Origin of the sequence: Dyadobacter sp. CY326, from assembly GCF_021390515.1 — a bacterium.
In the GTDB taxonomy this organism is placed as follows: Bacteria; Bacteroidota; Bacteroidia; order Cytophagales; family Spirosomataceae; genus Dyadobacter.
The window spans coordinates 288357-403699 of the sequence record NZ_JAJUXI010000006.1; the positions used below are offsets into that span (position 1 = coordinate 288357).

The window sequence follows — 115343 nt, forward strand, 5'->3', positions numbered from 1 at the left end:
TTGGCCAAACGCTTTTGGACGGGACTTTCAAGGGGACGCTGGAAGACTTTGCGATCAATGCATCTGCTTCCTCGCAGATGGGCGAAGTGGCTGGTGATCTGGTCTTTCACATTGCTGATTCACAATCAACGACCTATTCTGGAGAGATCAAAACCTCTGCTTTCAAGCTTGGAACATTGCTGGATGACGAGGAAACTTTTCAGGAACTGGACTTCGACGGCAAGGTTTACGGACGCGGAACGGAGCTGAAATATGCATCCACGGACATGAACGCAACGATTGTGCGCATTGGTTTTCGCAATTACGATTACAAAAATATCGGGCTGAAAGGCAACATTCAAAATCAATATTTCAATGGCCTCGTAAGTGCGCGGGACAGCAATTTGCTGGCAACGATCGAAGGTGAATTTGATCTTTCCAAAGCGCAGAATGCATTTGATGTGCAGGGCGTTGTTGAGCGCGCGAATCTCAAACAACTGGGCTTTGCGAAAGAAGACATTACACTCCGTACACAGCTGAATATCAATCTGTCAGGCAACACTTTGGATGCATTGACAGGCGATGCCAAATTGCTGAACACCTATTTGCTGATGGCGAATAAAGAGCGCAATCTGGTTATGGATACACTCGTGTTTTCGTCCAGGCAAATTGACGAACGCCGCATTTTAAAGCTGGAAAGTGAATTTTTAACGGCGAGCATGGATGGCAATTTCCTTCCCACAGCTGCTTACAAGGACATTACACGCATTTTGGAGGAATACAAGCTCTATTTCTTCGAAAATGAAGCCAGTCGCGCTGAATATTATGCCAAAAAAGTCGCTCAGTCCGCCGACCGCAGATATGAAATCGATTACGCAGTTGAAACCAGAAATCTATCACGATTCCTGGCTTTTTTGAGCCCGGACGTTTACGTTTCAAGGGGAGCAAAGGCGGAAGGCGTCTTTAAAATGGACAACACTGCATTCTTGACGCTGAATGCAGTTTCCGACACGGTCCGATATGGCACAAATGAGTTTGTGAATGCCGAAGTGGATGTCACGACTTCCAAATTTGTCAACAGTGCCGAAGTTCTCGCATCTGTGCTGGTGACTTCGGACAGGCAGAAAATGAGCGTTCTGGTGCCAACGGAAAAGCTGGAAATTGAAGGAACCTGGGACAAAGACCACATTGATTTCAACGGAGCGCTGCGCCAGGTTAGCAGCACAAATAAGGCAAATCTGGCTGGTGAGCTACGTTTCTTGCCAGCCGGTCTGGACATTCACTTTAACAACTCTCAGTTAAACCTGCTCGAAGAAGAATGGGCAGTGCCTTCCGAGAGTTTTATTTCGATCGTTGGAAAAGACGTCACCATGTCCAATCTCGGACTGGTAAGCGGAAAACAGCGGATTTTTGTGAATGGAACCGCATCAACAGATCCGGACAAATCATTGATGCTGGACATTAAAAATTTCAGGCTCGCAAGCTTAAACTCGCTATTGAACACGCAGTTGGCGGGTATTATGGATGGCTCCGCGAAGGTGAAAGACGTTTACAACAGCGTGGTGCTCGATGCCAATTTCAACATTGAAAGTCTGGGTTATGGGCAATATGAATTCGGTAATTTATCAGGAACCGGTGACTGGGACCAGGGCAGCAGCGAGCTGGAAATTGATGCGCAACTGAATAAAAATGCAAGAAGGGTTTTCAATCTGACCGGCGCTTACCGGCCTAAGCTTACCAGTAACACCCTGAATCTGCGAGCGATATTCAACAATTTCGATTTCAAAGCCTTGGAGCCTTTTGCAGAAGGACTGGTTTCTGACATTAGTGGCACTGCGAAAGGCGTTGTTTTGATAAAAGGCGCGGTCAATGCGCCGGTTTTGGAAGGTTCATTAATGGTGGATAAAGGGCAAATGAAATTCGATTATCTGCAATCGATTTTTACTTTTAGCGATAAAATCAACTTTACGGAAAGTGAAATTACGTCCGATAACATGCTCATTACAGACGCCGATGGAAACACGGCTAATCTAAGGGGAGGGGTTTTTCATGACGGATTCAAATATTTCTCACTCGGCTTTAATGCGGATTTGCGCAATTTCAAAATCCTGAACACAACGGCCCGCGATAACAGCACATTTTACGGAACGGCCTATGTGACCGGCCCCGTTGCCGTGTTTGGCCCCATTGATAATCTGAACATTGAAGCCAATGTAACAAGCAACAAAGGCACCAAAATCCACATTCCACTGGACGGCGCGACAGAAGTGGCTACGCAGGATTACATTCAGTTTGTCAGCAAGATGCCCGCTGTCGACAGCACTGCAAAAACGACAGATTCGACGGCCAGAAATCAGGTTGCAGGCGGCATTAAGATGGATTTTAATTTCAATCTCACACCCGACGCGACTTGCGAGATTATTTTTGACAGACAAACGGGTGACATTATTCGCGGAAACGGAAGCGGCAGGCTTAATCTGAACATTGATACAAAGGGCGATTTTACAATGGCCGGCACTTACGAAATCGAGCGGGGAGAATATAATTTTACACTGCAAAATATCATCAATAAGAAATTCAACATCAAGCCCGGCAGTCGCATTGTGTGGTCGGGAGATCCTTATGGCGCTCAGTTGGACGTCAAAGCAGGTTATACGCAAATGGTTTCCCTCGCCGGCGTGTTGCCCAATACGAATGTGGGCAGTTCTAACGGCGATGCGCTTTCGAGGCGTTATCCGGTGGAAGTTACCATCGCATTGTCGGAACAATTGATGTCGCCTCAAATTAAATACGACCTGAAAGTGCTCGATAATCCCTCGCTAAGCAGTTATCGCGGACAGTTGGAGGCATTTCAAAACAAATTGAAGTCTGACGAACAGGAATTGAGCAGACAGGTGAGCAGTTTGCTGCTTGTCAATCAGTTGCTTCCGGAAACAAGTCTGGCAGCAGTGGGAAGTCAAAATTTTGTTGGAAGCAGCATTAGTGAGCTTGTTTCCAATCAAATCAGTCGCTGGGCTTCGGGAATCAATGAAAATCTTGAAGTAGGCGTTTCGGGGCTTTCGCTTGACCAAAATGCATTGAATAACCTGCAACTGCGGTTTTCTTATCGTTTTCTAAATGACAGATTTCGCGTCACACGGGACGGCCGATTCACCAACGGAACGCAGAGCACAACCGGCGCAAGCACGTATGATGCTGCCAGTTTATTGGGAGAATGGACGCTTGAATATTGGCTGAATAGCCGTGGATCGGTGCGGGTGAAGGCCTATAACCGCAATGTGCAGAATTCACTTTCTCTCAACTCATCATTCACAACCGGAGGCGTGAGCATGCAGTTTACACACAGTTTCAATCGCTTTTCAGCCATGCCAAAACCCGCCGTTAAGTTGCAAACTGCCCCACAAGATTCCACCAAGCAAGACTCGACCGGAAACAAAATGCTCACTCGCCGCGGTAACGCACAGCCAGACCGCTGAGCATGTAACCCTCGCTTTTCACGCTCGTGTAATATTTGTATTTCACATTAATAATGGCATCAGCGCCAATTTTCTGCGCTTTCATCACCAATCTTGCGGTCAATAATTCTTTCGTCTTCGCATCATTGCCCCGATACATCATGCGCTTATCCTGCGTCTGCCGAGCCGTAAGCGAATCCTCACTCGTTATTTCCACAATGCCGATTTCCGAATAAGGACGTTCGAGCGGCTGATTATCATACAAGAGCTCAATGGGATATTTTGTATTTGTCGAGATCGGAATGCCGGAAGAACAGCCAGCCAAAAGCAGGATGGCGGAGAACAAAAAGAGGCGGGTTACATTATTAACTGGTGTCATTTAATTGGTTTGAATCATATAGGCTAAAACTGCTATTCTTCTTGCAGAATTCCTACTGGCTACAAAAATATGTCGGGCAACTAAAAGCCCATACAGCAAAACGGGTGCCATTTGTTGCAAGATTTTATTTTGCCATTTATCCGTAAGTCATTGCTAAATGCGATATTCTCAGCTATTTTCATGCATTGTAAATCTCATCTTATCGATATCGCTATGGTCATGAAATTTAAAAGAAAAAATGCATTCAGGAGCAAAGCCATTTATGGAGTGTTGTTGTCCTCCTTTCTTGCGGCTCCCGCGTTTTCGCAAGATTTACCCAAAGGCATTAAAAAGGTTACATCGGTTGAAGGAATCACCGAGTATAATCTCGAAAATGGCTTGAAAGTGCTCATGTTTCCGGACCCTTCTAAGCCCACGGTGACGGTGAATGTGACTTATCTCGTAGGCTCACGTCACGAAGGTTATGGCGAGACAGGGATGGCGCATTTGCTGGAACATATGGTGTTCAAAGGCACGCCCAAGCACCCGAACATTCCGCAGGAACTAACAGAACACGGCGCCAGACCCAACGGAACAACCTGGTATGACCGCACCAATTATTTTGAAACATTCTCGGCGACAGAAGAAAATCTGAAATGGGCGCTGGACTTGGAATCGGATCGGATGATCAATTCTTTTATTGCGAAAAAAGATCTGGACAGCGAATTCAGCGTCGTTCGAAATGAATTTGAATCAGGTGAAAATAGCCCTTTTCGGGTTTTGATGGAGCGTGTAATTTCTGGTTCTTTCCTTTGGCATAATTATGGAAAATCGACCATTGGGAACCGGTCTGACATTGAAAAAGTGCCCATTGACAATTTACAGGCATTTTATAAAAAATATTATCAGCCGGACAATGCTGTTTTGACCGTTGCCGGAAAAATAGACGAAGCAAAAACGCTCGCGCTGATCAATGATTATTTTGGCAAAATAGCGAAGCCGGAACGTGTTTTACCCAAATCTTACACATCCGAGCCAACGCAGGACGGCGAGCGTTTTGTGGAATTGAAAAGAACGGGCGATGTGCAAATGATCATGGCGGCTTATCACATTATGCCAGGCTCACACGCAGATTATCCGGCAATGGAAGTGTTAACGGAGCTTTTGACGGCAGAGCCAAACAGCCGGCTTTATAAAAATCTGGTAAACACGAAAAAAGCTTCTTCCGAATTCGGTGCTAGTTTCCAATTGTATGATCCAGGTTTCGTGCTTTTCGGGGCCGAAGTTTTGAAAGAAAAATCATTGGACGAAGCAAAAAAAGCATTCACCGCAACGCTCGATTCTTCTGCATTATTGAAGCCATCTGTTGAAGACATTGAACGCGCTAAAACGACCATTCTGAAAAACTGGGATCTTGAATTCAGAAATTCCGAGCGCGTTGGGTTAAGCATAAGCGAAGCCATTGCGACAGGGGACTGGCGGCTGGCTTTCCTTTTCCGGGACAACATTCGCAAAGTATCGCCGGAAGATGTCTTTCGCGTTGCACAATATTATTTAAAGCCGTCCAACAGAACATTGGGAACATTCGTGCCGGAATCGAATCCGGTGAGAGCCGAAATTCCGGAAGCGCCTAATGTAGCCGAATTGGTAAAAAACTATAAAGGAGAAGCCGTTGTGGCAGAAGGTGAGGCATTTGATCCGTCACCATTGAATGTTGAATCGCGCACGACGAGAACTGAAAAGCCCAACACAATTGAGACTGCATTGCTCCCGAAAACGACAAGGGGAAATGTGGTCGCAGCCCGCATTACATTGCGTTATGGAGACGAAAAAAGCTTGATGAACAAGGCCACGATCTCGGACCTGACCGGTTCCATGTTGGATAAAGGAACGAAAACGCGCACGAGGCAGCAGTTGAAAGACGAGCTCGATAAGCTGAAAGCGCGGGTGAGCTTCTTTGGTGCTGCTAATCAGGCCGGTGCGAGCATTGAAACAACAAAAGAAAATCTTCCTGCGGTGATGAAACTCGTTGCGGAAACTTTGAAAACGCCTGCATTTGATGAAACGGAATTTGAAAAACTGAAACAAGAGGAACTGGCTGGCATTGAATCGCAACGTAGTGAACCGCAAGCCATTGCATTCAACCAATATCGCCGCATCGTAACGCCATATCCGAAGAGCGACATTCGCTACGTGGGCACTTTTGATGAAGATGTGGAAAACATTAAAGCGACCACCATTGATCAGATCAGGCAGTTTCACAAGGATTTTTATGGTGCCAATAATGCATCTGCAACGGTTGTGGGCGACTTTGATAAAGCAGTGATCCAGAAGATTATCAATGATGAATTCGGCGGCTGGAAGAGTGCGAAACCGTTTACGAGAATTGCCTCACCATATGTGGCTGTAAAGCCGGAAAGCAAAATGCTGGAAACGCCGGATAAGGCCAATGCAATGTTCGTGGCGGGATTAAACATGCCTTTGCAGGACACAGATCCAGATTATCCAGCCTTGGTGATCGGCAATTATCTGTTAGGCGGCGGCTTCCTAAACTCACGTTTGGCAACCAGAATTCGCCAAAAGGAAGGATTAAGCTATGGCGTCGGATCGCAATTCTCTGCAAGTCCGTTGGATAAAAACGGAACGTTCATGTCTTACGCCATTTATGCGCCTCAAAATGCGGAAAAGCTGGAAGCTGCATTCAAGGAGGAGATTGAAAAAACAATGAAAGAGGGATTTACGGCAGAAGAGTTGAAAGCCGCCAAATCGGGTTATTTGCAGTCGAGACAAGTGGGACGGTCGCAGGACGCATCGCTGACCAACACTTTGACAAGCAACCTTTACCTGAACCGGACAATGCAATGGGATGCAGATTTTGAGAAAAAAGTGGAATCCCTGACGCCGGAGCAGATTAAGGCTGCTTTTAACAAGCACATTGATTATAATAAGCTTGTTATCATCAAAGCAGGCGACTTTGCAAAAGCCAAAAAAGGTGCCCCGGCGGCGGCGGCGCCTGCGCCACTGGGCGGAAGCGAAAAGAAATAAATTTTCAATGTTAAGGAACAGTGAAACCGGTGGCAAATTGCGACCGGTTTTCTCTTTTAAAGCAGTACATTTTTATCTTTGCCTCAAATACAAGGAAAACATAATCCCTTCAATAGCCATCCAAATGAAATTGGTAACAAACGTGTTCCTCAAATTCCTGATTGCGGGACTCATAATCAGCCCAGCCGTTTTTAGTCAGTCAAAAACAAAAACAGCAGCCAGTCCGGGCAAACTAGCACGTCCTAAGCTTGTTGTGGGAATTGTGGTGGACCAAATGCGCTATGATTATTTGTATCGCTATTACGACAAATACAAAGAAGGTGGCCTGAAACGATTGATGAATGAAGGGTTCAACTGCCGAAATAACCATTATCATTATGCATTAACGGTGACGGCGGCAGGGCATTCGGCGATTTATACAGGTTCACTGCCTGCGATGAACGGGATTATTGGAAATGATTGGTATGACAGTCAGGTTGGTAAAACGGTTTATTACACAGACGACAGCACGGTTGCGACGGTTGGAAGTAACAATGGAGCGGTTGGTAAAATGTCGCCCAGGAATTTGCTGACGAGCACGGTTACCGACCAATTGCGCATTGCAACCAATTTCCGCTCAAAAACCATTGGCGTTGCCATCAAGGATCGTGCTTCAATTCTTCCAGCCGGCCACGCTGCAAACGGTGCTTATTGGTTTGATGCAAAAACAGGCAATTTCGTGACGAGCACTTATTACAGGAATGATCTGCCTGACTGGGTTACGGCCTACAATAACCGAAAAATGCCTTCTGAATATTCCAAAATGGGCTGGAAAACATTGTTGCCCGTTGCCGAATACACACAAAGCACGCCGGATGATGTGATTTGGGAGGGGAAAATTTCAGGTGAAGCCAAATCCGTTTTTCCGCATGAGCTCATTGGAACCGCTGGCGACGCTTATACGGTGATCACGACTTCGCCCTGGGGAAACACAATGACCAAGGATATGGCCATTGCGGCGATTAAAGGTGAAAATTTGGGCAAAGGCACTGACACGGACTTCCTGGCTGTAAGCTTTTCCACGCCCGATCGCATTGGCCATGCATTTGGCCCAAACTCCGTTGAGCAAGAAGATAATTATTTGAAACTGGACATGGAGTTTGCCGATTTGTTCAACTTCCTGGACACATGGACCGGCAAAGGAAATTACACCGTTTTTCTGACAGCAGATCATGGCGCAATGGATGTGCCCGCTTTTTGGAAAGACCATAAATTGCCTGCTGGCCTGATGAGCCCGACTGCACTTACGCGCACGGTCGTGAAAGCTTTGAATGATGCATATGGGGAAGGAGAATACATTTCGGCTTTTGAAAACTATCAGCTTTATCTGAACAAAAAGCTTTTGAAGGAAAAGAAAGTGACCGTTTCGCAAGTTTACGAAGTGTTGCGCACGGCTTTGCTGCCCGTAGAAGGCGTTGCGGATGTGCTTAATCTCACGGACATTGGTCGCGCGCCTTTGAATACATATCAATTGGAAATGTATAAAAACAACATCAACGCAAAGCGTAGCGGCGACATTCAGCTGGTTGTGCAACCTGGTTGGTTTGCAGCATCTTACGCCACCGGAACCGATCATGGCACGCCTTACAATTATGACACGCACGTTCCATTTTTGCTTTATGGGTGGGGTGTAAATAAGGGAGAGACATTGCGCCGCACCACCATTGCCGACATTGCGCCCACGATTGCTTCATTGCTTCACATTTTGCCTCCGAGCGGGAATGTGGGCAATGCAGTTGAAGAAGCGTTGAAAAAATAATCTAGCATTTTACGCCTTGCAGACGATTTATCTGCAAGGTTTTTTTATCAAACCATAAACCTGAACCGTGAGAAAAATTTGCTTAAAGGCGTTCTTTGTTTTGCTTTCCGTTTCGGCATTTGCCCAAACAAACAAAAAGCTTGCTTCCAAACCCAGCGCTCTGGCACGTCCCAAACTTGTGGTTGGGATCGTTGTTGACCAGATGCGTTACGACTATTTATATCGCTATTACGACCAGTATACAGAAGGCGGCTTCAAACGCATGATGAATGAGGGTTTCAATTGTAGAAACAACCATTATAACTACGCATTAACTGTCACCGCAGCTGGCCACGCTTCTGCTTACACGGGTTCCGTTCCCGCGATCAATGGAATTGTTGGCAATGAATGGTTTGATCCAATCACGAAACAGGGCGTTTATTGCGTGGAGGACAGCACGGTGGCAACGGTAGGAAGCAATAATCCGACGGTTGGGAAAATGTCTCCAAAAAACCTGCTCACCAGCACAGTTACGGATCAGCTTCGCATTGCAACCAACTTCCGTAACAAGACGATTGGCATTGCCATTAAGGACAGGGGATCAATTTTGCCGGCTGGTCACACGGCGAATGCTTCATATTGGTTTGATTCCAAAACGGGAAACTGGGTTACGAGCACTTATTATATGGAGGATCTGCCGCAGTGGGTGAACGATTACAATGCCAAGAAAATGCCTTCAGAATATTTGAAAAAAGGATGGCAATTACTGCTTTCTGCGGACGCTTACACGCAAAGTTCAGCGGATGATGTGAATTGGGAGGGCAAGCTTCCGGGCGCTAAGCGACCTGTTTTTCCTTATGAGCTGGCTGGTTTAGCTGGTGATGCATTTGGTGTTGTAACCGACACGCCCTGGGGAAACACGATTACAAAGGAAATGGCGATTGAAGCGATCAAAGGTGAAAACTTGGGCAAAGGTAAGGACACGGACTTTTTGGCCATCAGTTTTTCTTCACCAGACCGGATCGGCCACCGGGTAGGACCTAACGCGGTGGAACAGCAGGATGACTTTTTGAAACTAGACAGAGAATTTGCGGAGCTTTTTAATTTCCTGGACGGATGGGTGGGAAAAGGGGAATACACTGTTTTCCTGACTGCGGATCATGGCGTTGTAGATGTGCCGGGCTTTGCGGCTGCTAACAAGCTTCCGTCCGGTCTGTTGGATCGTCGGGTGGTAGACGCGGCGACTGATAAAGCATTGGAAGATGCTTTTGGAAAGGATAAATATGTGCTTAGCAGGGAAAATAACCAGCTTTATTTTGATCACGCCCTTTTGCAAAAAAAGAAAATCACTGTTGCTGCCGCAACAGAAGTCGTTCGTGAATCATTGTTAAAAGTGCCCGGCATCGCCGATGTGCTGAACCTGACCGATCTCGGGAAAGCGCCTTTGAACAGTTACCAACTGGAACAATTTAAAAACAATGTGAATGTCAAGCGTAGCGGCGATATCCAGATTATCACCGAGCCAGGCTGGTTATATGGTGCATCGACGGGAACCTCGCACGGCACGCCTTACAATTATGACACGCATGTTCCATTTGTAATGTTTGGGTGGGGGATTAACAAGGGAGAAACATTGCGCCGGACTTCGGTTTCGGACATTGCGTCTACGATTGCTTCACTGCTGCACATTTTGCCTGCCAGCGGAAACATTGGCAATCCGGTTGAGGAAGCATTGAAAAAATAAGGATCTGAATAACAAAAGACGCTGCAATATTGTAAGGTTTCCTTCAATGTTGCAGCGTCTTTTTATGTCAAAATTCAGGATTCTTCTACGATCAAAAGGATGCCGTCTGCTTTCTTGATAACAACCTTGCTTCCAGCCGCTATTAATGTGTGATTGACTGAATTTGCCTTCCATTCGGCGCCGCGGTAATAAATCTTGCCTTCGCCCTCGGCCGGAATGTCCTTGATCACCATGGCGGTCTCGCCGACAAACTCGTTGTATTCCGAAGCGCCTTTGCGGTCGAGCAGGCGTCGTGCGTGCTTCCGTAAAACGAGCATTGCCACGAGTGAAATCACGGAAAATGCAATGATCTGACTTTCGGTGCTCGTAAGCAGCCCGAGCGCCGCCAATAATGAAGTGAACAAAGCGCCAATTGCAAAGAATACGAAGACGAGTAAAACACTAACCAACTCCGCAATCAGCATGATCAGGCCGACGATAAGCCATATTTGAGGCAATGATAAATCCATGCTATTTTTTCGGTTCGGATTTAACAACAGTAAGTGCAGTGGCTATCAGCGAGCCCACGTCAGCTAGGTTAGCGGGAATGATTAATGTGTTTCCAGCTTTGGCTAACTTGCCAAATTGTTCCACATAATTCTCGGCGACTTTGAGCTGGACCGCCTCAACACCGCCCTCCATTTGAATGGCCTGAGCCACCAGTTTGATACTATCTGCCGTTGCTTCTGCCACAGAACGCAAGGCCGCCGCCTCTCCCTCGGCTTCATTGATTTGCCTTAATCTCAGACCTTCTGATTCTAAAACCACTTTCTGTTTCTGACCTTCTGCGACATTGATAGCTGCCTGCTTTTCACCGTCCGATTGCAGGATTACAGCCCTTCTTTCACGTTCCGCCTGCATTTGTTTTTCCATAGCGATCAAAACGCTTTGCGGCGGAGTAATATTTTTGATCTCGTAACGCAAAACTTTAACGCCCCAGCCCGTCGCAGCTTCGTCAATGGATTCCACCACTGCGCGGTTAATGGTCATGCGTTCTTCAAATGTTTTGTCAAGATCCAATTTTCCGATTTCGCTTCGCATGGTCGTCTGTGCAAGCTGAATGACAGCAAATGTGTAGTCGGCGATGCCATATGCAGCTTTTTTTGGATCAATAACCTGTATGAAAATAACGCCGTCCATCCGCACCTGCACGTTATCGCGCGTAATGCATATCTGTTCTGGAATGTCAATGGCCGTTTCTTTGAGTGTGTATTTGTAGGCAATGCGGTCAAAAAAGGGAATGATGAAGTTGATGCCGGGTTGAAGGACTGCGTAAAATTTGCCAAGCCGCTCCATGATATACGCGGTTTGCTGCGGGATCACCTTGACGGTCATCAGAATCGTAAAAACGACGAGAACTAATAATATTACCAGTGGAGTCATATTGAGTCAGGTTATGGTCTATTGCGAAAATAACCATAACAGGACTCCCTTCCTATTCGAATCAAGGTCGGTAAGGTGGAAACTTGCTCGTCGGTTTAAGACTGGGATGGATGGTCGAAAGAATATTATTCTTTCAAGATTTCTTTTGAAATAACCAATTTTTGAATTTCGCTGGTTCCTTCTCCAATGGTGCAAAGTTTGCTGTCTCGGTAAAATTTTTCGGCCGGATAGTCCTTTACAAAACCATATCCGCCAAAGATCTGAACTGCTTCGTTCGCAACTCTTACTGCGGTTTCGGAAGCGTGATATTTGGCAACGGAGCTCGCTAGGGACACTTTTTGTCCGGCGTCCTTCAATGCAGCGGCATGAAAAGTGAGTAAAGTTGAAGCCTGAACGTCCGTGTACATGTCTGCCAGCTTGAATGCAATCGCCTGAAAATCACAGATGCGCTTGCCAAATTGCCTGCGTTCTTTCGAGTAAGCAAGCGCAGCTTCATACGCACCGAGTGCAGTGCCAACACCCAATGCTGCAATGGAAATTCGGCCTCCGTCCAGCACTTTTAATGACTGCACAAAACCATCGCCAATTTCACCAAGGCGCTGACTGTCAGAGATGCGGCAATCCTGAAAAATCAATTCAACCGTCTCGGAAGCACGCATGCCCAGCTTATCTTCTTTCCGCCCTGATGCAAATCCTGCGGTTCCTTGTTCAATGATGAATGCGGTGGCCCCGTGCTTGTCGCCCGGCTCGCCGGTTCGGGTAATGATTACGGCAACGTCGCCGGTTTTTCCATTGGTGATAAAATTCTTAGTGCCATTGATTATCCAGTCGTCGCCGTCACGCACAGCAACTGTCTGCATATTGCCAGCATCTGAACCTGTATTTGGTTCGGTAAGGCCCCATGCGCCCACGTGCTGGCCCGAAGCAAGCTTGGGAAGATAAGTCCGTTTCTGACTTTCATTGCCGAACATCAGAATGTGATTCGTACATAACGAATTGTGCGCAGCGATGGACAAGCCAATAGAAGGGTCGGTTTTGGAAAGCGCTATGATGGCAGTGACATATTCTTTATATCCTAATCCTGAACCGCCATATTCCTCGGGCACAATCATGCCCATTAAGCCCAATTCTCCCATGCTGTGAAACAGGGTTTTAGGAAAATGTTGCGCCTCATCCCACGTCCTGATGTAGGGTCGGATATGGATTGCTGCAAAGTCGCTGACGGTTTCACGTATCATGTTACACGTTTGTTCCCGCTGACTTTCAATTATATCGTGATTTACGGAATTCATATTTGTTGATGATTATATTTATGTTGCTCAATGTTAGCAAGAATTGGAAACTTTTCCCCATCCGTAAACGAACAAATCCTATATCATGCGGTGAAGATTCACTTAAAAAAATTACTTTTGCATTGAGCCGACTTTTTTAGACTTGGTTTAATACAATATTTTGAGGTTAATTAATAAGTGTCGTAACAGCTATATAATAATTATCACATTTTTATGAAAATTGCAGTTGTAGGAACAGGTTACGTTGGTTTGGTTACCGGAACATGTTTTGCCGAAACGGGCAACCAGGTAATCTGCGTTGACATTGATGTTAAAAAAGTCGAACGTTTGCAAAAAGGGGAGATCCCAATTTATGAACCAGGGCTGGACGTTCTTTTTGATCGTAACGTTGCTGAGGGAAGGTTGTTATTTACAACGAATCTCGCAGAAGGCATCAAAGATGCTGAGGTAATATTCCTTGCACTTCCTACGCCTCCGGGAGAAGACGGATCTGCGGATTTGAAGTATATCCTGAAAGTGGCCGATGATTTGGGTCATATTCTTGATAAATACGCGGTGATCATCGATAAAAGCACAGTGCCTGTTGGAACCGCCGAAAAGGTGCATGCAGCCATTGCAGCCAATGCCAAAGTTGAATTCGACGTTGTTTCAAACCCTGAATTTTTAAGAGAAGGTGTTGCCGTTGAAGACTTCATGAAGCCTGACCGCGTTGTGGTTGGAACTTCGTCTGAAAAGGCAAAGAAAGCGATGGAGAAATTGTATGCTCCGTTGGTGAGACAAGGGAATCCGGTTATTTTCATGGACGAGCGTTCTGCTGAAATGACCAAATATGCTGCCAATTCATTCCTTGCCATGAAAATTACCTTCATGAACGAGATCGCCAACCTTTGTGAAAAAGTAGGCGCTAATGTGGATGACATTCGTCGCGGAATAGGAACGGACAGCCGCATAGGAAAACGCTTCCTATTCGCTGGAATTGGTTACGGTGGAAGCTGTTTTCCAAAAGACGTTCAGGCGCTTGCGAAAACTTCAAAAGATTACGACTACGATTTCCGCATCCTGCAATCTGTTATGGATGTGAATGATGATCAGAAGAAAAAGCTTTTGCCGATGGTTGATAACTATTTTGGCGGAAGTTTGAAAGATAAAACCATTGCAGTCTGGGGCTTGGCTTTCAAACCTTATACAGATGATATTCGCGAAGCACCGGCTTTGGAAAATATCAATGCATTGCTTGAAGCAGGTGCGCGCGTTACGGTTTATGATCCGGAAGCAATGAACAATGTGAAAGGAATTTTGGGAGATAAAGTTACTTTCTGCCACACGCCTTATGCAGCTTTGGACGACGCCGATGCTTTAATGATCTTCACGGAATGGCCTCAGTTCCGCACGCCTGAATTTGAAAAAATGGGTAAGCTGCTTAAAAACAAAGTAGTTTTTGACGGAAGAAACCTCTATGAACTGGAACAAATGCGTGAAATGGGTTACACCTATTACAGCATTGGAAGAGAAAAAGTGATTCCAGCCTGAGGAAGCCAAATACTAACATATAAACTATCTCATTTTTAAATGAAACGTGTATTAATAACCGGAGCAGCGGGCTTTTTGGGTTCCCACCTTTGCGAGCGTTTTCTGAAAGAAGGCATGTACGTGATCGGGATGGACAACCTGATTACTGGCGATATGCGGAACATCGAGCATTTGATGCCTGATCCCAACTTTGAATTCAATCACCACGATGTGACGAAATTCGTCCATGTGCCTGGTGACCTGGATTATATCATGCACTTTGCATCGCCTGCAAGCCCGATTGATTATTTGAAAATCCCTATTCAGACGCTGAAAGTGGGCGCAATGGGAACGCACAATTTGCTTGGCCTTGCCCGCGTGAAAAAAGCACGTTTTATAATTGCTTCTACATCTGAGGTTTATGGTGATCCATTGGTGCATCCGCAAACGGAAGATTACTGGGGCCACGTGAACCCGATCGGGCCGCGCGGTTGCTATGATGAAGCAAAACGTTACCAGGAAGCGATTACAATGGCTTACCACCGTTATCACGAACTGGAAACGCGCATTGTAAGGATCTTTAACACTTACGGTCCCAGAATGCGCCTCAATGATGGACGTGTGTTGCCAGCATTCATTGGACAAGCGCTTAGAGGTGAAGACATTACCGTATTCGGTGACGGTTCGCAGACACGTGCGTTTTGTTATGTTGATGACCTGGTTGAAGGAATTTACCGCTTATTAATGAGCGATTATGCTTTGCCGGTTAACATTGGTAACCCTTCTGAAATCACCATTGGTGAGTTTGCCGAAGAAATTATCAAATTGACAGGAACAGATCAGAAAGTAATTTATCAGCCACTTCCACAAGACGATCCAAAACAGCGTCAGCCGGACATTACATTGGCGAGAGAAATATTAGGCTGGGAGCCGAAAGTTTCGCGTGAAGAAGGCCTTCGGATCACTTACGATTACTTCCGCAACTTGCCAAAAGAAAGGTTGTACGAAGAGTCAAACCACAGAGGCTTCGAAAGTTTCAGTGAAACAAAATAGCATATCAATAAAAAATCCCGCTTTGCGGGATTTTTTATTGCATAACATTGAAGTTTTGGCAAATGCTAAACCTCCATAATTTCTTTTTCCTTCGCATTGAAAACCTGCTCCACTTTCGAGATAAAGCCGTCAGTCAGTTTCTGAACGCGATCTTCGCTTAGTTTGATTAAGTCCTCAGCAACGCCTTCTTTTGTTAATTTACGCAGAGAATTATTAGCATCCTGACGAATGTTGCGAATGTTGATCTTTGCGGTTTCAATTTCATTTTTAGCACGCTTAACGAGCTCCCGTCTGCGTTCCTCGTTCAATGGCGGAACCGAAATGCGGATCATTTCGCCATCATTGGAAGGCGCAAAACCCAGATTACCATTGCGGATCGCCTTTTCAATCTCGTTAATGATCTTTTTTTCAAATGGTCTGATTGCGATAGTCCTTGCGTCGGGCGTGTTAATTGTTGCCACGTTCTGCAAAGGCGTCATCGAGCCGTAATAATCAATCTGAAGGCCTTCGAGCATTTGCGGTGATGCTTTTCCAGCACGTATTTTACCTAACTCAATGATAAGGTGTTTGATGGCGCCCTCCATGGTGTCTTTGGCATCATCCAGATATAATTCTATTTCTTCCATTAGTTTGTAGTAAGATATTGTATTACTGCTAGTTAGATATCAAAGTGCCAACTTTTTCACCCATAACAAGGTCAAACAGGTTGCCCGGCTTGTTCATATCGAAAACAATGATCGGCACATTATTCTCTTTGCAAAGTGTGAAAGCCGTCAAATCCATGATTTTCAGGTTTTTAGACAAAGCTTCGTCAAATGTCAATTGCGTGTATTTTATTGCCAGCGGATCTTTTTCCGGATCGGCTGTGTAAACGCCGTCAACGCGGGTTCCTTTCAAAACCACCTCCGATTCGGACTCAATGGCACGAAGTCCGGCTGTTGTATCTGTTGTAAAATATGGGTTTCCTGTTCCGGCACCGAAGATCACAACGCGTCCTTTTTCCAGGTGACGAATTGCCCTGCGGCGGATCAAAGGCTCACAAACCTGTTCCATTTTGATCGCAGACATCAGGCGTGTGTTCATGCCATGTTTTTCAAGAGAGCTTTGAATCGCCATGCCGTTGATAACCGTTGCCAACATGCCCATATGATCGCCCTGCACACGGTCAATCCCCGACTTTTCCACCGATGCACCCCGAAATATATTTCCACCACCAATGACGATTGCAATTTGAACGCCTACTTCGGCAATTCTTTTGATTTCTCTTGCGTAATTGTCAAGAATATTGAAATCGATAACCTGGCCTTTGTCGCCGCCGTTAAGTGCTTCTCCGCTGAGTTTCAGTAGTAAACGTTTATATTTTGGTTCGGGCATGATTGTGATGTAGGTGTTTTCGGCCGTAAAAATAAGCGTAGGAAGTTAAGATTAACAAGTAATTTATTGAAACTCCAACAATACCTGATTTTTTTCAACGATTTGTCCTGCGGAGACTTTCAATGTTTTAACTATTCCGTTTCCGGATGATTTGATCGTATTTTCCATTTTCATGGCAACCAGCACGAGCAGATTGTCGCCCTTGCTGATCGTATCGCCTTCCGATACAGCAACGGACTGGATCAGTCCGGGCATAGGTGCTTTTACGTTATTGATTTTGGTGCTGCTGCTATTTTGGAGGCCCATTCCTTCCAGAAGCAAGTCGAGCTCGTCTTTTGCTTTGGTATAAAAGTGCTGGCCGTTAATCAGCAAATGGAATGTCTTTTCAGCTGCGTTATAATCCAGCAATTCAATGTTGTAAGATTTATTTTGCCAAATGGCGTGAAAGTGATTCTTCGCGACAGGCACAATATCGCCCTCAAAAAGCTGTCCGCCAATGGACCAATGACCTTTCTCTTTTGTAATCAAAAACTGATCGCTGGCGGCATCGTCAGCATTCTCGATCGCGGGATTGGCGGAGACAGTTACTTTTAGCATATGGCTTCGCTGTATTCGTGAATTACCTCCTGCAAAATTCCGTCCAGCTCCTCGAAAGTCATTCCTTCAACAAGCCGCATTCTGAATGGTTTGAAGTGGTCTAACCCTTTGAAATAATTGGTGTAATGTCTGCGCATTTCAAAAACCCCAGCCACCGGGCCTTTCCAGCGAATTGAAAACTCCAAATGTTTTCGGCAAACGGCCACGCGCTGTTCCATGGTCGGTGGCGCCAGTTTTTCACCCGTTTTTACAAAATGTTTGATCTCATTAAATATCCAGGGATTGCCAATTGTCGCACGGCCGATCATGATGCCGTCAACGCCAAACCTGTTTTTATATTCCACTGCTTTTTCGGGAGAATCTACATCGCCGTTTCCGAAGATTGGAATGGTTATGCGCGGGTTGTCCTTGATTTTAGAGATCAATGTCCAGTCGGCCGAGCCTTTGTACATCTGCACGCGCGTGCGGCCATGTACAGAAAGCGCTTGAATGCCAATATCCTGCAAACGCTCTGCAACCTCCTGCACATTCTTTGTGCTTTCATCCCAGCCCAACCGCGTTTTAACCGTAACCGGCAAATGTGTCGACTTGATTACTGCCTCAGTCATACGCACCATTTTCGGGACATCTTGCAACAATGCAGCTCCTGCACCACGGCAAGCTACATTTTTTACCGGGCAACCATAATTTATATCAATCAAATCGGGATTTACGCGGGAAGCAATTTCGGCGCAAGATCCCATCGTTTCCACATCGCTGCCAAAAAGCTGAATGCCCACAGGACGCTCGTATTCAAATATATCAAGCTTCTGCACGCTTTTCGCCGCATCACGGATAAGGCCTTCCGACGACACAAATTCGGTGTACATCAAATCTGCCCCATTCTCCTTGCAAACCGCTCTAAACGGAGGATCGCTCACGTCTTCCATGGGTGCCAAAAGGAGCGGGAAATCGCCCAGCGTTATGTTTCCTATTTTTACCATTTCATTAAGGGAGGCCCCGTAATCTTATTTTTAAATTCATAATTAACTGTAAATTTACACCAATTATGCAAAATAGTAACCCGATTCAGGTTGTTTCCCGAGTGCCAGGCTTATGGGGCAGTTTATTGGTTTTGATCGGCTTTGTGCTAATCGGCATGGCGGTGGGCAATATTCTGGCGGTGATGTTGATTGCACTCTACATGAAAATCGATCCCGATAACATTACAACAATCCTGAATCAGCTCATTACCAATCCTGTCGGTGTGAAAAACGGCTGGTATGCGTTAATGTTGCTTCAAGGGACCGTCCATTTCTTTTCCTATTTATTGCCTTCGCTGATTTTCTGGATTTACGTTGAACGCAAATCGATCAGCGAATTTGATTTTCGCGAAAAACCAGCGTTTAGGATCTGGCTTCTAGCTGTTTTGCTTGTTTTGGTTTCCATTCCCGTCAATAGCAAATTCATCGAATGGAACGCTGCCATGAAGCTTCCCGAAGCATTTTCTGCATTGGAATTGTGGATGCGCGACAAAGAGGATCAGCTTTCTGTCATGACGGCTTTCATGACCAACTATAAACAATTCAGCCAGCTCCTCATTGCATTGCTAATCGTCGTTTTGCTGCCAGCATTGGGTGAAGAAGTGCTTTTTAGAGGAATTATACAGCGAAAACTTGTTAGCGCATGGCAAAATTACCATCTTGGGATTTGGGTCGCCGCAGCCATTTTTAGCGCGATCCATTTTCAATTTTATGGTTTCCTTCCCCGCATGCTGCTTGGCGCATTATTCGGTTATTTGTATTACTGGACCGGAAATTTATGGGTTGCCATTCTCGCACACTTTGTAAACAATGGTTTTGTGCTTGTTATGATGTATTTGAACAACATTGGCGTTGTCAATATCGATATTGAAGAAACGAAATCGATGCCGGTAATGCTGGTGCTTTCTTCTTTGCTGGTTACATCGGGCATGTTATTTTCTATTTGGAAAGCAGGAGAAACGAAGCGTCACGCTGTGTTGACGGACAACGAGTTTTAATTTTATAATTCAAAAAAAGAGTATGGCTGAGAATTGGGCTAAGGCATTTCAGAGCGGACAAATTATCCGTGCAGAAATTGCCCGTGAAATATTAGAGCAAAACGGGATTGCAGCCGTCATTATTGATAAGAAAGACAGCAATTATCCGGTTTTCGGGGCGTACGAGGTGCATGTCCTGGCAAGTGACCTTTCCAAGGCCCAAACAATAATAACGAATGAATCAGCGCTTAAAGAATCTGAGTAATTTACAGCAAAGAACTGTCACCGCATTGGCGGGGGTTTTTGTGATCATTAGTTGCATTCTTTACAGTGAAGTGACTTTCCTCATACTTTTCTGCACCATAAGTTCACTCACCCAGCTTGAATTTTACAAGCTCCTGGGTCTGGATGGAAATCAGCCGCTGACATATTATGGAACATTCTGTGGCACAGTCATGATGTTACTTGCGTATCTGATAGAACAGAACTTTGTTCCGTTCGAAAATTATTTCATTATCAGTCCGCTGCTGTCCATGATATTTTTCATCAAGCTTTATAAAAAGAATGACCTGAAACCATTTACCAACATTGGATTTACGTTTTTGGGGATCATTTACGTGGCGCTTCCTTTCGCATTGATCATTGTGATGGCCACGCGCGGGGGAAACTACAATTATGAAATCGTGCTGGGGAGTTTGTTGCTGCTCTGGGCTTCGGACATTGGCGGCTATTTTGCCGGGACAAAATTTGGCAAACGAAAGCTTTTTGAACGCATTTCACCCAAAAAATCGTGGGAAGGCGCCATAGGGAGCGCAGTCTTTGCAGCATTCATCGCGTTTGTGCTCGGTTATTATTTCCGTACCTTCGAACCCTGGAAATGGTATTGCATTGGAGCGATTATCGTGGTTGTAGGCACTTATGGGGATCTCGTGGAGTCGCTTTTCAAACGGAGCATTGCCATCAAAGACTCTGGAAGCAGTATTCCGGGTCACGGTGGATTTTTAGACCGGTTTGACGGTTTGCTTCTTTCCGCTCCGTTTATCGTTACTTTTTTAAAGCTCTTTTCCTGAGCTGTCGGCATTAGTCGGCAAAAAGGGCAATGCCCTGGAAAATAGGTCGTTTGTAAATCAGGAGTAAATATTTTTGGTTTGATTTTACAAATGCATTTGGTTTAACATTGATTTGGAATAACAATTCGGAACGAATGATACGGAGTCTTTTTATATTTTTATTGATGCTTGCAGCTGTTACTGGCGCCCGCGACACATTTGCCCAAGGTGAACAAAGTGCGATTGTTTTTTCAGGAATGGTTGTTGGCGGAAAGACTACGGAAATTCTGCCCGGCGCTACGATTTTCATTGTCAATGCTGGACGCGGAACATTATCCAGAAGCGATGGTTCTTTTACAATCAAGGTTTTTCCAGGTGATAGCATTGTTTTCGGTTATGTTGGTTTCAAAAAACAATATCACGTCATTCCAAGAGGCTACAATTCAGACATTTACTCCGCGATCGTTGCGTTAAGAGAAGATGTTGTAACGCTTTCAGGCGTAACTATTTATCCTTATTCGACCGAAGAGGAGTTTAAAAAAGCATTCTTAGAATTGAAGTTGCCTGATCAGGCAGATCGCGATGCTTTGGCAAGAAGCACAGACCCGGATTACATTAACAGAATGGCTGCACAGGTGCCCAATAACGCACAGACCAATTATCGTTATTCGATGGATCAGCTGCTTTTTGGACGCGAGTCAGCAGCTAATAAGGGTTTTGCAACCACATTTCCTTTTCTTAACCCATTTGCCTGGGCCAATTTTATCAAGTCCGTTAAGAAAGGGGATTTGAAACAAAAAGATTGGAGAAAAGACCTCAATGCGGCGCCGCGTGAAAATATCACGAAACAGGATTTCATTCCGCCGATGCCGGATAATGAGATCAAGAAAAACGGCAATTAACGTCCGCCTCTCGTAAACTTTTGTAGTGTAATATTTTGTCCGTCAAATGCGGCATAATGCTGCTGCGTGACCCATTCACCCAGATTAATGTAACGCGCTCCTGCATTGACGGGTAGATCCAGCACAAGGTGACGGTGGCCGAAAACATAATAATCATGATGCTGCGCGTGCTCCACTTCGCGGCAATATTGCAGCAACCATTCGTGATCTTCACCCATAAACCGCTCTTCGCCTTTGTTTACATTAGCAATGCGGCTTCTTTTAGACCATTCCTGCGCAATCCACATGCCTACATCGGGGTGGACAATCCGGAAAACAGATTGAAAAAAAGGGTTCTCAAAAACTTTTTTCAGAAACTTGTAAGTGCTGTCTCCTGGCCCTAATCCGTCGCCATGGCCGATCAGCATTGTTTTTGATCCCTGACTGGAATTGAATGTGAAGCTCACCGGATTGCGGAAAATAGGCGCTCCGATCTCGTCCGTCAAATAGCCGGACATCCACATATCGTGGTTTCCTGTAAAAATTATTATCTCAATTCCCTTGTCCGAAAGCTCAGCTAGCTTTCCCAGCAGCCGCACAAAGCCTTTCGGAATCGCCCGATTGTATTCAAACCAAAAATCGAAAATATCACCGACCAGAAAAATAACCTGCGCGTCGTGTTCAATTGCATTGAGCCAGCTTACGATAAGCTTTTCACGCTCACGGCTTTGTGGTGCGGAAGGAACGCCAAGATGATAGTCTGATGAAAAATAGGCGCGACGTCCGTCTTGCAAAAGGATCGTCTTTTTCTCAAAGATAAAATTCATGCGAAAGTATAAATGCGCCGCAATTTACAATGTTCCTTTTAATTGGCACGGCGTGGTTTTTTAAAACGCTATTTCTAGATTGCACCCGATTTAACCAATTCGATATGAAAAAACACTTCATTCAATTTCTGATAACGCTTTCCATTCTGTCGGTAAATGCACCATTATTCGCACAAGCCACCAAGAAAATTCAGGCGGATAAACAGCGTGCTGCCCAATGGAGGCCGGCGCAAGGCCAATATTATTTCAGCCATTCAATGGTTTTTGATTACGAAAATAAGGCTGAGCAGACGAAAGGCACCATCACCATTTATCTCGACCCGGTTAGCGGTGGAATGTGCTTTAAAAAGGAAAGCAGTTTCGGCAAAGGCGGCAAAGATTTTGATTTTGTAATCGGCTTTCCGGACGGAAAGTACATTTTCTGCGGATCAGATGACAATGGCAAAAAAATCAAAATTGTAGAAGCTGTGGGCGCATTGAAGCCCGGGCCGGATACAAAAGCGCAGGCGAAAGAAGATTTTGCCACATACTGGGCGCCGACTGGCAATAAGCGCGATGAGTTCGGTTTTGAAAGTTCAGAATATGACGTGAGTTATGCCACTTCTGAAAGTAAAGACAAGGTTTGGCTGACTAAGACACCATTCAGCGTTTATCCGCTTTATGGTTTGGAGTTTGTAGAAAGTGCGGTTGCCATGCCCGTTTCTTTTGACTTCATGCATGTCCTGGAACCGAATCAGCTGATCAGTGAAATTAATTCAAAGGACACCATTTTGAAACTGAAAAGCTTTGGGAAAGATCCCCAAACAGTGCAGACGAAGACATATCCTGAGTTTAAAACAGAATAAAAATATAGCCGGCCCTGGAAAAGGCCGGCAATGTTTTTATTCAGTAACGGCCTCAGCTTCTGCACGTTCAGCCTTAACCTCCGAAAGTGGCCGCATATTAGCCGGAATTTCCTGCTCATCTTCCTCCGCGGTGTATGGAAACACATCGAGAATTGGCGTCAATGTAATGTCCGTTGTTTCGTATGGAATCAGGAAGTTGCGCATGCTTTCGTTGATCCTGTCCAATGCCTGCTGAATGCCGTCAGCATTTACAAGCATGTAATTCACGATTTTCTTTTCCTTGCCACTTTTTTCGTCCACCGAAAAATAGATGACTTTTGCCTTAAACCACTGTTCACCTTCTTCGAATGCAAAAAGATCCGCAAGGCGCATGCGCGTAATGCTGGTCACACTAAAATCACTGGCTCCCGTTACAATTTGTTTGTAAAGTCTTGCCTCAGACTCAGTATAAGAAACGGCGTCAACCAAATAAACCTCATTAATTGTCTTCAGACTTCCTGCCTCGTCCTCTTTTTGATACCGAATTTTCCCTAAATACCAGCTCGCCATAATTGTCGTTTGTTTTTCCTTTAATGTTTGCAAATGTAGACGCTTGGCCCAATGCGTGCAAAAAAATATAGCTGTAAAGGAATAATCGGGGAGCGGTGCATGCGTTGTGATACCTACTGTTTAACTTGCGAAAAATAATTTTAGAATGAAAAAGAACATTTGGATCGTTGTGATCATGATTATAGCCGGAGCGCTGTCGAGCTGCGGTGTTGGGCGCCAAGTTGCCGATGCGAAAACCTTCGGGGATTGTAAATATGACATTGCGTCCGTTGACAGTGTTTATCTTGCCGGAATTGACATTCGTGAATTTAAAAATCTACGCAGTTTCAGCGATTTTGATCTGGCCAAATATCCTGGACTTGCAATGGGACTTTTGAGAAAAAACGTGCCGTTGGATCTTCGGGTTAACATTGACATTACGAATCCGACCAAGAAGAGAGCCGCTATTAACCAATTGGAATACAAGGTTTTGCTGACTAATAATGAGATTTTCAGCGGTTTTCTGAGTCAATTGATCGAAGTGTTGCCAGGAACTTCGCCCACGCGTGTGCCTGTGCGTTTGAATACCAATGCATATCAGTTGCTTTCCAATGATAAAACGCGTGATGAATTTGTCAATATGGTTTTGGCACTTACAGGCCGGTCTGATGCAAAGCCTGCAAAATTCATGGTGAAAATCAAACCAACGCTTGACCTGGCAGGAAAGCAAGTTAATTATCCAGGCTACATCACTTTCGAAAAGGAAATCACAAGTAAAATGGTGACGGGGTCACGTTGACCGGGTCACGTTGACCGGGTCACGCTAATTCAAACTAAAAAGCATTGTTTTGAAGATACTTGTAGACAACCCTTATCTTTTTAAATATTTCAGTCTCATTCTCATTGTGTTATGCATCTTTGGCATAACATGGTTTTCGGGAAAACTGATTGTTCTGAGAAAATTGTCGGGGATTGCATTGATCCTGATCCCGGTTGTCTATTTTTATCTCATTCTGGAATCGTACACGCTGAACATCCCATTCACGGACGATTTCAATCTGCTCGAAACGATCCACAATTTCCACATTGCCGACGGTTTTACGGCCAAGATCGAAGTCCTGTTTGAACAGGTTAATCAGCATCGCTTTGGCTTTGAGCGGACTGTGATGCTGATCATGTATTTCTTTACGGGGACTGTAAATATCAAAACCCAGATCTTGCTCGGCAATTTATTTATGCTGGGCATTTGTTATTTGCTGTTCCTGTCATTCAAAAAGGAGCAGATTTCCTGGTATTATTTCATTCCGGTCCCATATGTGCTTTTCAATCTCGTTTATTTTGAAAACGCGATTTGGGGCATTGCCGCAATTCAGAACACACCGCTTATTTTCTTCGCCTTCCTCACCGCCTATGGAATGGGGCGGAATGATCAGAAAGGCAATGTTTTAGGAATAGTTGCAGCTTTACTGACCACATTCACAAGTGGCAGCGGCATTTTGGTCTGGATCATTGGTGTGCTGATATTGGCATTGCAAAAGCGTTTCAAATTGTTGTTTTTGTGGCTCGCAATAGCAGCAGTCGTCCTTATTTTTTACTTCCTGTACGATTATCAGGTCATTCCATCACACACTGGCTCAGTTTGGCCACATCCGATATTCAATCTCATTTTCGTCTTTGCTTTTTGGGGGAATGTGTTGTATATGGACACATTACACCCGCTTTATCCCGCGTTTTACCCTGACCTGGTTGCTTGTGTTTTGCTAGGCGCAGCCATTAGCGTTGTTTTCTGCGTTTGGGTTTTGAAGCTTTTTGTAAAGCGGAAGCCAGTATGGAGTGATTGGTTTTTGTGGGGTGCAATGATGTTTGCATTGGGCACCGGCGCTATGTTTGTAATCAGCAGGCCGATAAGCACTTACATTATGTATGGCGGGAATATTTTTTCTAGGCGTTACATGATTTTTGGCGTGGCGTTGCTGGCAACGGTTTACGTTTGTGTAATTATTTTGGCCAAAAACTTCAAACACGTCAGACGCATTTTGGCGATTTTGGCATTATTCAGCTTTCTGGCGCTTCATTTTGTAAGCTATTATTTGTCCCTTGCCAGCATCCGTAAGTTCCATGAAGACCTTGTTATTGACAGTTTTTATTGGGAAAATCACAAAACATTTCTTACCACAGGAGATAACTTCGGCGACATTCCTTTTTGGAACCACCCGACCCGAATGCGTAATCTGATCGACACGTTAAGGAGAAACAATCTTGTTGATTTTGACCAATACAAAGCATTGCCGCCTTACCAAAGTTTGCTTACGCAGACAGGCAGCAAGTCGGACCGTTTTTCTGGAAAAATGAATGTTAAAGTCACTTATATAAATGATGTGAATAACATTCCATCCAAGTTTTTGCGGTTTGAGGCTCAGGATGTTAAAAGGGAAAATCCAATTTATTTTGTGCTCGCATCTGATAAGCATACGCTTCTGCTGCCCGCATTGCCTGTTCCCAATGCTCCGTCAGATTTCTTGAAAACGCATGCTTATTATGGCTCCAATTATCAATATTCGCTTTATCGCTCGAAGCTTCCGGCTGGTTTATTTGAGGTTTGGATGCTGAAAAAGGATGTTTTGGGAAATTGGAAATCTTCCTTCACCGGGCGAAGCGTCTTTCTATCAAATAACAAAAATCCAGCTCTTTAAGCAATGCGAATCCTAACATACAATCTGAATGGCATCCGGGCTGCCATACGCAATGGGCTGGTCGAATGGTTACAGACGATTCCGGTTGATGTTTTGTGTTTTCAGGAAGTGAAAGCAACGCCTGATGTTGTGGATTTTTCCGGTTTGGAAGCTTTGGGTTTCGAATTAATAGGCTGGCATGCTGCGGAAAAGAAAGGTTACAGCGGCGTGGCCATGTTTTCCAAAATCAAACCCGACAAGGTTTCCGCAGGTTGCGAGATTCCAGCTTACGATGCAGAAGGGCGAATCTTGCGGGCGGATTTCGGCGACATAACTGTGCTGAATTGCTATTTCCCGTCAGGCACGAGCGGAGAAATCCGCCAGGGAGTCAAAATCCAGTTTTTAAGTGATTTTTTTGATTGGGTTAATGAATTGAGAAAAGAGCGTCCCAACTTGATTATTTGTGGAGACTATAACATTGCGCACACTGAAATTGACATTCACGATCCGGTCCGGAACAAAAAGATGTCGGGTTTTTTGCCTGAGGAGAGAGAATGGATGACCAAGTGGTTTGGCAATGGTTACACGGATGCATTTCGTTTTAAAAATCCTGAGTTAAGAGAATATTCCTGGTGGACTTATCGCGCCGGCGCACGCGGAAACAATAAAGGCTGGCGCATCGACTACATTTCCGTAGCCGACACCATCAAAGATCGCATCGTTTCTAGCCGGCAAATAAATGACGCCGTCCATTCGGATCATTGTCCGGTGTGGTTAGAAATTGAATCGCCATATTCACGGACCGATTCATAAATTTCGTATTTTTGATTAAAGCGAGATTCAAACAAAAGCGTTATGGATATGCCAATGCCGGTAACAATGAAGATGGGGGACCTGATGAGTGAAGAGGAGTTCTTCCAGTTTTGCCAAATGAATGACACACTAGAGTTCGAAAGGGACTCGCAAGGAAATATTATACTTATGTCTCCAACGGGATTATTTACAGGAGGATTCAATTCTAAAGTTACAGCAGAGTTGGTAATCTGGAACAAAGAAAATCAATTAGGCGAGGTTTTCGATTCGTCAGCAGGTTTCACACTTCCTAATGGCGCAGTTAGATCACCGGATGTTTCATTCGTGATAAGCGAGAAATGGGATGCACTTTCCGAAGATCAGCAAGAAACTTTTGGCCATGTTTGCCCTGATTTCGTAATCGAAATCCGTTCCAAGTCCGACGGGCTGGGTTATCTGCAGGATAAAATGAGAGAATTCATAGACAATGGCACACAGCTTGGCTGGCTGATCGACCGGTTTGACAATAAAATCCACATTTACCGCGCAGATAAGTCCGTTTTTGTTCATGACACATTGAATGTGACACTCTCCGGCGAGGACGTTCTGCCAGGCTTTTCTCTGAATCCTGCTGCGCTTCTAAAATAAGCCAGTGCTGCTAGTTTAAAATCAATCAACTTGTTTCGTTACTTCTTCATTTACAAGCCTTTCGGAATGCTTTCACAATTTACGCGTGAAGGGGACCACCCGACGCTTGCGGATCTTAATTTTGAATTTTCCAAAGACATTTATCCCGTAGGAAGGCTTGATGCTGATAGTGAAGGACTTTTGCTTCTTACCAATGATAATTTTCTCAAAACCAAAGTCTTAGATCCAAAAAACAAGCATTCAAAAATCTATTATGCCCAGGTTGAGGGAATCATTAACGAAGAAGCATGCCAAAAACTTAGTGAAGGTGTGCAAATTTCGATCAGTGGAAAAAAGCATTTAACACATCCGGCAAAGGTTTCACCCATTGATGAGCCTGCACTTCCTGAGCGTAATCCGCCAATTCGCTTTCGGCAAAATATTCCTGTTTCCTGGGTGTCTATCACCATTGGAGAGGGGAAAAATCGCCAGGTCAGGCGCATGACGGCCGCAGTTGGCTTCCCCACATTGCGTCTGGTCCGCTGGTCAATTGGACAAATTTCATTGCGCGATAAAGATGGAGATTTTCCTAAACCGGGGGACGTGTGGGAAGTTACGGCCAAAGCGGTTCGCCGCGTTTATGATTGATCGGGTTTGCTTCTGATAAAACCTTGGTGCGATGTTGGCAAACCGGAGAGAAGGGTTAATTTTGTATATATCCTATTCTCAAAATACGGCTGATAGTTGGCAAAGGCACAAAAAGAAACTCCGCTTAATAAGCAATACAATCAGATCAAGGCTAAGTATCCGGGCGCACTCTTGCTTTTTCGCGTAGGGGATTTTTACGAAACTTTTGGAGAAGATGCGATTCGCGCCTCGAAGATTTTGGGGATTGTGCTCACACGCAGAAATAATGGCGGGTCGCATGAAGAATTGGCCGGTTTTCCACACCATTCACTTGATAATTATCTTCCCAAACTCGTCCGTGCCGGAGAGCGTGTTGCCATTTGCGACCAGCTTGAAGATCCTGCTTTTGCAAAAGGAATTGTAAAAAGAGGTGTTACGGAGCTGGTTACGCCAGGCGTTTCTTTGAATGATAATGTGCTGGATATTCGCAGGAACAATTATCTGGCGGCCGTGCACGTGGGTTCTGACAATTTATATGGCATCGCGTTCCTGGATATTTCCACAGGAGAGTTCATGACCGCGCAGGGCAATGCATCTTACATTGACAAGATGTTGCAGGGCTTCACGCCCGCTGAGGTTTTGTTTTGCAAAAGGCATAAGCAAGAATTCAACCAGCTTTTCGGTGGAAAATATCATACATTTCAGTTGGAAGACTGGTGCTTTGGCTATGAATATGGTTACGAGCAGCTGATCACGCATTTCCAAACTGCAACATTAAAAGGTTTTGGCATCGAAGCTTTGCCCATGGGCATCATTGCCGCTGGTGTGATCCTGCATTATTTGCGGGAAACGGAGCATAAGGAAGTGGGCCACATTGGACGCATTACGCGTTTGGAAGAAGAAAAATACGTCTGGCTCGACCGGTTTACGGTTCGCAACTTAGAATTAATTTATCCGCAACAAGAAGGCGGCGTGCCGTTAATCCAGATTTTGGATCAGACTGTTACGCCTATGGGTGCGCGATTGCTCCGGAAATGGATCGTTTTGCCGCTTAAAGAGAAGCTGCTCATTGAGGATCGTCTGAACACGGTCGAGCATTTTTTAGATAATGAAGATCTGCACGATGCGGTGATTCAGCATTTGAAACAAATCGGTGACCTGGAAAGGCTGATTTCGAAAGTTGCGGTGAAAAGGATCAACCCGCGTGAGCTCGTTCAACTGAAAAAATCATTGAAGCAGATCGCTCCCGTTCAGGAACTGATTTCTGGCATCATTCATCAGGAAGAAAGCAAATCGGCCAGTGGCAAAGACAATAAAAAAGCCATTAACCCAGCCATTGAAATATTAAAAAAATATGCGGATCAGCTGAATCCGTGTACTTTTTTGGTTGATAGAATTGAGAAAGAAATCCGGGATGACGCGCCAATTCTGACCAATCAGGGAAGAATTGTGAAAAGCGGCGTAGACCCTGAGCTGGACGAGCTGCATGCTATTTCTTACGAGGGAAAAGATTATTTGCTAAAACTCCAAAACCGCGAAATTGAAAGAACTGGAATCGGCTCGCTAAAAATCGCTTATAACAAGGTTTTTGGGTACTATCTGGAAGTCACGCACGCGCATCAAAACAAAGTGCCGACGGACTGGATCAGGAAGCAAACTTTGGTCAATGCCGAGCGTTATATCACGCCGGAATTGAAGGAATACGAAGAAAAAATCCTGAATGCAGAGGATAAAATCTCTTCAATTGAATATCGGATTTTTAACGAACTAATGCTTACAGCTGCCGAATATGTAAGCACGGTGCAGCAAAATGCATTTGTAATATCCACATTGGACGCACTGAGCTCATTTGCGACAGTTGCGCGAAAAAACAATTATGCAAAACCAGTCATCAGCGAAGGGAACGAACTTGATATTAAGGACGGACGCCATCCGGTGATTGAGCAGCAACTGCCGCTTGGCGAAAGTTATGTGCCGAATGATCTGTTTCTGGATGACATTGCGCAGCAGATCATTATCATCACCGGGCCTAACATGGCGGGAAAATCTGCATTGCTGAGACAAACGGCGCTGATCGTGCTGATGGCCCAAATGGGTTGTTATGTGCCTGCAAAATCTGCGGCCATTGGATTGGTGGACAAGATTTTCACGCGGGTAGGAGCGAGCGATAATTTGAGCCGGGGCGAAAGCACATTCATGGTTGAAATGACAGAAACGGCGAGTATCCTGAATAATTTGAGCAGCCGCAGTCTGGTTTTAATGGATGAAATAGGCCGCGGAACCAGCACCTATGACGGCGTCTCCATTGCATGGGCTATTGCTGAATATCTTCATAGTCAGGCAGATTGTCGTCCGAAAACATTGTTTGCAACGCATTATCACGAGCTTAACCAGCTTACGGACGACTTCCCCCGCATCAAAAATTTCAATGTTGCCGTCAAGGAAGTGGATAATAAGGTCATTTTCCTGCGAAAACTTAAACCAGGCGGAAGCGCACACAGCTTTGGGATTCACGTGGCCCAAATTGCGGGCATGCCGCAGCCTATCGTGCTGAGGGCGAGCGAGATCATGCACCATTTGGAAAAGGATCACGTAACGCAGGAGCACAAAAAGCGCGTAAAAGAAATCCCGAAAAACAACTTTCAGCTCAGCATATTCGAGCCAGCCGATCCGCGCCTGGAAGAGTTGAAGGAGAAGCTTTCGTTGGTCGATGTGAACACACTTTCGCCGATTGAGGCGCTTTTGAAGCTTAATGAATTCAAAAAGATCGTTCAGAACTAACCCAAAACACTTTATAATTTACCAATCAATCTCCTATCCCTTTTTATGAAAAACTCGACGCGTTTTCAATTGATGGCCATGATGTTCCTGCTCTATTTTATATGGGGCTCGTGGTATGGGCAAATGAGTAAATATCTGTTTACTGCACTTGGAGCGACGGGAGGGCAGGTTGGAAATGCTTATGCAGCCTTTTCAATTGCGCAGATCATCGCTCCCTTTTTCGTCGGAATGATTGCCGACCGTTACTTTGCCGCACAAAAAGTTTTAGGCGTTTTGAGCCTTGCGGGTGCCGCAATTCTTTTTGTTTTAATCGGCGTTGACGATCCGGACAACTTTTTCTGGATTATCCTAGCTTACTGCATTTCTTTCGCGCCCATGATGTCGCTTACGACTTCTATTGCCATGCAGCAGGTTACCAACTCGGAAAAGGATTTCCCAGCGATACGCGTAATGGGCACCGTTTCCTGGATTGTCGTTTCCAATATTATTGGTTATTATGGCTTTGGTGATGATGTGATGATCTTTAAAATTTCAATGGTCGCCTCAGCATTTCTGGGAGTTTACGCATTCTTTTTACCTGATACGCCTCCAAAACCGAGCACAAAATCGACTTTTACTGACATTCTTGGTCTTGATGCATTCACGCTTTTCAAAGACCGGTCATTTGCGATATTCTTCATTTCCTCGCTATTAATCTGCATTCCTTTGTCATTCTATTATGCCATGGCTAATCCGTCGTTGACTGATTCGGGCATGACCAATGTAGAGAATAAAATGTCGTTGGGCCAGGCTTCGGAAGTTGTTTTTATGCTCCTGATCCCGCTCGCATTCAGCCGTTTGGGTGTAAAATGGATGTTGGTTGTAGGGCTTATCGCCTGGATTATTCGCTTTATCGGTTTTGGTTATGGCGATGTGAACAGTGAATGGCTGCTTTATATGGCAATTATTCTGCACGGCGTTTGTTATGACTTCTTCTTCGTCACCGGCCAGATTTACACAGACAGCAAAGCAGGGGAAAAATATCGTTCTTCTGCGCAGGGACTTATTTCAATTGCAACCTACGGCATTGGAATGGGCATTGGCTCGTGGCTCGCGGGTTTGGTTGCGGACATGTACACTGTAAATGGTGTGAAGGATTGGACAAGCATCTGGATGGTTCCTGCGGGAATCGCGGCAGTCGTCTTAGTGCTGTTTGTCTTGTTCTTTAAGGACAATAAAATCAAAGCGAATAACGCAGTCCCTGCATAAGCGTTGATGTAAGTGCATAAAAAAACCTGTAAGTTGAATCTTACAGGTTTTTTTATGCCATTTATTTCTCAATAATCGTCATCATCGTCATCACCAATGTTTCGGGTGTAGTTTTTGGATCCACCTCCGCCTTTCTTGTGCTCACCGCCTCCCTTACCGAAACGGTCGTCAGGCTTCGATGATTTTCCTTTATCGCTATATCCACCGCCGTTGTAACTGCTGCGGTCGCTGCTTCTGTATCGGTCGTTATTTCCTCCACCTGAACTTTTATCGCCTCCTGAATAGCCGCCTCCTCCGCCAAACCCGCCTCCGCCTGGTGCGATTCCGCTGCCTGGGGTGCTTGGTCTGTCAGTGCTGCTGCCCGTTTCAGGACGAGCCGGTCTGTTAAATCCTCCTTCTCTTCTTGGCGCACCCGTATCAGTTCTTGCTTCTTTTTTCTGCGATTCATTGACAACCAGCGGCCGTCCGTACATATCTGCTCCGTTCAAGTTGTTGATTGCCAACCTTGCCTCTTCTTCATCCGGCATCTCGATAAAGCCGAAACCCTTGCTCTGACGTGTAATCTTGTCAATGATAATTTTCGCGGAGCTCACTGTTCCAAATTTTTCGAAAGCTTCACGCAGTTCGCTCTCCTTCAATTTAAAAGAAAGACTCCCAACAAAAATGTCCATGGAAACAACTGGTTTTAATTTAATTTTTAGGTTATAAATATATTTATTTTAACTGATAAGCTACTACACTGTTTTTTCCAAAAGTCGGCACGTAGACGATTTTTTTAACGGTATCGTACCCAATGTCCGCTGAATTGGTCTTGTCAGCGCTTGTATCCAGCAACTTTTGCGTGGTTCCGTCTGACTTTACGTAATAAACTACGCCAGCCCAGCACGAAACAATATATTCACCCGAAACCACCTGTTCAATTCCGTCTGTGCTTTTATCCATGCCCTCAGCAACAACACTCACTTCTTTTGTCGCGCTTACTTTTTTTAATGTTCCCGCATCCGCGATTAACACATCTGAGCCAACTGCCAAAACGCCATTGGGCCCGGTCAAATCCTCAATAAACGTTGTGATTTTACCATCCTTAATCAGATGCACTTTCTTTGTGCTCGAATCAGAAACGTAAATGTTGCCTTTTGCATCGATGGTAAGGTCATTCAAGAATTTTGAACCCTCCACAGCGTGTTTTTTAATGATTTTCCCTGATTTGATATCAATTTCAACCACGTCGGTTACATCTGTCACATACAATGTATTGCCTTTAATGCCCATGCCTTTTGGTGCGTTAAGACCGGTTATCCAATCTTTTGCAACAATTTTTCCATCCAATCCAACCTTGGCAATCCCGCCCTTCCCATCTTTTTCACCTGCTTGCCCGTCGATCAGTGCGACGTATAAAACTTGGTCCTTTGGACTAAAAAATACAGATTCCGGAACTGGAAGGGATGCGTCCGTTGCCCATATTTGGGTTAAAGAATGTTGTGCTTTCGCTGAAACTGCTCCTAATAAAAGTGCAGCTGATAAAAAAAGGTGACTGGTTTTCATATGGCTTGATTGTTACTAACTCAAAGCTAAATAAAAATGCCCAAATCAGTTGATTATGGGCATTTTTAAATTTTCTTATAATTTAATCCTTAAATCATAAACGAAGTCCTTGACATCAACAATGCGGAAGGCATCTTGCGCGACGAACATTGGATTGAGCAGATAATTAAATTCGTCAGTAATGATTGCCGAAGGAATTTGTAAAAATGCGTGAGAAGCTTTTTTAAGCACCATTGTTCCGTAATCTTTGGTCGAGGCGGGAGCAGGTGCATCGCGCCAATTGCCCGGTAAATCCGCAATGGAGGTTTGATAAATGTCCAGTGAAGCCAGCTCAAATGTCGTAATGCTCAGTGCGCGGGGAATGTCGTCAATGCTAATGTTGGCTGTATATTCGAGCAGCGCAAGGGCCCGACTGGCGGATGTGTAAATGCATGGAGTGAGTTTGTGATTCCAGCGCCCGCCGAAAAGCCTCGCGCCTTCGCCGGTAAGATCGTGTGCGTATTTTGTGCGCCCTATGCGGTAAACGATCATGAGGGATTAGGAATAAACGCCATAATCAATACGCCCGATCAGGTTTTTTACTTCCTCACGCCCATATTGATTATCCAAAAGATTATAAGGGCTTTCGCCTCCCAATGCACGGTTTGGGCTAAAAATCCATCGATTGAAGCGGTCCACATCCTCAAAAACTTCATAACCATAAGAATAAATATCCGCAAGCCCAACCAGCTTTTCACTGACCGTCGGGTTGAATTTATCTGCACCTTTTTTGTTAATCAGCGTTGCGCGCGCCACGGACAATGTTGCGGCCAGCTGGTCATAATCCATCCCGATCTTGTCCTTGAAGCCTTCGAGATCAGTTTTACTGATTCCTTGCTTTACAACACGCATTTTCTCGATTGCTGTCATTTTACTTTCGGGTTTGCGAACGGGTGAACTGAAAATAATGCTTGCTGGCATTACGCTATGACCATAAGCTGCCTGAGCCTCTTCCAAAATCTTTGGCTCACTTTCATCAACCGCCTCATACATCTTTTTACCCTGCTCCATCATAAAACAAATTTACACTTTCTCCGGTATAAATTTATACTAAAACAAAAAATCCTCCGCAATTTGCAGAGGATTTTTCTTGATAAATCTTTTATTCTTCTCGCTATTTCCGTTTCTTATTTTTAGTTGAAACCACAGGTTGTTCAGCGACTTTTGTCAAATCAGCGATCCTGATATTCCTGAATTTCAATTCAGATCCATGTCCCAGAAAGCCCAAATGCCCGCTGGTCCGTTTTAATCCGGGATGTTCTTTGTGATCCACGGTTCCGTTTTTACTTGCCTCGGCCAGATCACCGTCGAGAATGACCGTGCCGTTTAGCGTTACTTTAATTTTTGAACCCTGCACACGCACTTCTTCATAATTCCATTCACCCATTGGTTTCAAAAAGCCTCTTTTGGCAGGAATAATGCCATATGCCGATCCGTGATATTGATATTCGTGCAAATCCTTATAAATGTCCGCATCGTTATCCAAGATCTGGATTTCGGTTCCTACATAAGCCGCGTCTCCCTCCATCGGCGTCCTGATGCCCAATCCATTATTTGCTCCGGGAGTCAATTGAAATTCAAAACGGAAGTCGAAATCACTGAATTCGTCTTTTGTGTACAGATTTCCTTTGCCGCCTTTCTTTGGATCAACGACCAATGCGCCGTTATCAATGAAATAATCCGTTCGGTTGCCAACCCATTCAAACATATTTGTTCCGTCGAAAAGAACTTTGAAACCTTCTTTCTGTTCTGCATCGCTCAGTTTAAACGGCTCGGGACGCTCAATTTCGCGCACATAAATGTCTCGGTAATTGATCTGGTTTCCATGCGCTTGCAATTCGATCTGCTCTTTGGCGAAAATGGGCAGGTTACGGTCCCAGTAATTTTCCAATATCACATTATCAACAACATTTTCGCCATTCAAATCAACGGAAACGCGATCGCCAATCATGGTGATATGGAATGTGTTCCACTCGCCAATGGCGTTGTCGGCCAGTTTTGACGGCTTACTCGGATTGACTTTATTGTTATAAAGTCCGCCCGAACCAACCTGCGCACCCACGCTCACGCGTGACGTGTCCCAGATCTGCACCTGAGGCGTTCCGCGCAAATAAATGCCCGCATCGCCATCTTTCTGAATTTTCCAATCCACAAACATTTCAAAATCACCATATTGCTTCATCGTGGCAAGGTTGTCGCCATGACCTGAAAAAACGAGTTCCCCGTCTTTCGCAAACCAGTCTTTGTTAGCAGCTTCGTTGGCCTTTTTTTGCTTGTATGCCAAACTGTCCGCGCTCATTTTACCGCGAGCGATCGGGTTTTCAACCAAGCCTTTCCAGCCGGAAAGATCCTTTCCATTGAATAAAGCCACAAAACCTTCACCCTTTGGGATTTCTGATAAATGTCTTTTGATCGATTCCTTTTGATATTCAGCGTCTTTTCCTGTCAAAACTGAACTTGCTTTGGTAAGTAAATCGCGAATTTCGGCGCTGTAAAAGTTTTTGTTAGCCAATGCAATGGTCATCACAGCTTGTGCCGCAACTTGTTGTGTAGCCGGGTTATCCAGATATTTTCCAGCAAAAAGCAATGCATTAAATGTTCGCAAGCGTGGCAGCTCTTTTAGGATCATTTCTTTTTGTGCGTCTGTTTTGGCCAAAGCCATTGCTTCGCGAAGCATGATTACTTTCACCGTCGGTGTTTTAGCAGACTTAGTCGCAGCCGAAACATATCCACCCAATGCAGCCTCAAAATCCGCATTATCCGTTGTCTTTTTTGCAATTGCTAAAAGCTCGTTGGCGGAGGTTGCGTCAGCCCATGCAGACAATGCTGTGATGGCCGCTTTTTTGGCCTGGACGTCGCCGCTATTGTAAGCTGTTACCACGGAATTCAATGCTTGTTTTCCGCCAATGCTTGCTAAAACGCCCAGATAGTTGGACTGCTTATCCGCAGGTGACGCCTGAATTTGCGTTAAGATAAGATCCGTTTGGGCTTTCGTATCACCTGAACCTTTTACTCCGGCCGCAACTGCTTTTTGAATAGCAGACATCTGCTCAGCATCGCTAACCGTGTTAAGCAAAGTGAACATTTGCGGCAGATCATTGGTTGTTGCCAGCGATTTCAATGCATTGTAAGCCGATTTCGAAACTTCCGCATTGGGGCTTTTCAGCAAAGCAAACACATTGCTAAGCTTTGAACTGGCTTCACGCGCAGCCAAAACGTCAATCGCCGCAGGTTGCGCGGATGCAGGAAGCGAAGGCAAAGCGGTTGCAATTTGATTTACAACGGCATCACCCTTAATGGTTAACAAACTGCTTTTAACAGCCGCAACTTCATCCGCGTTAGCCGTTTTCAACACATTAATCAAACCCGGAACACTCGCTGCCTGACCGATTTTTCCCACTGCCCAAATTGCCGCGAGCTTCACTTTGCTATCCTTGGACGTCAATGATTTTTGAATGACAGGCAAAGCATCGTTTGAATTGGCATGTCCTAGCATTGTGATGATCTCAGCCTGAACCTCGGGTTTGGCCTTTTTCATTGCGTTCAACCAAGGCGTTGTGCCATCAGCCATTAAATATTTTTGCCCCAATTTCAATGCAGCAGCGCGATATTGCGGATCAGCGCTTTGCAAAGCATTCACCAGCACGGGAACAGATTCGCGTTTTTTAATGTCTGAGTAAATTTTCAAAGCAGATGACCGCGTTGGTCCTTGCTTGGCATCCGGCGTGTTTTTTAGCAATGCCAATGCGGCTTTTTCAGATGCGGCAGCGTTGCCGTTTTCCGCCAGTCTTGCCAGATATTTGAGGTAAACAGCAGTCGCATCCGATTCGTCATAACCGAAATTCGCTTTTTGTGCCGCAGCCAATAATATCGACTCAGAGGAAGGAGCGCCAATCTCGGAAAGCGCAAACAAGCTTACTTTGCGCAAAAGCAGATCCTCATTCACAGCCGATTTTTCAATAACCGAGGCCGCCTCCTTGTAACGAACGCCGCCTAATGCTTCAATGATCGCAATCTTCGTGCTTTCCGGAGCGCCTTCCAAACCTTGCAATAGCGCAGCGCCAGCAGCAGGAGAGGCGATTCTGGCCAATGTTCTTGAAGCCGGACCAGAAAGTCTTTCGTCTTTCAAATAGGATTTCAAAACCTCTATCGACTCGTCTTTCCCAACCGTCTGCAATTGGTAAATCAGAAAGTTTTTGCTATCCGGATCGCTTACTTTCGATAATGCTTCTCCGTAAGCTTCCGCAGCTATTTTTCGAAAATCCTCTTTGCCAGCCTGAGAAGCATAGTAAGTGAAACCGCCGATTGCATATTGGATTTTTGTATTATCTCCTTTGCCCAGCGGCGTCAGCATGGAAGCGATTTGAACCAGTCCCGGCTTGCCGAGCTGGCCCAGTTCTTCCATGTTTTTCTTTAATGCAGCTTCGTTTTGGGAAGGAAATTTGGATAACAATGTTTTGACTTTCGTCGCCAGCGCATCGTCCGTTTGAGCCCATGCCTGCGAAATCAACATGCAGAGGGCCAAAATGTTATATAAGTTTCTTTTCATTGAATATCAAGGATGGAAATGAATGAATGCAAAGTTGAACAAACCCAGATTACATGGTCCAGGGGCCACGCATCGGTTGGTTAATGAGTCGGTTTGCACCTTCATCGTCTATAAATTCCTGTTTTTCGGGGTCAAATTTCAATGAGCGTCCCAACCTTAATGCAGCAAGTCCCATGTTTACAATGGTGCACGAACGGTGTCCGTTTTCTTCATTAAGCGCAAACTTCTTACGGTTTTTGACAGCATCTACAAAGTCTGTAACCTGCGGTTCGGGGTCCGGGAATGCGGCCAATTTCTTTTCAAGATCAGGAATGTCGGACTGGAAATTTGGGAAAAGCTTGCCTTTCGGACCTTCTATGTAAGCCACTTTTTCGTCCTTTGCTTTACCATCCAGCACAATCTGGCAGCCATCAGCATAAGTGTAAGTGATGCGGCGCCACGTTCCTACGGCTTCCGTATGTTGCTGAGGGGCATCCACTTCCACGCTTACCGGGCTTGTATCATCTTTGCCCAAAAAATATTGAATAGGGTCAATGTAATGCTGGCCCATATCGCCTAATCCGCCGCCATCGTAATCCCAGTAACCCCGGAAAGTCTGGTGCACGCGGTGTTCGCTATATGGCTTGTAAGGCGCAGGTCCGAGCCACATTTCGTAATCCAGCTCGGCAGGAACGGGCATGGGCGCGTTGTTTGTGTTGCCAACCCAATAAAATTTCCAGTCGAAACCCGTATGCTTGCTAACGGTCACTTTCAAAGGCCATCCCAGCAAACCGCTTTGAACCAGCTTTTTAATGGGTTTAACCGGCGTTCTCATGCCGTAGAAATTGTCCTGAAAACGAAACCAGGTGTTGAGCCTGAAAATCCGGCCGTGCTGCTGCACAGCCTCCACCAGGCGTTTTCCTTCCCCGATCGTGCGCGTCATCGGTTTTTCACACCAAACGTCTTTTCCGGCGCGCGCAGCGTCTGCGGCAATGATCCCGTGCCAATGCGGTGGCGTGGCCACGTGGACAATGTCAACTTCGGGAAGCTGGATCACTTCGCGATAATCGGAAAAGGTTTTTACGCCTTTGTCCACCATTCCGACGGCAATGTCAAGATGTTTTTTATCCACATCGCAAAGCGCAACGACCTTGGTGCCGGCATATGGAATGTGGCCGCGGCCCATGGAGCCGGTGCCTACGATGGCTTTGGTCAGCTGATCGCTGGGGGCAATAAATCCTTTGCCCAAAACATGGCGCGGGACAATTGAAAAAGTGGCCAGCGTGGCAAGTGAACCTTTAATAAAGGTCCGTCTGGACGCAGATGTGCCGTTTTTTTCTTTCATTAATTAAGGATGTTTAGGAATTAAATGTAAAGTCTTAGGTGAATTTAGGATAATAATCAGAATGTAACAAAGCGGCATTTCCGATGCGGAACATTAAGCACAATTTACTTTGGAATGAAATAGTGTTTCTCCTAACATTCCTATAATGCCCTCAAAGCGGGATGTTTCCGTGCTTTTTTCTCGGACGGATATCGACTTTATTTTCGAGCATTTCGAATGCGCGGATGAGTTTCTCGCGCGTCTGCTCCGGATAAATAACTTCGTCAATGTAACCCCGGTGTGCGGCGCGATAGGGATTGGTAAATTTCTCAGTGTAGTCGTCAATTTTCTCTTTCAACTTTTCAGCGGGATCTTCGGCTTGCGCAATTTCGCGTTTGAAAATAATTTCAGCAGCGCCGCTTGCGCCCATTACGGCAATTTCGGCAGTTGGCCACGCAAAATTCATATCCGCGCCAATGTGCTTGGAATTCATCACATCATATGCGCCTCCGTATGCCTTGCGTGTGATGACCGTAATGCGGGGAACCGTGGCTTCGCAAAAGGCGTAAAGCAATTTGGCGCCATTGGTAATGATGGCATTCCACTCCTGATCTGTTCCCGGCAAAAAGCCCGGCACATCTTCCAGCACAAGCAATGGCACATTGAAACTGTCACAAAATCTGACAAATCGTGCGGCTTTCTGGCTGGAATGAATGTCGAGCACGCCTGCTAAAACGGCCGGTTGATTGGCCACAATGCCAATGCTCCTGCCCGCTATTCTTGCAAAACCGACGACGATATTTTCAGCAAAATTTTGATGGACTTCGAAAAATGTATCCGCATCCGCGATTTCTGCAATGACTTCCCGCATGTCGTAAGGCTGGTTGGCATTGTCGGGAATGATCGTGTTTAGCCCAGGCCGGGACTCGTTTTTGTTCTCGTAAGGCAGTTTTGGCGCATTTTCTTCGCAATTCTGCGGAATGTAACTGAGCAGTTTTTTGATCGCCAGCAAGCATTCGACTTCATTAGGAGACACAAAATGTGTGATTCCCGACTTTGTTGCATGCGTCATCGCGCCGCCCAGTTCCTCGGCCGTAACCGTTTCGTGCGTAACGGTTTTTACCACATTAGGGCCGGTCACAAACATGTAACTTGTGTTTTCGACCATTAAAATAAAGTCTGTAATGGCGGGAGAATATACGGCCCCGCCCGCGCACGGACCCATCACGGCCGAAATTTGCGGGATGACGCCGGATGCCAATGTGTTTTTATAAAAAATATCTGCATAACCCGCCAGTGAAAGCACGCCTTCCTGAATTCTTGCGCCACCCGAATCATTCAATCCAATCAGCGGAGCGCCATTTTTCATGGCCAGATCCATGATTTTACAGATCTTCTCAGCATGCGTTTCGGACAACGAGCCGCCAAAAACGGTAAAATCCTGCGCGAAAATGTAAACAAGCCGACCATTGACCTTCCCGTAACCCGTCACCACGCCGTCGCCCAGATAATGCTCCTTATCCAGACCAAAATCCTTGCTCCGATGCAGCACAAACTTCCCGATTTCTTCAAATGTGCCCTTATCGAGCAGCACCATGATCCGCTCGCGGGCAGTTAACTTGCCTTTGGCGTGCTGCGCCGCAATCCGTTGCTCACCTCCACCCAAATCTGCCTCAGCATTTTTCTGGTCTAAAAGTTCTTTTTTTGAAGTCGAGGAAGATACTGATCCCATGTAATACGGACGATATGGTTACATTTGTTCTTGTAGAGGTCATAAATATAGTGTCATTTTACTGATTCGGGAAATTATTGCAGCTTATGAGGCAGAACGGATTGTGCGCGTTATTTTTTGCAGGATTCCTTTGCGTCCTGGCAGGAATGGTGAAAGCGCAATCAATTGGCGGAAGAAGTAAACTTGATTTTTTGCAACTGCCTGCCCAGGCTAAAAGCACAGCATTAGGCGCCAATCATCTGACGATCTCCGGCAATGATCCCGCGCTTTTTATCCAAAATCCTGCCCTGCTCGACTCTTCAAAAGCCAACAATGTCTCCATCAATTTAATGCCTTATCTGGCAGATACGCGATTTGTCAATACTGCTTATGCAAGGCGGATTGGGAAATCTGCGGGCGTTTGGGCCGTTGGATTGCAATATCTGAATTACGGAACAATGGTCGAAACCGATGACATTGGCAACGTGATAGGGGAGTTTCGGGCTGCGGATTATGGCATTTCTGCGGGTTATGGGCACACATTAGGCGCATTTACAGTTGGTGGAACCTTGAAATTTGCCGGAGCGTCCATTCAATCTTATAATTTATACGGCATAGCATTCGACTGGGGAGGTGCTTTTAAACATCCGACGCAGGATTTGACGGTCGGTTTTGTTGTCAAAAACTTGGGTTTTTTGAAGCAAAATTATTCCAGTCTTGGTGATCCAACATTGCCTTTCGACGTGCGGGTAGGAATGACTTTCAAGCCGAAATATATGCCGGTTCGCGTTTCAGTCACGGTGCATCATTTGAACAAGTTTGATATGGTTTACAATGACCCAAATCTGTTTTTCACCTATGATAACAATGGCAATAAAGTGCCAAGAAAGGTCCGGGTTGCGGAAAAGCTTGGCCGGCATTTGGCTCTGGGAGCGGAAGCTTTAATCCATCCAAATTTCCGGATTATGCTGGGTTATGACCATTTGCGGAGGCAGGAATTAAGGCTGGCGAATAAAGGCGCATTGGCTGGCTTTTCGTTTGGTGCGTGGATGCGGATCAAGCGATTTGAGGTCGGTTATGGGCGAGCGCAATATGTTTCAGGCTTTGGCAGCAGCTCATTGTCTATTGTGATGAATTTGAAAAATGGATTTTTGAAAGAGGCTGCGAACCCGGTTCGCTAGACATTGAATCTCACATTCAATTGACGACTCTTCCCTCATTCAGTCGCAAAGTTTTCGTTACGCAGCTCGGGATTTCATTCGGATAATGTGAAACGTAAATCAATGTTCGCTCTGGTGTGTCGCAAATGGCGTCGACAACCGCTTTGAAATATTCGATCGCGTCTGCATCCAATCCCTGACAGGGCTCGTCCAGGATCAGCAATGGCGGATTTTTAACCAATGCGCGGGCTAGCAAAACCATGCGCTGCTGCCCTTTGGACAACTCAGAGAATTTCTTTTCAATCAATTCATGCACATGCAATAACCGCGCAACTTCGTGAACGCGCTCAATTTGCGTTTCTGAAAGTTTTTTGAAAAACACGCCTGTCGCGTCAAAAAAGCCGGATGCAATGGTCTTGAACACAGTTGTTTCCCGTGGGAAATAGAGGTGCAACTCCGGAGAAACATGGCCGATCTTTTGTTTAATGTCCCAAATGGAAGCGCCTATGCCGCCTCGTTTTTTATCGAACAAATCAAAATCATTGGCAAAGCGCTGCGGATTATCGGCTGTGATAATGCTCAGCAATGTTGATTTTCCGGAACCATTAGGACCTGAAAGCGCCCATTTTTCACCTTTTGCAATCTTCCAATTGACGTCGCTCAAAATTTGCTGTTCGAGATAGCGCACATTGATGTTTCTCAGATCAATTGCATTCTCAAAATCAATGTGAACCGGTTGTCCAAACCGGGCAAGTTCTGCCGGATCAGGTTTGGGATCGTGTGAATTGTGCGCCGAGTGTTTGGTATAATCTTGTATATCAAGTGTTTGATAAATATTTCCCGCCTCCAATTCGATCACATTTGTAATGCATGATGGGATTTCAGCAGCAGTGGTCGCCATGATAATTGTCACGCCTGATGCTGCCAACCCATTCAGGGCATTGCGTAAAACTTCCCTGGAATGTACATCCAGACCGCTGAATGCATTATCCAGAACCAAAATTTTAGGTTTTTTTAATAAGGATTTGGCAAGAAGCATGCGCCTTGTTTCACCATTCGATAAGGTCACAAATGGATGATCGAGCAAATGTGTGATGGACAACAGAGCTGCAACTTTTTGCAAATCCTCCTCGCTCACCAGCGTCGGAGCGAGGCTTACTGAATTTTCATTTACCGTTCCAACAGGTTTCAATTGATCTGTCAATATCGCGCGCACCAGCGGCGCACGCTCAGATTCGTAAGCATGAAAACGCTGCTGATAATATTCAGCGCCAGCGCTTACAATGCGATTGAATGAATAATCATGAGAAACAAGCTCAATGGCCTGGCGCAATGGTGCCGGTAAATTATAGATAATCTTTCCCTGGGATACAGGCCATTTCCCGGCAATCACGTCCAGCAAAATCGTTTTTCCCGATCCATTGGGCCCGAGCACAGCCCAATGCTGACCGTTTTCAATGTCAAAATTGACGTCCGATAAAACTGTGGTGTTGTATTTGCGGGCCGAAACGCCTTGAAGAGAAATGAGTGTCATGAAAGCACAAAATCAATGAATCGCCAAAGATAGCAGCCTCGCTGATTTTATGAAGTTTTTGCAAATCCTCCGTGGAAGGTTTACTCGACTTTTGCCGAAAGCCTTACTGATGCAATTCCATGTTGAATTCCTTGATCATTGTGCTGGTAAATGCGGATAAGTCGTCTGTCGTTCTGCTTGTAATCAATCCGTTGTCTGTTACAACTTCCTGGTCGACCCAGCGAGCGCCGGCATTTTGCAGGTCATGGCGGATTGCTGCGTAGGAAGTTAAAACCCGACCGAGCACGACATCGGCGTCAATCAAGATTTGTGGGCCGTGGCACATTGCTGCAACCGGTTTTCCCAGTGAGAAAAATGACTTGACGAACTCCACGGCACGCCTGTTCATTCTCAACAAGTTCTGACCCAGAACGCCGCCGGGCAACAACAATGCGTCGTAATAATCGGCACGGGCAAGCGCGAGCGGGACATCTACATTGTGCCTTTCGCCCCAGTCCAGATGGCTCCACCCTCTAACGGCGCCCTTGTTGGGCGAGATCAGATGTGTTGTTGCACCGTTCTGATTTAGGACTTTTCTGGGGCAAGTCATTTCCACTTGCTCAAATCCGTCGGCAACCAGAATCGCAACTTTGAATGAATTTAGTGATTGTTCCACGGGATTGCTCTTAAATAAAGGGTTAGATTATTTGCATAATTAATTGTACAAAAATTATGCCAAAAAATTGTCACCCAATCGATGCGCTTTTCAAAATACGATCGTAGCATTGCAGCCCCAATTGTAGACAAAGGCTTGTCGATCTTATCCCAATTAAAACAAAACGAGCGGCAATGTTGCCGCTCGTTCAAATATGAAATTTTCCAGATTGTTAGATTTCTACTCCGCCGACATTCTCAAAAATGAGATCGCCGTGCGCATTCAGCTCCATCATAATCACCGAATCTTTGGCAACCTGACCGCTTAATATGCCTTTTGAAAGCTCATTCAGAATACGTCGTTGCAAAACCCGTTTCAATGGTCTGGCTCCATATGCCTGGTCAAACCCGTCTTCTCCCAGCTTGGTCAGGGCCTCGTCGGTTGCATCCAATGTGATGCCTTGTTCCAGAAGCATCTTTTGAATTCCTTTAAATTGTATGTCAACAATTTTCCGGATATTTTTCATGGTAAGCGGCTCAAACAGCACGATCTCGTCAATGCGGTTTAAAAACTCAGGTCTTACCGATGATTTTAGCAAATCCAACACGGCTTGCTTGGCTTCCTCCACGATGAGCGGGTGGTTCCAGCCTTCATCCTCGGCAAATTTTTCCTGGATAATGTGGCTGCCAATGTTGGACGTCATGATAATGATCGTGTTTTTGAAATTTGCAACCCGACCTTTGTTATCGGTCAAGCGGCCTTCATCAAGCACTTGCAAGAGAATGTTCCAAACGTCCGGATGTCCTTTTTCAATTTCATCCAACAAAATCACACTGTAAGGTTTGCGTCGCACGGCCTCTGTTAACTGGCCACCTTCGTCATAACCCACATATCCCGGAGGCGCTCCCACCAGCCTACTTACTGAATGGCGTTCCTGATATTCGCTCATGTCGATCCGCACAATGGCGTTTTCATCATTAAACAAATATTCGGCAAGCGTTTTGGCAAGCTCCGTTTTTCCGACACCGGTTGGTCCCAGGAACAAGAAACTGCCGATGGGGCGTTTCGCGTCCTGCAATCCTGCGCGGCTGCGTCGCACGGCATCCGCAACGACTTCAATGGCTTCATCTTGCCCGGCGACGCGCTGATGCAGGTGACTTTCAAGCTGCAACAATTTCTCACGATCGCTTTGCAGCATTTTGCTCACCGGAATTCCGGTCCATTTGGCCACAACCTCAGCAATGTCCTCAGGCGTGATTTCCTCCTGCATTAGGCTCTCCGAATCCTGAGACTTTTGCAACTCGGTAAGCCTGTTTTGCACTTCCGGTATGCGGCCGTAACGAATTTCAGCCACTTTGCCGAAATCACCGGCACGCTCAGCCTGCTCAGCTTCCAACCTTAATTGTTCACTCTGCTCTTTCAGCGTCCGCACCTCATTAACGGCGCCTTTTTCATTTTCCCATTGCGCTTTAAGCGTGTTGCGCTCTTCGCTCAGGTCTGCAATTTCTTTGTTAAGGACCGTTTCTTTGTCTTTATTGTTCTCACGACGAATCGCTTCGCGCTCGATTTCAAGCTGCATAATGCGTCGGTTCAGCTCGTCCAGCTCTTCGGGAACGCTGTCCATTTCAAGTCGCAGCTTGGATGCGGCTTCGTCCATCAAGTCAATGGCTTTGTCCGGAAGAAAACGCTCGCTGATGTAACGATTGGAAAGTTCAACGGCTGCTATAACCGCGTCATCCTGAATCCGGACGCCATGGTGCAGCTCATATTTTTCCTTGATCCCGCGCAGAATGCTGATTGCATCCGGAATGTCTGGTTCATCAACCATAACAGCCTGAAAGCGGCGTTCGAGCGCCTTGTCTTTCTCCATGTATTTTTGATATTCCTTTAAAGTCGTTGCACCGATGGCGTGAAGTTCGCCTCTGGCAAGTGCTGGTTTCAGCAAGTTTGCTGCGTCCATTGCGCTTTCGCCGCCGCCACCCGCACCGATCAATGTGTGGATCTCGTCAATAAACAACACGATCTCACCTTCTGAATCTGTAACTTCTTTGATAACAGCTTTGAGCCTTTCTTCAAACTCACCTTTGTATTTCGCACCGGCAATCAAAAGTCCCATATCGAGGGAGACAATGATCTTCGATTTAAGGTTTTCTGGAACGTCGCCCTGCACAATTCTTTGCGCAAGCCCTTCCACAATGGCAGTTTTACCGACGCCCGGTTCACCCAAAAGAATCGGGTTATTCTTGGTTCTGCGGCTCAAAATTTGCAAAACCCGCCTGATTTCTTCGTCACGACCAATAACAGGATCTATTTTTCCGGCTTTGGCCAATTCATTTAAATTCTTGCTGTAACGTTCCAGCGAACGATATTTAGCCTCTGCGTTTTGATCTTTCACGGGGTTATTTTTTCCTCTGAGTTCTTTGATTGCATTAATCAATTCTTTTTCCTTAAAACCCACTTCCTTCATTGCGCTTGCAGTAGAATCTTTTCCACCCAAAATGCCTAGAATGAGCAGTTCAATGCTGATGAACTCGTCACCAAATTCTTTCAGATAATGCTGCGCTTTCGCACTTGCCGCAGCCATATCATTGCCGAGATAAGGCTGTCCACCGCTTACGCGCGGGTAACTTTCTAATATTTTTTCCAAACGCGAGTTCAACACGTCGGGACTGATATTCAATTTGTTAAGTAAAAATAGGGAGGTGTTAGGATCTTCCTCTAAAATGGATTTGAGCACATGACCTGTTTCAATGGCCTGTTGCTGGTTTCCCTGAACCATTTGCGCAGCATGCTGAATGATCTCCTGCGCCTTGATTGTATATTGGTTAAAGTTCATGGCGATGAATGTTTGATAACGCTATTGGGCTTGTGAAAAATTATATGCCTGATGCGAGAACCTGCTATTTTGGCATTATAGCGGGAAAAATGAAAGTTTTTAGGACAAAATGTCTTAATTATATCTCTCGTTTGCTTTATGAAAGGCACAAAAAAAGGGAAGCATTTGCGTGCTTCCCTATATAATTTCGAGGTGACTATATCTCAATTTGCGTTAGCAGCAAGTCGTCAATTGTTTCCCGCCGTCTGATCAGCTTGGCGGCACCATTGTCGATTAAAACTTCGGCTGGGCGCATTCTTGCATTATAATTGGAGCTCATTGTGAGACCGTAAGCGCCTGCATTGAGGAATGCGAGTGCATCGCCCGGGCTTACTTCGGGCAAAGTTCGGTCTGTGGCAAATGTGTCCGTTTCGCAGATGTAGCCTACGACATTATAAACTTTTGGCTCACCGCCAGGATTGGTCAGATTCAGGATATGGTGATAAGAACCATACATCATGGGCCGAATCAAATGGTTAAGCCCGGAATTAACGTGCACGAAGTTCCGTGCTGGATCTTCTTTTACAACGGTTGCATTGACGATCAAAAATCCCGATTCGCTCACCAGAAATTTGCCAGGCTCAAACCAGAGTTGCAATTCGCGGCCATATTCACTGCAAAACTTCTTGAAACGCTCTGTGATTTTTCTTCCCAATAAATCCATATCCGTGATCGCGTCGCCGGGCAGATAGGAAACTTTAAAACCACCGCCTAAGTCAATGATTTCCAGATCAGGGAAGTGTTTTGCGGCTTCAAAAAGAATGTCTGCAACTTGTAAAAATGGCTCAGCATCCTTGATATCAGATCCCGTGTGCTGATGCAAACCGACGATTTTGATGTCGTATTTTTTTACAACATCCAGAATTTGATCCAGCAATAAAACCGAGATCCCGAATTTGGAGTCGGCATGTGCGGTCATGATTTTAATGTTCCCGCCTGCTGCAACATTGGGTTTAATGCGGATCAGACAAGGTTTCGTATTTCCATAAGTTTGTCCAAACCATTTGAGCAAGGGAATGCTGTCAATGTTAACAATTGCGCCGGCATCAACTGCCGTCTTCACTTCTTCAAACGGAACGCCACTTGGCGTGAATGTGATCTGATTTGCGGCATAACCTGCAAGCATTCCGATTTCCAGTTCTCCTGGCGATACAACGTCCAATTCCACCCCAATTTCCCGCATTAACCGCAAAATGGACAAGTTTGTGTTAGCTTTGCAGGCATATTTGATCTTCATATTGATCCCAGCAAAAGCGTGCTGCAACTCCGAAACTTTCCGCTTGATCGTCGAGCCGTCATAGACGTAAAGCGGACTGCCAAAGTCTTCAATTAATTGATGCGGATCGATGCCTTGAATGTTATATGTATTTTGCTCGGAAAGTTGCATGGGGCAATAAATGGATTGTCAATGAATCAATGTAGGGTGTCACTTGCAATATTTGTCAAGATATGTTTCCATTTCCTGTTGGAGAAGCTGTGCCTCTTTCTTTGCTTTTTGTGCAAAATCAGCGCCGTTTCCAGCATAAATAATGCTGCGGGATGCATTAACCAGCAACCCGCAATGTGCATTCATTCCATATCTGGAAACTTCTTCCAGGTTGCCGCCTTGGGCTCCGACGCCGGGGACAAGCAGGAAATGGTCGGGAACAATTGTCCTGATTCGCTCGAATTCCAAGGCCTGCGTCGCGCCTATGACATACATCATGCGATCGGCTCCCGCCCAGGATTGCGAAATGTGAAGCACATGTTCGAAAAGTTCTGTTCCTAGTGAGTCAATCCTTTGGAAATCAGTGCTTCCCGGATTTGAAGTCAATGCAAGCAGAATAACCCATTTGTCTTCAAATTCCAGAAAAGGAATCACGGAGTCGCTTCCCATGTAAGGCGCTACGGTCACCGCATCGAAGTCCAGTCCCGAAGCGGACGGATCGAAAAACGTTCTTGCGTAAAGGCCCGAAGTGTTTCCAATGTCGCCTCTTTTGGCGTCCGCAATGGAAAAATGCGTTTTAGGAATGTATTCCAGCGTTTTCTGCAAACTTTCCCAACCCTTCGAACCAGAGGCTTCATAAAAGGCTGTATTGGGTTTGTAAGAAACGCAGAAGTCGGCTGTGGCATCAATAATCTGCTTATTGAATTCGAAAACCGGGTCGGGATTATTCAGCAAGTGTGCGGGAATCTTCCTGATATCTGTGTCCAATCCAACGCACAAGTAGGATTTTTTCTGGGAAATTTGCTCAAACAGCGCTTCGTAAGTCATGAATTTGGAAATAATGCGCCGAAATTACAACCTCTATCAATAGATTCATAAATTTGTCGGAATATTAAGACATCCCATTACGAACCAACAGAAATAATATTTCCATGCAAATTCGAGAAACGTCCATTGCCGGTTTAGTTGAACTTACCCCACGTGTTTTTAACGATGAGCGTGGAATGTTTTTTGAATCTTATAATGAGCAGATATTTAAGCAATTAGGCTTGCCAACTAATTTTGTTCAGGATAATCAGTCTTTCTCGAAAAAAGGCGTGGTAAGAGGTTTGCACTTCCAAAAAGCGCCATTTGCGCAAGGGAAATTGGTTCGGGTTATTTCGGGGAAGGTTTTAGACGTTGCCGTAGATATTCGCCCTGAATCGCCGACATTCGGCAAGCACGAAATTTTTGAATTAAGCAGTGAAAAGAACAACATTGCTTACGTTCCGGAAGGTTTTGCACATGGTTTTGTTGCGCTTGAAGATTCCATTTTTTCTTATAAATGCACAAACATTTACAATAAGGAATCTGAGTCAGGCATTTTGTGGAATGACGAGGACCTGGCCATCAACTGGGGCGTTGAAAATCCGATCGTTTCAGATAAAGATATTATTCTGCCGACATTCAAATCCCTTTTCGGCGATTTGAAAAATAGCTAAGTTTTTATTTTTCAAAAAGCTCTTCCAAAGCCTTCGATGCGACTTTTTTTGCGGAATTGGGATTTTGGCCAGTGATAAGCCGTTCATCCATTTCAATGAATTCCATAAACGGGATCATTGATTTGGTGTAATGCGCGCCCCGCTCTTTCAGTTTGTCTTCCAAATGATAAGGCACTTCGCTGACGAAGCTCATCAGTGTTTCTTCAACATTGGAAAATCCGGTAACATATTTATCCTGAATAAGCCACGAACCGTCGGAAAGCTTGACATTCAATAAGCCGCATACGCCATGGCAAACGGCCGAAACCATTCCGTTTCGTTCGTAAATTTCCCGTGTAATTTTCTGTAAAGCGGTATTTTCTGAAAAATCCCACATCGCACCGTGCCCGCCGGTAAAATAGATCAGGCGATAATCGGTTGAATCTACATCATTGGGACTGAGTGAATTGTCAAGCTTGGAGCGGAATGTGGCATCTTCCCAATATTTGGCGTTGCATTCGTCTTTGAGATCCAGGCTGCGTTCATCCAGTGGAATTTTTCCGCCCAACGGACTGACAATGTCCATTAAAACTTTGCGCTTGCTCATGACATCGTAGAAATAGGTCAGTTCGCTAAGCCATAAACCAGTCTTGCCGGTTTTGTTCGGGAATGTTTCGTGGTTGGTGCAAACGATGAGGACTTTCATACAATCTTCCAAAGTTATTGGCTGAAAGATAATATAAAATCGCAGCAGTTTCCAGCGATCGGGCATGTTACTGGTTAATTGAGCAATTGGTTTTTATAAGCAAATGCGACGGCTGCGGCTGTGCTTTTGGTGCCGGTTTTTTCCAAAACCCTTAACCGGTGGCCTTCAACGGTGCGAATGCTGATGAATAGTTTGTCGCTGATTTCGGCTGTTGAAAAACCATCGCATATCAATTGCAGGACTTCTTTTTCCCTGGAAGACAGGGCAACATTGCAGGCATTGGGGAAAAACGGATGCTTGTTAACCTGGCGGGTGACCATTTTGCGGTGCATGGCCTTGGAAACAAAGTCGTTGTAGTAAAATCCTTCTTCATCCACGCGGCGGATTGCTTTTTCCACTTCATCAGGGCTGGTGTCTTTGAGTAAATAACCCTGAACGCCTTTTTCAAGCATGTGGATCACAAATCGGTCCTCATTATACATGGAAACCACAATGACTTTGATATTCGGAAACCTTTCAAATGCTGCTTCCGTGGCCTGAATGCCGTCCATAACGGGCATTTGAAGATCCATAAAAACAATGTCAGGCGTATTTGCGGGCAGGCGGTCCAATAATTCCTGGCCGTTGGCTGCTTCTAATATAAATTCGAAATCCGGAATGCCGCTCAGCATGGAGATAAACCCTTTTCTGAACAATTCGTGATCGTCGGCGATTCCAAGTTTTAAAGTTTTCATAATGATTTAAATGTTCACACGCTCGCGCCGGAATGGATGCAAAGGTTCTGGTTTACTGTCTGAAACGGGCACCATAGGAATCTGCGCATATGCACACGAGCCGCCCATTTTGGGTTTTTCATATTGGACAGTTCCATCGACAATCGCCAGCCGACTTTCAATTCCGAGCAGGCCCAATCCTGCAAGATTATTTTCTTTGATTTTCTCAGGATCAAACCCGACCCCGTTATCGATGACCTTCAAGCCAATCACATCATCATTGATTTCAAGACGAATGTCGATTTGAGAACAGCTGGCGTGCTTTATCGCATTGTTCACCAGCTCCTGCATGATGCGATAAAGGGTGAGTTCGAGCTTCTGGCCCTGACGCGGAAAGTCCTCCGTGTTTGCCTGAAAAGTGATGGCAAGGTTGTTGTCTTCTTCCAGCTTATGAATAAATTCTTCGATGGCTTCGATCAGTCCAAACCGTTCCAATGTCGTGGGGACGAGGTCGCGCGTGATTCTTCTGACGTGAATGATGGTTTCCTCAACAAGGGATTGGGACTTTTTCATAATCTGATCCTCTTTTTCATTCCCTGTGCTTCCCACGATTTTGCCAAGCTGATTGAGGCTTAACTTGGTTAGAGAGAGCATTGTTCCAATGTCATCATGCAAATCCTGGGCAATGCGACGTCTTTCGGTTTCTTCGGAATTTAAAGCCGTGTCGAGCAGGAGGCGGTTGTAGGTTTTTTCAATGTCGCTGATCCGCTTTTCTTCCTCAAACCGACGTTTTTGATAATACATTACGAACGAGATCAAGCAAAAAGCCATTGTCAGCATCGCCAGTGAGGCCACGAGTAAAGCCCATTTCAACTCTTCACTATTTTGCATAATCTCTCGCTGAAAAATGATAAATACCAACGCTAATGAACATGGCACACACTATTTCAAAAATGGTGGGAATCGTTTCGGTTATGCCTAGGTCAACCAAATTATTCCAAGTGGCCGTATAATGTAAGACAGGGGCAATAAATATAAAGCTTGAATAATATAAAAGTAAACCTGAACAAACCCAGAAAAACGGGAAGGTCAACAGGTTAGGGATTTTCAACGACTTGATAATCTCATAGAAGAACAATAAAATAAGCGTAATAATTAAGACGCCTTCAACTGTTTTTGCAAATAAAACGGCCCTATGATTGTGCAAGTCGCTGATTTCCGCGTTCGAGTTCAGGATGTCCCACAATGTGAATATCAAAAACCCTATCATTGAAGCGATCAGGCCTCTTTTGAATACACGCGAGCTGAACTTAAAGTAAAACATTCCGCTCAGCATCGCGTAATTGATTGGTATGCCCAGATTAAAAAGTATGATATTGTTTCTATGTCTGGCGGCTGATTGAAACATTAAAATATCGATTATCAGCTTGACAATGAGATAAAACAGCAACAGTTTAAACGAGGGATCAATGTAAGCCTTCTTTATAAGAATCAAAGTTATTGGTAATAGTGTGATAAAGACTGCAATACTAGAGATTGGATTTTTTAAACAATATGAAATGTAGATTTCAAGCATATAGTGTGTGTGTTTTAACCGCTTAACATTGGCTCGGGCAAAGAGGGCCACCTTTCATGACCTTTTTTTGTGTTGGCATATCCTTTAGTCCGCCCATTTGCGCACTTCTGATCAAGTCATTGCCGTCTGCATCAACCGGCACAAGCACCAGACGAGAGGTCGGTCTTACGGCACGGCGCCCCAGTTCTGCTTTCGTATCCAGCGTGTCTTCTTCTTCATCCGACAAACCATAATACATTCGAAAGCCTACGCAATCGTCTCCATGAGAGCGGATTAGCTCATTAAAGGTGTGTATGCCGAAGAACTCTGCTTTTACATAATTTTCACCGCGTGACATAATTTCCCGTTCTCTTTTCTGAAAAGGAGCGGTGATTAAAAGTGCCTCATCAGCTGAAATGAGCTGGCCTTCCTTACCTGTAAATCTGCGTGAATCCATAAAGCGTTTTAGTGAATTTTAAGAATAAGTTGTTATATGTAAATGTAGCCAGGGCGGGCCTTAACACCAAGGGAGTTTCATTGAATTGAGTAAACGGTTTTTGTTTAAATATCTGTTAATCAGGATCTTTTGAAACGCACTCACTTCTTAAATCACGTAAAATTACCTGCTGTTTTGGGGAGGATTACCAAGCGCCTTGTCGAGGCTTACGTGGCCGAAAAATCGGGGATAATCACGCTAAAATTCGGACAGAACTGCACATACATTTGTAAAGCGTTAAGGGAAATCTGTCAAAGGGTTTTTCTGAAAAGATTAAAGGGTTAGGTTAACATTCGAAAGCCGTGGGGGACTTCCTTCACGGCTTTTTTAATATCTTGGTTTTACAATCGAAACCAAACATGATGAAACCAACAATAACCATTGAATATTGTCCCAAATGTGGCTGGCTTCTACGGGCCGCATGGATGGCGCAGGAACTGCTCACCACTTTTACGGATGACTTGCTAGCATTAAAGCTTGTTCCGTCGGAAGTTGCGGGGCGCTATATCATCAGTTTCAACGAAGAATTGTTGTGGGATCGAAAGCGCGAAGGTCGTTTTCCGGAGCCGAAAGAGATTAAGCAGCGCGTCAGAGACATTATTGACCCCGCTCGCAGCCTGGGACACTCTGATCGCTAATCGGCGATAAAGGGGGCGAACAGGACAAAATGTCGCTTGATGGGGAGTTGAAACTGCAACTTTGGCATCTTTATGCCGATGGCAAATTGAATAGAAATTCACCTAAATGCTTGGAATGTGGCCTCATTAACGCTAATGGCAATAACTCTGAGAAAGCGGCTCGACTGCACATCTCTTTTTTAACGGTAAATTAATCTTTGGCACGTAGTTTTTCGTTAGTCTATTAAACTTGTGAATCTTAAACGCGATAGCAATGGAAAGCAAACTAAAAATACCCCAGGAGATGTTGATGAATATTGATTTTATCAACACAATCAATGGTGGAATGAGTGAGCCCGCTATAAAGCTTGACAGAGGATCGGACGGTTTTGAAGTTGTTGTGAAAGTTCCAGGCATCGAGGTTGAAGATCTGCAATTGGAAGTAGTCAAAGGAAAAAAGAATACTAATAATCTTAAACTATTTCACTTGTTGCCTATATTTTCTCAGGAAAGTTTGTCCGATGAAGAGCAGTGGAGAACAGTACGTTTCATCAATACATTCGTCATTCCGGAAGGAGTTGACGTTGAACATATAACCGCGAAATACGACGATACTTTTCGTCATTTGGTGTTATTTTTGCCCTATGGAAATGAGCAAGGTGACTATCATAGAAAGGTAAATATCGAGCGTTGGTAATATTCAATTTGTATTAAATAAAGTCACCCGACAGTTACAACTGTTGGGCTTTTTTTTGTGTCATCGGTTATATGAGGGTTATAAAAAGGCCTTTGCATTGTCTTGGAGCTTATTAATGAAGCACATGCAAATCAAAAGGGGCAAATTGTATCCATCCAATAGATAATATTAACAAACAGTAAACATTACAGAATTTAGTAAAAAAAGGAGTTACATATCTGTATCTTAGCCACCGTATTTTATATATTACTCCTCCAATCTCAACGTTATGAAAAAATCCAATATCTTCGCTTATATCGAGCTAACCAAACTTGTGGAAGAGCTCAAAGCTTCCAGCTCCTCATCTCATCTTAAACAGAAACTGAAATCCCAGTCTGCCTACTTCAACATTATCGAACCCCGATATTTTTCTGACAGCCTGATCAACGATTGGGAAGGAATTCTAAGCCTGATCAAACAAAAAGGCGTGAAAGTTAATGAGGAAGGGAAAGTGGTTTCCAATGCGGTAAGCAACACGATCGATCATCTGTCTGACAGAGAGTGCGAGGTGCTTGTAGATAGAGTTTATACACTCTACGATCAGGTTAAACGCGAATTTCAATGAGGTCTTTAACGAAAAAGCGACTCTGAGTTGTTCCAAAGCCGCTTTTTCGTTGCACAATTGGTGCCTTAATTTACAGTTCCTCCGTTCCAAACATCTTTTCCGGGCTGCACAAAAGCAAGGCTCCCGTCCCGGTCTTCGGCCATCAGAATCATTCCGTGACTTTCCAGTCCCATCATTTTGCGAGGCGCAAGATTTGCCAGATACAACACTTTTTTGCCAATAACCTCCTCTGCTGTAAAATGCTCTGAAATACCGCTCAGCACGGTGCGCTGTTCAATCCCGATATCGACCAATAATTTCAAAAGCTTTTTACTTTTCGGAACATTCTCCGCCGCCACAATTGTCGCAACACGAATGTCCATTTTGCCAAAATCCTCAAACTGAATCTCTTGCTTTATCGGTGTGACGGTTTTTCCTTCCAGCTCATTCATTCGTTTTGCGTCGTGCAGTTTTTGAATTTGCTTTTCGATCACATGATCCTCAATTTTCTCGAAAAGCAATTTTGCTTCTGAAACAGGCTGTCCAACCACAAGTAAATCAGCTTTTCCGGCATTTGACCATGTAATATTTTTCATTCCCAATTGGCTTTGAATCTTCGCAGCCGTGAACGGAAGGACAGGCTCAGAAACGATGGAAAGCGTTGCGGAAATCTGTAATGCAATGTTCAAGATTGTATTAACACGCTCAGGGTCAGTCTTGATTGCATGCCAGGGCTGTGTCTCTGCCAGATATTTGTTTCCTAACCGGGCCAGATCCATAATAAATGTCAATGCTTCACGGAAACGATAGGTTTCCATGGATTCCGCAACGCGTGCCGGAAAGTCAGCAAGGTCTTTTAATGCTATTTCATCGATTTCCTGTAATGCACTTCGCGCAGGCACTTTGCTATCACAGAATTTCTGCGTCAACACAATGGCGCGGTTGATGAAGTTGCCATAAATCCCAACCAATTCACTGTTATTTCTGGTTTGGAAATCCTTCCAGGTGAACTCGCTGTCTTTCGTTTCAGGCGCATTGGCTGTCAGCACGTAACGCAGCACATCCTGCTTGTCGGGAAGCTCTTCCAGATATTCATGCAGCCAAACCGCCCAATTTCGGGAAGTCGAAATTTTGTCTCCTTCCAGATTCATGAACTCATTTGCAGGCACATTTTCCGGCAGAATATAATTTCCCTGGGCCATAAGCATGGCAGGGAAAATAATGCAGTGGAAAACAATGTTATCCTTTCCAATGAAATGCACCAACTTGGTTTCTCCGTCAGCATCAGGCTGCCACCACTTTTTCCAGCCTTCGTCCGTCCCGTTTTTTTGGATAAGCCAATCTTTTGTCGCAGAAATATAGCCAATAGGCGCTTCAAACCACACATATAAAACTTTACCTTCCGTATCTGGCAACGGCACGCTGATTCCCCAATCAAGGTCTCGTGTCATAGCGCGAGGTTTCAAGCCATCTTTCAGCCAGGATTGACATTGGCCAAAAACGTTGGTTTTCCATTCCGGATGTCCATTGATATAATTTTCAATATCCGGCTGCATTTTATCCAAAGGCAAATACCAGTTTTTGGTTGCCTTAAGAATCGGGCTAGCTCCTGAAAGTGTTGACCGCGGATCTTTCAATTCCAGCGGACTTAATGTTGAGCCGCAGCGTTCACATTGATCCCCATAAGCATTGGGATTAGCGCAAACTGGGCAAGTGCCGACAATGTATCGGTCTGCTAGGAATTGCTGCGCGGTTTCATCAAAATATTGCTCCGTCGTCTCCTCAATAAATACATTCTTATCGTATAAATCTTTGAAAATCTCCTGCGAAGTCTCGTGGTGAACCGGCTTGCTCGTCCGCGAATATATGTCGAATGAAATGCCCAATTCCTTGAAGGAGGCATCAATCTGCGCATAATATTTGTCAACAACCTGCTGAGGCGTAAGTCCTTCTTTTTTTGCCCGGATTGTAATCGGAACGCCATGCTCATCGGTCCCGCTAATGAATGCAACGTCGTTTCCCTGAGCACGTAAATAACGAACGTATATATCAGCCGGTATGTAGCAGCCAGCCAAATGCCCAATGTGAATGGGGCCATTGGCATAAATCAGCGCTGCTGTAACCGTATATCTTTTTGGATCGGGGATGGGCATCTTTAAAATTCAGGTAATATATAAGATTGAAAACGTAAAATTAGCAAAAAGGCTTTCAGAACGGGGTGAAGAACTATGTAAATAAATTTTATTAACTTGTTCTATTATCCATATCCACATTAATATTACCGAAAGCACGAAACCTTACATTGTTTCAAAAGTAAATTCACCAAAGACTCAATAGCAGCAACCATGCTGTTACAACATGAAAAAATACACATACAACAGGCTTTTTCTGCTTTCGCTTTTTGTTTTAGTGGCTTTTGGATGCACGGATGATGATGACAAAGGTGATTTGAAACAAAGCGAAAAGCACTATAATCTTACGAAGGCGGCAAGTGAAGATGATGCAATGTTTCCAACATATTCGCCGGGTAAAAATGGAGAGATTAATAAGGAAATAATTGAAAGAGAACGTGATTTAAAAGAAAAGCTGCTCGAAATGGCGCCTATTTGTGACTGAAAATCAATACAATTTGCTTGCCGATGATTTTAAAAGCCAAATTATTCACAGCATGGATTTGCACAAACAAGCCCAAGCAGCATTGCCTGGCTTAATTCAAAAAATGAAGGACAATCCCGAAACAATTCAAGGCGAACTTAGGACGAATTTCATGGTTGCATTGTATGAAAAAGATGATTTTTCTCCCAGAATTGCAGCATTAGAACATTATTTGAGCCAGGTAAGGAGCTTATAAAAAGATATTCTCTCTAAGTTGCCCTTTTCAAATCTAAAAATTTGGAAAGGGCTTTTTATTGTTGGCGGTGAGCTGTAAGAGCGGTTTTCGATTTTCAAGGTTAAAATCTGCACAAATTCCCTTTTTTCGAGCCAACTTTGGTCCCAGCATTAGTTGTCAATTATTATGAAAGTCCTCATTACAGGTGCAACAGGTTTGGTTGGAAGCGCGACTGCCAGAAAATTTCTTTCGGAGCAGCATGAAGTGTTCGCACTATATCGATCCGGCTCGGACCGTGGCCTTTTGTCCGATGTAGAGTCAAAAATTCAATGGATAGAAGGTGATATTCTGGATATCAGCTCTTTGGAAAAGGCTTTTAATGGAATGGATTATATTATTCACACGGCTGCTGTGGTTTCTTTTATTCCAAAAGACCGCAAAATGATGTACAAGGTCAATGTCGAAGGAACCGCTAACGTCGTTAATGTTTGCCTCAATCGAAAGATCGGAAAGCTTTGTCACGTGAGCAGCATTGCTGCCATTGGACGCCCTGATTCCAGAAAAGTTGTTGCGGGTCATGACATTGTCCTGGATGAAAATCACCGCTGGGAAGATTCGCCCGAAAACTCGGAATATGCCAAAACAAAGCATTTAGCCGAGCTTGAAGTGTGGCGCGGCATTGCAGAAGGGCTTAATGCGGTTATTGTGAACCCGACTTTGATCCTTGGCGAAGGCGACTGGCAAAAAAGCAGCACGCAGATTTTTAAATATGTATTTCAGGAAAAACCATTTTACACAGAAGGCATCGCGAACTATGTTGACGTCCAGGATGTGGCAGAAATTGTTTACCAATTATTAGGCGCTGACATCTCGGGAGAAAGATTTCTGCTGAATGCGGGGAGCATTTCTTACAGAACTTTGTTCAATACTATCGCCGATACAATGCACAAAAAGCGGCCGTCGATGCGAGTGGGCGCAGGGCTTGCCGGTGTTATCTGGCGGTTTGAAGCGGTTCGGACCTGGTTATTAGGAACAAAGCCGCTCATTACAAAGGAAACAGCTCAGTCGGCTGCAAGGAAGATCAGTTACGATAATGCAAAAGTGAGAAAAGCATTAAATTATAGCTTCCAACCCATTGAGCGAACGGTTGCCAGGGTCAGTGAAAGTTTGCTCGGCAAGATTTGAATAACGATTATTTATTTTATAACTTTCTTTAATTAATTAGTGGTGCGTTAGCCCTCAAATCTAACCTGACGTTTTGTATGATGGAGAAAAATTTTGGGGAAAGAAAGGATTATATGAAAGAAACATTGCTCAGGTTTGAAAGAATGCTTAAAACAAGCGAGCCGGTTTTTTTTGATTTGGATACTTACGAAAAAGTAACGGTTCACTACATTGAAAAAGGAGATTGGGAAAAGGCTTACAAGGCCTGTGAGTTGGGTTTATCGGATTATCCTTATTCGCTCGACCTTTTACTGAATATGGTGCAGCTGCATGCAAACCGCGGTGAGCACGAGTTGGCGCAGGAAATACTGGAAAGAGCGTCGCTTTTTCATCCCGGCGACATTGAAATATCCTTCATGCAAGTTGCCATTTCCAATATGATCGGGGAGTTTGAAGAGGCCATCGAGGTTTTGGAAAACTTACTGCAGCGTGTTGAAGATCAGGATGAAATCTATTTCCAGATTGGGCAGACTTATCAAAACTGGGGAAAATATGACGAGGCGATCAAATTTTATAAAAAGTCGCTTCGCAATAACCTGAATAACGAAAGCGCACTTTATGAGCTCGCGCATTGTCTTGACCTAGTCGGTCAGCTGGAAAGTCATCTGGATTATTATAATGAGCTTGTTGACCGCGATCCGTTTTCGCATCATGCTTGGTATAATCTTGGGATTGCATTCAGCAAGTTGGAGCGTTATGAGGATGCAGTAAATGCTTACGAGTATGCAACATTAGTCAAAGATGATTTTGCTTCGGCCTTTTTTCAGCTGGGCAATTCGTACATGAACCTCGAAAAATACGAGGACGCAAAAGAACAATATCTGCGCGCCATTGAATTGGAAGGCGAGCAGCCCGAAACGTGCTGTTGCTTAGGAACTTGTTACGAGAAATTAGGCGAGTTTGAAACTGCGATCAAATATTACAGACAAACCGTTAAGCTCGATAAGCAGTGGGACGATGGCTGGTATGGTTTGGGAATCTGTTTCAGTGAGCTGGGACGCTGGTATGAAGCCGTTGGTTTTTTGCGTAAAGCCATTCAGATCACCGAATTAAATCCAGATTATTGGCTTGCGCTTGCAGAAACCGAGTTTAAAGTCGGCAATGTAATTTCAGCATTCGAAGCGTTTGAAAAAGCTGCGGAAATTGAGCCGTCCAATCCGGATATCTGGTTGAAATGGTCGCATGTCTTATTTGAGCAAGGAAATTACGTGCGTGCCTGCGATCTTTTGCAAGCTGCAATCGACGAGATGCCGGAGGAAGCCGATCTTTATTATCGCATGGCCGTTTACCAGATTCACGCAGGAACTTATCGTGAAGCATTGTTAAACCTTGAAACAGGTTTGACGCTTGATTATGATGCGCATGTGCAGCTTTTCGACTTTTTTCCTGATTTGGAAAAACAAAAAGCATTATTCCGCATCATTGAACAATACAGGGAGAAGTAAATCAGCCAAGATTTTTATACAAATCAATCAGCTGTGCAGCGATATTTTCGCCAGAGAATTGACTAATGTGTGGTTTCCCGGCATTAACAAGGCATTTTCTTAAATTGACATCAGTAATCAGTTTAGTAAGCTGCTTACTGATGTCTTCTTTTTGATAGGGATCTGCATACAAGCCTCCGGGCCCGCCGGCTTCTTCAAGACAAGAGCCTTTCGCGGCTAACACAGGAGTGCCGCTGTGCAGCGCCTCCAAAATTGGAATTCCAAATCCTTCATAAACAGATATATAGGCAAATATTTCCGCTTGCTGATAAAGAGCGGGCAAATGCTCCGTTGGAACATTACTTAGGATTTTGACTTTGTTTTCCAGATTCAATCTTTTGACCGAATCCAAAATTTTAGATGTGTAACTCGTTTGTTTTCCAACCAAAATGAGGTCAAAGTCATTGTCAGGCACATCAGCAAATGCTTCAACTAACCGATGCTGGTTTTTTCGTTCCTCCAATGTGCCAACGCAAAGGACATAAGGCTTTTGAATGTTGTAAAGAGCTGTTATCTCCTTTCTTTTCTGTTCGTCAATTGTCTGTTTAAAAATGGGGTTACAATCCTGATAAACAACTTCGATCTTCCCATTATCAACATTGTAAAGCTCGATCAAATCTCGTTTGGTTTGCTCGCTGATGGCAATTACAGTGTCAGCTCGGCGGCACGCGGATTGGAATTTGTGTCTGTAAATGAGCCGGTCTATCGGTTTGAACAGGTGCGGCAGCCTTTCAAAAATGAGATCGTGAATGGTCACCACTGAACGGATTCCTGCCTTCTCCAGTCCTCGGGGAATCTCATTGCTTAGTCCATGGAAAATTTGGATTTCGTCTTCTTTGAGCTGTTTTGTGATAGACGCATATCGCCAGTAAGCAGACAACTTTTTGTCAAAGAATGTCTGAGGCAGCTTAATGCGGTCTTCCGGAAAGCCTGGAAATAAATTAGCGCGGTTTTTGGGAGTGTAGGCTAAATATGCGTGATCTTTTTCGTGCGTTTGAAGGGCATTAAGCACAAAGCGGCTGTAATTTCCAAGTCCGGTCTTATTTGCAAAAGCTCTTTTGGCATCAAATCCAATGCGCATAACTGGTGTTTTACAAGGGTTTCAGAGCAAAAGTCTGTAATTTTGTGGATACCACCGAAAATTATTGGTGCGTATTTTGTGTTTAAAAGGAATGAAGAGAGATAACGTCCAAAAACAGGGTAACCCCAAATCCACCACATTATTACTCACCGAAGAATATCAGTTACATACGCTTGCAAACGGCATCCGCATTGCACATAAGCAGGTTCCGTACACGCAAATTGCGCATTGCGGGATCATGCTCGACATTGGGAGCCGCGATGAATTGCCACACCAACAAGGCCTTGCCCATTTTTGGGAGCATATGGCATTTAAAGGGACTGAAAAACGCAGTTCTTACCACATTATCAACCGCTTGGAGAATGTTGGGGGTGAATTAAACGCCTACACAACCAAAGAAAAGATCTGTTTTCACGCCTCAGTGCTAGACGATCATTTCGAAAAAGCGATGGATTTGCTGGCTGACATTACTTTTCACTCCGTTTTTCCAGAAAAGCAAATTGAACGCGAGCGGAATGTTATTCTTGAAGAAATGTCCATGTACATTGATTCTCCGGAAGATGCCATTCAGGATGATTTTGACCAGCTTATTTTCCCCGATCATGCTTTGGGAAACAATATATTAGGCACTGCCGAAACGGTTAGCGCATTTGGTAAAGCCGATTTAACGCAATTTATCAACGACAACATTGACACTGAAAGGATCGTCGTTTGCTCGGTGAGCAGATTGCCTTTTTCAAAAGTGATCCGCGTTGCCGAGAAATATCTGGGCGACGTTCCGCATCGTAAAACTACACGCGTGCGACAAGCGCCAGCGGCTTATTCTCCCTTGAATCAACAAAAAGAACGCTCGATTTCCCAGGCGCAATGTGCAATGGGACAACCCGCATATGCGCTTCTGGATGATCGGAGGCTGCCGTTTTTTATGTTGGTCAATTTGCTCGGCGGTCCGGGAATGAACTCGCGTTTCAATCTTTCGTTGCGCGAAAAATATGGTTTTGTGTATTCGATCGAAGGCAATTACACGCCTTATCTCGACACGGGTTTCATGGGGATTTTCTTTGGAACAGAACAAAAACAATTGAATAAAAGCATTTCCCTCATTCACAAGGAACTGAAACGCATTCGCGAAGTGCCATTGTCCGTTTTGCAACTGCATCAAACGAAAGTTCAGTTAATGGGACAACTTGCCATGTCCGAGGAAAGCAACATGAGTTTTATGCTGATGATGGCAAAAAGTCTGCTGGATACGGGGCGTGTGGATTCGTTACCGGAAATTTTTACCGAAATAGAGCAGATTACGGCTTCTCAATTGCAGGAAATCGCCCAAGAGATGTTTAAGGAAGAGCAATTTAGCTATTTAACTTTCCTTCCGGAAGACTAACATTCAGTGCAATCTTCATCGAATGTATTTTTCTGATATGAAAACTCACCAGCTGCAATGTTAAGCCATCGCAGCTGGTTTTTCTTCGGCCCTGTAATATAATGTCGCGGCGTTTTCCGGCCTCAAAATGGACTTCGCGGCCTGTTGAATGTCGGCAGACGTCAGGTTTCTGATAATTTCCGCGTCCTCATTCGCCCATTCCACATTGCCAGCATTGGCTGCAAAAGCCAGGTTCATTGCGCGGTTAAGCAATTCCACTTCCGAGAATGCGAGTGAAGCTTCGGACTGATTTTTCACTTTGGTGACTTCTTCATCGCTCGCGCCATTTGCGACAATCTCCTGCAAAATTTCATTTACAGCCGCATCGGCAGCTTCTAGCGTGACATTCGGATTCAGGTTTCCCTTAATCATAAGCAAACCCGGATCAAGCGAAGAAGTAACGCTGGCGCTGATGCTGTTGAACAGCGACTTATCTTTCAATAAACTTTGATAAAGTCGGGACGATTTTCCGCGTCCTAAAATATCGCTCAGCAAGTCGGTTGCATAAAAGCCCTTTTCATATCTGCCCGGCATGTGAAACACCTTTATCAGCGAATTTAAAGGCACAGCGGCAGACGTTTCCAGATGACGCGCCTCGCTTTGAGCTGGCTCCATCGGAATGTTTCTGATATGCGCCGGGCCCGGAGGAATGTCACCAAACCATTTCTTCGAAAGTTCGAGCACCTGGGCACTTTTCACAGCGCCTGCAACCACCATTACCGCATTGTTAGGTCTGTAAAAACGGAAGAAAAAGTCCTGCACATCGTCCATCGTCGCCCTTTCGATATGGTCAATGTCCTTGCCGATCGTGGCCCAGCGATAGGGATGTTGCTTGTAAGCCAAAGGCCTTAATTTGAGCCAAATATCGCCATATGGCTGATTGAGATAGCGTTGTTTGAACTCCTCAATAACCACTTTTCGCTGCACTTCCAGCACATTCGGGTCAAAAGAAAGGCTCATCATTCTATCCGATTCGAGCCAGAATGCCGTTTCTATATTATCGGCCGGTAAGGTGATGTAATAATTTGTAATGTCAGGTGAGGTGAATGCATTGTTTTCGCCACCCACATTTTGGACCGGAATGTCGTAACTGGGAATGTTTTTAGAGCCGCCAAACATCAGGTGTTCAAAGAGATGGGCAAATCCCGTGCGTTCTTCGTCTTCATCCCGCGAACCCACATTATACAAGATATTTACGGCAGCCATTGGTGTTGAAAAATCTTCATGAACAAAAACTTTCAAGCCATTATCCAGAACAAACTGCTCGTAACGAATCATAATATCAATGAGTAAGATAAATTTTTTTAGAACGGACTAAATAAAACTTTGGTCCAGAACCCGTCTCAGCGTTTTCGGGTTGTTAACAAAGCTAATGTTCAGCTGCGGTTCCACCAAACCATTTCGAGTTTATAGTAAATGCCATGCAGATTTCACTTCGGTTAATTTTCCTTTTTGCCTTCATATGCCTGCCATTCCTTGCGCCAGCGCAGTTATTGAACGATCCGGCGTCGATAAAGAACATCCAGAGCAGTTTGGATAAGATTTACAATTACGATTTTGACGAAGCGGAAACCATCATTGCGCAGGTTGAAAAAAAATACCCAAATCACCCCGTTACTTACATTCTGGATTCATTTATCCTGTTTTGGAAGCATTTGCCAATTAAGGATAATCCAGTAAAGTCGAAGGAATATTTGCGGAAACTCGATCAATGCCTTGAAGCGATTAACAAAAAATATGGTAAAAATAGCCTGGATCCGGAGGCAGTTTTTTACACAATGGTTGCGCGTGGTTACATGGCCATGATTTACAATTACAAAGGAGAAATGATGAATGCGGCAGGAGAGGGCAAGAAGGCATATAATGCTTTCGTGGAAGGCCTGAAACTGATCAATAAAAATCCTGAGTTTTACTTCACTTCTGGCATGTATAATTACTATGTGGAGGTTTATCCGGAAGAACATCCGATGGTGAAGCCGTTGCTTGTTTTCTTCAAAAGCGGAGATAAAGCACTGGGTTTAAAGCAGATTGACAATGCGACAAAAGTCGGAACGATAACGCGTGCGGAAGCTTGTTTTTACATTTCCCACATTTACCTAAAATACGAATCAAAGCCTGAAAAAGCGGTTTTTTATATGGATAAGCTGAATGCTTTATATCCCAAAAATCCTGTGTTTCAGATGAAGAATGTGGAATCGCTGCTGTTGTCCGGGAAGTATGATATGGCGGAAAAAGAGCTTGTTTCGCTTAAAAAAATCAACACCGGTTTTTATCCCGCAGCATGGCGCACGTTTCAGGGAATGTTAGATGAGAAAAGCGAAAAGAACGACGCAAACGCACAACGAGAATATTTACTCGCACTCAAAACGCCGCACGACGCGCAGTACACGAAAGAATATCATGCAATGGCTTACGCTGGCCTGGCCCGCATTGCAGCCCGCGCGGGAAACAAGGGCAAAGCAAAAGATTACTACAAAAAATGCCTCGATAAAGCTGAATACAGGTCTGTCATTAAGGAAGCAAAGGCATTTAAATGACAATTATTTTGGGAAAAGGCTTTTGTCTAATCCGGGAATAATTTTGAGGGCATTTTTGTAATACAATTTCTTCAAAACCTCATCTGACAAGCCCATGCCATACATTCGCCAGAAAGCGTGGTATTTTTTGTGATAGGGAAAATATTCATCCTCTGTTTCCAAAACCCTGAAATAGGTCATATACTCCGCAGGCACCCAGCTGTCTTTGCCAAACAGAACGCGATCTTGATATTTATCAAAAAACTTCTTTGCCGTCCGTGGCTGACGTCCCAATTCCGCAATTACCGCACCGATTTCGACGTACATGTTTGGGAAAGCGATCATCAGGCTGTCCAGCTTTTTCAGATTGTTTGGATACCAGCCCATGTGCGCATTGATAAAAATCGTTTTTGGGTTGCTGCGGAAAATATGGTGCTGCTCAGCAATTAATGAATCAAACGGCACGGGATCATTAGCGCCGCGGCGACGTCCCGGATGCGTTTTCAATTCAAGCCAGCGCTCGTTGTAACGGTCCATGGGGTCCCAAAATGAAGGGACATCAGCAGTGTGAATGAGCACCGGAATGCCAAGTTCACCGCATTTATTCCAAACAGGCTGCAATCGTGCATCGCTTACGGCAACGCGGTTTCCTTTGTCATCTTTAATGCCGCTGAAACCAAGGCTTTTATAGATTTTCAAGCCTTTTGCACCCATTTTCACATCTTCTTCCAATTGTTTCACGGCCTTTGCAGACCAGTCTGCTTCACCAAAACCTTTGAATTGCAGATTGGTAAAAACGGCAATCCGCTTTGGCTCATTTTTAGCAACATTTTCCAGCGAACCTTTCAATGTTGCGGTTCCCTCAGCCCATTCCTGCGACCAGCCTCTTCCGCTCAGATTAACCATGATGCCCATGTTCAGGCTATCCATTTGCTTGGTTAGCGCTTTCAGATCCTGCGTAGGCATTTGATATTGATGGTTATGCACGTCAATAAATGGAAATTTAGCGCGCTTAATGATATGCTCCTCAACTTTTAATGTTGAAATAGGATCATATTCTTCAAAACCAAGTGGCTGCGTAAGTTGTCCGCCTTCCTGTGCGCAGGCGTTGAGCGTGAAACCGATGCAAATGGAAAGTGCGAGGAGAATTTTTTTCATGTAAGGATACCTTCAAAGGGTTGTTGTAGCTTCTTTGTTTGGTGGGAAAGCATTAGGAGAATATATTAATGCAACACAATGGGCAGCAATTCCTTCCTCCCTGCCTACAAATCCTAGATGTTCGGATGTGGTGGCTTTAATGGAAATATCTTCTTCGGGAATTTGCGTTACTGCTGCAAGACAGGACTTCATTTCAGGAATGTGGGGGTTGAGCTTGGGACTTTGCAACACGATTGTGACGTCCACATTGCCAACTTCATAACCCTTTTCTCTGATCATTTCCAGCACTTTGGCTAGCAAAAGCTTGCTGTCAACGCCTTTCCATTGTGGATCTTTATCTGAAAAATGATATCCGATGTTTCGCATATTAGCTGCTCCTAAAAGCGCGTCGCACATGACGTGACAGACGACATCAGCATCGGAATGGCCCCTGGCGCCATGTGTGTGCGGGATTAAAATTCCACCGAGCCAGAAAGGCCGGTTTTCAACCAATTGATGCACATCATAACCCTGGCCAACGCGAAACGGAAACATGAAATTATTTTAATGAGGAACGTAGTATTTTGATTAAATGAAGCGACGATTACCGGGCTTTAAGGACATCAATGTCTTGGCGCATGGCAGCCATCTCTCTGTGTGTCTGAGCAAATTGCTCGTCACTGCGGTCAAAACGACTCATCATCGCTTCGAACAAATTGTTCAGCCCTTGCTTCGTTGACATGTTTTCCTTCAAGTAAGCAACATCAACCTTCAAGACTTCAATGTCTTTCGAGTTCGTTCTGACAACTTTGGTAAGGTCCATCACACTTTGTTGAAGAACGGTTTGGCCGTATTTCAATTCAGTCTGACCATGTTCAAGCCTATCCAAACGCATTAAACTTTCGGCCATTAACTCTTCGAGATTGCCGATTCTCTCTCTGTCTTTCATAAATAATGTATGTAATGATTTTTTTCAAATATAAACAAACAAGCCGGAAGGATCACATTGTGATTTCCGGCTTGCTATAAAAAACGCGCAGACTACTTTACCTGCTGAATTTCCGTTTTTAATTTTTGAATTTCCTGTTCCTGATTGACCGTTTTGAAATAATAATAAAGTCCGGCGATCAAAAATATTTTGGATAAAATAAACACTGCGATAAACGCTGGGCGCCAAAACTTGTGCACCTTCATATGGGTGTCATTGACCTCCACATCTAAATATCTGCGATCCTCTTCGGCCGGTTGTTGCTTGAACGAATGCTTTTCCTTTTGTCTGAATTCCCTGCTTCGAAGATGGATGATTTCCCTCAGGCCGACAGGCGGCGACACCGCAGAACCGTTGAAATGTCGCGTTATATCCATCTCAATATCAACCAAATAATCTGCGAGCCCCTGATTTTCCTCAATCATCTGCTTTACCAAATCTTGCTCCTCCTTGTTGGCTAATCCCAGCAAATGTGCTTCCAGAATACCACTTTCTATAAATTCCTGTGCTTCCAATGTGTGTCTAGATTATTATGCGTTACGATAAAGTTTGAAATATTCATGGAATGAGCGAAGAACCTCTGACTTGGAGATGTTTAGCTTGCCTGCCACTTCTTCAGGCGTATAGCCCTGACGAAACGACAATTCAAAGATTTGTTCAGGCGATGCCTCTGCTGCTGGAAAGTGTTCCGAAGACGGCGCAATGGCCATTAACTTCCGCTTTGCTTCCACTGCCTGCGCGCGCGCCAATTTGATGATACATGCAGCGAAACTGAACGGATAACTGTTGCAGGCTTTCAATTGCGGTGATGAAAATACACTTACCAACACTTCCTGGGCCAGGTGGACTTGCGGCAAAATTTGTAAAATAATGCCGTAAGCCATTGCGCCATATTTGTCGTAAACTTCCAGGGAAGTCATATTTTCATGCTTCGCCAGAGTCTGGCGGTCCACTCCGTTTCTAATCGGTTCTAATTCATTCATATATTATAATTAATTAAAACTATAATGATTGGCGGGTAACGGTGGAATATTCTAACTGACAGATTTTCAGTAAAACTGCCAGAACGGCCACCTCTTATTGTAAATTTAATAGAATAACATTGTAAACTACTACTACAAGTCAAAAGTAATTGAAACAACCCTATTCAATTGGTGACATCGCCGATCTAAATATCGTTCGCAATCTGCTGTTAAGCAAGTGAACCTAAGTTGTAAAATCCATCGCATATCGGGAAAAGGGGCAATGCTGCTTTTGAGAACATTTTCAATGCTTAACTTTACGGAATGAAAAAAGAAATAGCAGTAATTTTTGACATGGATGGCGTGATTTGCCATACGAACCCTTATCATTCAATGGCTTTCCGCGAATTTTTTTCGAAACGGAACCTTTCCCCAACTGACGAAGAGTTTGCTGTCCATATGTTTGGTAAAAGCAATAGTTATATACTCAGTCATTTCCTGCAAAAAACCGTGGAAGGGGATGAGCTGCTAACCTTGGAAAATGAAAAGGAAAGCTTATTTCGCCAGATTTATGAGCCTCACATTGAGCCCATTAAAGGTTTCAATGACTTTATTGCCGGCCTTGTCAAAAACAATGTAAAACTAGGCGTAGCAACTTCTGCACCACTTGCGAATCTAGACTTGATTATGGGCAAAGTGCCTGTCCGGCAGCACCTGGGCTCTGTTATGGCGAGTGAAAATGTAAAGAAACACAAACCTGATCCGGAAGTCTATCTGACCAGTGCAAAAAATCTGGGCGTTAGTCCTGACGATTGTGTAGTCTTTGAAGATTCGTTCTCTGGAATTACAGCTGCATTGAACGCAGGAATGCGTGTTGTCGGCGTTTTGAGCTCGCATACAAGGGAAGAATTGCCTCCCTGCAACCTTTATATTGAAAATTACAGGGAGATTTCTTTCCTGGACATTCAAGCACTTTTTGACTAATTACAGCACGGCTGCATCTTTAACACGAACATCATACGCACCAGTTAAAACCTGCCCGTTTCTTTTCAATTGCAGAAAAATACGATAATTGCCGTCTTTCGGAAACGAGTAGGGAAATGAAATGCGGTTGCCGTGCTCCATGCCCATCATGCCATTTTCATTAAGTTCATACATGCCCATTTCGGTCATTAGGAATGTCTCGCGCTCATCGACCGGCATTGTTTTCAATTTGGTCAAATAGCGATCAATGCTATCCCGAAACATTGCGGGAGCAAGTGCCTTCACGATTGTCGCCGTGTCTGCAATGCGGTCTTTGAAAGTTTGCTCGGCAGCCATGGCATAAGTGCCGGTCGGGTGCAAGTGGATATAAACTGAGCCATCGGAACGCACGACCGCCACATGGCCCGTCATGCCAAGATAGGGTTCAGGCAGGCAGGCGCTGCCATCCGGATTAAAGAATTCGAATGCGAACTGATATGGCTTTCCTGCCTCCAATGCCTTGTCGGGCTTGCCTTCCCAAACTGCATAAGAACCATCTTTGAAAACCGTCTTGGTTCCCGGCTTTCCGCAGATGACAACATTCTCATCAAACGGAACGCGACTCGGTGCGTCCATTGGATTTGTAATAACATATGTATCTTCCTCAGCAGTTACCTGCAACGGTTTGGCTGCGGCATTCTGTTCCGGAATGTCAATGGTGTCCACAATGGTTTCGGCGAAGCCTGAATGTTGCACAATGTCGTTGTAAACCAGATATTTTCCAGCAGGAAGTTTGGGCAAATAAGATTCAAAAGTGGTGCTGTCCTTGCGTTCCGGGTGAATGTGTGCGAATGCATCTAACCCAGGAATTCTGACCAGGAATGTGTGCATCAGCTTGCCATGATCCGGGATAAGCTTGCTTAGCATGCTGCCGCGCCGCTGTTCATGCCAGCCGGTTGTGTCAATTTTAAGCCGAAAAAGCCTTTGATGATCAGTTTGTAAAATGGCTGCATTGCCTTTAATTGGCTTGTAGAGCCATTGCTTATACTCGGCTGCCCAGCTGTCCCACCAGCTGCTGCCTCCATACAAAATGAGTGCACACAGCACGGTCGCAATGCCCATATTTATCCATCGCTTCCTTTTTTGAACAGGTGTTAATGCGACGCCAGGTTTTAAAATGCCATCGCTGACACTGGCGCCGATAGTCGTGATCATTAGCAGGAAAAGCAAAACGCCCAAAACGCTTAGTCCAATGCCGAGTTCCTTCGGCATGTCGCGTTCTGCGGTGGAAACGGCAGCGATCGGCACAATCAATTCACCTTTCCCTTTATCGCCTTCGAGCTCAATTTGTGCGCTTGATGAGCCCGATTCCATGAGCCAGACAATGCCTTCAAATTGTCCGTTTTGACCTAAAACTTGTGTCAATTCATCTGGCGAAGGCGCGCCTTTGTCTCCGGAATAGAAGTAAATTGGTCTGGCTAAAATTTTCTTAAGATTCCCATTTTCAACAAATACGGTGATTTTAGCTGTGCCCGGAATGACGTCAGGGGGCTGAATGCTGACGAGGACTTTATATGGGCCGGCTTGTCCCTGCATCTGGACTCCCGCGCTTCCTACGTGTGCTTGCGCGGTCAGGCAGACAGCGAGTAAGCAAATTATGAATAGAAGATTTTTCATCGTTGAATTTTATGCATCCAGTTGCCCCACGCCAAACCAATTCGCGTAGAAATCAGGCTGGCAACCAATGCAATGCCAAGTCCTTGTAATAATTCAGGTGTTGTTTCGACCATCCACGGGCCGAACTTATAGCGATATTCCCATTCCGGACTGTTCCCAAAATACCAGTAATGACTTCCAAAAAACCAATTCCGCGCATAAGGTGACTCCATTAAGAAGGAGCCAAAAAACCATTGGAACGAAAAGAAAACAACAAGAAAAGTCGCGCCCATAATGACAGCTAATTTCCAGTCATTCATATAACCGTAACGATGGCGCAAAAAATCGAGGGCAATGGCGGGAAGGATCAGCAGTAATGGAAACTGGAAGCCCTGATAATGATCAATGTGATTTAATATTGGCCCAAGTTTCGGCTCGGCGGGGAAAAGTGGAATGATCCAGAGCGTTGCAAGCATTAAAATGGTGTAAACGCCCGTTGCGGCTGTGATTGCCCACTTGTGGCGAACTGCTTTACCAACTGCCATCAGCAAAATTGGAAAAGCGGCCGAAGAAAAAATATACATGCTGGATCGATGCATGTTCATACGGCCCAGTTCTTCGGAAAGCAATGTATACCAAATGGTTAGCAAGAATCCGGCAGACAATGCGAAAAGCCAGAACAGCGTTTTATCTAAATTTTTTTTCCTACTCAAACTAACGTTATCGCTCAGTTTAAGCTGGTTTTTGACAGCAACTACGCTGATCATTGCACCAAACTGAATGCCGATAATGCCTAGGATCAAAACTGTGTGCGGAGGCGAAAGAATGGTTACGTCCAGTCCATATGTGTTGTGCCACCAGTCGTCAAAAGGAGCGGAAGTGAGCATGGCCAATGCGCCCCAAACGCAGAATAACGAGCCGAGCGAACTGTAAAAAAAGCCCCAGATTTTCACACTGGCATCTTTTTCACTGTTGCTCCCCCAAAATGTTTTTCTCAAAATCTCAAACCCTGAAAACAAACCTGCAACGACCGCACCCAGATAAATCACAAGGTGAGGCGGTGAAAGCAGTCCGTCGCGCCCAATGCTGATATGCCAGCAAATGTCCCAGATAAGGCCGGTTATGACGCAAAAAGATGCGAACACCGTCGCATAAATGTAAACCGGCACGCCTGGACTCGCTTGCAGGGGAATTACCCGAGCGCCAATTTCTGGCGGCGGACCTATTGTTGTATCCATCATTTTGAGAAAGGATTTTAAGTTTCAATATAGTCTTTATACTGCAAACCAGACAGCTAACGCCAGATTTCCCCCTATTGCGGCACCAAAAACTTATATTGAGAATGTGTGAACGGCTCAGAACGGGCGCATTGCTTTTACGAATCGCCCTTTGAAATAATTGGAGAAAAGATTGTCCTCCCGCACGCCGCGCGAAGTGGAAGCATGAATGAACATAATTTCATCCTGGTTCCGGACATCCGTGACAATGCCTGCGTGCGAAACGTAACCTTCTTTTCCGGCTTCTGGCACAAAAAACAGCCAGTCTCCCGGCTTAATGTCATTGATGCTGCTTACTTCCTGCCCGAATTCAGATTGCTGCCAGGATATTCTCGGGACTTTTACGCCGATTTCTGAATAAACGGAGCAGATTAAGCCTGAGCAATCAATGCCATTCTTGTCATTCCCGCCTGAGCGATAAGGCGTTCCGGAGTAAGTGCGGGCAACCTCAACCACTTTCGGGACGACTGCGGCTGGGACATTTTCAGGACGGCTGTATGTTGGTTTGGAAGCTGTGGCTGGCTTTTTCGCGGTTGTTTTTGCTGGTGGTCTGCCCGAGGACGGGCGCCTCGCAGGCGGTCGCCGTGCCACTGAACTACGGGATCTGCCGTTGTTAGAGCGGTCGGGAGTTTTGCGAAGTGTGTCACAGGCAGACAGCAGAAAAGTTAATAGGAGGGTGCAAATTGTGAAGTTGACGGAACGGGCAATTTGCTTTTTCATGCGTAAGCTTTCTGTTAGTAACGATACTTTTATCAAAAATAGTAAAGAATTTGTAACACGATTGTGTGAAATGGCTCATAAAAATGGGTCAAACTTAAAACGTCTAGTGAAGGATTTTGCATGAAAAAATGATGTAAATATTATGTCCCTGACCGCATTGTCAGTAGTTTTGTTGTGTTTTTATCACTCCCAAATTTTATTTGCTCCTAATGAAAATTATTTGTGTTGGCAGGAATTACACCGAGCATATAGCTGAATTAAATAATGAAAAACCGGACGCGCCCGTAATTTTCTTAAAGCCCGAAACAGCTCAGATCCGCGCCGGGGAACCGTTTTTTTATCCGGATTTTTCCAAAGACATTCATTATGAAGTGGAGCTTGTTGTGAAAATAAACCGCGTTGGTAAAAACATTGAAGAACGGTTTGCACACAAATATTATGATGAAATTGGTGTTGGCATTGACTTCACGGCCAGAGACTTGCAGTCCGAATTGAAAAGCAAAGGCCTTCCGTGGGAATTGGCAAAAGCATTCAATGGTTCAGCGCCTGTTTCAGAATTTGTTCCAGTCTCTGATTACGAAGACATTCAAAACCTCAATTTTAGTCTTGATGTGAATGGCGAGACGCGGCAGAACGGGAATTCGTCCATGATGCTTTACCGGATCAATTACCTGATTTCTTTCGTCTCCAAATTTTTTATGCTCAAAAAAGGCGACCTGATATTCACAGGAACGCCAAAAGGCGTGGGTCCGGTGCAAATTGGCGACAAACTTACCGCGTCTATCGAAGGCAAGAAGATGCTGGAATTGTTCGTTAGGTAGGCCTAATCTTTGTTAGTCCGCAGGATCATTCATCATCACTAGTTATTCATGCAAAAGAATTTCCGAGCAATAGCGCGCTTTACTTTGTTGTTTTCGGGGTTAATGGGCACATGCTTTTTTTCAAACGCCCAAAAGCAGACTTATCCCAAAGGTTATTATCAATTTCCAATCAGGCCCGGTCTGGCGAACTCATTGGCGGGCGGGCTTGGCGATTTGCGCAGCAATCATTTTCACGCAGGCCTTGACATTCGGACGGAACAACGAGAAGGGCTGGCTGTGTATGCCGCAGCCGAAGGATATGTTTACAAAGTGGCTGTGCAGCGAAGCGGTTATGGCAATGTTATTTTCCTTCGCCACCCCAATGGACAGACTTCGGTTTACGGGCATTTATTGAAATTCAGCGATTCGCTGGCGAATTACGTCCGCGGCGAACAATATAAAAAGCAGACATTCGAAATTGACCTTTTTCCCGAACCTGGTCAGTTCAAGTTTCGAAAAGGGGAAGTTATCGCGCTTTCAGGCAACACGGGCGGTTCCGCAGGGCCGCATTTGCACTTCGAGATCCGCGATTCGAAGGATAATTATCTCAATCCCTTATACTTTGGTTTCAACGAAATTAAGGACGTGACGCCACCTAAGTTCGTAAACCTCGCCATCAGACCATTGGATATTAATGGTCGCGTCGGCGGGCAATTTGACAGAAAAGTATATGCGCCTGTCAAGCTAAAAGATGGCACTTACCGGCTCGCAGACACAGTTTCAGCGACAGGAATCATCGGCATTGACATGGTGGCACATGATCAGATGACGGGAACGGGTTTCCGATATGGACTGCAATGCATTGAAATTAAGATGGATCAAGCCGAAGTTTTTTCCTACAACATTGAAATTTTTCCCAATTCTTCCACAAGAGATTACAACAATCTGATCGATTATGAAACGGAGCAGAAAACGGGACAGCGTTATCTCAAATGCTACGTTCCGGACGGGAATAATTTCAATTTGTACAAAACCAATGCGATCAAAGGGAAGCTGAACATTGCGGACACGCTATTGCATGAGGTGCGCATTAAGATCACGGATTCTTATGAGAATGCGTCAGAACTGACTTTCACGATCAAAGGCGAGCCGCAAAATCCTGCGCTTCCCGTTTATGATGCAGAGGTAAATCCCGAATACATTGAGACTGATGTTCAGGAAAATACATTGGTTGTGAAGGCGAAATATTATCGCAGCGCCATTCCTTTTGCAACATTCTACTCCAATGGAAAAGAAATGAAAAAGGAACCGGATTTTTACGCGAGCGAATCAGCCGTTTTTTTGACTGATTTAAGAAAATACACGCCTGACTCGGTTAAGATCGGCAAAACGACTGTTCAAACTTATCTGAGAGGGCAAATTTTGCCGGGCGCTGCTTCTAAATACGAAGGAGACAAATGGTCCGTCGATTTCCGCAATACGAGCATTTTTGACACGCTCTTCTTGACCGGTCAGCGCAATTTTAATGCATTGACCATTAGCAACCGCGGGCTTGCATTGAAAGATTACATTTCGGTTGCTTTCACGCCGGAGAATGTGCCCGAGAATAAAGAGAAAACAAAGATATATCGCTATCTGGATGGTTATTACAGGTTTTTAGGCGGAACCTGGGTTGATAATGAGATCAAATTTGACACCCGCGAACTGGGCACATTTGTCATTCAGGCGGACACCGTGCCACCCAAAGTCCGGCTTACTGAGGCCAGCACGAAGCGGATCACGGGATACATTGGGGATGCGATTTCCGGGATCGATAATTATAAGGCGCTTGTGAATGGTGAATGGGTGCTAATGAACTATGATTCCAAAAAAGGTTTTATATGGTCAGAAAAGCAGGATGCGACGAAACCCTTTGAGGGCGAACTGACGTTGGAAGTGACAGATAGGGCAGGAAATAGTACTATCTTGCAAATTGAATTAAAGGACCCGGTTGTTGTCCGGAAAAAACCTAGAAAACGAAAAAGATAAAGTATGGGACTTCAAGTAGGCGATCCCGCCCCAGCGTTTATAGCAAAAGATCAGGATGGGAATGAAGTGAAACTCACTGATTTTAAAGGAGAAAAAGTCATTCTTTACTTTTATCCAAAAGACGATACACCCGGCTGCACAGCACAGGCTTGCAATCTAAGAGATAATTACGATGTGCTTTTGAGCAGAGGATATAAAGTGCTGGGTGTGAGCGTCGATGATGAGAAATCGCACAGAAAATTTATCAAGAAATACAACTTGCCGTTTCCCTTACTAGCAGACACAGACCTGAAAATCGTAAACGATTATGGCGTTTGGGCCGAAAAAAAGACATTCGGTCATGAGTACATGGGGATCATCCGGACCACATTCGTCATTGATGAAAATGGTGTGATTGAAGAAGTTGTTCAGAAAGTGGATACAGAAAATCACACTGATCAAATTCTTAACAAAAGTGAGTAATAATGAGTCACTGCGGAAGCTGTAATAGCCGGACATTTACACCTCGGAATACTGGCATTTAGAACGTATTTGTAATAGAAAATCGATAAAAATGGAAATTGAACAACTAGAAAAAGTAGCCTCGCAAGTTCGCAGGGACATTGTCCGCATGGTGCACGGTTGCCAGTCGGGACACCCGGGAGGCTCATTGGGCTGTACAGAATTGCTTGTGGCCCTGTATTTTGAGCGGTTAAAGCTGAAAGAACAGGACGGCAAGCCGGTTTTTGATATGAATGGCAAGGATGAGGATCTTTTCTTCCTTTCCAATGGACATATTTCGCCCGTTTGGTACAGCACACTTGCCCGCAGAGGATATTTTCCTGTTGAGGAAATGGCTACTTTTCGGAAGCTTGATTCGCGTTTGCAAGGTCACCCGACCACGCACGAACATTTGGAAGGAATTCGCATTGCGTCCGGTTCATTAGGACAGGGAATGTCTGTTGCGATCGGTGCTGCTCTGGCTAAAAAGCTCAATGGCGATAAAGGATTGGTTTATGTGCTGATGGGCGATGGCGAGCAGCAGGAAGGTCAGGTTTGGGAAGCAGCGACATTCGCGCCACACCACCAGGTTGATAACCTCGTTGCATTCATCGACTTGAACGGACAGCAGATTGACGGCCCGACGGTGAAGGTTATGAACAACCGCGATTTGGGTAAAAAATATGAAGCATTCGGCTGGGAAGTGATTTCCATAGAAGAAGGCAACGATATGGCAGCAGTGCTAAAAGGTCTTTACGAAGCAAAAAGCAGACTTGGACATGGCAGACCGATTATGATTCTGCTGCATACAGGAATGGGTTTTGGTGTTGATTTCATGATGGGCAGCCACAAATGGCACGGCGTAGCGCCTAATGATGAGCAACTTGCGGCAGCGCTTGGCCAGTTGGAAGAAACAATGGGAGACTATTAATTATACAAAATGAAAAAATACACCTTCACTGAGAAGAAAGATACACGTTCGGGCTTTGGGGCTGGAATGCATATTTTGGGCCAGCAAAATCCAAATGTGGTTGCACTTTGTGCTGACCTTGTGGGTTCCCTTAAACTTGAACCGTTTATAAAAGAAAATCCGGACCGTTTTATTCAATGCGGGATTTCGGAAGCCAACATGATCGGTGTTTCTGCCGGGTTGACCATTGGCGGTAAAATTCCTTTCGCTACAACGTTTGCAAATTTCGCAACCGGCCGGGTTTATGACCAAATCCGCCAGAGCGTGGCATATTCGAACAAAAATGTAAAAATCTGTGCATCTCACGCAGGCTTGACATTGGGTGAAGATGGTGCAACACACCAGATCCTGGAAGATCTTGGGATGATGAAAATGTTGCCTGGAATGACAGTGATCAATCCTTGTGACTATAACCAGACAAAAGCTGCAACGATTGCAATTGCAGATTATGAAGGCCCAGTTTACCTGCGTTTCGGACGTCCGGTGATTCCGGTCTTTACAGATGCAGATCAAAAGTTTGAGATCGGAAAAGCGTGGATGGTGAACGAAGGAACGGATGTGAGCATTTTCGCTACGGGTCATATGGTTTGGGAAGCGATTCAGGCAGGCGAGCTTCTGGAAGCGGAAGGAATCAATGCTGAGATTATTAACATTCACACCATCAAGCCATTAGACGAAGAAGCGATTCTTAAATCTGTTGAAAAAACAGGTTGCGTTGTAACAGCTGAGGAGCATAACCGCATTGGTGGTCTGGGAGATAGTGTTGCGCAGGTTTTGGTTAAAAACAAGCTTGTTCCTCAGGAATATGTGGCGGTTAACGACAGCTTCGGCGAAAGCGGAACGCCAACGCAGCTTATGGAAAAATACGGTCTTACAGCAAAACACATTGTAGAGGCTGCCAAAAAAGCAATTGGAAGAAAATAGTTGAAATATTGGAATAAACAGTTGGTAATCAGCTGAAATCACTGAGTCTTGCGAAAAGTTAAAACGACGTTTTACTTTTGGCAGGACTCAAGTTTTATTTGCCCTGGACCAAAAAATGAACTATTATTGACTTGTGTTGATTCGGTAAAGGCGCGAGTTCCGGTGGTCAATGTCTTGGTTCCGGGTAACACAACAGGTTAGTACTGATTAAATGTCTGACGAAGAATTATTATCCCTTTTTGAAAATCCCGAAACGCGCAGAAACGCTTTCAATCAGCTGGTGCGCAAGTATCAGCAAAAAGTATATTGGCTGGTCCGGAAAATGGTTGTCGATCATGACGATGCGAACGACATTACGCAGGATGTTTTCATAAAGGCCTGGACGGCACTAGAAAATTTCAGGGGAGACGCAAAGTTTTACACCTGGCTTTACCGCATTGCAAGCAATGAGGCCATTAATTTTCTCAACAAAAAAAAGAAGCGGTTCTTTGTGCCCATTTACGACATTGAGAATGAGCTGAGCGAAAAGCTGGAAGCAGATCCACTGGTGAGCGGCGATGCGATTCAGCTGAAGTTACAAAAGGCTTTGTTAAAATTACCAGAAAAGCAGCGGCTGGTTTTCAACCTGAAATACTTTGAAGAGTTGCCTTATGAAGAGATTTCTCAAATCACGGGCACGTCAGTCGGCGCCTTAAAGGCTTCATATCATTGGGCTACAAAAAAAATTGAGGATTATTTAAATGAAACGGATTAAACTATTTGCAACTAGTTTGGTCAAACATTTACAAAGTAGGAAATATAAATAATCATGGATAACAAGAGAATACGGTTGGACGATCTGAAAAAGGAAGTTCCTTTTACGGTTCCTGACGGCTATTTTGAAAAACTGCCGCAGATAATCCAATCGAGAATCCCCTCTGAACCAGTAAGAAAGCCCGTAATTGGATGGTCGTGGCAGCGGTCGCTGGGGCTTGTGTCTGCAATGGCCTTGATTTTGGTGCTCGTGTGGGTGACTGTTCCGGAGCGTCAGGGGTCACTTGGGCAAGAGCCGTTGAGCGGTGTAAGCAATGCGTCGATCATCGGTTATTTGGAAGATCAGGACATTAGTTATTACGATCTGAGCGAGCATAAGGTTGTTCAAAAAGCATTTGATACGGACTCGACGGTGTTGTTTTATCTAGATGGATTAGAAGACGATGTACTTCGTCAGCAATTACAGGAATCAGTCTCAGGAGCTGAGACGATCTGACCCTAACATTAAATATAAAATGAACTTACAACTTATTACACGGCATCGTTATTTACTGATTTTGGCCTTCATCGCATTGTTTTCGGTGACAACCGTAAGCGCGCAACGAAAGTCGGAGGAGGAAATAAAAAAGATTCAGGATGCCAAAGTCGCTATCATTACCAACCGACTTAATCTGACACCGGAGCAATCAACTGGTTTTTGGCCAGTTTATAACGAATATTCTCAGAAAAGGAGAGAAATTCACCGTTCGCAACGCAAGATCATTAACGATAAAAAGGCAGAAGGGCAAACCGATGATCAGGTGCTTAACAACCTGAAAGAGGTTCAGGATCTGCGTCAAAAAGAGCTTGATCTTGAAAAAGAATATCAGTCACGCTTTCTGAAAGTAATAACTGCGAGTCAGGTGATTGAATTATACAAGGCCGAGCGGACATTCAATGATATGCTGATCCAGCGACTGAAAAATAAGTAATACTGATACCAATTTAACCTGCTATTCGCCTTATTACAAATTGCAATCCCATTGATCGGCTTCGGCTGGTTGTGGGATTTTTTATAGCAGAAAGGCCGGAACTTCCGGCCTTTTTAATGCTTATGGGATTCTGTCTTTATCAATGTCCTCCAATCACTTCCACGCCGCTAATTCCCCGCGTTTCAACAGAGATATTTCGCAAAGGCGCTGCGTGTTTTTTGAAATCCTGAATGATTTCAAGCACATCATAATCAATGTTCATGGATTTGCTGCCGTCGATAATGACTGTAGAATTGTCCGGTAAATGTTCGAGCGTGGCGCTGATGCTGCCTTTGTTCAGGAAAGTCACTTCCTCAGACAAAATGAGCGTTATCACTTCGCCATCTCTGTGCTTTTCCTTCACGTAATGATAAGAATGCTTGTAGTTTTTTCTTAGTATAAAATAAATTGCTACGACCATTCCAATGGCGATTCCTTTGAGTAAATCTGTGCTTAGGATTGCGATAATCGTGACAATGAACGGAATAAACTGCTCTTTGCCCAACTTGTACATTCCCTGATAAAGCGAGAATTTGGAAAGCTTGTAACCAACAAGCAGCAGAATTGCCGCGAGCGATGCCAGTGGAATAAAATTCAGAAACCTTGGAATGAACAAGGCTGACAGGAGCATGATGGTGCCGTGCGTGATCGTGCTCATCTTGGTCCGCCCGCCCGAATCAATGTTGGCTGAACTCCGCACAATCACCTGGGTGATGGGTAATCCGCCGATTAAGCCGGAAGTAATGTTGCCGACTCCTTGCGCAATGAGCTCCCGGTTTGTAGGCGTGCTTCGTTTATAAGGATCCAGCTTGTCGGTCGCTTCTACACATAAAAGCGTTTCCAAACTTGCTACAATCGCGAGCGTAACTGCGATTGTGTAAGTTTCAACTCGCGTTATCGCTGAAAAATCAGGTGTTTTAAAGAAACTAAAAAACTCACTGGCGTTGCTCGCTACGGGCAATTGAACCAGGTGATCGCCGCTCAACGCCAGTTCTGGCATCAGCTTTGAAAACAAAATATTGAGCAATATGCCACTGACTACGACGAAAAGGGCTCCGGGAACAAACCGGAAAATTGAAATCCTTTTCATGAACGGGCGATCGAAGAGCATTAAGGTTGCGAGCGAAACGACGGATATGATGATCGCGCCTGTGCTGCTATATTTCACCGCATAAAAAAGCTCGGTGAAAGTGTTTTTTCCATCTTTTTGATCAAATGCCTCATCGCCCATGAAGTCGGCATCATAACCGAAAGCATGCGGGATTTCTTTGAGAATGAGCGTTATACCAATGGCTGCCAGCATGCCTTTAATCACAGACGAAGGAAAATAATATCCAATAATCCCCGCCTTTAAGAAACCGGCAATCACCTGAATAATCCCGGCCAAAACAACAGCAAGCAAGAAAGCTTCGAAACTTCCTAGCGTGTCAAGTGCATTGAGAACAATGACAACAAGGCCCGCCGCCGGCCCCGCAACGCCCAGCGACGAACCACTTAGCGAGCCAACGACAATCCCGCCGATGATTCCTGCAATGATGCCGGAAAAAAGGAGATCGGAACGGCCGGTGGAGGCCAAAGCCACGCCAAGACACAATGGTAATGCAACCAGATAAACGACCAGCCCGGCGGGAATGTCAAACTTAAGGTTGGAAAATAGCTTATTCTTATCTGCTGCCATACGATTATTTCTGATAAATCAAGTTGAGTTTTGAAGCTGATGCAGTGTTATGCAATGATGGGAACTTCCATTCTATAAACATCTTCCATATCATTTGTGCTGTCAATGGTGACATTCAAATCTTGGAGAATTCCGGTTTTTAGCGCATAAACCAAGCCGTGCAGTTGCAGAGGCTTGTTAGCCGACCATGCGTTCTGGACGATCGAGGTTTTTGCAAGATCCATAACCTGCTCGATTACATTGAGTTCAACCAAGCGGTCTGTTCTCTTATCAACATCTTCAATGCTGTTAAGCTCATTCTGATGCAGTCGGTAAACGTCTTTGATATTTCTAAGCCAGTTGTCGATAAGGCCCACTTGCTTGCGTCCCATTGCAGCAGCGACGCCCCCGCAACCATAATGTCCACAAACGATAATGTGCTGAACACCAAGCACATTTACAGAATAATCCAACACACTCAGCATGCTCATATCGGTGTGAATGACCATGTTGGCAATGTTGCGATGCACAAAAATATCGCCGGGCATGGTTCCGGTTATCTCGTTGGCGGGAACGCGGCTGTCGGAGCAGCCGATCCATAAAAATTTGGGGCTCTGTCCGTTAGACAGCTTGTTGAAGAATTGAGGATCTTGCATGTTAGTTGCTTCGACCCACTTTTTATTGTTTTCAAATAATTGATTATACGACTTAATCATGATTTCTGATAAAATTTATTGAATAGGAAATGACTGATTGAGGCGCTTAGACAGATGAATACAAGTTCATCCGCAGAAGCGGTTCAGTCAAAAAAATAAATTATTGCAGGAAAATCAGATTAACTCCGGTGGTGGAGAGAGCAGCTTTAAGCAGATTTCATTTTGAAAGCCGGTGGAGTAGGAGAAGGAGTTTTTCAGGGGGATTGATAAAACGAATTTATCAAAAAGAACGGAGTGAGAAATCAACAACTGATCGTCGTTGATTTTCTCCGATTCTGTCTTTTCATTATCACAAGTGCCCGTGTCGCAAACCACAGAAGACTTTGCCTTCGACAGCAAAAGACTAGCCAAATCTGTGGCTTTACAGATTAGGAAGGCCGTTAGCAGTATAAGGCAAAGCGTTTTCAGCAATGTGAAATAAATTTTAGCAAGCTGTTACTTATTAGTTCTCCAACCTTTTTCATGGTTCTCTAACCAACGTCCAACCAAAAAGGCTGAACCCAAAAGAACAACATAAAAAATGATCATTATAATAGTCATTCCCATAAAAAAGCAATTTAGACCCGACTTAACGTTAACAAAATTAAAGAAAAAAAGTCTTTGGCTGACGAACAGCCGAAAAAATTAAAGCACTCCTTTTGTCGATGGCATGAAATCCAATGCTTTTAAATCACGTCGAACAGCCATTTTTATTGCTTTTGCAAATGCTTTAAAAATGGATTCTATTTTATGATGCTCATTGTCGCCCGTCACCTGAATGTTCAAGTTCGAAAGTGAAGTGTCTGAAAATGACTTGAAAAAGTGAAAAAACATCTCCGTAGGCATCTCGCCAATTTTATCTCTTTTGAATTCTGCATTCCAAACAATCCAGGGCCGTCCGGAGAAATCAATGGCAACCTGTGCGAGCGCTTCGTCCATAGGCAGCAAAAATCCATATCTGCTGATGCCGCGCTTGTCGCCAATGGCCTGACGATAAGCTTCTCCCAATGCAAGCGCCGTGTCTTCAATGGTGTGATGTTCATCAATATGCAAGTCGCCGTCCACGTGTATGGAAAGGTCCGCACCGGAATGTCTGGCCAGTTGATCGAGCATATGGTCAAAAAAACCAAGTCCTGTATGAATGTCCGACCGGCCGCTTCCGTCCAGGTTCAGCTCCACTTTGATCTGCGTTTCCTTCGTATTCCGCTCGACGGACGCAGTTCTTGAAGGCAATTTCAAATGTTCATAGATTGCATCCCAATCCGTTGAAACATAGCTGATCGCCGCATTCATTTCGTCCGAAATGCCAGATTCAGGAGTTGTTTTTGCAATCAAAATAGCCTTGGATCCAAGATTCACTGCCAGTTGCACATCTGTAAGCCTGTCGCCGATGACATAACTGTTGGCCAGGTCATATTGGTCTGAAAAATATTGTGTCAGCATGCCGGTTCCAGGTTTTCTGGTTGGCAAATTGTCCTCGGGGAAGCTGCGGTCAATGTGAATGCTGGCAAAGTGAATGTTCTCACCAGCCAATATTTGCAACATTTTATTGTGTGCAGGCCAAAAAGTCGGTTCAGGAAAAGAATCCGTCCCTAAGCCATCCTGATTAGTCACCATAACAAGCTCATAATCTGTCTCTTCTGCTATTTTGCGTAAGCAGGATAATGCTTTTGGTAAAAATTCGAGCTTTTCTAATGAGTCAACCTGAAAATCTGTGGGTGGTTCTACGATGATCGTTCCGTCGCGATCAATAAATAAGACTTTTTTCATTCAATGATTATAAGGATATGTTCATCAAGAGCAACAGCCGGTTCCTCTTATGGCTGCAAAGTTCGTAAACTAAGTGGAATTGAAAAGATTTAGCGACAGCATTAGCACGCTTTGTACAGAAAAGCGCAGCGATAAATCGTAACTTTGTGTTCAAAAATTCGTCCAGGACAATGTTTACAGGAATAGTTGAATCGCTCGCAGAGGTCATAAAAGTTGATTCAGAAGGCACTAACAAGACCTTTACATTCAAATCGCCGATTGCAAATGAGTTCAAGATCGATCAAAGCGTGAACCATAACGGGGTTTGTCTGACGGTCGTTGGAATAGAATTTGACACATATCGCGTTACGGCCATCGAAGAGACATTGAGCAAGACAAATTTAGGCTCACTGCTTGTCAATGACAAAGTTAACCTGGAACGCTGCATGCCAGCCAATGGTAGGTTTGACGGTCACATTGTGCAGGGCCATGTTGACCAGACCGGCGTTTGCATTCGCATTGAAGAACGTGACGGCAGCTGGCTTTTTGACTTTGAATATGACGCTTCGCTTGGAAATCTTACTGTTGAAAAAGGCTCCATATGTATCAATGGCGTGAGTCTCACCGTTTTTAACTCAGAACACAATACATTCAGGGTCGCAATCATTCCTTACACATACGAATTTACCAATTTTCATAGTCTGAAAGTGGGTGATAGGGTTAATTTAGAATTTGACATTTTGGGTAAGTATATTAAAAGAATTCTTGGGTCGTATGCATTATAGTATATTGGCATCCTGAAATATTACGTTTATTTTTACCCATCTATACATTTCGCGCATCTAGTAAATACATGGCCAAGATAAGTACACAATCCAGATCGGATCTTTTCATACACATCGGAATTATAGTTTCTCTGCTTTTGGTCCTTTTTCTGGGATTCTTTTTTGTTTATCTGCCTTTCACAACCAATCACGGAGAGGCGGTTACAATTCCCGATCTGAAAAAGAAGAATGTGGAAGATTTGGAAGAATTTCTTGAAAGCCGTGATCTGCGTTATGAAGTGGATTGCACTTTTGTCGCCAATGTTCCTCCACTGACCATTATTTCACAATATCCTTTGCCAGGCTCCAAAGTGAAGGAAGGACGTAAGATTTACGTGACTGTTTCCTCGCGAACAGCGCCTTTGATCAAAATGCCCAAGCTAACCGACATGACTCACAGAAGCGCACAAATGTTGCTGAAAAGTGTCGGACTGGAAGAAGGAAATATTTCGTATGTGCCTGATATGGCGCAAAATGCGGTTCTGAAACAAATGTATAATGGCAAAGAGATTTTGCCTGGACAAGCCATTGCCAAAGGTTCAAAAATCGATCTTGAATTGGGAGAAGGGCTTGGAACGGCACAGTTTGAAGCGCCATCCGTTTTAGGATTGCCATTGGATGAGGCCAAAATCGCGCTTATTGGAGCGGGATTAAAAGTAGGCCAGCAAATGGAAATTCCGGCAGAAGAAGGGCAAGCCGCCGGAACGGTGGTTCGACAAAATCCGGATGCAGGAAATAATGTAAGAATCGGAGACGTAATTGATCTCTGGATAACACCACAGGAAGTTGAATCAAGTGGGAATGAAACGATATTACCCGAGCAGTAAGCACACTTTTTATCCTAAAAGACATATCATTCTGACATTGCTGCTGATGCTTTTTCAGTGTCAGTTGCTGTATGCTCAATTGAAACTCGTGCCGCTTGCAAGCGATTATGAAGATGACCAAATCAGTGAGCCAAACCACTTACGCACCGAGGCGAGTCTGAATCTGCCCTTTTTTGATGATTTTTCAACTTCCACCGGCGCTTCGCCCAATAGTAAAAATTGGTTGCCAGGAAGCGGAGTTTACATCAACAACACGCTCACAAATTCACATCCATCCCTTAACATTACCACATTTGACGGCTTGAATTCGACAGGTGCGCCCTACAATGTGATCAATCCATTAAATCAAAACTTCACTGATACACTTACATCTCAGCCTATTAACCTCGCGAACCGCACGGCCGCTGACTCCATTTACCTGAGTTTTCATTGGATGGCCAAAGGCTTAGGTGAATTGCCGGATTCGAGTGATTATTTTCAATTGGAGTTTTTGAGCAAAGCAAATGGCTGGGTGACCGTTTGGAAACAGGATGGTTTTAAACTTGATTCTGTTTTTAAAAGGCAATTCATAAGAATATCAGACGCAGCTTACCTGTACGACGCATTTCAATTTCGGTTCAGGGCTTATGGCAGAAACTCAGGTTACTATGACACCTGGCACCTGGATTATATTTATCTCAATACAAAGCGCTCGGTTAAGCAGCCTTACATTTTTGATGTCGCGCTTAGAAAGCCTGTTACGTCTTTCCTGAAAAAATATACGGCCATGCCGCTTCGCCAATATCGCGCTAATCCGCAGGCAGCACTTTCGGACTCCATAAAAACCGATGTCGTCAACAATTTCAATAACTTCAACATTCTTACTAGCACTTTTACCATAACAGATGCGTCAAGAAAAACGGAGTATTTCAGGAATGTGCAAATGTCAATTTACGTTGAGGCGCTGAAAGGGAAAGGGTTAGGGATTAAAACAACGCCTATAACGATAAATAACAACCTTGATAGCCTCAAACTTATCAGCAAATTTGTAGTCACCACAACGGACACCATTCCAGGTGTTAACTTGAAAACAAACGACTCCATCACATCCCGCACCGATTTGACGGATTACTATGCTTATGACGATGGCAGTGCCGAATATGGCGTGCAGGTGAATCAGAAACTGGGGCGCGTTGCAGTCCGTTATACACTTGCAAAACCGGATACAATAGGAGGGGTGCGACTGGCAATGGTCCAGTTCAATAAGGATGTTTCAGGGCAAGGTTTCACCATTCAGATATTTAGTAATAAAAATGGAAAACCAGACAAAGTGCTTGCCCAGAGATCGGTGGCAGCAAGATATCCAGCCGGTCGCAATGGATTCATTGATTATGCTTTTAGCAGTTCGGTCGCAGTTCCGGACACATTTTATGTAGGCTGGCTGCAAGTGAATGAACAACCAGTAACAATTGGGTTTGACCGAAATTCAATGCTGGGTAAGGATGTTATCTTTTACAATCTCGGAACTGAATGGGCCAGAGAAACGAGCTTAAAGGGGAGCATCATGATTCGTCCTTATTTGGGCAAAAAAGCTGCCGGAGTTGTTACGGGAAATGAACCGATCCTGACGAGCGACGCTAATTTTTATCCAAATCCAAACAGAGGAACGATCAGCTGGGAATCTGGTTTGCTGACGTTCATTGAAATTTACGCGCTGAATGGTGCTTTGATGAGGCGGATTGCGCCTGCAAAAGATCAGCGATCAGTGGAAGTTAAGGGCTTGCACGATGGAATTTATATCATCAAATCGTCGGATGGGAAACGATCTTTTTCCCAAAAGATGTTATTTGTTCAATAGTCAGTAAATCAAAATAGAAAAAATATGGATATCACAGTTGAAGAACTGAAAGAACGTCTCGAAAAGGGAGAAAACCTGCATTTTTACGACGTTCGCGAAGAGCATGAATTTGAGGAAGATAACCTGGGAGCAACACTCATTCCTCTCGGCGATCTGCCCGATCATCTTGACGAGCTGGAAGCTTTGAAAGATGAAGAGATTATCATTCATTGCCGTTCAGGCGCAAGAAGCGGAAAAGCTGCCCGCTTCCTGGAATCACAAGGATTTTCAAATGTGAGGAATGTTCTAGGAGGCATATTAGCTTACCGCGAACTCGAATGATATCAGAGCGGAGTTTGTCAGCCAAGTGATGAGCTCCGCTTTTTCAAATTAAGGTAAGACTCGATTTTTCTCTGATATAATTTAATATCCCCTCCTCGTCACGTGCGTGAAACCATTTAAAGTTTCCCTGATGCCGGAACCACGTCAATTGTCGCTTTGCGTAGCGCCGTGAATTTTGTTTCAAAAGCCGGATCATTTCCGCCTCGTCATATTCACCGTCTAAAAATCCATAAACTTCCTTGTAACCAACAGTTTGGAGCGCGTGATGCGACCTGTAACGCGCGAGTCCCTTTGCTTCTGCTACGAGTCCTTCTTGAAGCATTAAATCCATCCGGAGATCAATTCTGTTGTAGAGCTCACTTCGATCGCGATCCAATGCAATCAGTATTTGCTCAAAAGGTCGCTGCTCTGTTCTCTTTAATTGATATTGACTGATAGGCGTTCCTGTTGTGTAAAAAACTTCCAGTGCCCGGACAACGCGTTGCGGATTTACGATCTCAGCTGTTGCCGCGAATGTCGGATCAATTACGGAAACTTCTGTTTGCAGGACGGCCAATCCTTGTTCTTGGAGTTTATTGGTCAATGAGTCGCGAAGTCCTTTCAATGGTGCCGGAAGTGCATCAAGCCCTTCGGAAACAGCCTTAATGTAAAACCCAGAGCCACCTGTCATTACGACTTGGTCATGCGTTTCGAAAAGTTGCTCTAAACACTTTAAGACGTCTCTTTCGAAGTCTCCCGCGCTGTAAACCTCGGCAATGGAATGGGAGTTGATGAAATGGTGCTTAACCTGCGCAAGCTCTTCCGTCGTTGGTTTTGCTGTCCCAATATTCAGCTCTCTGAAAAATTGCCGTGAGTCTGCTGAAATGATTTCGGTGTGCAATGCTTTCGCAATTTGAATCGATAGCGCAGTTTTTCCGACAGCCGTTGGCCCGGCAATAATGATCAGTTGCTTTCTGCGACTTTCGTGCATTTCGTATTTTTCAAGTCAAATAGAATGGTCGCAAAATTACATATCGCGTAATGGAAGACACTACTTTTTGTCATATTTAGATCGTTGCATGGGCCAGCTTTCTTAATCTTTAAGCTGCATGCAGGATTAGTAATTTTTTTTGTATAATTTATGGGAAAAACGCCCTTGTTCTCGTCAAATCTGAATCAGCCAGCGTACTAACTCTTACAATCTCATTCACATTATCAGTTCACATTTTAACCATTTTAGTTATGTTGAAAAAATTATTGCTATTTGCCTGGATCGGGTGTATGATCGCATTGGTTGGTTGCGAAGGTAAACAAGGCGAAGTTGGGCCAAAAGGAGATACAGGGGCTGCTGGTCCAGCCGGACCTGCGGGACCAGCCGGCCCAGCTGGCCAAGACGGAACTGGCTCGGGTGGTGGAGCGATCATACTGTCTTCCGGCGAAGCTGAAACAGATACAACTGGCGGATATATTACCGGCTTGACAGATCTTACTCCTGAACTTGACAGCGCACTGCAATCTTCTGCGGTCTTGGTTTACATTAAATCGGGAGGTGTATACTGGCCGCTTCCTGGACTGGTTGTTTTTGGCACTGGCACCAATCAAACTGCTAGTGAATTCACGTTTGTTCATGGGATTGACGGCACCACATTCTTTGTCGAGTTGTTTCAGAGAGGTTGGTCAGAGGACGTTGACGATGCGCCTGACAGAGAATTTGAAGATGTGCGCATTGTAATCATTCCAGGAACAATCGCTGGCAGATTGGACGCAGAGATTCTTAAAAGTTATGAGAAGACCATTGCAGCCTTGGGACTAACCGAAGAAAAGAATATGAAAGTAAGCAAGAGATTGAAGGTGGGATTTGGAAAGAAGTAACTAGTAATAACAAAAAAAGAGGTTATCCACATTGGATAACCTCTTTTTTTGTGACTGACATCGAAAATTAATATTCCCAAAGTCCGTGCTCCAATTCCATCAATTCCTGCTCGTAGTTCAAAGACTTGATAAGGGCTTCTTTGTCACCATTATAGATGTCCAAGAATGCTTTATCGCTTGCGTTAGAGAACTTCGTGATACGGCCGTAGAATAGGCGTAAATCGAATGCATCTGCAAGGTTCTTGTTTTGAGCTGTGTTATGCGTATTGTACCAAATGTATTTCTTCGGATCGCTTCTGAATAACCTTTCTACATCCTTGTAACGGAAAGAAGCAACAGGCAATTCAAGCCCTGTAGCCGTTTGTTCAGATGGAAGAATGATCGACAACGTCTGAATATCATTGTATAGACGGGATCTTTTCTTATCAAATGTCCAATCTTCCTTGATTTCCAAAATGTTTAGCTGCTCAGGGAAGTATTCTTCCTCAGTTGCTGCAACCTCAGTTTGAAATGTTGTATCAACTTTCGGCTGCTCAACTACTGGCACCTCTTCTTTTGCAACCTCAGTCTTGCCGTTTTTCTTTTTTGAGGACTTTTTCTTTGGAGGGCCCCAACCATCGTCTTCGGCAGCTGCTTCTGGCTTGGTATCTTTTTTGCCCCAGCCATCGTCTGGTGTTACTGCTTGCTTTGTTGGTTCAGCCTTTGGTTTGGCACCCCATCCGTCATCTGTTTTAGCAGGCTCACCAAAACCAGCTGCAATTTCCTCCGCGGATAATCCGGCAGTTTGGTTTGGTATTAAAATACGCTTGTGTAATTCATCACCGGTAATTTTGGTAGCGCATGAGTCATTCGTATAAGCGTCAATCAAACCCGCTTTTGCAGCTTCCAGCAGGTAACGTGTGATCTCATTGTTTTTCGAGAACATTGAAATGTTCTGTTTTTCTTTAAGATCAACCCTTCTCCAAAGCGTTCTTTTCATCAAAATATCACCCTCAGCAATCGGGCGTGATGAAAATTGATTTGCTGTGGAATCTTCCTTCTCCTGAGCGAAGGCAGCGCTTGTGCCTAAGGACAAAGATAGTAATGACCATGCAATCGTTTTTCCGTTCATTCTTCTCATAACATACATAAGGTTGTATTGCCCAATCAACGATTAAAATTGACGATTAGTATAGTGTTACCTGGCGAGTTTGGTTGCCCATCTCCACTTCACTAATTGCTCCTTTGAAATTCTGACGTTCAACTTTCAAAATAGAGATGACATAACGGTCACCTGGTTGTGCTTGCTGTGCAAGCGAGGAAATTGAACCTCCGCCGCTATTCAATGTAACGCCATTAATACGTCTATTTCCGCGTGCCAGTGAAATTTCAATTTGTGACACCCGGAATCTCGCATCCTCAGGAGAGAAGTTTTTAAAACTTTCGTCTGGCACCGCAATTACCTGAATGCTACGCGCTCCTGATGCGGGTGCCCCTTTGCGCTCGTCAAATGGTGCTCCATTGACACGAACCTCGATAGAAGGCTTTGGAACCCGATTAACCCGGAAGGGCTCAGAACCAAGCACATTGCCACCGTTGCTTACGGTAATGTTTAATTGCGATTTGCTAGGAACGATTGTAAACTTTCCTTTTTGACCGCTATTAATAATCTCACCGCCATCCGTTGAGAAAGACGGAGCCCATAACGCACCAAGTGCCGGGCTTTGAATGCTCAATTTGTTTGCGCAACCCAGATATAACGGAGGAAGTGTTCCTGTTTCAATTTGATAAGAAGGCTTCACAACAAAATATTCCTGGTTCATTGTGTAGGTTGTATCTCTTCCAGATGGAGTCGGAATCGTGATACGTGCTTGCAACTCTTTTCTAACAACGCCTTCTGCATTGTATCCACCGCCTTGCGCAGTGAACTCGATCATACCAACACCATTCTCAACTTTAACGGGAGAACCGTTCAAGCTCATGCGTGGTGTTATTCCAGAAGCAGATGCTGCGATGAACATTTGTCCTTTAAATTTTGTCCCGGCAACAACTGTTTTTGCGTCCGCACTAACCATTGCCAAAACACGGTCAAATTTTACGTCCGCTGCACCCACCTTGCTGGCCAAATAATTCAGCACTTCACCTTCCATACGGCGAATGTCTGTTTGTTTTTGACTCAAAACGGCCAACGCAGCTGCAACTGGCGTAGATTCAAAGTTCAATTCTGCAAAATCTTTATTTCTTTGCTCCTTGTTGCCCTTAACGCCCGGATCTTCACGACCGTCCATCGCAAGCATCTGAAATTTATTTGGAGACAAATTATTTAATTGAGCAGTGTAGCCATTTAATCTTTGTTTCAATGCATATGCCTTACCTTTTTTTCCAGTCGCAATCATCAATTCAGCAACTTTGGCTTCTTCCTGCGGATTTTTAATTCCACCTTCTTCGTTGAATCCGCCGCCGGCTTTGTTAATGATCTCTTGCTTCAAAGCATTGATTTCGTTGGTTACGTCAGCAGTAAACTTGCGAACTTCTTCCGCTTGCTTAATTACGGCGACGTCAGCGGATCTGTTTCCCGCCTTTTCAACAGCTGTTTTTATTTTTAGTACAGTTTCCTGATTTATTTTATTAGCTGCTCCTGAGGATAGTTCCAAAGAATTGTTCAGAAGAATGAATTTTTCTATGATGGCTGAACTAACCTGCAATGCAAGCATTGCAGTAAGTACCAGGTACATCATGCCAATCATCTTTTGACGGGGTGTTTCTTTTCCACCTGCCATATTGTTCAGTAATCAGTTATCAGTGATTGAATAATTTAGTGATAACAAACAGTTAATAATTCTCAGAAGGATTTACTATATGCTTGCTAATCCGGTCTTATGCATTACTACCACGCATGGCAGTCAGCATATTACCATAAATGCCATTCAACGACGAAATATTGGTCGTCAGTTTAGACATCTCATTTTTAAATACTTGTGATTCCTTGGTAGCGTCAGCCATGTTTTCCATCGCAGCGGTAAGGTTGCCATAGAATGCATTCATTGCTTTCAGGTGCTTTGTAGTATCTTGAAGTTCCAGCTCATAAACCGCATTAAGCGCGCCCATGTTCTTTGTAATTTGCTGGAATTGCTCACGATATGATTGTGCATCTTTTGTAGCATCAGCCATAGAACTCATCGCGCTAATGGCAACACCATAAGATTTATTCATATCATTGATCGCTGTTGACGCACTTTTCACATTTCTTGCGTAATCATTAGTAGCAACCGTTGCATCCGTCAAATCGCTTATTTTGCCAACTGTCTCTGAAAGATTTCTGAAACCTTTTCCAAGGCTATCAAAAACCTCTGGTCCAAGCTTAGCATTGTCAAGCATGTTGTCCAATTTAGCAGTAACACCACTTGAAGATGTAGAGCCGCGCGTGATCGCAGGTCCGTTATAATTATCGTCAAGCTCCGGATAAACACGGGTCCAATCCGGTTCACGGTCAGAAGATTGCGTTAACGTTTGAAGTGCATAAAGTAAAAATATAAGTACCTCAGTACCCAATCCGGCAGTTAATAAAGGGCCGCCGAAGTCCCAGTGTTGAATTTTTGCTAACGCTCCCAAAATAACAACGGCAGCACCTGCGCTATATATTGTTGGTACCAGTTTATCCCAAAAAAAATTAGGTCCGCTATTCTTAGCCATACTTATTGAAATCAGTTACAGTGAAAAATTTAGAAATTGTTAGTTTAAATTGATTTGAAGAGGTCGTAAAAAAGAAGCAGTGTTATAGAAACGCTGCTTCTTTTGTTTTAAGATCATACTTAGCGACGACGTGCTCGGGCACCTCCACGGTCGTTAACATTGTCCATTACACAGCGAAAGCCAATGAAAGCACGACGTTCTGTCTCGTATTCGAATGTTCTCGTGCCAGTTTGTAAGTAGTAAGCTATATCTTTCCATGAGCCGCCTTTAACCACTTTGCGGGGTTCATCAGGATTATTGTATTCTGGGTTCATATCCCAAACGATTGCAGTCGCATTGTCAGTATAAGCGTCCGAAGTCCATTCAGCGACATTACCAGCCATGTTATAAAGGCCAAAATCATTTGGATTGTATGCATTTGCCGGGCCTGTGTAAGGATAGCCGTCTGCATCATAGTTTCCGCGTTGTGGCTTGAAGTTCGCAAGGAAACATCCTTTTGCATTCATGGTGTAAGGATTACCCCAAGGATATTTCGCAACTGCACGTCCGCCTCTTGCTGCCCATTCCCATTCTGCTTCTGTTGGAAGACGGAAACCGGTTGAGTTAAATTGACCTTCTTTGTTTTGGAAATCGTGAAGCAAATTTGTGCGCCATTTAGAAAAATACTCAGCGCCTGTCCAGCTAACTCCTACAACTGGATAAGTGTCAAATCCAGGATGTTGATAGTAATACTCTACAAATGGATCTCCGTTTGAGTAAGCAAAATCTTTTTTCCAAACTGTTGTGTCAGGATAGTATTTAGACATAATTTCCTCTTCGCCCAATACAGATACTGAATCAACAAGCAATGCATTTACAAACTGGCGGTATTCATTGTTTGTAATCTCAGTGTCATCCATAAAGAATGAGCTGATCGTTACGCGCCGGTTCATGTTGTTCATTGAGGAAGCTATATCTTCATCGGCCTGGCCCATAATGAAAGAACCTGATGGGATCACCACCATTCCAGCCGGAGTTGTCTGCTTAAAACCTTTACGGGCTGTCGCTGTAATCTCCCCGTTTTGAATCCCGCTTTCTTCTTGTCCTCCCTTGCCAAACTTACTTTTAATAAATCCGCAACTTTGCATGAGCATAAGAGCGGCTACCAAAAGCAGGCTTTGGACTCCATTCCGATAGAACACTTTCACATTCATAGTGGTTTTGTAAAAATTTGATTATAAAATGTTAGCCTAAAAACGTCGACTGTTGATATATAGTATACTTGAAATAAAAACAAAAATAAACATCTCGCGCTTTACAATGGACCTTGGAGAAATCATATTAGTGCACTCCAATATCCACCGCCAGGCTAGCATTTATCGAGTTAACGTAGGAAAAAGATAAATGGTATAAGGCAAGATTGTTTTACAAATATAAATTAAAGTTTTGCAAACTGATTCACAACAATTAACAACTGGTTTATTAAAAACCAGTATAAACAGGCTAAACCCAACAATGTTTAACATTTTCCGGATTGCATAGCACTATATACGGAGCCAATGACCATTTCGCTAAAACCTGAAACGTGGTGTCCGGATAATCGTTTTCTTGCCAAATTTCGGCGATGGAAGTGCATAGGACAACATTACTTCGAAAGAAGAAGGAGCTTTGGAATCATTGCCGCCAAGCACCAGATCATATGCGCCTGAAAGCCTCAAAGACTGATCCGGTAATAGATACACTCCACCCATCAAAATGAAGTAAGTGTCTTGCTGTCTGTAAGTTCCACCAATCCAATAGCGCTTATTATATGTTACAGTTGCGCCACCCTCGGCTGAAAAAGTGCTAATGTCAGATTTTAAAAGCACGATTGGCTGAATATCTAAAAGATATCCGAGCTCAATATTTACACCTGCATTAAAATATAATGTTTGAGGCAAAGGATTTGTTGCCGTTTCTGATCCGAGCTGATACTTTGGCTCCAAAAGGTGATTGAATGATAAGCCTGCGTAAAAAGTCTCATTCTCAAAACGGGCTCCAACAGAAAAATCAGGATTGATTTCGGAAATATTTCCGGTTGGAATCAATGGATCATCCGGGTCCTGATAGCGCAGTTTTCCAAAGTCAATCGATTGTCTGAACAAGCCTGCACTTGCGCCAACTTGGAAGTTTCCGCCAAAAGCCGGAATGCGATAAGCGGCAGAAAGCTTAAAATCCTGATCCGTTCGCGGACCACTGCGGTCATTCAATGCGTAAAAACCAATTCCAAAATTTTTGAAAGGCATGCTGAAAGAGAACAGCTGTGTTGAGAGCGCACCACCTTCATCGACAACATTGGTTCCTTGATATCCAGCGTATTGCGTCCGATGTGTTAGTTGAAACTTGGTAAGGCCATCTGCGCCAGCCGCTGCCGGATTTAAGTAAAGCTGATTAAGGGAAAATAAGCTGAATTGTGCGTCCTTTTGAGCCATCGCACTGGAAGTGGTCAGGAGTATTATTGCAAGCAGCCGGATATATTTATTACTTCGAATAGTAAACGTCAAAGTCATGCCTATGGATTTGTTTAAGGAACACGCTGGGAGTTTTCGGATTTCATTTATAACGCATATTGCTTAAAAAAATTGATAAAATAGCAAAAAAGCCCCGGAATATTTCCAGGGCTTTTTCTATGTAAAATCGACTCAGATATTATTCGCCTGTCTGATATACAGGTCAAGTGCGCCGGTCATGGATGGGGCATTTGGCAAGGGTGCCTGAATGTCCAGAATAAGACCTGCATCTGTCACAGCCTTCGCCGTTGTCGGGCCGAAAGCAGCGATGCGTGTTGAATTTTGCTTAAAATCAGGGAAGTTATCGTACAAAGATTTGATTCCCGAAGGACTGAAAAACGCAATAATGTCGTAATATACGTCTTCCAGATCTGACAGATCAGCAGAGCCGGTCTGATACATTGTCGCTTCGATGAAGTGGAACTCCTCAGTGTCTGCAAATTCTGGGATTTCATTCTTTCGAACGTCAGAGCAGGGATATAAGAACTTCTCTTTCTTGTGTTTGCGCATTAACTCGATCAATTCGGCGGCTGTTTTTGTGCCAGTAAAGATCTTTCTCTTGCGAATTACAATGTATTTCTGGAGATAATTTGCAGTCTGCTCTGAAATGCAGAAATATTTCATCGTTGCTGGAACCTCAACCCTTCCCTCGTTACAAATGCGGAAAAAGTGGTCAATGGCATTGCGACTCGTGAAGATTATCGCAGTATGATCCAGAATGTTAATTTTTTGTTTGCGAAACTCTTTGTAGGAAACCCCGTCAATTTGTATAAATGGCCTGAAATCTACTTTGATATTATACTTTTTGGCCAATTCATAGTAAGGTGAATTCTCGTCGGCTGGTCTGGATTGACTGACTAAAAGACTGGTTACTTTTTTAAGACGTTCCTGATCAAAATTGATGGTATCACTCATGTATAATTCCTCATTAGTTTAAATTCCGTTTCATATACATCGGTTACAAAGCAAACTTCATACCAACAATGAGCGGGATTATTTCTATGACGCAAAGGTAAGAAAATAAATACAGATTAATCAACGAGCCCGGTGGCTTGGTTACAACGTACAAAGCCACAAAGCGTATGGAGTAAAAAAACAAAAATGGAAGCAAAACATAGCTCCGGAAGTCTGTAATCCAATTTACATGATTGAAACTGAGCATGAAGACGACCAGAAAAAGTCCTGCATAAAAGAGGTAAGAGGATTGGATTATTTTGATAAAGATGTTGTCAATCTGCTTGTCGAGGTTGAGCATGTTTCCTGCCATCACCATCAATATATATTTGACGTAAGTGAGCACAAAGAAGATCGTGGCGAGCACAAAAAAGTCGCTGACGATTTGAAGCGTATTTGACTTTTCAGATAATATCGTGCTGACAGAAAATAGATTAAGCTTGTTGGACGAAAAATAAATGACAATAAAGCTCATCAGCATAGACGAGATGATGACGAAGAAAATCACCGTATTGCTATGCGGCTTGTTCATTTTCGAAAGCTGATCCCTCGGGTCGTTGTTGAAAAATTCAATAGGATTTATCAAACGTATGAATGACAACGGATTCAAGTTGAAGATCCAGGCATTCAACATCAACACAATTATCAGCGTAATAGCAGCAAGATTCCCGAAAGGAGTGAATGTAATGGGTTTGATATTGATAAAATTCCTTCCCGTCTGCTCGATTACTGCGGGATCAGTAAGCTTCTTTTTGTTACAAAGCAACACCGCCTTATCGCCGATGCCCGGTCCGCCGTAAACAGTTAGCAGCAATTCGTCTTTTTTATAGATCTTGTAAAGGCTGTCAATGTTGAGTTCCTGCCACTGATTGGCGGTTATTTTGTTCTGTAAAGATCCTTCTAAAAACAAGTAGCCGTTGCTTTCGGCCTTTACAAGCAAGACGTAATTGCGATTTTTGATGAGATCAATGTATAGACTTACGAAACGTGTGCCTTCATTGACGCCCTGCGAAAACGGGACGTAATTTTTATACTGCGGATTGTAAACGAGCCAGTCATTCGCATAATCGTAAACCGGAAAATACTGTTCGGGAGGGGAGACTTTCGGAGCGGCAGAAACGAATGCTCCGACCACAGAAAAAGCTGTAAAAAAAGCCCAAAAAAGTTGAAAGGAAATGGACTTCATTGTTACCAAAAAGGGCGGGGTTTCCCCAGCCCTCTTATAAAGTTATATGTCTGCAGGTTTATTATTTCTTACCAAGAGCAATCAGCATTGTTTCACCGATCAAAGCTGGTGACTCAGCCACAAATATGCCTGACTCCTTCATAATTCTGATTTTTGCCTCAGCCGTATCATCAGCGCCACCAATAATTGCACCAGCGTGGCCCATTCTGCGACCTTTTGGAGCAGTTTGTCCAGCGATGAAACCAACAACCGGTTTCTTGTTTCCAGTTGATTTAATGTAGTTGGCCGCATCAGCTTCCATACTTCCACCAATTTCACCGATCATTACAATCGCTTCTGTTTCAGGGTCATTCATCAACAATTCAACCGCTTCCTTGGTTGTTGTTCCAATGATTGGATCACCTCCGATTCCGATTGCAGTCGTTTGCCCAAGTCCGGCACGAGTCAACTGATCAACAGCTTCGTAAGTTAATGTTCCTGATTTTGACACCAAACCAACTGTTCCCTTTTTGAAGATAAAACCAGGCATAATGCCCACTTTACATTCCTCAGCAGTAATAACACCCGGGCAGTTTGGTCCGATCAGACGGCAGTTTTTGTTTTTAATATATTCTTTTGCCTGCATCATGTCTTTGGTAGGAATGCCTTCCGTGATACAAACAATAACGCCAATTCCAGCATCAGCAGCTTCCATTATAGCATCAGCAGCAAAAGCCGGCGGAACAAATATGATGGATACGTCAGCGCCAGTAGCACGAACTGCAAGGTCAACGGTGTTGAAAACTGGTCTTTCAAGATGAGACAGACCGCCTTTGCCCGGAGTTACGCCACCTACGACACTTGTACCGTATTCGATCATTTGCTGGGCATGAAAAGAACCCTCCGATCCGGTAAATCCCTGAACTATAATCTTAGAATTTTTATTAACTAAAACGCTCATGTTGGTAAATCAGTTTTTTTGGTAAAAGTAGAACGAAAAGCACGAAGTAGCAAAATGTAGCCAGAATTTGTAAATTGCTTTTTTGTCAATATTTAGCAGGTTTATGCAGATACTCAGCAGTCCACATATATTTTCTAACTTGGTTTTAAGTTTTACCAGCTTATTTATTTTCTCCCGCTATTTGCGCGCGCAGCCGTTCATCAGCAAGTGGCTTTGGGGAATATTTCTGTTTTTCATCGCGCTCGTTGCGCTCACTGACTTGCTTGTGTATGCGGGCGTGGAAAGTCTTGAAAGCATACACGAAATCGTCATCGCAGGAGAAATGACATTGGGTGCGTTTTGCCTGGTTTCCGCATCCTGGTGCCTCATTATGCGTTATCAGGCCGGCACATACTTTTTCGTCTCCACCATTGGGCTTGGGTTGCTTCTTATGTATTGCATTACCTGGTTCGGAGTCGAATATGTGGGTTTAATTATTAAATCGCTCGCCATTGTAATCACGCTGCTCATATCTTGTGTGGGGCTTGCCAGCCGTCAGAAAAGTGCGTTATGGGTGATTTTTTCAATGATGCTGCTGGCGCTTTCGACGAAGTCGGGCAAGCTGCCGATTCCCATGGACCCCGTGGATATCAACCATTATATGATGGTCCTTTCCGTGATTTGCGTGGGTCGGGCCGTGCGGGATCAATATAAAATCCTGTTTTAAGATCTATTTATCAAACAATTGTTAATGGATTGTTTTTTTAAAATACCGCGTCGTAAATTGCACCAGTTAATTTAAAACAATCAAGTTTACTAATACTCTTAATATGAAAACGACGAAGTATGGCGTAATGCTTTTTGCCTCAGTTTTGGCTTTCGGAGCTGTTACAATGAATACTGTTGAGGCTAAATTGCCCGCAAAAACAGTGGTTAGCGATGTAAAACAAGCTAAAACCATCGTTATAAAAGGAAGTGATGCAATGCAGTTTGACCTGAAAGAAATCAAAGTTAAGGCAGGACAAAAAGTGAAACTGACCTTGACGCACTCTGGAAAACTTGCAAAAGCTGCAATGGGTCACAACTGGGTTTTGTTGAAACCGGGCGTTGACATTGCTGCATTCGGTTCGAAAGCTGCTGCTGCGAGAGAAACAGAATACATTCCTAAGTCGGAAGAAGCGAGCATTATTGCGCATACCAAACTTGTCGGTGGCGGCGAAAGTGACTCTGTTGAGTTTACTGCTCCTGCAAAAGGAACTTACACTTACATTTGCAGCTTCCCAGGTCACTATGCTTTGATGAAAGGCACATTTATCGTGGAATAAGCGATTAATAAATATAAAAAAGGCGCTGATTGCATCAATCAGCGCCTTTTTTATGCCCTTTAATTTCAGATTTCAGCGAGTTGCTTTTCAATTAAATCTACAATCTCTGGACGGTCCCATTGCGAAGCACCCACTTCTTCGACCAGGATCTTGCCTTTGTAAATAATGTAAGTTCTGGGAATTGCATTGCCATTCAAGGCCGTCGGGTAAGTGCCGGCAAATTGGTAAAAAGGCAGATTGTAACCTTTACGCGCAATGAATGGGTTCACCGTTTCTGCATCTTCGTCAGAAATGATATAAAACGCCACTTTTTCATGCGTTTTGTATTTGTCATACAACTTTTGAATGCCAGGCATTTCCATGTTGCAAGGTCCGCACCACGTAGCCCACACATTCACGAAAACCAGCTTTTTCTCGTCCATCGCAACCGGCTTTCCTTCCAGATCTTTAAGCTCTGACAAGTAAACAGACGAAGTTTCAATGGGAGCGGCGACGCGGTCTTCAACGACGGCCTGCTCGTTCTGAACAGGTTTGAAAAAAGAATAATATATCGCTCCTGCTGCAACCAGGACTAAAATAATGAGAAAAACTTTCTTTGCTGAGGATGTCATAACGGTGTTGATAATGTAAAAAAGTCATGTTTTGCGTGCGAACTTCTCTGGTAAAAGTAACCATATTCTCCTGAAATTGACTGGAAAACTCCGTTGGAAAAATAGGCGTTTTGTTTTTTGATGCGGAAATGGAATTTGAATACTTTTATAGCATTATAAAAACACATCTGATTTGAGGAAACGGTTTACATTCATGAAAGTTTTATTTTTTGGTTTAATTTCCCTCATTGCCTGTCTCTTACCAGCTCTCACTTTTGCACAACGTTCTGCTGCGGAATTTTTTGAAGAAGGAAACACGCGAGCCGCAACCGGTGATTTCAATGGTGCCATGCAGGCATATACAAGTGTGATTTCAATGAGCCCCGAACATGCGCCCAGCTTTTTCAACCGCGGACTCGCCAAAGCAAATCTAAAAGATTACCGAGGTGCGATTTTGGACTACAACCGCGCCATCGAGCTCAATCCTAAGGAAGCACTTTATTATCAAAGCCGCGGTGTCAGCAAAAGTTTGCAGGATGATTATTCGTCGGCCATTGAAGATTATTCCAAAGCATTGGAATTGAATGCGGAAGATCCCAAGATTTATTACAACCGGGGCGTAAGTTATGCCAAATTAAAAAAGCATAGAAATGCGCTCACGGATCTGGACAAGGCATTATCGCTTAATCCTGATGAACTTGCGGCATTGTATGCCCGGGGAAATTGCAAGCAGGATTTGCAGGAATATGCGGGCAGTCTCGCCGATTTTACTAGAGTGATTGAACTAAGCCCGAAAAGAACTGGCGCTTACGCAGGTCGCGGATTAGCCAAAATAGAATTGGGTGATTTTCAGGGAGCTGCTACGGATTTCACCCGCGCTATTGAATTAAGTCCCAATGAAAGTGAGTTTTACGAAAAAAGGGGTTTTGCCAAAAATAAAATTGAAGATTTTCAGGGTGCGATCATTGATTTTGATAAAACGATTCAGCTAAATCCTGAAAATTACCATGCTTATTACGGCAGAGGTTTTTCAAAAGGCAAGCTTAACGATCACCGAGGCGCCATTGCAGATCTTTCCAAATCCGTGGAATTGAAAAATGCATATGCAGGCGATCCTAAAAAAGTGGCTTACACAGGCAAAATCAATAAAGAAACGCTGGACGAACTGCGGGATCAGGTTAAGGAACAAACCAGAATCGAAAATCTCAGCAGCGACCGTGCCGAAGCATATTTTGTGCGTGGCATCAGTAAAGCGAAAGTGGGGGAGGTCAAAGGCGCAATTCAGGACCTAACCACCGCGGTTGAGCTTAACCCAACTTATTCCAATGCATTTTTCTCGCGCGCAATGATTCGTTCCGCAAGCGGTGATCAAATGGGCGCGGTGATGGATTTTTCCAGTTCGATCAAATTGCGTTCGGATTATCCGGAGGCCTATTATCTAAGAGGAATCCTGAAAAACAGCCTGGGCGAGGTCAATGATGGCTGTCTTGATCTGAGTAAGGCGGGCGAGCTGGGTTATCAGCAGGCTTACAAGGTGATCAGCAGTTACTGCAACTAAACAAAAAAGGGTTAACGATCACTGATCATTAACCCTTTTCTATTTCTTTAAACTCGGTTAAGCCTTTTTCAAATTCTCAGCAACCTTATCCCAATTCACCACGTCCCAGAATGCTTTAATGTAATCCGGACGTTTGTTTTGATAATGCAGATAATAAGCGTGCTCCCAGACATCCAATCCCAAAATCGGCGTTCCTTTGAAATCTGAAACATCCATTAACGGGTTATCCTGATTTGGCGTAGAACCAATGGCCAGCTTGCCATCTTTTGCAACCAACCAGGCCCAGCCTGAACCAAAACGCGTCGTCGCAGCCTTAGCGAATTGTTCTTTGAATTTGTCCAATGAGCCGAATTGACCATTGATTGCATCCGCCACCGGACCAGCAGGAGCAGCCGATTTTTTCGGGCCCATCACTTCCCAGAAAAACGTATGATTCCAGTGACCTCCGCCATTGTTACGAATCGCCGCAGGCGCTTTTCCGATGGATTTAATGATTTCGTCCAGTGATTTTTTCTCGTATTCGGTGCCTTTTACAGCATCGTTCAGATTTTTCACGTAAGTCGCATGGTGTTTTCCATAATGAATTTCCATGGTCATTTTATCAATGCTCGGCTCCAATGCGCCAAAATCGTAAGGAAGCGGTGCTTGTTTAAAAGGCGCCGTTTCAGCTCCTGACTGCATTGCTTCGTTTGCAAAAGCCTGATTGGCCAAAGCTCCGACAGCTAATGAGCTCCCGGCCAATGTCCGTAAAAAATCGGTTCTATTCATAACTGTACTTTTGTAAAGTGTTTAGTTATCTCAATCGTAAGCCACCCGGCTTACAATGCTGCGGCCCAGGGTGATTTCATCTGCATATTCCAGATCACCGCCAATGGGAATTCCGCGGGCAATCGTACTCATTTTAACACCGGTCGACTTCATTTTCTTTTGCAAATAAAAAGCCGTTGTATCGCCTTCCATGGTCGGACTAAGCGCCAGAATAATTTCGTTAACCGGTTCGTCCGCTTCCGGACTTTCAATTCTTTTCAATAATGAATCAATTTGCAGATCAGACGGTCCAATGCCTTCAAGCGGTGAAATAATGCCGCCTAGCACATGATACAAACCTTTGTATTGATTGGTGGACTCAATCGCAAGCACATCGCGTGTGTCGACAACCACGCAAATAATAGATCTGTCTCTTCTTGGATTGCTGCAAATGTTGCAAAGCCGGTCGTCGGCAATGTTGTGGCACTGTTCACAGTAGGAAGTTTTCGTGCGCATATTGACAAGAGCTTCCGAAAGTGACCGCGTTTGTTCTTCGTCTCTTTTGAGCAAATGTAATGCGAGGCGCAAAGCTGTTTTTTTTCCTATTCCCGGCAGACGGGAGATCTCACTTACGGCATCCTCAATAAGACGTGAGGGGTAATTCATGTGGAAAGTGTGAGCGTGAGACTAGTGGATTTCTGCGGAAATTCCGCGGCGGCAAATTTCGTTGCGCATGCCTGTTAATTCGTCAAAAGCGCCTTCTTTTACGGAGCATTTGCCCTTATAATGGATGATCAGTGTGCACTGCTCAGCTTGTTCATTGGTGTGGCCACAAACATCCATCAATGTGTCAATGACCCAATCAAATGTATTTACGTCGTCGTTATAGATAACCAGTCTCTTAACATCGGTTTCTATGGTTTTCTCCAGAATTTCAACCTCAGTCTCTGTAAGCGCTTGCATAACAACCAAATTTCTGTTTGATTAGCAAATCTAAACAAAAACGCAGATTATCGGAAGTTTTAAGTGCCTTTTAATCCGCTGCTAAAATTCACAAATAACCCGCTTTAATGAATCCATATATTTCTTTGGTTATCCTGATCGCGTATTTTGGAATGCTCATAACCGTTTCCATTTACACGTCCAAAGGAGCCGACACCAACACATTTTTTACTGCCAACAGACAATCTCCGTGGTATCTTGTCGCCTTTGGAATGATTGGGACTTCGCTGTCCGGGGTAACATTTGTATCGGTGCCGGGAGCGGTTGTTAACATTCAGTTTTCGTACTTCCAGGTTGTCATTGGCTACATTTTGGGTTACCTCGTGATTGGCACAGTGCTCATGCCGCTTTATTACAGGCTCAATTTAATCTCCATTTATTCTTATCTCGAACAGCGTTTTGGTTTTTGGTCTTACAAAACCGGCTCGGGGTTTTTCCTGCTTTCCCGTACAATCGGCTCGGCAGTGCGGCTTTATGTTGCTGCACAAGTGCTGCAACTGGCACTATTTAAGCCATTAGGCATTCCATTCGAGGTTGCCGTTGCGATAACTATTTTCCTGATCTGGATTTACACATTCAAAGGCGGTGTGAAAACGATTATCGTTACGGACACGCTGCAAACGTTTTTTCTGATCACGGCGGTAATTCTGACGATTGTCCTCGTCTCCAATGAACTCAATCTGGACGGTTTCGGTGACATTTGGAACCGCGTGCAGACGAGCGGTTATTCCAAGATTTTTTACTGGGACACCAATGATCCTAAAAACTTCTTCAAGCAATTCTTCGCCGGCGTTTTTATAGCCATTGTTATGACCGGATTGGATCAGGATCTAATGCAGAAAAATCTCACTTGCAAGAACATAGGCGAGGCGCAAAAAAATATGTTCTGGTTTACGATCGTGCTCGTTATCGTCAATTTTCTGTTCCTATCACTGGGTGCATTGCTTTACGTATATGCCGAAGCGCAAGGAATTCCGGCGCCGGCCAAATCGGACGATTTTTATCCCATGCTTGCCCTCAATCATTTAGGATTGGTGGTAGGGATCACTTTCCTGCTCGGAATTACGGCTGCAACATATGCAAGCTCGGACTCCGCATTGACCGCTCTTACAACCGCCTTTTGCATTGATTTCATGAACATTGAGAAAAGGCCCGAAGCGCAGCGTTCAACCATTAAGTTCTGGGTGCACATTGGTTTTTCAGTCGTCTTTTATCTTGTTATCCTGATTTTCAACAGGCTTAATAGCAAGGAAGTGATCACGGCTGTCTTCGATCTCGCAGGTTACACATATGGGCCGCTTTTGGGTCTGTTCTCGTTCGGGGCGTTTCTCAAACGGCCTGTAAAAGACAAATGGGTGCCGCTGGTCTGCATTCTCGCGCCAGTTTTAACTTACGTTATCAATGATCATTCTGCTGAATGGTTCAATGGCTACAAGTTTGGATTCGAGCGGCTGATCATTAACGGGCTCATCACATTCATTGGTCTTTGGCTGCTTCACGATCCGAATGCTAAACGCTATGCGCCTTACTATCCTGCTAAGTAAAAAGCGTTAAACTAATGGCCGTTTTTCGCCAAATCGGTTACTTATTTCTCACCGTTTCTCTTGTATTTATACAAAAAAATATTAACTTTCTGATAAATCTGACGCTTTTCGCGCCTTTGATGGATGCTTACTGAAAGAAGAGTTGAGTTAAAATTTTTTAACAAACTAAACTTTTATAGTATGAAAACATTGTCAGTAATTTTATTAGGAATTCTGCTGTGCGCCTCATGCACAGACAAGACCAAAGAGGAGGAAGCCAACCGCGAAGCGAATCTTGAAAAAGAAAAGAAAGCAATCAACGATGTAATTGAAAACGAAACAAAAGCATTTTTTGCAAGAGATTACAATGCATGGAAAGCCAATTATGCGCAGACCGACTACGCGTTTCAAGCTTGGAGCAACAATGATGGAACGTTCGATTCCAATGTAGGCTGGGACGACATTAACAAGCAAATTGGCAGATATATTGCGGATAACCCTGAGCCCGTTTCGAGCCATCCGATTGTTGAGAGAAAAAATGTAAAGTATAAGTTCTTCGATAATAACGTGGCCTATCTCACCTGGGACCAGTTTAACAGCGATAAAATGGAAAAGAATTTTCACCACAGCAAGGAAGTTAGGCTGATGGAGAAGATTGACGGACAGTGGAAAATCGTGTGCGTTTCAGCGTTTTGGGATTACAAACATTTGATCCCCGCCAGCCGCCTGCCTATGATCAAGAAAATTGCCAATGAAAGCAGGGGCAAAAATAAAATCTAGGTTTTGTGTAACTTTTAGATCGTTCGGTTTCAAATACGAATGTTCGGTTATGAACAGCTTGCAAAGTCGCGGCATAGGCCGCAGAATTCTCTGATTTGTCTTGTAAATATTTGATAACGAGATTGTTGGCAAGAGGATGTGTCCGTTTGTTTTCTTCCTGAAAAGAAACTGGCACATCCTTTTTTATGTATGGTTCAACTGTGCAAGTGTACGGTCGGAACTTTAAAATCATATTAGCCATGAAAATTTCAAGCATTTCAAAACTATTCTGCGCACTGGCGCTCACTTTGTCTCTTGCATCATTCACAACAGACAAAAAGAAAAATCGTGAAGAAAAAACTGCTGCCAATGCAGTCGCTTTCGACGCAGCTCTTTACAAAATCAACGACACGAATAAGGTCAAACTTTCGGTCAACAAAAGCGCGGGTGACAATTTAAGGATCATTCTGAAAGACAAGAGTGGGAAGGTTTATTACAACGAAATGTTCAGTGAAAATGACGCGAAATATCGCCGCGTATTTGATTTGGACGAAGTTGGTGACGGAGTTTACTATTTCGAAGTGATCAACAACAAACAGAAATTGGTGAAACAAGTAGAGATCGAAAGCACAAGTGAAAAACTGATCTCGCTTCGATAAGCGTGAGGTTCAATAAAAAGGCTCTTCGTCCGGTGGATGAAGAGCCTTTTTCTATTAATTAAGTTCTTTTTCGGGGTCCCAAAAGCATTTGTCCCAATCTTGAATGCAATCATTTTTGACAACAACGCCTTCGTTTTCCAGTCGTTCCTGCATGGCGGTTGGCGTTTCAAACAGATGTTTCGCGCTGAGTAACCCTTGCTTATTGACTACGCGGTGAGCAGGAATTCCGGGTTGCGTGAAACTGTTTCCCATTGCCCAGCCAACCATTCTAGCGCCTCTTTTGGAACCTAGATAAGCGGCGATTGCGCCATATGAGGTTGCCCGCCCTTCCGGAATCTGGCGAACTACATCGTAAACGTCCGAAAAGAAGTCATTGCCCTGCTTCATTTTTCCCTTAACCGGCTTTCCTGACGTTCATCGATCTCCTGCGTCAATTGATCATACCAATTGGTCCCATAAGCGCGAATTAGCGGCTCTTTCAAAAATTTGTAAACTGGAACACCCAGCGCCGCTCCCAAACTGCATGCCGGGTTGCAAATTTCCCAGCGGTCGTAGTTAAGTGCGTGATATTGTTCATATTTCGTGACCCTTATCGGATACAAATGACAGGAAATCGGCTTTTTATATCCAATCTTTCCATCCAGAAAAGCAGCCTCAATGCCGCATTTCAGAATGCCTTTTTGATCGTAAATTGCATAGGCGCATTCCCGGCCATTGATAACCGGCGTTACATAATCGCCGTCCCAATCCTTCGTATATGTTCCTTCTTTTGCGATAATGTCTTTGCCGGCTTGTGTCAAATAGGGTTCTACGGCAGGATAAATCTCATCGAGGATCGCAAGCTCATCTTCTTCCAGCGGCGCTCCCGAATCTCCCTCCACACAGCACGCACCTTTACATTTGTCCAAATCACAGACAAAAAACTGGTCTTCAATATCGTCACTTATACAAGTGTTGTCGATGAGTATCATGATAAATTATTGTTGCGGGATTTTTAGTTTTTGTCCAACCATAACACTGTTTCCCGACATATTGTTTAATTTCTTGATATCCTCCACGCTAGTCCGGTAAGTCTGGGAAATCCTGAACAATGTTTCGCCTGGTGCAACGGTGTGCGTTTGCGCGCTGGAAGCGCGGGGCGTCTGGTTTGCAGATGAAGCTATTGCCTCGCCTTCCGACCTCTTTACGCGAAGTCTCTGCCCGGTTTTCAAGCGCGAAGATTCATTCAGGTCATTCAATTCATACAATTCCTTAACGGTCAGTCCGTAAGCTTTGGAAATGCTGAAATAAGTCTGTCCACTTTGCACCACGTGAACATCATTGCCCTGGCTCGCCGTGTTCCTGGTTTCCTCTTTAATTTCTTCTGGCGTCCTGAATGTTTCCTTTGGTTCCGTGCGGACAACCGTTACTTTTTCAGGAGCAGGATTTGTTTTCACGGGAACTTCATTCGCCGAAGCACTCGCCGTTTCCCCAGCAGGCGCTTTGCTCACATTCAGGCGCTGACCAACAACGAGCCTGCCGGGTGATTTTTTATTCAAATCAATCAGCTCTCTTAATGTTAAGTCATATTTGCTGGCAATGCTGAAATAGGTGTCGCCCGACTCAACGGTGTGATATGCAGCCTTTTCCGGTGCAGCAGCTTTCGGTTTTGCCGTTTCTTTAACAGCAACTTCCTTTTCCGTGTTCTCCCTTGCAGCAGCATCCGCAACGGCAGTCTTTGCAGCTGCCTCTTTTGCGGCTTTTTCTTCTGCCGCAGCGCGTTGTTTCATGTAAACCGAAGTTTCGGAAGTAACTCGCGTGTCATTCGGTACAATCACCTTGGAAGGCGAAGTGGAACTCGGAATGGGCCTTTCTTCGGCCGAGCGGAATGAAGTGTCAGCATTGTCCTGCGTAATGATCACGACGCGGTCGCCAGCTTGCTTGCTGATAGGCTCTGTCGGAACAGAGGCAGGCACATTGTTCGCAGTTTTTACGGCCGGACTTGTTTGTATGTTTGCAGCAGCAGGCGTTGCAGGGGCAACGGGGGCATTTGTAACGGCTGACGGTGCGGTTGCCGGCGCATTAACAGGCTCTTCTTTCTTTTCTACCAGAACAGGCGTGTATTTTTTTCTCCCCGAAGGCTTGTCCGGAATTGTGTTTGCAGCCGCAACAGGGGCGGGTGGAACAACTTCCGCTTTCGCTGCAATGGCAGGGCCTGCGCTTCCGGATGATGGCTGTGGCGGAGCAATGATCTCAATCGCCTGCTTCTTAGGACGTTTTTTGGTCAAAAACAAAACCTGTCCTGTCTGAATTGGATAATTGCGGCTTGTTGTCCTGTTAAATTTCAAAAGACTAACCAACCTCACGCCATATTGCTGGGAAACGCTGTGCCAGGTGTCTCCCGGCCTTGCAGTGTGAAATGGCGTTGCTGCTTTTTTATGTTTTTTTGCCAAATAATAAACCTTTCCAGGGATCAAAGGCATTTCGGCAAGCATATCATTGTAGCGCATGAACTTCGGCGTGCGCATATCGCCGGCTTTTGCGAGTGCGGTGGGCTTATCGCCCTCGCGCGCTATAACACCGGCTAATCCATTTATTTCATACAATTCAGGCGCATTCGGATCCGAGGCATTTGAAGGCTTTTTCTTCAAAACAGGATAACCGGAATCTTCATAAACCGAAGCAACCGCTGTTTGGCGCGCAGGCAATGACAGTTTTTCGCGGACTGAGGCCAGTTGGTCGGCCGGGACAGGAATGGTAACCAGATATTCACGATCATTCGGAATCTCGTCGTCCGTAAGCCATCTGTTGTAATTTTTCAACTCATTTGGAGCAATGCCAAGGGAGGAAGAAATGTCGTCCAATGACTTTCCTTTGCCATAACTCGCTTCCAGCAGCACCAGTTTGTTTGGCGTTTTATAACGCTCAATGCCAGCTTCCAATGCGATTTTATGCGCGAAAAATCGGAGCATATAACGATCCGTTTTGCCCGTTAATGTCACTTCGCGTGCATACGCCCAGTCAGCCGGAACCACCTTTTTTACGCCGCCCGCACCCTGGTAATATGAGTAAAGCGTTGTCACCCAGTTGTTAAATTGCTGGTTATTTTTTTTCAAATACCAAGCCGCTGCATGCGTTGACGCGCTGATATTTTTTCTTTCATCAATGTGATCGTCCACGCGTAAGTTAAGCTCACGCGCTGTTTCAGGCTTAAATTGCCAGTAACCCACCGCATTCGACGTAGAAACAACGTCGGGCCTGAAAGAACTTTCCTGAACTGCCAGATATTTGAAATCGATCGGAACTTCTTCATCCATCAAAATGCCTTCCACAATCGGGAAATGCAGCACCGCGCGATCCAGTTTTTCTTCCCAAAACTTCTTGTTAGACATCAGGTTTTTGACATCTTCTTCGACAATTTCCTGAGCGCTTCTGTCAAGTTTGACCGTAATCCCTCCAAACGAAATACTCGCAGGAATTTCCGGATAAGTCTGGGCGATGACGTTGCTTTTCGAGGTGAGCAGCAACATCCAGGCAACTGCGATGTATCTGATGTTTTTAATGAAAGTTCTGGCCATAAATTGTAAATGCTTGGCTGATTGTGTTTGTGTATTTATAATTTTTGAAGAATCATCAACCCGTCCCGGATGGGAAGCAGGATGTTCGACACGCGGTTATCCTCGTGAACCATTCGGTTGAAATCAAGCAACGCCTGGGTGTCCTTGTCAATTTTGATCTCCTCCTGAACGACTTTTCCGCTCCATAGCACATTGTCCGCGATCAAAAAGCCGCCTTTTCGAACCTTGTCAATGCAAAGGTTGAAATATGCAGGGTAATTAATTTTGTCAGCGTCAATAAAAACCAGATCGAAGGTTTCGTCAAGGGTAGGAATGATATCGGTTGCAATGCCTATACGATAATCAATATAATCAGTGAAGGGAGAATCAGCAAAAAAGCTGCGTGTAAAAGTTTCCAGCTCTTCGTTGATGTCAATCGTAACCAACCGGCCTCCTGCGTTAAGCCCTTCACAAAGACATAACGCAGAATATCCGGTGTAAGTACCAATTTCGAGAATGCGGTCCGGACGGATCATCCTGGAAATCATGGACAGAAATCTGCCTTGAAGATGCCCGGACAGCATACGGGGGTTAAGAATGTTTGCATGCGTCTCCCGATTTAAAGACCTCAGCAACTCACTCTCATTTTCCGTGTGTGCTACGGAATACGCCTCGATTTCCTCTGCCAGAAACTTCATTTATATTTCAATTCTTAACCAAATGCAATGTGACCGAACGATCAGACATTGGCGACAATGCGTTCCAGATACGTTCCATAACCACTTTTAACGAGCGGTTTGGCGATTTCGCGCAATTGTTCAGCATTAATAAAGCCCATCCGGTAAGCGATCTCTTCAATGCAACCCACTTTGAGGCCCTGTCTTTCTTCAATTACCTGAACAAATTGTCCTGCCTGCATCAATGATTGGAATGTTCCGGTGTCAAGCCAGGCTGTGCCTCGGTTCAGCACGCCGACTTTCAGCTTGCCGCGTTCCAGGTAAACGCGGTTTACATCCGTGATTTCCAGTTCGCCGCGCGGCGATGGCGGGATGGTTTTTGCAATTTCAACAACATCATTGTCATAAAAATATAGACCAGGAACTGCATAGTTAGATTTCGGGTCTTCCGGTTTTTCTTCTATGGAAAGCACATTATTGGCCTTATCAAATTCTACAACTCCATAACGCTCAGGGTCATGCACCTGATAAGCGAAGATTACGCCGCCATCAGGATCGCTGTTGGATTGAAGCAGCTGCGATAAACCGGAGCCGTAGAAAATGTTATCACCTAATATTAAGGCAACTTTTTCGCCTCCGATAAATTCTTCACCAATGATGAATGCCTGCGCTAATCCGTCCGGGCTTGGCTGCACTGCGTAAGTAAATGTGCAACCCAGGCGGCTTCCGTCGCCCAGTAATTTTTCAAAATGCGGCAGATCGTGAGGAGTTGAAATGATGAGGATTTCCCGAATCCCGGCCAGCATTAAAATTGATAATGGATAATAAATCATTGGTTTGTCATAAACAGGCATAAGCTGTTTACTAACTGCCAATGTCAACGGGTGCAACCTAGTCCCGGATCCACCGGCCAGAATAATTCCTTTCATTTGTAAGATCGTAGTAATGGTAAGTAATGTGCCCTGTCCGGTTGATTATCTGTCCGAATACATTTCGGTGTAATATTTCTGGTAATTGCCCGAAGTGACGTTGTTAAGCCATTCCGTGTTGTTCAAATACCAGTCAACCGTTCTTTCCAGTCCTTCTTCAAATTGCAATGAAGGTTTCCAGCCCAGTTCTTCTGACAGTTTGGTTGCATCGATCGCGTAACGAAGGTCGTGTCCGGCGCGGTCGGTCACGTAAGTGATCAGTTTCTCGGTCTCACCTTGCTCACGGCCCAGTTTGCGGTCCATAATGCTGCAAAGCAACAGCACAAGATCCAGGTTTTTCCACTCGTTATGGCCGCCAATGTTGTAAGTTTCGCCGTTGCGTCCTTTGTGGAAAATCACATCGATGGCAATGGCGTGGTCTTCTACAAAAAGCCAGTCGCGGATATTTTCGCCTTTTCCATAAACAGGAAGTGGTTTTTGCTGAATGATGTTGTGGATCATCAGCGGAATCAGCTTTTCAGGGAAGTGATTTGGGCCGTAGTTATTGGAGCAGTTGGAGATGACAACCGGCAACTTATATGTATTTTGATAAGCCCTTACGAAGTGATCCGAAGACGCTTTTGAGGCCGAGTAAGGCGAGCGCGGATCATATTTGGTCGTTTCAACAAAGAATGTTCCCGGATCATGCAGTTCACCATAAACTTCATCCGTAGAAACGTGGTAAAAACGGCGGTCTGTAAAATCGTCTTTCCAGGCCTTCTTGGCAGCATTCAAAAGATTCACCGTGCCCACCACATTGGTCATCACAAATGACATCGGATCTGAAATAGATCTGTCCACGTGCGACTCGGCGGCCAAATGAACAATGCCATGAAAATCATTTTCGCCGATCAGCTTGTCAATAAATTCAGCATCAACGATATCGCCTTTTACAAATGTGTAATTAGGAGCGTTTTCAATGTCCCTTAAATTTTCAAGGTTTCCAGCGTAGGTGAGGGCATCCAGGTTATAGATGTGATAGTCCGGATGAAAGTTTACAAAGCGGCGCACAACGTGTGACCCAATAAAACCTGCACCGCCTGTGATTAAGATTTTTTTCATTGTTGAGGTGTTATTTTTAATTGCCAGTTCCATGCGTCCCGAAGCGCGTCTGCCATGGTTTTTTCAGCATGCCATTTCATTACATTATTCACTTTATCAGACTGCGCGTATATTTTTTCAACGTCTCCTTCGCGGCGCGGCCCGATGGTGTAATTTAATTTTACGCCATTTACTTCTTCAAATGTATTGATCAATTGCAAGACGGTGTAACCTTCGCCGGTGCCCACATTGAACACATCATAATAGTCTGTTTCCGTTTGCGCTTGCAGCAATTCCAATGCTTTTACGTGCGCTTTGGCAAGATCCACGACATGGATAAAATCGCGGATGCAAGTGCCGTCTTCCGTGTCATAATCGCTTCCGAAAACGGTAAGTGATTTGCGAAGGCCGACTGCTGTCTGCGTAATAAATGGCACCAGATTACTCGGAACGCCATTTGGCAACTCACCGATCAATGCAGATTCGTGCGCACCGATTGGGTTGAAATAGCGGAGTGATAATGCTTTTACACCTGATTTGGCATAAACATAATCACGAATAATATCTTCTCCAATGGCTTTTGTATTGCCATAAGGTGAATTTGCAGGTTTGCGCGGCGTATGCTCAG

At 44.5% G+C, this 115343-nt stretch carries 110 protein-coding genes (2 of these 110 cut by a window edge); 49 read left to right on the forward strand and 61 right to left on the reverse strand.

Annotated elements, in window-relative coordinates:
* Positions 1–3455 carry the 3' portion of a translocation/assembly module TamB domain-containing protein gene (locus LZG73_RS14040; RefSeq protein ID WP_233850603.1) on the forward strand. The gene continues 1147 nt to the left of window position 1, outside the view, so only the last 3455 of its 4602 coding nucleotides appear in the window; the start codon falls outside the window, past its left edge; it ends in the stop codon at positions 3453–3455.
* Here the strand turns inward: LZG73_RS14040 and LZG73_RS14045 are convergent.
* Complete coding sequence (locus LZG73_RS14045) at positions 3421–3813, reverse strand: hypothetical protein (protein ID WP_233850605.1); 393 nt, start codon at positions 3811–3813, stop codon at positions 3421–3423. The two genes, LZG73_RS14040 and LZG73_RS14045, sit on opposite strands and share 35 nt — an antisense overlap.
* A gap of 213 nt (positions 3814–4026) precedes the next feature.
* Between LZG73_RS14045 and LZG73_RS14050 the strand changes: the two genes are divergently transcribed.
* From LZG73_RS14050 to pafA (LZG73_RS14060), 3 genes are all read left to right on the forward strand, one after another.
* Positions 4027–6837, forward strand: a complete 2811-nt coding sequence (locus tag LZG73_RS14050; protein WP_233850607.1) for a pitrilysin family protein — start codon at positions 4027–4029, stop codon at positions 6835–6837.
* Positions 6838–6961: 124 nt separating this feature from the next.
* Positions 6962–8635: an alkaline phosphatase PafA gene (gene pafA / locus LZG73_RS14055; RefSeq protein WP_233850618.1), complete on the forward strand. Its 1674-nt coding sequence runs from the start codon at positions 6962–6964 to the stop codon at positions 8633–8635.
* A 67-nt stretch (positions 8636–8702) separates the two neighbouring features.
* Positions 8703–10358 (forward strand): alkaline phosphatase PafA, encoded by a 1656-nt coding sequence (gene pafA / locus LZG73_RS14060; protein ID WP_310588437.1) that lies wholly within the window; start codon positions 8703–8705, stop codon positions 10356–10358.
* Positions 10359–10432: 74 nt separating this feature from the next.
* Here the strand turns inward: pafA (LZG73_RS14060) and LZG73_RS14065 are convergent, their stop codons facing one another.
* The 3 genes from LZG73_RS14065 to LZG73_RS14075 form a co-directional block, all read right to left on the reverse strand.
* Positions 10433–10867 (reverse strand): NfeD family protein, encoded by a 435-nt coding sequence (locus LZG73_RS14065; protein ID WP_233850628.1) that lies wholly within the window; start codon positions 10865–10867, stop codon positions 10433–10435.
* 1 nt (position 10868) lies between these two features.
* Positions 10869–11780, reverse strand: coding sequence for an SPFH domain-containing protein (locus tag LZG73_RS14070; RefSeq protein ID WP_233850630.1), 912 nt, complete (start codon positions 11778–11780; stop codon positions 10869–10871).
* A gap of 125 nt (positions 11781–11905) precedes the next feature.
* Entirely contained in the window at positions 11906–13018 is a 1113-nt protein-coding gene (locus LZG73_RS14075) for an acyl-CoA dehydrogenase family protein (protein WP_409014339.1), read from the reverse strand.
* A gap of 267 nt (positions 13019–13285) precedes the next feature.
* Between LZG73_RS14075 and LZG73_RS14080 the strand changes: the two genes are divergently transcribed.
* Positions 13286–14602: a UDP-glucose/GDP-mannose dehydrogenase family protein gene (locus tag LZG73_RS14080; protein ID WP_233850640.1), complete on the forward strand. Its 1317-nt coding sequence runs from the start codon at positions 13286–13288 to the stop codon at positions 14600–14602.
* Between the two features lie 39 nt (positions 14603–14641).
* Positions 14642–15634: a UDP-glucuronic acid decarboxylase family protein gene (locus LZG73_RS14085; protein WP_233850642.1), complete on the forward strand. Its 993-nt coding sequence runs from the start codon at positions 14642–14644 to the stop codon at positions 15632–15634.
* A 65-nt stretch (positions 15635–15699) separates the two neighbouring features.
* Here the strand turns inward: LZG73_RS14085 and frr are convergent, their stop codons facing one another.
* The 4 genes from frr to dusB form a co-directional block, all read right to left on the reverse strand.
* Positions 15700–16260 carry a ribosome recycling factor gene (frr, locus tag LZG73_RS14090; protein WP_233850644.1) on the reverse strand — a complete coding sequence of 187 codons (561 nt, stop codon included), beginning with the start codon at positions 16258–16260 and terminating at the stop codon, positions 15700–15702.
* A 28-nt stretch (positions 16261–16288) separates the two neighbouring features.
* Positions 16289–17008 carry a UMP kinase gene (gene pyrH / locus LZG73_RS14095; protein ID WP_233850646.1) on the reverse strand — a complete coding sequence of 240 codons (720 nt, stop codon included), beginning with the start codon at positions 17006–17008 and terminating at the stop codon, positions 16289–16291.
* A 63-nt stretch (positions 17009–17071) separates the two neighbouring features.
* On the reverse strand, positions 17072–17605 hold the full coding sequence (locus LZG73_RS14100) for an acetyl-CoA carboxylase biotin carboxyl carrier protein subunit (RefSeq protein ID WP_233850648.1): 534 nt from the start codon (positions 17603–17605) through the stop codon (positions 17072–17074).
* A complete protein-coding gene (dusB, locus tag LZG73_RS14105; RefSeq protein WP_233850650.1) occupies positions 17599–18588 on the reverse strand; it encodes a tRNA dihydrouridine synthase DusB in 990 nt (329 codons plus the stop codon). Before dusB ends, LZG73_RS14100 begins: the two co-directional genes overlap by 7 nt.
* 65 nt (positions 18589–18653) lie before the next feature.
* Between dusB and LZG73_RS14110 the strand changes: the two genes are divergently transcribed.
* The 4 genes from LZG73_RS14110 to LZG73_RS14125 all read left to right on the forward strand — a co-directional run bounded on the left by LZG73_RS14110 (position 18654) and on the right by LZG73_RS14125 (position 21555).
* Entirely contained in the window at positions 18654–19625 is a 972-nt protein-coding gene (locus tag LZG73_RS14110; RefSeq protein ID WP_233850652.1) for a CPBP family intramembrane glutamic endopeptidase, read from the forward strand.
* Between the two features lie 22 nt (positions 19626–19647).
* The gene (locus tag LZG73_RS14115) at positions 19648–19869 is read left to right on the forward strand and encodes a DUF2007 domain-containing protein (protein WP_233850654.1); all 222 of its coding nucleotides are present in this window, start codon (positions 19648–19650) and stop codon (positions 19867–19869) included.
* Positions 19841–20674: a phosphatidate cytidylyltransferase gene (locus LZG73_RS14120; RefSeq protein ID WP_233850656.1), complete on the forward strand. Its 834-nt coding sequence runs from the start codon at positions 19841–19843 to the stop codon at positions 20672–20674. The genes LZG73_RS14115 and LZG73_RS14120 overlap by 29 nt, the downstream gene beginning before the upstream one ends.
* A gap of 164 nt (positions 20675–20838) precedes the next feature.
* Positions 20839–21555 (forward strand): carboxypeptidase-like regulatory domain-containing protein, encoded by a 717-nt coding sequence (locus LZG73_RS14125; RefSeq protein WP_233850658.1) that lies wholly within the window; start codon positions 20839–20841, stop codon positions 21553–21555.
* Here LZG73_RS14125 and LZG73_RS14130 read toward each other — a convergent pair.
* Positions 21552–22361: a UDP-2,3-diacylglucosamine diphosphatase gene (locus tag LZG73_RS14130; protein ID WP_233850660.1), complete on the reverse strand. Its 810-nt coding sequence runs from the start codon at positions 22359–22361 to the stop codon at positions 21552–21554. The genes LZG73_RS14125 and LZG73_RS14130 overlap by 4 nt on opposite strands.
* A 104-nt stretch (positions 22362–22465) precedes the next feature.
* Here LZG73_RS14130 and LZG73_RS14135 point away from each other — a divergent pair, with 104 nt between their 5' ends.
* A complete protein-coding gene (locus LZG73_RS14135) occupies positions 22466–23206 on the forward strand; it encodes a hypothetical protein (protein WP_233850662.1) in 741 nt (246 codons plus the stop codon).
* A gap of 36 nt (positions 23207–23242) precedes the next feature.
* Here LZG73_RS14135 and LZG73_RS14140 read toward each other — a convergent pair whose 3' ends face one another.
* Entirely contained in the window at positions 23243–23788 is a 546-nt protein-coding gene (locus tag LZG73_RS14140; RefSeq protein WP_310588438.1) for a DUF4494 domain-containing protein, read from the reverse strand.
* Between the two features lie 112 nt (positions 23789–23900).
* On the opposite strand from LZG73_RS14140, the gene LZG73_RS14145 reads away from it, so the two are divergent.
* The 7 genes from LZG73_RS14145 (at position 23901) to LZG73_RS14175 (ending at position 32481) form a co-directional block, all read left to right on the forward strand.
* Positions 23901–24533: a hypothetical protein gene (locus LZG73_RS14145; protein ID WP_233850664.1), complete on the forward strand. Its 633-nt coding sequence runs from the start codon at positions 23901–23903 to the stop codon at positions 24531–24533.
* Positions 24534–24582: 49 nt separating this feature from the next.
* Complete coding sequence (locus tag LZG73_RS14150; RefSeq protein ID WP_233850666.1) at positions 24583–26427, forward strand: hypothetical protein; 1845 nt, start codon at positions 24583–24585, stop codon at positions 26425–26427.
* Positions 26428–26430: 3 nt separating this feature from the next.
* Positions 26431–27219 (forward strand): exodeoxyribonuclease III, encoded by a 789-nt coding sequence (locus tag LZG73_RS14155; protein ID WP_233850673.1) that lies wholly within the window; start codon positions 26431–26433, stop codon positions 27217–27219.
* Positions 27220–27261: 42 nt separating this feature from the next.
* Entirely contained in the window at positions 27262–27846 is a 585-nt protein-coding gene (locus LZG73_RS14160; RefSeq protein WP_233850675.1) for a Uma2 family endonuclease, read from the forward strand.
* A 30-nt stretch (positions 27847–27876) separates the two neighbouring features.
* Positions 27877–28473, forward strand: a complete 597-nt coding sequence (locus tag LZG73_RS14165; protein WP_233850677.1) for a pseudouridine synthase — start codon at positions 27877–27879, stop codon at positions 28471–28473.
* Positions 28474–28569: 96 nt separating this feature from the next.
* Positions 28570–31233 (forward strand): DNA mismatch repair protein MutS, encoded by a 2664-nt coding sequence (gene mutS, locus LZG73_RS14170; RefSeq protein ID WP_233850679.1) that lies wholly within the window; start codon positions 28570–28572, stop codon positions 31231–31233.
* Positions 31234–31278: 45 nt separating this feature from the next.
* Positions 31279–32481: an MFS transporter gene (locus LZG73_RS14175; protein WP_233850681.1), complete on the forward strand. Its 1203-nt coding sequence runs from the start codon at positions 31279–31281 to the stop codon at positions 32479–32481.
* A gap of 68 nt (positions 32482–32549) precedes the next feature.
* Here LZG73_RS14175 and LZG73_RS14180 read toward each other — a convergent pair whose 3' ends face one another.
* The 7 genes from LZG73_RS14180 to LZG73_RS14210 form a co-directional block, all read right to left on the reverse strand.
* Complete coding sequence (locus tag LZG73_RS14180; protein WP_233850683.1) at positions 32550–33152, reverse strand: RNA-binding protein; 603 nt, start codon at positions 33150–33152, stop codon at positions 32550–32552.
* Positions 33153–33195: 43 nt separating this feature from the next.
* Positions 33196–34026, reverse strand: a complete 831-nt coding sequence (locus LZG73_RS14185; RefSeq protein WP_233850685.1) for an SMP-30/gluconolactonase/LRE family protein — start codon at positions 34024–34026, stop codon at positions 33196–33198.
* A 75-nt stretch (positions 34027–34101) separates the two neighbouring features.
* Positions 34102–34557 carry an RES family NAD+ phosphorylase gene (locus LZG73_RS14190; protein ID WP_233850687.1) on the reverse strand — a complete coding sequence of 152 codons (456 nt, stop codon included), beginning with the start codon at positions 34555–34557 and terminating at the stop codon, positions 34102–34104.
* 6 nt (positions 34558–34563) lie between these two features.
* Positions 34564–35079, reverse strand: coding sequence for an antitoxin Xre/MbcA/ParS toxin-binding domain-containing protein (locus tag LZG73_RS14195; RefSeq protein WP_233850689.1), 516 nt, complete (start codon positions 35077–35079; stop codon positions 34564–34566).
* Between the two features lie 100 nt (positions 35080–35179).
* On the reverse strand, positions 35180–38614 hold the full coding sequence (locus tag LZG73_RS14200; RefSeq protein WP_233850691.1) for a DUF1080 domain-containing protein: 3435 nt from the start codon (positions 38612–38614) through the stop codon (positions 35180–35182).
* 49 nt (positions 38615–38663) lie between these two features.
* Positions 38664–39938: a Gfo/Idh/MocA family oxidoreductase gene (locus LZG73_RS14205; protein WP_233850694.1), complete on the reverse strand. Its 1275-nt coding sequence runs from the start codon at positions 39936–39938 to the stop codon at positions 38664–38666.
* Between the two features lie 151 nt (positions 39939–40089).
* Entirely contained in the window at positions 40090–41649 is a 1560-nt protein-coding gene (locus tag LZG73_RS14210) for an acyl-CoA carboxylase subunit beta (RefSeq protein WP_233850696.1), read from the reverse strand.
* An 86-nt stretch (positions 41650–41735) separates the two neighbouring features.
* Between LZG73_RS14210 and porQ the strand changes: the two genes are divergently transcribed.
* Complete coding sequence (gene porQ, locus LZG73_RS14215) at positions 41736–42809, forward strand: type IX secretion system protein PorQ (RefSeq protein ID WP_233850698.1); 1074 nt, start codon at positions 41736–41738, stop codon at positions 42807–42809.
* Between the two features lie 16 nt (positions 42810–42825).
* Here the strand turns inward: porQ and LZG73_RS25560 are convergent, their stop codons facing one another.
* From LZG73_RS25560 to pyrF, 5 genes are all read right to left on the reverse strand, one after another.
* Positions 42826–44322 (reverse strand): ATP-binding cassette domain-containing protein, encoded by a 1497-nt coding sequence (locus tag LZG73_RS25560; protein ID WP_304488737.1) that lies wholly within the window; start codon positions 44320–44322, stop codon positions 42826–42828.
* A gap of 103 nt (positions 44323–44425) precedes the next feature.
* Entirely contained in the window at positions 44426–44977 is a 552-nt protein-coding gene (locus LZG73_RS14230) for a type 1 glutamine amidotransferase domain-containing protein (protein ID WP_233850700.1), read from the reverse strand.
* Positions 44978–45188: 211 nt separating this feature from the next.
* On the reverse strand, positions 45189–47792 hold the full coding sequence (gene clpB, locus LZG73_RS14235; protein ID WP_233850702.1) for an ATP-dependent chaperone ClpB: 2604 nt from the start codon (positions 47790–47792) through the stop codon (positions 45189–45191).
* Positions 47793–47988: 196 nt separating this feature from the next.
* Positions 47989–49218, reverse strand: a complete 1230-nt coding sequence (gene lysA, locus LZG73_RS14240) for a diaminopimelate decarboxylase (RefSeq protein WP_233850704.1) — start codon at positions 49216–49218, stop codon at positions 47989–47991.
* 39 nt (positions 49219–49257) lie between these two features.
* Entirely contained in the window at positions 49258–50085 is an 828-nt protein-coding gene (gene pyrF, locus LZG73_RS14245; protein WP_233850706.1) for an orotidine-5'-phosphate decarboxylase, read from the reverse strand.
* A 104-nt stretch (positions 50086–50189) separates the two neighbouring features.
* On the opposite strand from pyrF, the gene rfbC reads away from it, so the two are divergent.
* The gene (rfbC, locus tag LZG73_RS14250; protein ID WP_233850708.1) at positions 50190–50738 is read left to right on the forward strand and encodes a dTDP-4-dehydrorhamnose 3,5-epimerase; all 549 of its coding nucleotides are present in this window, start codon (positions 50190–50192) and stop codon (positions 50736–50738) included.
* A 4-nt stretch (positions 50739–50742) separates the two neighbouring features.
* Here rfbC and LZG73_RS14255 read toward each other — a convergent pair whose 3' ends face one another.
* The 5 genes from LZG73_RS14255 to LZG73_RS14275 form a co-directional block, all read right to left on the reverse strand.
* Entirely contained in the window at positions 50743–51423 is a 681-nt protein-coding gene (locus LZG73_RS14255; protein ID WP_233850710.1) for a type 1 glutamine amidotransferase domain-containing protein, read from the reverse strand.
* A 74-nt stretch (positions 51424–51497) separates the two neighbouring features.
* Positions 51498–52157 (reverse strand): response regulator transcription factor, encoded by a 660-nt coding sequence (locus LZG73_RS14260; protein ID WP_233850713.1) that lies wholly within the window; start codon positions 52155–52157, stop codon positions 51498–51500.
* Positions 52158–52163: 6 nt separating this feature from the next.
* On the reverse strand, positions 52164–53027 hold the full coding sequence (locus tag LZG73_RS14265) for a sensor histidine kinase (RefSeq protein ID WP_233850715.1): 864 nt from the start codon (positions 53025–53027) through the stop codon (positions 52164–52166).
* The gene (locus tag LZG73_RS14270; protein WP_233850717.1) at positions 53017–53712 is read right to left on the reverse strand and encodes a hypothetical protein; all 696 of its coding nucleotides are present in this window, start codon (positions 53710–53712) and stop codon (positions 53017–53019) included. The genes LZG73_RS14265 and LZG73_RS14270 overlap by 11 nt, the downstream gene beginning before the upstream one ends.
* A 22-nt stretch (positions 53713–53734) precedes the next feature.
* Positions 53735–54148 (reverse strand): hypothetical protein, encoded by a 414-nt coding sequence (locus LZG73_RS14275; RefSeq protein WP_233850719.1) that lies wholly within the window; start codon positions 54146–54148, stop codon positions 53735–53737.
* Positions 54149–54546: 398 nt separating this feature from the next.
* Between LZG73_RS14275 and LZG73_RS14280 the strand changes: the two genes are divergently transcribed.
* The 3 genes from LZG73_RS14280 to LZG73_RS14290 all read left to right on the forward strand — a co-directional run bounded on the left by LZG73_RS14280 (position 54547) and on the right by LZG73_RS14290 (position 56105).
* Positions 54547–54825, forward strand: coding sequence for a SelT/SelW/SelH family protein (locus LZG73_RS14280; RefSeq protein ID WP_233850721.1), 279 nt, complete (start codon positions 54547–54549; stop codon positions 54823–54825).
* Between the two features lie 253 nt (positions 54826–55078).
* On the forward strand, positions 55079–55501 hold the full coding sequence (locus tag LZG73_RS14285; protein WP_233850723.1) for an Hsp20/alpha crystallin family protein: 423 nt from the start codon (positions 55079–55081) through the stop codon (positions 55499–55501).
* A 268-nt stretch (positions 55502–55769) separates the two neighbouring features.
* Positions 55770–56105, forward strand: coding sequence for a hypothetical protein (locus LZG73_RS14290; protein ID WP_233850725.1), 336 nt, complete (start codon positions 55770–55772; stop codon positions 56103–56105).
* Positions 56106–56170: 65 nt separating this feature from the next.
* On the opposite strand, the gene metG is transcribed toward LZG73_RS14290, so the two are convergent.
* On the reverse strand, positions 56171–58237 hold the full coding sequence (gene metG / locus LZG73_RS14295) for a methionine--tRNA ligase (protein WP_233850734.1): 2067 nt from the start codon (positions 58235–58237) through the stop codon (positions 56171–56173).
* Positions 58238–58442: 205 nt separating this feature from the next.
* Between metG and LZG73_RS14300 the strand changes: the two genes are divergently transcribed.
* The 4 genes from LZG73_RS14300 to LZG73_RS14315 all read left to right on the forward strand — a co-directional run bounded on the left by LZG73_RS14300 (position 58443) and on the right by LZG73_RS14315 (position 61583).
* Complete coding sequence (locus LZG73_RS14300) at positions 58443–58700, forward strand: hypothetical protein (protein ID WP_233850736.1); 258 nt, start codon at positions 58443–58445, stop codon at positions 58698–58700.
* Between the two features lie 52 nt (positions 58701–58752).
* A complete protein-coding gene (locus LZG73_RS14305; protein WP_233850738.1) occupies positions 58753–58935 on the forward strand; it encodes a hypothetical protein in 183 nt (60 codons plus the stop codon).
* Between the two features lie 165 nt (positions 58936–59100).
* Entirely contained in the window at positions 59101–60099 is a 999-nt protein-coding gene (locus LZG73_RS14310; RefSeq protein ID WP_233850740.1) for an NAD-dependent epimerase/dehydratase family protein, read from the forward strand.
* 77 nt (positions 60100–60176) lie between these two features.
* Complete coding sequence (locus tag LZG73_RS14315) at positions 60177–61583, forward strand: lipopolysaccharide assembly protein LapB (protein ID WP_233850742.1); 1407 nt, start codon at positions 60177–60179, stop codon at positions 61581–61583.
* Between the two features lies 1 nt (position 61584).
* Here the strand turns inward: LZG73_RS14315 and LZG73_RS14320 are convergent, their stop codons facing one another.
* Positions 61585–62703: a glycosyltransferase family 1 protein gene (locus LZG73_RS14320; RefSeq protein WP_233850744.1), complete on the reverse strand. Its 1119-nt coding sequence runs from the start codon at positions 62701–62703 to the stop codon at positions 61585–61587.
* A 91-nt stretch (positions 62704–62794) separates the two neighbouring features.
* On the opposite strand from LZG73_RS14320, the gene LZG73_RS14325 reads away from it, so the two are divergent.
* The gene (locus tag LZG73_RS14325; RefSeq protein ID WP_233850746.1) at positions 62795–64087 is read left to right on the forward strand and encodes a pitrilysin family protein; all 1293 of its coding nucleotides are present in this window, start codon (positions 62795–62797) and stop codon (positions 64085–64087) included.
* A gap of 60 nt (positions 64088–64147) precedes the next feature.
* Here the strand turns inward: LZG73_RS14325 and LZG73_RS14330 are convergent, their stop codons facing one another.
* A complete protein-coding gene (locus LZG73_RS14330; protein ID WP_233850748.1) occupies positions 64148–65404 on the reverse strand; it encodes a pitrilysin family protein in 1257 nt (418 codons plus the stop codon).
* A 143-nt stretch (positions 65405–65547) separates the two neighbouring features.
* Here LZG73_RS14330 and LZG73_RS14335 point away from each other — a divergent pair, with 143 nt between their 5' ends.
* Positions 65548–66663 (forward strand): lipopolysaccharide assembly protein LapB, encoded by a 1116-nt coding sequence (locus LZG73_RS14335; RefSeq protein ID WP_233850750.1) that lies wholly within the window; start codon positions 65548–65550, stop codon positions 66661–66663.
* Positions 66664–66666: 3 nt separating this feature from the next.
* On the opposite strand, the gene LZG73_RS14340 is transcribed toward LZG73_RS14335, so the two are convergent.
* From LZG73_RS14340 to LZG73_RS14360, 5 genes are all read right to left on the reverse strand, one after another.
* A complete protein-coding gene (locus LZG73_RS14340; RefSeq protein ID WP_233850760.1) occupies positions 66667–67800 on the reverse strand; it encodes an amidohydrolase family protein in 1134 nt (377 codons plus the stop codon).
* 12 nt (positions 67801–67812) lie between these two features.
* Positions 67813–68334: a 2-C-methyl-D-erythritol 2,4-cyclodiphosphate synthase gene (gene ispF / locus LZG73_RS14345; protein ID WP_233850762.1), complete on the reverse strand. Its 522-nt coding sequence runs from the start codon at positions 68332–68334 to the stop codon at positions 67813–67815.
* Between the two features lie 49 nt (positions 68335–68383).
* Positions 68384–68728 carry a hypothetical protein gene (locus tag LZG73_RS14350; protein ID WP_233850764.1) on the reverse strand — a complete coding sequence of 115 codons (345 nt, stop codon included), beginning with the start codon at positions 68726–68728 and terminating at the stop codon, positions 68384–68386.
* A 92-nt stretch (positions 68729–68820) separates the two neighbouring features.
* Positions 68821–69282 (reverse strand): hypothetical protein, encoded by a 462-nt coding sequence (locus LZG73_RS14355; RefSeq protein WP_233850766.1) that lies wholly within the window; start codon positions 69280–69282, stop codon positions 68821–68823.
* A gap of 15 nt (positions 69283–69297) precedes the next feature.
* The gene (locus LZG73_RS14360) at positions 69298–69750 is read right to left on the reverse strand and encodes a hypothetical protein (protein ID WP_233850768.1); all 453 of its coding nucleotides are present in this window, start codon (positions 69748–69750) and stop codon (positions 69298–69300) included.
* 303 nt (positions 69751–70053) lie between these two features.
* Between LZG73_RS14360 and LZG73_RS14365 the strand changes: the two genes are divergently transcribed.
* Positions 70054–70713, forward strand: coding sequence for an HAD family phosphatase (locus tag LZG73_RS14365; protein WP_233850770.1), 660 nt, complete (start codon positions 70054–70056; stop codon positions 70711–70713).
* Here the strand turns inward: LZG73_RS14365 and LZG73_RS14370 are convergent, their stop codons facing one another.
* The 3 genes from LZG73_RS14370 to LZG73_RS14380 all read right to left on the reverse strand — a co-directional run bounded on the left by LZG73_RS14370 (position 70714) and on the right by LZG73_RS14380 (position 74345).
* On the reverse strand, positions 70714–72369 hold the full coding sequence (locus LZG73_RS14370; protein WP_233850773.1) for a hypothetical protein: 1656 nt from the start codon (positions 72367–72369) through the stop codon (positions 70714–70716).
* Positions 72366–73586, reverse strand: coding sequence for a hypothetical protein (locus tag LZG73_RS14375; RefSeq protein WP_233851031.1), 1221 nt, complete (start codon positions 73584–73586; stop codon positions 72366–72368). Before LZG73_RS14375 ends, LZG73_RS14370 begins: the two co-directional genes overlap by 4 nt.
* 117 nt (positions 73587–73703) lie before the next feature.
* Entirely contained in the window at positions 73704–74345 is a 642-nt protein-coding gene (locus tag LZG73_RS14380) for a C40 family peptidase (RefSeq protein WP_233850782.1), read from the reverse strand.
* Between the two features lie 209 nt (positions 74346–74554).
* Between LZG73_RS14380 and LZG73_RS14385 the strand changes: the two genes are divergently transcribed.
* From LZG73_RS14385 to LZG73_RS14420, 8 genes are all read left to right on the forward strand, one after another.
* A complete protein-coding gene (locus LZG73_RS14385) occupies positions 74555–75166 on the forward strand; it encodes a fumarylacetoacetate hydrolase family protein (RefSeq protein WP_233850784.1) in 612 nt (203 codons plus the stop codon).
* A gap of 48 nt (positions 75167–75214) precedes the next feature.
* Entirely contained in the window at positions 75215–77173 is a 1959-nt protein-coding gene (locus tag LZG73_RS14390; RefSeq protein WP_233850786.1) for a M23 family metallopeptidase, read from the forward strand.
* Between the two features lie 3 nt (positions 77174–77176).
* On the forward strand, positions 77177–77635 hold the full coding sequence (bcp, locus tag LZG73_RS14395; RefSeq protein WP_233850794.1) for a thioredoxin-dependent thiol peroxidase: 459 nt from the start codon (positions 77177–77179) through the stop codon (positions 77633–77635).
* A 91-nt stretch (positions 77636–77726) separates the two neighbouring features.
* Positions 77727–78584 (forward strand): transketolase, encoded by an 858-nt coding sequence (locus LZG73_RS14400; RefSeq protein WP_233850796.1) that lies wholly within the window; start codon positions 77727–77729, stop codon positions 78582–78584.
* A 9-nt stretch (positions 78585–78593) separates the two neighbouring features.
* A complete protein-coding gene (locus LZG73_RS14405) occupies positions 78594–79547 on the forward strand; it encodes a transketolase family protein (protein ID WP_233850798.1) in 954 nt (317 codons plus the stop codon).
* 211 nt (positions 79548–79758) lie between these two features.
* Positions 79759–80301, forward strand: a complete 543-nt coding sequence (locus LZG73_RS14410) for an RNA polymerase sigma factor (protein WP_233850800.1) — start codon at positions 79759–79761, stop codon at positions 80299–80301.
* Positions 80302–80355: 54 nt separating this feature from the next.
* Positions 80356–80796: a hypothetical protein gene (locus LZG73_RS14415; RefSeq protein WP_233850802.1), complete on the forward strand. Its 441-nt coding sequence runs from the start codon at positions 80356–80358 to the stop codon at positions 80794–80796.
* Positions 80797–80815: 19 nt separating this feature from the next.
* Complete coding sequence (locus tag LZG73_RS14420; RefSeq protein ID WP_233850804.1) at positions 80816–81271, forward strand: hypothetical protein; 456 nt, start codon at positions 80816–80818, stop codon at positions 81269–81271.
* A gap of 139 nt (positions 81272–81410) precedes the next feature.
* Here the strand turns inward: LZG73_RS14420 and LZG73_RS14425 are convergent, their stop codons facing one another.
* The 3 genes from LZG73_RS14425 to hisB form a co-directional block, all read right to left on the reverse strand.
* Positions 81411–82988: a SulP family inorganic anion transporter gene (locus LZG73_RS14425; RefSeq protein WP_233850806.1), complete on the reverse strand. Its 1578-nt coding sequence runs from the start codon at positions 82986–82988 to the stop codon at positions 81411–81413.
* A 47-nt stretch (positions 82989–83035) separates the two neighbouring features.
* Positions 83036–83683 carry a carbonate dehydratase gene (gene can / locus LZG73_RS14430; protein ID WP_233850808.1) on the reverse strand — a complete coding sequence of 216 codons (648 nt, stop codon included), beginning with the start codon at positions 83681–83683 and terminating at the stop codon, positions 83036–83038.
* A gap of 624 nt (positions 83684–84307) precedes the next feature.
* Entirely contained in the window at positions 84308–85432 is a 1125-nt protein-coding gene (gene hisB, locus LZG73_RS14435; RefSeq protein WP_233850810.1) for a bifunctional histidinol-phosphatase/imidazoleglycerol-phosphate dehydratase HisB, read from the reverse strand.
* Between the two features lie 170 nt (positions 85433–85602).
* Between hisB and LZG73_RS14440 the strand changes: the two genes are divergently transcribed.
* The 4 genes from LZG73_RS14440 (at position 85603) to LZG73_RS14455 (ending at position 89220) form a co-directional block, all read left to right on the forward strand.
* Complete coding sequence (locus tag LZG73_RS14440; protein ID WP_233850812.1) at positions 85603–86196, forward strand: riboflavin synthase; 594 nt, start codon at positions 85603–85605, stop codon at positions 86194–86196.
* Between the two features lie 68 nt (positions 86197–86264).
* Positions 86265–87062 (forward strand): PASTA domain-containing protein, encoded by a 798-nt coding sequence (locus tag LZG73_RS14445; protein ID WP_233850814.1) that lies wholly within the window; start codon positions 86265–86267, stop codon positions 87060–87062.
* Positions 87037–88899 carry a T9SS type A sorting domain-containing protein gene (locus tag LZG73_RS14450; RefSeq protein ID WP_233850816.1) on the forward strand — a complete coding sequence of 621 codons (1863 nt, stop codon included), beginning with the start codon at positions 87037–87039 and terminating at the stop codon, positions 88897–88899. Before LZG73_RS14445 ends, LZG73_RS14450 begins: the two co-directional genes overlap by 26 nt.
* 24 nt (positions 88900–88923) lie before the next feature.
* Complete coding sequence (locus LZG73_RS14455) at positions 88924–89220, forward strand: rhodanese-like domain-containing protein (RefSeq protein WP_233850818.1); 297 nt, start codon at positions 88924–88926, stop codon at positions 89218–89220.
* A 43-nt stretch (positions 89221–89263) separates the two neighbouring features.
* Here the strand turns inward: LZG73_RS14455 and miaA are convergent, their stop codons facing one another.
* Positions 89264–90190: a tRNA (adenosine(37)-N6)-dimethylallyltransferase MiaA gene (miaA, locus tag LZG73_RS14460; protein ID WP_233850820.1), complete on the reverse strand. Its 927-nt coding sequence runs from the start codon at positions 90188–90190 to the stop codon at positions 89264–89266.
* A gap of 251 nt (positions 90191–90441) precedes the next feature.
* On the opposite strand from miaA, the gene LZG73_RS14465 reads away from it, so the two are divergent.
* Positions 90442–91071 carry a hypothetical protein gene (locus tag LZG73_RS14465; RefSeq protein ID WP_233850822.1) on the forward strand — a complete coding sequence of 210 codons (630 nt, stop codon included), beginning with the start codon at positions 90442–90444 and terminating at the stop codon, positions 91069–91071.
* Positions 91072–91138: 67 nt separating this feature from the next.
* On the opposite strand, the gene gldN is transcribed toward LZG73_RS14465, so the two are convergent.
* The 8 genes from gldN to sucD form a co-directional block, all read right to left on the reverse strand.
* Positions 91139–92200: a gliding motility protein GldN gene (gldN, locus tag LZG73_RS14470; protein ID WP_233851033.1), complete on the reverse strand. Its 1062-nt coding sequence runs from the start codon at positions 92198–92200 to the stop codon at positions 91139–91141.
* A 37-nt stretch (positions 92201–92237) separates the two neighbouring features.
* Entirely contained in the window at positions 92238–93830 is a 1593-nt protein-coding gene (gldM, locus tag LZG73_RS14475; protein ID WP_255697079.1) for a gliding motility protein GldM, read from the reverse strand.
* 97 nt (positions 93831–93927) lie between these two features.
* Positions 93928–94743 (reverse strand): gliding motility protein GldL, encoded by an 816-nt coding sequence (gldL, locus tag LZG73_RS14480; protein ID WP_233850824.1) that lies wholly within the window; start codon positions 94741–94743, stop codon positions 93928–93930.
* A 119-nt stretch (positions 94744–94862) separates the two neighbouring features.
* Positions 94863–95936 (reverse strand): SUMF1/EgtB/PvdO family nonheme iron enzyme, encoded by a 1074-nt coding sequence (locus tag LZG73_RS14485; RefSeq protein ID WP_233850834.1) that lies wholly within the window; start codon positions 95934–95936, stop codon positions 94863–94865.
* Between the two features lie 357 nt (positions 95937–96293).
* Complete coding sequence (locus LZG73_RS14490) at positions 96294–97271, reverse strand: PorP/SprF family type IX secretion system membrane protein (protein WP_233850836.1); 978 nt, start codon at positions 97269–97271, stop codon at positions 96294–96296.
* A 132-nt stretch (positions 97272–97403) separates the two neighbouring features.
* A complete protein-coding gene (locus tag LZG73_RS14495; protein ID WP_233850838.1) occupies positions 97404–98186 on the reverse strand; it encodes a uroporphyrinogen-III synthase in 783 nt (260 codons plus the stop codon).
* A 43-nt stretch (positions 98187–98229) separates the two neighbouring features.
* Positions 98230–99411 (reverse strand): DUF4271 domain-containing protein, encoded by a 1182-nt coding sequence (locus LZG73_RS14500; RefSeq protein WP_233850840.1) that lies wholly within the window; start codon positions 99409–99411, stop codon positions 98230–98232.
* A 61-nt stretch (positions 99412–99472) separates the two neighbouring features.
* Complete coding sequence (gene sucD, locus LZG73_RS14505) at positions 99473–100351, reverse strand: succinate--CoA ligase subunit alpha (protein WP_233850842.1); 879 nt, start codon at positions 100349–100351, stop codon at positions 99473–99475.
* Positions 100352–100454: 103 nt separating this feature from the next.
* On the opposite strand from sucD, the gene LZG73_RS14510 reads away from it, so the two are divergent.
* Positions 100455–101057, forward strand: a complete 603-nt coding sequence (locus LZG73_RS14510) for a hypothetical protein (RefSeq protein WP_233850844.1) — start codon at positions 100455–100457, stop codon at positions 101055–101057.
* A 103-nt stretch (positions 101058–101160) separates the two neighbouring features.
* Positions 101161–101655, forward strand: a complete 495-nt coding sequence (gene azu / locus LZG73_RS14515) for an azurin (protein ID WP_233850846.1) — start codon at positions 101161–101163, stop codon at positions 101653–101655.
* A 65-nt stretch (positions 101656–101720) separates the two neighbouring features.
* Here azu and LZG73_RS14520 read toward each other — a convergent pair whose 3' ends face one another.
* Positions 101721–102266, reverse strand: a complete 546-nt coding sequence (locus LZG73_RS14520) for a TlpA disulfide reductase family protein (RefSeq protein ID WP_233850848.1) — start codon at positions 102264–102266, stop codon at positions 101721–101723.
* A gap of 193 nt (positions 102267–102459) precedes the next feature.
* Between LZG73_RS14520 and LZG73_RS14525 the strand changes: the two genes are divergently transcribed.
* Positions 102460–103803 carry a tetratricopeptide repeat protein gene (locus LZG73_RS14525; protein WP_233850856.1) on the forward strand — a complete coding sequence of 448 codons (1344 nt, stop codon included), beginning with the start codon at positions 102460–102462 and terminating at the stop codon, positions 103801–103803.
* Positions 103804–103860: 57 nt separating this feature from the next.
* Here the strand turns inward: LZG73_RS14525 and LZG73_RS14530 are convergent, their stop codons facing one another.
* From LZG73_RS14530 to LZG73_RS14540, 3 genes are read right to left on the reverse strand one after another with little or no spacing between them, the layout of a single operon-like run.
* The gene (locus LZG73_RS14530) at positions 103861–104571 is read right to left on the reverse strand and encodes a superoxide dismutase (protein ID WP_304488738.1); all 711 of its coding nucleotides are present in this window, start codon (positions 104569–104571) and stop codon (positions 103861–103863) included.
* A gap of 30 nt (positions 104572–104601) precedes the next feature.
* Positions 104602–105216: a recombination mediator RecR gene (gene recR / locus LZG73_RS14535; protein WP_233850858.1), complete on the reverse strand. Its 615-nt coding sequence runs from the start codon at positions 105214–105216 to the stop codon at positions 104602–104604.
* Between the two features lie 21 nt (positions 105217–105237).
* On the reverse strand, positions 105238–105513 hold the full coding sequence (locus tag LZG73_RS14540; protein WP_233850860.1) for an ATP-dependent Clp protease adaptor ClpS: 276 nt from the start codon (positions 105511–105513) through the stop codon (positions 105238–105240).
* 107 nt (positions 105514–105620) lie between these two features.
* Here LZG73_RS14540 and LZG73_RS14545 point away from each other — a divergent pair, with 107 nt between their 5' ends.
* From LZG73_RS14545 to LZG73_RS14555, 3 genes are all read left to right on the forward strand, one after another.
* Entirely contained in the window at positions 105621–107096 is a 1476-nt protein-coding gene (locus LZG73_RS14545) for a sodium:solute symporter (protein ID WP_233850862.1), read from the forward strand.
* A gap of 180 nt (positions 107097–107276) precedes the next feature.
* Positions 107277–107855 (forward strand): hypothetical protein, encoded by a 579-nt coding sequence (locus LZG73_RS14550; RefSeq protein ID WP_233850864.1) that lies wholly within the window; start codon positions 107277–107279, stop codon positions 107853–107855.
* Between the two features lie 239 nt (positions 107856–108094).
* Positions 108095–108493, forward strand: a complete 399-nt coding sequence (locus LZG73_RS14555; RefSeq protein ID WP_233850866.1) for a hypothetical protein — start codon at positions 108095–108097, stop codon at positions 108491–108493.
* 54 nt (positions 108494–108547) lie between these two features.
* Here the strand turns inward: LZG73_RS14555 and LZG73_RS14560 are convergent, their stop codons facing one another.
* The 7 genes in view from LZG73_RS14560 to galE are tightly spaced (at most 45 nt apart) and all read right to left on the reverse strand, a layout consistent with a single transcriptional unit that may run on beyond the window.
* On the reverse strand, positions 108548–108880 hold the full coding sequence (locus tag LZG73_RS14560; RefSeq protein ID WP_233850868.1) for an MGMT family protein: 333 nt from the start codon (positions 108878–108880) through the stop codon (positions 108548–108550).
* Positions 108877–109464: a DUF3109 family protein gene (locus LZG73_RS14565; protein ID WP_233850870.1), complete on the reverse strand. Its 588-nt coding sequence runs from the start codon at positions 109462–109464 to the stop codon at positions 108877–108879. Before LZG73_RS14565 ends, LZG73_RS14560 begins: the two co-directional genes overlap by 4 nt.
* Before the next feature lie 6 nt (positions 109465–109470).
* The gene (locus LZG73_RS14570) at positions 109471–112050 is read right to left on the reverse strand and encodes a LysM peptidoglycan-binding domain-containing protein (protein ID WP_233850872.1); all 2580 of its coding nucleotides are present in this window, start codon (positions 112048–112050) and stop codon (positions 109471–109473) included.
* 35 nt (positions 112051–112085) lie between these two features.
* Positions 112086–112727 (reverse strand): O-methyltransferase, encoded by a 642-nt coding sequence (locus LZG73_RS14575; RefSeq protein WP_233850874.1) that lies wholly within the window; start codon positions 112725–112727, stop codon positions 112086–112088.
* Between the two features lie 41 nt (positions 112728–112768).
* Entirely contained in the window at positions 112769–113635 is an 867-nt protein-coding gene (gene rfbA / locus LZG73_RS14580) for a glucose-1-phosphate thymidylyltransferase RfbA (protein ID WP_233850876.1), read from the reverse strand.
* A 45-nt stretch (positions 113636–113680) separates the two neighbouring features.
* Positions 113681–114736, reverse strand: a complete 1056-nt coding sequence (rfbB, locus tag LZG73_RS14585; protein WP_233850878.1) for a dTDP-glucose 4,6-dehydratase — start codon at positions 114734–114736, stop codon at positions 113681–113683.
* On the reverse strand, positions 114733–115343 hold the 3' portion of the coding sequence (gene galE / locus LZG73_RS14590) for a UDP-glucose 4-epimerase GalE (RefSeq protein WP_233850880.1). It continues 409 nt past the right edge of the window; the window shows 611 of its 1020 coding nt (coding positions 410–1020); its start codon lies beyond the right edge, outside the window; the stop codon is at positions 114733–114735. Before galE ends, rfbB begins: the two co-directional genes overlap by 4 nt.

Coding starts and splice junctions, on each gene's coding strand:
- LZG73_RS14545 (WP_233850862.1), top strand. CDS start 105,621: ATGAATCCATATATTTCTTTGGTTATCCTGATCGCGTATTTTGGAATG.
- LZG73_RS14155 (WP_233850673.1), top strand. CDS start 26,431: ATGCGAATCCTAACATACAATCTGAATGGCATCCGGGCTGCCATACGC.
- LZG73_RS14080 (WP_233850640.1), top strand. CDS start 13,286: ATGAAAATTGCAGTTGTAGGAACAGGTTACGTTGGTTTGGTTACCGGA.
- LZG73_RS14550 (WP_233850864.1), top strand. CDS start 107,277: ATGAAAACATTGTCAGTAATTTTATTAGGAATTCTGCTGTGCGCCTCA.
- porQ (WP_233850698.1), top strand. CDS start 41,736: ATGAGGCAGAACGGATTGTGCGCGTTATTTTTTGCAGGATTCCTTTGC.
- LZG73_RS14520 (WP_233850848.1), bottom strand. CDS start 102,266: ATGACATCCTCAGCAAAGAAAGTTTTTCTCATTATTTTAGTCCTGGTT.
- LZG73_RS14365 (WP_233850770.1), top strand. CDS start 70,054: ATGAAAAAAGAAATAGCAGTAATTTTTGACATGGATGGCGTGATTTGC.
- bcp (WP_233850794.1), top strand. CDS start 77,177: ATGGGACTTCAAGTAGGCGATCCCGCCCCAGCGTTTATAGCAAAAGAT.
- LZG73_RS25560 (WP_304488737.1), bottom strand. CDS start 44,322: ATGACACTCATTTCTCTTCAAGGCGTTTCGGCCCGCAAATACAACACC.
- rfbC (WP_233850708.1), top strand. CDS start 50,190: ATGCAAATTCGAGAAACGTCCATTGCCGGTTTAGTTGAACTTACCCCA.
- LZG73_RS14495 (WP_233850838.1), bottom strand. CDS start 98,186: ATGAGTGATACCATCAATTTTGATCAGGAACGTCTTAAAAAAGTAACC.
- gldN (WP_233851033.1), bottom strand. CDS start 92,200: ATGTATGTTATGAGAAGAATGAACGGAAAAACGATTGCATGGTCATTA.
- LZG73_RS14205 (WP_233850694.1), bottom strand. CDS start 39,938: ATGAAAGAAAAAAACGGCACATCTGCGTCCAGACGGACCTTTATTAAA.
- LZG73_RS14375 (WP_233851031.1), bottom strand. CDS start 73,586: ATGGATACAACAATAGGTCCGCCGCCAGAAATTGGCGCTCGGGTAATT.
- LZG73_RS14330 (WP_233850748.1), bottom strand. CDS start 65,404: ATGATTCGTTACGAGCAGTTTGTTCTGGATAATGGCTTGAAAGTTTTT.
- pyrH (WP_233850646.1), bottom strand. CDS start 17,008: ATGCCCGAACCAAAATATAAACGTTTACTACTGAAACTCAGCGGAGAA.
- LZG73_RS14160 (WP_233850675.1), top strand. CDS start 27,262: ATGGATATGCCAATGCCGGTAACAATGAAGATGGGGGACCTGATGAGT.
- LZG73_RS14255 (WP_233850710.1), bottom strand. CDS start 51,423: ATGAAAGTCCTCATCGTTTGCACCAACCACGAAACATTCCCGAACAAA.
- LZG73_RS14305 (WP_233850738.1), top strand. CDS start 58,753: ATGGATTTGCACAAACAAGCCCAAGCAGCATTGCCTGGCTTAATTCAA.
- LZG73_RS14565 (WP_233850870.1), bottom strand. CDS start 109,464: ATGATACTCATCGACAACACTTGTATAAGTGACGATATTGAAGACCAG.
- LZG73_RS14335 (WP_233850750.1), top strand. CDS start 65,548: ATGCAGATTTCACTTCGGTTAATTTTCCTTTTTGCCTTCATATGCCTG.
- LZG73_RS14065 (WP_233850628.1), bottom strand. CDS start 10,867: ATGGATTTATCATTGCCTCAAATATGGCTTATCGTCGGCCTGATCATG.
- LZG73_RS14570 (WP_233850872.1), bottom strand. CDS start 112,050: ATGGCCAGAACTTTCATTAAAAACATCAGATACATCGCAGTTGCCTGG.
- LZG73_RS14195 (WP_233850689.1), bottom strand. CDS start 35,079: ATGATGGAGCAGGGTAAAAAGATGTATGAGGCGGTTGATGAAAGTGAG.
- LZG73_RS14280 (WP_233850721.1), top strand. CDS start 54,547: ATGATGAAACCAACAATAACCATTGAATATTGTCCCAAATGTGGCTGG.
- LZG73_RS14465 (WP_233850822.1), top strand. CDS start 90,442: ATGTTGAAAAAATTATTGCTATTTGCCTGGATCGGGTGTATGATCGCA.
- LZG73_RS14265 (WP_233850715.1), bottom strand. CDS start 53,027: ATGCAAAATAGTGAAGAGTTGAAATGGGCTTTACTCGTGGCCTCACTG.
- LZG73_RS14070 (WP_233850630.1), bottom strand. CDS start 11,780: ATGACTCCACTGGTAATATTATTAGTTCTCGTCGTTTTTACGATTCTG.
- LZG73_RS14075 (WP_409014339.1), bottom strand. CDS start 13,018: ATGATACGTGAAACCGTCAGCGACTTTGCAGCAATCCATATCCGACCC.
- LZG73_RS14485 (WP_233850834.1), bottom strand. CDS start 95,936: ATGAATGTGAAAGTGTTCTATCGGAATGGAGTCCAAAGCCTGCTTTTG.
- LZG73_RS14440 (WP_233850812.1), top strand. CDS start 85,603: ATGTTTACAGGAATAGTTGAATCGCTCGCAGAGGTCATAAAAGTTGAT.
- rfbA (WP_233850876.1), bottom strand. CDS start 113,635: ATGAAAGGAATTATTCTGGCCGGTGGATCCGGGACTAGGTTGCACCCG.
- LZG73_RS14390 (WP_233850786.1), top strand. CDS start 75,215: ATGCAAAAGAATTTCCGAGCAATAGCGCGCTTTACTTTGTTGTTTTCG.
- LZG73_RS14510 (WP_233850844.1), top strand. CDS start 100,455: ATGCAGATACTCAGCAGTCCACATATATTTTCTAACTTGGTTTTAAGT.
- LZG73_RS14415 (WP_233850802.1), top strand. CDS start 80,356: ATGGATAACAAGAGAATACGGTTGGACGATCTGAAAAAGGAAGTTCCT.
- azu (WP_233850846.1), top strand. CDS start 101,161: ATGAAAACGACGAAGTATGGCGTAATGCTTTTTGCCTCAGTTTTGGCT.
- lysA (WP_233850704.1), bottom strand. CDS start 49,218: ATGCAACTTTCCGAGCAAAATACATATAACATTCAAGGCATCGATCCG.
- LZG73_RS14110 (WP_233850652.1), top strand. CDS start 18,654: ATGCAAAATAGTAACCCGATTCAGGTTGTTTCCCGAGTGCCAGGCTTA.
- LZG73_RS14260 (WP_233850713.1), bottom strand. CDS start 52,157: ATGAAAACTTTAAAACTTGGAATCGCCGACGATCACGAATTGTTCAGA.
- LZG73_RS14300 (WP_233850736.1), top strand. CDS start 58,443: ATGAAAAAATACACATACAACAGGCTTTTTCTGCTTTCGCTTTTTGTT.
- LZG73_RS14130 (WP_233850660.1), bottom strand. CDS start 22,361: ATGAATTTTATCTTTGAGAAAAAGACGATCCTTTTGCAAGACGGACGT.
- LZG73_RS14370 (WP_233850773.1), bottom strand. CDS start 72,369: ATGAAAAATCTTCTATTCATAATTTGCTTACTCGCTGTCTGCCTGACC.
- LZG73_RS14045 (WP_233850605.1), bottom strand. CDS start 3,813: ATGACACCAGTTAATAATGTAACCCGCCTCTTTTTGTTCTCCGCCATC.
- LZG73_RS14315 (WP_233850742.1), top strand. CDS start 60,177: ATGATGGAGAAAAATTTTGGGGAAAGAAAGGATTATATGAAAGAAACA.
- dusB (WP_233850650.1), bottom strand. CDS start 18,588: ATGGTAAAAATAGGAAACATAACGCTGGGCGATTTCCCGCTCCTTTTG.
- LZG73_RS14340 (WP_233850760.1), bottom strand. CDS start 67,800: ATGAAAAAAATTCTCCTCGCACTTTCCATTTGCATCGGTTTCACGCTC.
- pafA (WP_233850618.1), top strand. CDS start 6,962: ATGAAATTGGTAACAAACGTGTTCCTCAAATTCCTGATTGCGGGACTC.
- LZG73_RS14180 (WP_233850683.1), bottom strand. CDS start 33,152: ATGGACATTTTTGTTGGGAGTCTTTCTTTTAAATTGAAGGAGAGCGAA.
- gldM (WP_255697079.1), bottom strand. CDS start 93,830: ATGGCAGGTGGAAAAGAAACACCCCGTCAAAAGATGATTGGCATGATG.
- frr (WP_233850644.1), bottom strand. CDS start 16,260: ATGGAAGAAATAGAATTATATCTGGATGATGCCAAAGACACCATGGAG.
- LZG73_RS14525 (WP_233850856.1), top strand. CDS start 102,460: ATGAAAGTTTTATTTTTTGGTTTAATTTCCCTCATTGCCTGTCTCTTA.
- LZG73_RS14285 (WP_233850723.1), top strand. CDS start 55,079: ATGGAAAGCAAACTAAAAATACCCCAGGAGATGTTGATGAATATTGAT.
- LZG73_RS14325 (WP_233850746.1), top strand. CDS start 62,795: ATGAAGAGAGATAACGTCCAAAAACAGGGTAACCCCAAATCCACCACA.
- LZG73_RS14145 (WP_233850664.1), top strand. CDS start 23,901: ATGAAAAAGAACATTTGGATCGTTGTGATCATGATTATAGCCGGAGCG.
- LZG73_RS14275 (WP_233850719.1), bottom strand. CDS start 54,148: ATGGATTCACGCAGATTTACAGGTAAGGAAGGCCAGCTCATTTCAGCT.
- LZG73_RS14120 (WP_233850656.1), top strand. CDS start 19,841: ATGAATCAGCGCTTAAAGAATCTGAGTAATTTACAGCAAAGAACTGTC.
- LZG73_RS14555 (WP_233850866.1), top strand. CDS start 108,095: ATGAAAATTTCAAGCATTTCAAAACTATTCTGCGCACTGGCGCTCACT.
- clpB (WP_233850702.1), bottom strand. CDS start 47,792: ATGAACTTTAACCAATATACAATCAAGGCGCAGGAGATCATTCAGCAT.
- LZG73_RS14445 (WP_233850814.1), top strand. CDS start 86,265: ATGGCCAAGATAAGTACACAATCCAGATCGGATCTTTTCATACACATC.
- pyrF (WP_233850706.1), bottom strand. CDS start 50,085: ATGACTTACGAAGCGCTGTTTGAGCAAATTTCCCAGAAAAAATCCTAC.
- LZG73_RS14100 (WP_233850648.1), bottom strand. CDS start 17,605: ATGCTAAAAGTAACTGTCTCCGCCAATCCCGCGATCGAGAATGCTGAC.
- LZG73_RS14540 (WP_233850860.1), bottom strand. CDS start 105,513: ATGCAAGCGCTTACAGAGACTGAGGTTGAAATTCTGGAGAAAACCATA.
- recR (WP_233850858.1), bottom strand. CDS start 105,216: ATGAATTACCCCTCACGTCTTATTGAGGATGCCGTAAGTGAGATCTCC.
- gldL (WP_233850824.1), bottom strand. CDS start 94,743: ATGGCTAAGAATAGCGGACCTAATTTTTTTTGGGATAAACTGGTACCA.
- LZG73_RS14425 (WP_233850806.1), bottom strand. CDS start 82,988: ATGGCAGCAGATAAGAATAAGCTATTTTCCAACCTTAAGTTTGACATT.
- LZG73_RS14115 (WP_233850654.1), top strand. CDS start 19,648: ATGGCTGAGAATTGGGCTAAGGCATTTCAGAGCGGACAAATTATCCGT.
- LZG73_RS14560 (WP_233850868.1), bottom strand. CDS start 108,880: ATGAAGCAGGGCAATGACTTCTTTTCGGACGTTTACGATGTAGTTCGC.
- LZG73_RS14310 (WP_233850740.1), top strand. CDS start 59,101: ATGAAAGTCCTCATTACAGGTGCAACAGGTTTGGTTGGAAGCGCGACT.
- LZG73_RS14320 (WP_233850744.1), bottom strand. CDS start 62,703: ATGCGCATTGGATTTGATGCCAAAAGAGCTTTTGCAAATAAGACCGGA.
- LZG73_RS14085 (WP_233850642.1), top strand. CDS start 14,642: ATGAAACGTGTATTAATAACCGGAGCAGCGGGCTTTTTGGGTTCCCAC.
- LZG73_RS14575 (WP_233850874.1), bottom strand. CDS start 112,727: ATGAAGTTTCTGGCAGAGGAAATCGAGGCGTATTCCGTAGCACACACG.
- LZG73_RS14135 (WP_233850662.1), top strand. CDS start 22,466: ATGAAAAAACACTTCATTCAATTTCTGATAACGCTTTCCATTCTGTCG.
- LZG73_RS14290 (WP_233850725.1), top strand. CDS start 55,770: ATGAAAAAATCCAATATCTTCGCTTATATCGAGCTAACCAAACTTGTG.
- LZG73_RS14410 (WP_233850800.1), top strand. CDS start 79,759: ATGTCTGACGAAGAATTATTATCCCTTTTTGAAAATCCCGAAACGCGC.
- LZG73_RS14175 (WP_233850681.1), top strand. CDS start 31,279: ATGAAAAACTCGACGCGTTTTCAATTGATGGCCATGATGTTCCTGCTC.
- hisB (WP_233850810.1), bottom strand. CDS start 85,432: ATGAAAAAAGTCTTATTTATTGATCGCGACGGAACGATCATCGTAGAA.
- LZG73_RS14450 (WP_233850816.1), top strand. CDS start 87,037: ATGAAACGATATTACCCGAGCAGTAAGCACACTTTTTATCCTAAAAGA.
- LZG73_RS14210 (WP_233850696.1), bottom strand. CDS start 41,649: ATGGGATCAGTATCTTCCTCGACTTCAAAAAAAGAACTTTTAGACCAG.
- LZG73_RS14190 (WP_233850687.1), bottom strand. CDS start 34,557: ATGATCGTTTACCGCATAGGGCGCACAAAATACGCACACGATCTTACC.
- LZG73_RS14455 (WP_233850818.1), top strand. CDS start 88,924: ATGGATATCACAGTTGAAGAACTGAAAGAACGTCTCGAAAAGGGAGAA.
- LZG73_RS14385 (WP_233850784.1), top strand. CDS start 74,555: ATGAAAATTATTTGTGTTGGCAGGAATTACACCGAGCATATAGCTGAA.
- LZG73_RS14490 (WP_233850836.1), bottom strand. CDS start 97,271: ATGACTTTGACGTTTACTATTCGAAGTAATAAATATATCCGGCTGCTT.
- LZG73_RS14350 (WP_233850764.1), bottom strand. CDS start 68,728: ATGAAAGACAGAGAGAGAATCGGCAATCTCGAAGAGTTAATGGCCGAA.
- LZG73_RS14400 (WP_233850796.1), top strand. CDS start 77,727: ATGGAAATTGAACAACTAGAAAAAGTAGCCTCGCAAGTTCGCAGGGAC.
- LZG73_RS14185 (WP_233850685.1), bottom strand. CDS start 34,026: ATGAAAACCAGTCACCTTTTTTTATCAGCTGCACTTTTATTAGGAGCA.
- LZG73_RS14405 (WP_233850798.1), top strand. CDS start 78,594: ATGAAAAAATACACCTTCACTGAGAAGAAAGATACACGTTCGGGCTTT.
- LZG73_RS14500 (WP_233850840.1), bottom strand. CDS start 99,411: ATGAAGTCCATTTCCTTTCAACTTTTTTGGGCTTTTTTTACAGCTTTT.
- miaA (WP_233850820.1), bottom strand. CDS start 90,190: ATGCACGAAAGTCGCAGAAAGCAACTGATCATTATTGCCGGGCCAACG.
- ispF (WP_233850762.1), bottom strand. CDS start 68,334: ATGTTTCCGTTTCGCGTTGGCCAGGGTTATGATGTGCATCAATTGGTT.
- sucD (WP_233850842.1), bottom strand. CDS start 100,351: ATGAGCGTTTTAGTTAATAAAAATTCTAAGATTATAGTTCAGGGATTT.
- LZG73_RS14200 (WP_233850691.1), bottom strand. CDS start 38,614: ATGAAAAGAAACTTATATAACATTTTGGCCCTCTGCATGTTGATTTCG.
- LZG73_RS14050 (WP_233850607.1), top strand. CDS start 4,027: ATGGTCATGAAATTTAAAAGAAAAAATGCATTCAGGAGCAAAGCCATT.
- metG (WP_233850734.1), bottom strand. CDS start 58,237: ATGCCCATCCCCGATCCAAAAAGATATACGGTTACAGCAGCGCTGATT.
- LZG73_RS14420 (WP_233850804.1), top strand. CDS start 80,816: ATGAACTTACAACTTATTACACGGCATCGTTATTTACTGATTTTGGCC.
- LZG73_RS14530 (WP_304488738.1), bottom strand. CDS start 104,571: ATGAATAGAACCGATTTTTTACGGACATTGGCCGGGAGCTCATTAGCT.
- LZG73_RS14270 (WP_233850717.1), bottom strand. CDS start 53,712: ATGCTTGAAATCTACATTTCATATTGTTTAAAAAATCCAATCTCTAGT.
- can (WP_233850808.1), bottom strand. CDS start 83,683: ATGATTAAGTCGTATAATCAATTATTTGAAAACAATAAAAAGTGGGTC.
- LZG73_RS14125 (WP_233850658.1), top strand. CDS start 20,839: ATGCTTGCAGCTGTTACTGGCGCCCGCGACACATTTGCCCAAGGTGAA.
- LZG73_RS14360 (WP_233850768.1), bottom strand. CDS start 69,750: ATGAATGAATTAGAACCGATTAGAAACGGAGTGGACCGCCAGACTCTG.
- rfbB (WP_233850878.1), bottom strand. CDS start 114,736: ATGAAAAAAATCTTAATCACAGGCGGTGCAGGTTTTATTGGGTCACAC.
- LZG73_RS14380 (WP_233850782.1), bottom strand. CDS start 74,345: ATGAAAAAGCAAATTGCCCGTTCCGTCAACTTCACAATTTGCACCCTC.